Source organism: Cryobacterium sp. M91 (assembly GCF_002929615.1).
Taxonomy (GTDB): domain Bacteria; phylum Actinomycetota; class Actinomycetes; order Actinomycetales; family Microbacteriaceae; genus Cryobacterium; species Cryobacterium levicorallinum.
The window spans coordinates 170,455-284,328 of the sequence record NZ_PJJT01000090.1 but is presented as its reverse complement, the minus strand read 5'-3'; the positions used below and the strand labels follow the sequence as shown (position 1 = coordinate 284,328).

The 113,874-nt window shown below is 64.9% G+C and carries 105 protein-coding genes, 5 tRNA genes, 4 pseudogenes and 1 riboswitch (2 of these 115 cut by a window edge); of the genes and pseudogenes, 40 read left to right on the top strand and 74 right to left on the bottom strand.

The window, feature by feature from the left end:
• The 3 genes from CXY80_RS17000 to CXY80_RS16990 form a co-directional block, all read right to left on the bottom strand.
• A protein-coding gene (locus CXY80_RS17000) for a DUF948 domain-containing protein (RefSeq protein WP_092449108.1) crosses the window boundary here: on the bottom strand, window positions 1–7 show its 5' portion. Its footprint begins 365 nt before the window's first position; 7 of the gene's 372 nt are visible here — the first part of the coding sequence; the start codon lies at window positions 5–7; its stop codon lies off the left edge, out of view.
• A 129-nt stretch (window positions 8–136) separates the two neighbouring features.
• Window positions 137–766, bottom strand: coding sequence for a 30S ribosomal protein S4 (gene rpsD / locus CXY80_RS16995; protein WP_092107727.1), 630 nt, complete (start codon window positions 764–766; stop codon window positions 137–139).
• A 295-nt stretch (window positions 767–1,061) separates the two neighbouring features.
• Window positions 1,062–2,402: a replication-associated recombination protein A gene (locus CXY80_RS16990; RefSeq protein WP_104133162.1), complete on the bottom strand. Its 1,341-nt coding sequence runs from the start codon at window positions 2,400–2,402 to the stop codon at window positions 1,062–1,064.
• A gap of 106 nt (window positions 2,403–2,508) precedes the next feature.
• On the opposite strand from CXY80_RS16990, the gene CXY80_RS16985 reads away from it, so the two are divergent.
• The 3 genes from CXY80_RS16985 to CXY80_RS16975 all read left to right on the top strand — a co-directional run bounded on the left by CXY80_RS16985 (window position 2,509) and on the right by CXY80_RS16975 (window position 5,361).
• Window positions 2,509–3,303, top strand: coding sequence for a peptidylprolyl isomerase (locus CXY80_RS16985; protein WP_092449110.1), 795 nt, complete (start codon window positions 2,509–2,511; stop codon window positions 3,301–3,303).
• A gap of 109 nt (window positions 3,304–3,412) precedes the next feature.
• Window positions 3,413–4,645 (top strand): DUF349 domain-containing protein, encoded by a 1,233-nt coding sequence (locus CXY80_RS16980; RefSeq protein WP_104133161.1) that lies wholly within the window; start codon window positions 3,413–3,415, stop codon window positions 4,643–4,645.
• Between the two features lie 113 nt (window positions 4,646–4,758).
• Window positions 4,759–5,361 (top strand): type IV toxin-antitoxin system AbiEi family antitoxin, encoded by a 603-nt coding sequence (locus CXY80_RS16975; protein ID WP_134476832.1) that lies wholly within the window; start codon window positions 4,759–4,761, stop codon window positions 5,359–5,361.
• Here the strand turns inward: CXY80_RS16975 and CXY80_RS16970 are convergent.
• The 13 genes from CXY80_RS16970 to thrS form a co-directional block, all read right to left on the bottom strand.
• Entirely contained in the window at window positions 5,358–7,613 is a 2,256-nt protein-coding gene (locus CXY80_RS16970; RefSeq protein WP_092449113.1) for a bifunctional (p)ppGpp synthetase/guanosine-3',5'-bis(diphosphate) 3'-pyrophosphohydrolase, read from the bottom strand. The genes CXY80_RS16975 and CXY80_RS16970 overlap by 4 nt on opposite strands.
• A gap of 170 nt (window positions 7,614–7,783) precedes the next feature.
• On the bottom strand, window positions 7,784–8,797 hold the full coding sequence (gene secF / locus CXY80_RS16965; protein WP_104133159.1) for a protein translocase subunit SecF: 1,014 nt from the start codon (window positions 8,795–8,797) through the stop codon (window positions 7,784–7,786).
• Entirely contained in the window at window positions 8,797–10,524 is a 1,728-nt protein-coding gene (gene secD, locus CXY80_RS16960) for a protein translocase subunit SecD (protein ID WP_104133158.1), read from the bottom strand. Before secD ends, secF begins: the two co-directional genes overlap by 1 nt.
• A 90-nt stretch (window positions 10,525–10,614) precedes the next feature.
• Window positions 10,615–11,019, bottom strand: coding sequence for a preprotein translocase subunit YajC (gene yajC, locus CXY80_RS16955; protein ID WP_092449116.1), 405 nt, complete (start codon window positions 11,017–11,019; stop codon window positions 10,615–10,617).
• Between the two features lie 108 nt (window positions 11,020–11,127).
• Window positions 11,128–12,177 carry a Holliday junction branch migration DNA helicase RuvB gene (ruvB, locus tag CXY80_RS16950; RefSeq protein ID WP_092449117.1) on the bottom strand — a complete coding sequence of 350 codons (1,050 nt, stop codon included), beginning with the start codon at window positions 12,175–12,177 and terminating at the stop codon, window positions 11,128–11,130.
• The gene (ruvA, locus tag CXY80_RS16945) at window positions 12,174–12,854 is read right to left on the bottom strand and encodes a Holliday junction branch migration protein RuvA (RefSeq protein WP_092449118.1); all 681 of its coding nucleotides are present in this window, start codon (window positions 12,852–12,854) and stop codon (window positions 12,174–12,176) included. The genes ruvB and ruvA overlap by 4 nt, the downstream gene beginning before the upstream one ends.
• A complete protein-coding gene (ruvC, locus tag CXY80_RS16940) occupies window positions 12,851–13,477 on the bottom strand; it encodes a crossover junction endodeoxyribonuclease RuvC (protein WP_092449119.1) in 627 nt (208 codons plus the stop codon). Before ruvC ends, ruvA begins: the two co-directional genes overlap by 4 nt.
• A 4-nt stretch (window positions 13,478–13,481) precedes the next feature.
• Window positions 13,482–14,246 carry a YebC/PmpR family DNA-binding transcriptional regulator gene (locus tag CXY80_RS16935; RefSeq protein WP_104133205.1) on the bottom strand — a complete coding sequence of 255 codons (765 nt, stop codon included), beginning with the start codon at window positions 14,244–14,246 and terminating at the stop codon, window positions 13,482–13,484.
• A gap of 105 nt (window positions 14,247–14,351) precedes the next feature.
• Entirely contained in the window at window positions 14,352–14,921 is a 570-nt protein-coding gene (locus tag CXY80_RS16930; protein ID WP_092449120.1) for a DUF1697 domain-containing protein, read from the bottom strand.
• A 74-nt stretch (window positions 14,922–14,995) separates the two neighbouring features.
• Window positions 14,996–15,622, bottom strand: a complete 627-nt coding sequence (gene pdxT / locus CXY80_RS16925) for a pyridoxal 5'-phosphate synthase glutaminase subunit PdxT (RefSeq protein WP_092449121.1) — start codon at window positions 15,620–15,622, stop codon at window positions 14,996–14,998.
• A 26-nt stretch (window positions 15,623–15,648) separates the two neighbouring features.
• Window positions 15,649–16,551: a pyridoxal 5'-phosphate synthase lyase subunit PdxS gene (pdxS, locus tag CXY80_RS16920; protein ID WP_104133157.1), complete on the bottom strand. Its 903-nt coding sequence runs from the start codon at window positions 16,549–16,551 to the stop codon at window positions 15,649–15,651.
• Window positions 16,552–16,654: 103 nt separating this feature from the next.
• Window positions 16,655–17,248, bottom strand: coding sequence for an HIT domain-containing protein (locus CXY80_RS16915; protein ID WP_092449191.1), 594 nt, complete (start codon window positions 17,246–17,248; stop codon window positions 16,655–16,657).
• A 25-nt stretch (window positions 17,249–17,273) separates the two neighbouring features.
• Window positions 17,274–19,256: a threonine--tRNA ligase gene (thrS, locus tag CXY80_RS16910; protein ID WP_233195443.1), complete on the bottom strand. Its 1,983-nt coding sequence runs from the start codon at window positions 19,254–19,256 to the stop codon at window positions 17,274–17,276.
• A gap of 225 nt (window positions 19,257–19,481) precedes the next feature.
• Between thrS and CXY80_RS16905 the strand changes: the two genes are divergently transcribed.
• The gene (locus CXY80_RS16905) at window positions 19,482–20,543 is read left to right on the top strand and encodes an Ig-like domain-containing protein (RefSeq protein WP_104133155.1); all 1,062 of its coding nucleotides are present in this window, start codon (window positions 19,482–19,484) and stop codon (window positions 20,541–20,543) included.
• 106 nt (window positions 20,544–20,649) lie between these two features.
• Here CXY80_RS16905 and CXY80_RS16900 read toward each other — a convergent pair whose 3' ends face one another.
• The 4 genes from CXY80_RS16900 to CXY80_RS16885 all read right to left on the bottom strand — a co-directional run bounded on the left by CXY80_RS16900 (window position 20,650) and on the right by CXY80_RS16885 (window position 21,329).
• Complete coding sequence (locus tag CXY80_RS16900; protein WP_104133154.1) at window positions 20,650–20,844, bottom strand: DUF1918 domain-containing protein; 195 nt, start codon at window positions 20,842–20,844, stop codon at window positions 20,650–20,652.
• 150 nt (window positions 20,845–20,994) lie between these two features.
• Window positions 20,995–21,066: transfer RNA gene (locus tag CXY80_RS16895), tRNA-Val, on the bottom strand.
• A 60-nt stretch (window positions 21,067–21,126) separates the two neighbouring features.
• Window positions 21,127–21,197, bottom strand: a tRNA-Cys gene (locus CXY80_RS16890).
• Window positions 21,198–21,257: 60 nt separating this feature from the next.
• Window positions 21,258–21,329 (bottom strand) — tRNA-Gly (locus CXY80_RS16885).
• A 358-nt stretch (window positions 21,330–21,687) separates the two neighbouring features.
• Here CXY80_RS16885 and CXY80_RS16880 point away from each other — a divergent pair.
• A tRNA-Val gene (locus CXY80_RS16880) sits at window positions 21,688–21,760 on the top strand.
• A gap of 69 nt (window positions 21,761–21,829) precedes the next feature.
• Here the strand turns inward: CXY80_RS16880 and CXY80_RS16875 are convergent.
• The gene (locus CXY80_RS16875; RefSeq protein ID WP_092449126.1) at window positions 21,830–22,045 is read right to left on the bottom strand and encodes a three-helix bundle dimerization domain-containing protein; all 216 of its coding nucleotides are present in this window, start codon (window positions 22,043–22,045) and stop codon (window positions 21,830–21,832) included.
• Between the two features lie 136 nt (window positions 22,046–22,181).
• Here CXY80_RS16875 and CXY80_RS16870 point away from each other — a divergent pair, with 136 nt between their 5' ends.
• Entirely contained in the window at window positions 22,182–22,895 is a 714-nt protein-coding gene (locus tag CXY80_RS16870; protein ID WP_092449127.1) for a M50 family metallopeptidase, read from the top strand.
• A 36-nt stretch (window positions 22,896–22,931) separates the two neighbouring features.
• Window positions 22,932–23,585, top strand: coding sequence for an SDR family oxidoreductase (locus tag CXY80_RS16865; RefSeq protein ID WP_092449128.1), 654 nt, complete (start codon window positions 22,932–22,934; stop codon window positions 23,583–23,585).
• A 13-nt stretch (window positions 23,586–23,598) separates the two neighbouring features.
• On the opposite strand, the gene CXY80_RS16860 is transcribed toward CXY80_RS16865, so the two are convergent.
• Window positions 23,599–24,168 carry a hypothetical protein gene (locus CXY80_RS16860; protein WP_104133153.1) on the bottom strand — a complete coding sequence of 190 codons (570 nt, stop codon included), beginning with the start codon at window positions 24,166–24,168 and terminating at the stop codon, window positions 23,599–23,601.
• A 68-nt stretch (window positions 24,169–24,236) separates the two neighbouring features.
• On the bottom strand, window positions 24,237–24,968 hold the full coding sequence (locus CXY80_RS16855; RefSeq protein ID WP_104133152.1) for a YqjF family protein: 732 nt from the start codon (window positions 24,966–24,968) through the stop codon (window positions 24,237–24,239).
• A gap of 192 nt (window positions 24,969–25,160) precedes the next feature.
• On the opposite strand from CXY80_RS16855, the gene CXY80_RS16850 reads away from it, so the two are divergent.
• On the top strand, window positions 25,161–26,342 hold the full coding sequence (locus CXY80_RS16850) for a MarP family serine protease (RefSeq protein WP_104133151.1): 1,182 nt from the start codon (window positions 25,161–25,163) through the stop codon (window positions 26,340–26,342).
• Between the two features lie 201 nt (window positions 26,343–26,543).
• Here CXY80_RS16850 and CXY80_RS16845 read toward each other — a convergent pair whose 3' ends face one another.
• Together CXY80_RS16845 and zapE are read right to left on the bottom strand one after the other, a co-directional pair.
• Window positions 26,544–27,764 carry an ammonium transporter gene (locus tag CXY80_RS16845; RefSeq protein ID WP_092449132.1) on the bottom strand — a complete coding sequence of 407 codons (1,221 nt, stop codon included), beginning with the start codon at window positions 27,762–27,764 and terminating at the stop codon, window positions 26,544–26,546.
• Between the two features lie 177 nt (window positions 27,765–27,941).
• Complete coding sequence (gene zapE, locus CXY80_RS16840; protein ID WP_104133150.1) at window positions 27,942–28,994, bottom strand: cell division protein ZapE; 1,053 nt, start codon at window positions 28,992–28,994, stop codon at window positions 27,942–27,944.
• 159 nt (window positions 28,995–29,153) lie between these two features.
• Between zapE and CXY80_RS16835 the strand changes: the two genes are divergently transcribed.
• Together CXY80_RS16835 and CXY80_RS16830 are read left to right on the top strand one after the other, a co-directional pair.
• Window positions 29,154–30,065 (top strand): sulfurtransferase, encoded by a 912-nt coding sequence (locus CXY80_RS16835; protein ID WP_092449134.1) that lies wholly within the window; start codon window positions 29,154–29,156, stop codon window positions 30,063–30,065.
• Window positions 30,062–30,490 carry a SufE family protein gene (locus tag CXY80_RS16830; protein ID WP_092449135.1) on the top strand — a complete coding sequence of 143 codons (429 nt, stop codon included), beginning with the start codon at window positions 30,062–30,064 and terminating at the stop codon, window positions 30,488–30,490. Before CXY80_RS16835 ends, CXY80_RS16830 begins: the two co-directional genes overlap by 4 nt.
• 12 nt (window positions 30,491–30,502) lie before the next feature.
• Here the strand turns inward: CXY80_RS16830 and CXY80_RS16825 are convergent, their stop codons facing one another.
• Window positions 30,503–31,759, bottom strand: a complete 1,257-nt coding sequence (locus tag CXY80_RS16825) for a S9 family peptidase (protein WP_233195435.1) — start codon at window positions 31,757–31,759, stop codon at window positions 30,503–30,505.
• Between the two features lie 76 nt (window positions 31,760–31,835).
• On the opposite strand from CXY80_RS16825, the gene CXY80_RS16820 reads away from it, so the two are divergent.
• The 4 genes from CXY80_RS16820 to CXY80_RS16805 all read left to right on the top strand — a co-directional run bounded on the left by CXY80_RS16820 (window position 31,836) and on the right by CXY80_RS16805 (window position 37,057).
• Entirely contained in the window at window positions 31,836–32,375 is a 540-nt protein-coding gene (locus tag CXY80_RS16820) for a DUF3000 domain-containing protein (protein ID WP_092449193.1), read from the top strand.
• Between the two features lie 19 nt (window positions 32,376–32,394).
• Complete coding sequence (locus CXY80_RS16815) at window positions 32,395–33,591, top strand: HRDC domain-containing protein (protein ID WP_104133204.1); 1,197 nt, start codon at window positions 32,395–32,397, stop codon at window positions 33,589–33,591.
• A gap of 98 nt (window positions 33,592–33,689) precedes the next feature.
• Entirely contained in the window at window positions 33,690–34,895 is a 1,206-nt protein-coding gene (locus tag CXY80_RS16810; protein ID WP_092449136.1) for a thiolase family protein, read from the top strand.
• Entirely contained in the window at window positions 34,892–37,057 is a 2,166-nt protein-coding gene (locus tag CXY80_RS16805) for a 3-hydroxyacyl-CoA dehydrogenase NAD-binding domain-containing protein (protein ID WP_104133149.1), read from the top strand. The genes CXY80_RS16810 and CXY80_RS16805 overlap by 4 nt, the downstream gene beginning before the upstream one ends.
• Before the next feature lie 141 nt (window positions 37,058–37,198).
• On the opposite strand, the pseudogene CXY80_RS16800 reads toward CXY80_RS16805, so the two are convergent.
• From CXY80_RS16800 to CXY80_RS16790, 3 genes and pseudogenes are all read right to left on the bottom strand, one after another.
• Window positions 37,199–38,206, bottom strand: a pseudogene (locus CXY80_RS16800) (ISAzo13 family transposase); the annotation flags it as partial.
• Window positions 38,152–38,379 (bottom strand): annotated as a pseudogene (locus CXY80_RS20845) (hypothetical protein); the annotation flags it as partial. The pseudogenes CXY80_RS20845 and CXY80_RS16800, both read right to left, overlap by 55 nt.
• A gap of 25 nt (window positions 38,380–38,404) precedes the next feature.
• Complete coding sequence (locus tag CXY80_RS16790) at window positions 38,405–38,743, bottom strand: hypothetical protein (RefSeq protein WP_104133147.1); 339 nt, start codon at window positions 38,741–38,743, stop codon at window positions 38,405–38,407.
• 607 nt (window positions 38,744–39,350) lie between these two features.
• Here CXY80_RS16790 and CXY80_RS16780 point away from each other — a divergent pair.
• Together CXY80_RS16780 and CXY80_RS20330 are read left to right on the top strand one after the other, a co-directional pair.
• Window positions 39,351–44,321 (top strand): multicopper oxidase domain-containing protein, encoded by a 4,971-nt coding sequence (locus tag CXY80_RS16780; protein WP_104133145.1) that lies wholly within the window; start codon window positions 39,351–39,353, stop codon window positions 44,319–44,321.
• 177 nt (window positions 44,322–44,498) lie between these two features.
• Window positions 44,499–45,075, top strand: a pseudogene (locus CXY80_RS20330) (hypothetical protein); the annotation flags it as partial.
• A gap of 259 nt (window positions 45,076–45,334) precedes the next feature.
• On the opposite strand, the gene CXY80_RS16770 reads toward CXY80_RS20330, so the two are convergent.
• The 8 genes and pseudogenes from CXY80_RS16770 to dut form a co-directional block, all read right to left on the bottom strand.
• Window positions 45,335–45,643: a hypothetical protein gene (locus CXY80_RS16770; protein ID WP_104133144.1), complete on the bottom strand. Its 309-nt coding sequence runs from the start codon at window positions 45,641–45,643 to the stop codon at window positions 45,335–45,337.
• A gap of 227 nt (window positions 45,644–45,870) precedes the next feature.
• Window positions 45,871–45,981, bottom strand: coding sequence for a hypothetical protein (locus CXY80_RS19215; protein ID WP_369828719.1), 111 nt, complete (start codon window positions 45,979–45,981; stop codon window positions 45,871–45,873).
• A 50-nt stretch (window positions 45,982–46,031) separates the two neighbouring features.
• A pseudogene (locus CXY80_RS16765) lies at window positions 46,032–46,175 on the bottom strand (ISAzo13 family transposase); the annotation flags it as partial.
• Between the two features lie 67 nt (window positions 46,176–46,242).
• Entirely contained in the window at window positions 46,243–48,192 is a 1,950-nt protein-coding gene (gene dxs, locus CXY80_RS16760) for a 1-deoxy-D-xylulose-5-phosphate synthase (RefSeq protein WP_092449144.1), read from the bottom strand.
• A 137-nt stretch (window positions 48,193–48,329) separates the two neighbouring features.
• Window positions 48,330–51,176 carry an aconitate hydratase gene (locus CXY80_RS16755; RefSeq protein WP_092449145.1) on the bottom strand — a complete coding sequence of 949 codons (2,847 nt, stop codon included), beginning with the start codon at window positions 51,174–51,176 and terminating at the stop codon, window positions 48,330–48,332.
• 211 nt (window positions 51,177–51,387) lie between these two features.
• The gene (locus CXY80_RS16750) at window positions 51,388–52,230 is read right to left on the bottom strand and encodes a DUF3159 domain-containing protein (protein ID WP_104133143.1); all 843 of its coding nucleotides are present in this window, start codon (window positions 52,228–52,230) and stop codon (window positions 51,388–51,390) included.
• 6 nt (window positions 52,231–52,236) lie between these two features.
• A complete protein-coding gene (locus CXY80_RS16745) occupies window positions 52,237–52,866 on the bottom strand; it encodes a DUF3710 domain-containing protein (protein WP_092449147.1) in 630 nt (209 codons plus the stop codon).
• Window positions 52,863–53,360 (bottom strand): dUTP diphosphatase, encoded by a 498-nt coding sequence (dut, locus tag CXY80_RS16740; RefSeq protein WP_104133142.1) that lies wholly within the window; start codon window positions 53,358–53,360, stop codon window positions 52,863–52,865. The genes CXY80_RS16745 and dut overlap by 4 nt, the downstream gene beginning before the upstream one ends.
• A 38-nt stretch (window positions 53,361–53,398) precedes the next feature.
• Here dut and CXY80_RS16735 point away from each other — a divergent pair, with 38 nt between their 5' ends.
• Entirely contained in the window at window positions 53,399–53,851 is a 453-nt protein-coding gene (locus tag CXY80_RS16735; protein WP_092449149.1) for a DUF3093 domain-containing protein, read from the top strand.
• 5 nt (window positions 53,852–53,856) lie between these two features.
• Here the strand turns inward: CXY80_RS16735 and CXY80_RS16730 are convergent, their stop codons facing one another.
• Complete coding sequence (locus tag CXY80_RS16730; protein WP_092449195.1) at window positions 53,857–54,150, bottom strand: DUF4193 domain-containing protein; 294 nt, start codon at window positions 54,148–54,150, stop codon at window positions 53,857–53,859.
• Window positions 54,151–54,349: 199 nt separating this feature from the next.
• On the opposite strand from CXY80_RS16730, the gene sepH reads away from it, so the two are divergent.
• From sepH to CXY80_RS16715, 3 genes are all read left to right on the top strand, one after another.
• Window positions 54,350–55,480 (top strand): septation protein SepH, encoded by a 1,131-nt coding sequence (gene sepH / locus CXY80_RS16725; protein ID WP_092449150.1) that lies wholly within the window; start codon window positions 54,350–54,352, stop codon window positions 55,478–55,480.
• Window positions 55,481–55,576: 96 nt separating this feature from the next.
• Window positions 55,577–55,816: a DNA glycosylase AlkZ-like family protein gene (locus CXY80_RS16720; RefSeq protein ID WP_369828714.1), complete on the top strand. Its 240-nt coding sequence runs from the start codon at window positions 55,577–55,579 to the stop codon at window positions 55,814–55,816.
• On the top strand, window positions 55,813–56,856 hold the full coding sequence (locus CXY80_RS16715; protein ID WP_092449152.1) for an aromatic acid exporter family protein: 1,044 nt from the start codon (window positions 55,813–55,815) through the stop codon (window positions 56,854–56,856). The genes CXY80_RS16720 and CXY80_RS16715 overlap by 4 nt, the downstream gene beginning before the upstream one ends.
• Window positions 56,857–57,019: 163 nt before the next feature.
• Here the strand turns inward: CXY80_RS16715 and CXY80_RS16710 are convergent, their stop codons facing one another.
• The 3 genes from CXY80_RS16710 to CXY80_RS16700 all read right to left on the bottom strand — a co-directional run bounded on the left by CXY80_RS16710 (window position 57,020) and on the right by CXY80_RS16700 (window position 60,488).
• A complete protein-coding gene (locus CXY80_RS16710; protein ID WP_092449153.1) occupies window positions 57,020–57,778 on the bottom strand; it encodes an amino acid ABC transporter ATP-binding protein in 759 nt (252 codons plus the stop codon).
• Complete coding sequence (locus CXY80_RS16705) at window positions 57,775–59,223, bottom strand: amino acid ABC transporter substrate-binding protein/permease (protein WP_104133141.1); 1,449 nt, start codon at window positions 59,221–59,223, stop codon at window positions 57,775–57,777. The genes CXY80_RS16710 and CXY80_RS16705 overlap by 4 nt, the downstream gene beginning before the upstream one ends.
• Before the next feature lie 230 nt (window positions 59,224–59,453).
• Window positions 59,454–60,488 (bottom strand): nitronate monooxygenase, encoded by a 1,035-nt coding sequence (locus CXY80_RS16700; protein WP_104133140.1) that lies wholly within the window; start codon window positions 60,486–60,488, stop codon window positions 59,454–59,456.
• Between the two features lie 410 nt (window positions 60,489–60,898).
• Between CXY80_RS16700 and CXY80_RS19590 the strand changes: the two genes are divergently transcribed.
• Entirely contained in the window at window positions 60,899–61,087 is a 189-nt protein-coding gene (locus CXY80_RS19590) for a hypothetical protein (protein WP_158251695.1), read from the top strand.
• Window positions 61,084–61,923 (top strand): phosphotransferase family protein, encoded by an 840-nt coding sequence (locus CXY80_RS16695; RefSeq protein ID WP_158251694.1) that lies wholly within the window; start codon window positions 61,084–61,086, stop codon window positions 61,921–61,923. The genes CXY80_RS19590 and CXY80_RS16695 overlap by 4 nt, the downstream gene beginning before the upstream one ends.
• A 371-nt stretch (window positions 61,924–62,294) precedes the next feature.
• On the opposite strand, the gene CXY80_RS16685 is transcribed toward CXY80_RS16695, so the two are convergent.
• Together CXY80_RS16685 and CXY80_RS16680 are read right to left on the bottom strand one after the other, a co-directional pair.
• Entirely contained in the window at window positions 62,295–62,549 is a 255-nt protein-coding gene (locus CXY80_RS16685) for a ribbon-helix-helix domain-containing protein (protein ID WP_158251693.1), read from the bottom strand.
• Between the two features lie 106 nt (window positions 62,550–62,655).
• Window positions 62,656–63,216, bottom strand: coding sequence for a YceI family protein (locus CXY80_RS16680; protein ID WP_092449159.1), 561 nt, complete (start codon window positions 63,214–63,216; stop codon window positions 62,656–62,658).
• Window positions 63,217–63,410: 194 nt separating this feature from the next.
• Between CXY80_RS16680 and CXY80_RS16675 the strand changes: the two genes are divergently transcribed.
• From CXY80_RS16675 to CXY80_RS16650, 6 genes are all read left to right on the top strand, one after another.
• Window positions 63,411–64,229 carry an oxygenase MpaB family protein gene (locus CXY80_RS16675; protein ID WP_233195433.1) on the top strand — a complete coding sequence of 273 codons (819 nt, stop codon included), beginning with the start codon at window positions 63,411–63,413 and terminating at the stop codon, window positions 64,227–64,229.
• A 7-nt stretch (window positions 64,230–64,236) separates the two neighbouring features.
• On the top strand, window positions 64,237–64,725 hold the full coding sequence (locus tag CXY80_RS16670) for an Lrp/AsnC family transcriptional regulator (RefSeq protein ID WP_092449161.1): 489 nt from the start codon (window positions 64,237–64,239) through the stop codon (window positions 64,723–64,725).
• A 109-nt stretch (window positions 64,726–64,834) separates the two neighbouring features.
• Window positions 64,835–65,977, top strand: coding sequence for a pyruvate dehydrogenase (acetyl-transferring) E1 component subunit alpha (gene pdhA / locus CXY80_RS16665; RefSeq protein WP_104133135.1), 1,143 nt, complete (start codon window positions 64,835–64,837; stop codon window positions 65,975–65,977).
• On the top strand, window positions 65,974–66,993 hold the full coding sequence (locus tag CXY80_RS16660) for an alpha-ketoacid dehydrogenase subunit beta (protein ID WP_104133134.1): 1,020 nt from the start codon (window positions 65,974–65,976) through the stop codon (window positions 66,991–66,993). The genes pdhA and CXY80_RS16660 overlap by 4 nt, the downstream gene beginning before the upstream one ends.
• Window positions 66,993–68,426, top strand: a complete 1,434-nt coding sequence (locus tag CXY80_RS16655; RefSeq protein ID WP_104133133.1) for a dihydrolipoamide acetyltransferase family protein — start codon at window positions 66,993–66,995, stop codon at window positions 68,424–68,426. The genes CXY80_RS16660 and CXY80_RS16655 overlap by 1 nt, the downstream gene beginning before the upstream one ends.
• Window positions 68,427–68,498: 72 nt before the next feature.
• A riboswitch (TPP riboswitch) is annotated at window positions 68,499–68,598 on the top strand.
• A complete protein-coding gene (locus tag CXY80_RS16650; protein ID WP_158251692.1) occupies window positions 68,581–70,122 on the top strand; it encodes a bifunctional hydroxymethylpyrimidine kinase/phosphomethylpyrimidine kinase in 1,542 nt (513 codons plus the stop codon). (Overlaps the previous riboswitch by 18 nt.)
• A 34-nt stretch (window positions 70,123–70,156) precedes the next feature.
• Here CXY80_RS16650 and thiE read toward each other — a convergent pair whose 3' ends face one another.
• Window positions 70,157–70,801: a thiamine phosphate synthase gene (gene thiE, locus CXY80_RS16645; RefSeq protein ID WP_104133131.1), complete on the bottom strand. Its 645-nt coding sequence runs from the start codon at window positions 70,799–70,801 to the stop codon at window positions 70,157–70,159.
• A gap of 61 nt (window positions 70,802–70,862) precedes the next feature.
• Here thiE and thiO point away from each other — a divergent pair, with 61 nt between their 5' ends.
• From thiO to moeB, 4 genes are read left to right on the top strand one after another with little or no spacing between them, the layout of a single operon-like run.
• The gene (gene thiO, locus CXY80_RS16640; protein WP_092449196.1) at window positions 70,863–72,116 is read left to right on the top strand and encodes a glycine oxidase ThiO; all 1,254 of its coding nucleotides are present in this window, start codon (window positions 70,863–70,865) and stop codon (window positions 72,114–72,116) included.
• The gene (gene thiS, locus CXY80_RS16635; RefSeq protein WP_233195432.1) at window positions 72,113–72,382 is read left to right on the top strand and encodes a sulfur carrier protein ThiS; all 270 of its coding nucleotides are present in this window, start codon (window positions 72,113–72,115) and stop codon (window positions 72,380–72,382) included. The genes thiO and thiS overlap by 4 nt, the downstream gene beginning before the upstream one ends.
• 2 nt (window positions 72,383–72,384) lie before the next feature.
• Window positions 72,385–73,176, top strand: coding sequence for a thiazole synthase (locus tag CXY80_RS16630; protein ID WP_304466175.1), 792 nt, complete (start codon window positions 72,385–72,387; stop codon window positions 73,174–73,176).
• Window positions 73,173–74,345: a molybdopterin-synthase adenylyltransferase MoeB gene (moeB, locus tag CXY80_RS16625; RefSeq protein ID WP_104133129.1), complete on the top strand. Its 1,173-nt coding sequence runs from the start codon at window positions 73,173–73,175 to the stop codon at window positions 74,343–74,345. The genes CXY80_RS16630 and moeB overlap by 4 nt, the downstream gene beginning before the upstream one ends.
• A 163-nt stretch (window positions 74,346–74,508) precedes the next feature.
• Here moeB and CXY80_RS19210 read toward each other — a convergent pair whose 3' ends face one another.
• Window positions 74,509–74,682 carry a hypothetical protein gene (locus CXY80_RS19210; RefSeq protein WP_158251691.1) on the bottom strand — a complete coding sequence of 58 codons (174 nt, stop codon included), beginning with the start codon at window positions 74,680–74,682 and terminating at the stop codon, window positions 74,509–74,511.
• A 279-nt stretch (window positions 74,683–74,961) separates the two neighbouring features.
• Between CXY80_RS19210 and CXY80_RS16620 the strand changes: the two genes are divergently transcribed.
• The gene (locus tag CXY80_RS16620) at window positions 74,962–76,347 is read left to right on the top strand and encodes a DUF2079 domain-containing protein (protein WP_104133128.1); all 1,386 of its coding nucleotides are present in this window, start codon (window positions 74,962–74,964) and stop codon (window positions 76,345–76,347) included.
• A gap of 292 nt (window positions 76,348–76,639) precedes the next feature.
• On the opposite strand, the gene CXY80_RS16615 is transcribed toward CXY80_RS16620, so the two are convergent.
• Window positions 76,640–76,954, bottom strand: a complete 315-nt coding sequence (locus CXY80_RS16615) for a hypothetical protein (RefSeq protein WP_092449170.1) — start codon at window positions 76,952–76,954, stop codon at window positions 76,640–76,642.
• 347 nt (window positions 76,955–77,301) lie between these two features.
• Here CXY80_RS16615 and CXY80_RS16610 point away from each other — a divergent pair, with 347 nt between their 5' ends.
• Complete coding sequence (locus tag CXY80_RS16610) at window positions 77,302–78,894, top strand: HNH endonuclease signature motif containing protein (protein ID WP_158251690.1); 1,593 nt, start codon at window positions 77,302–77,304, stop codon at window positions 78,892–78,894.
• A 212-nt stretch (window positions 78,895–79,106) separates the two neighbouring features.
• Here the strand turns inward: CXY80_RS16610 and CXY80_RS16605 are convergent, their stop codons facing one another.
• The 5 genes from CXY80_RS16605 to glgX form a co-directional block, all read right to left on the bottom strand.
• Window positions 79,107–79,853, bottom strand: a complete 747-nt coding sequence (locus CXY80_RS16605; RefSeq protein ID WP_092450750.1) for an enoyl-CoA hydratase/isomerase family protein — start codon at window positions 79,851–79,853, stop codon at window positions 79,107–79,109.
• Window positions 79,850–80,365 carry a hypothetical protein gene (locus CXY80_RS16600; protein ID WP_104133126.1) on the bottom strand — a complete coding sequence of 172 codons (516 nt, stop codon included), beginning with the start codon at window positions 80,363–80,365 and terminating at the stop codon, window positions 79,850–79,852. Before CXY80_RS16600 ends, CXY80_RS16605 begins: the two co-directional genes overlap by 4 nt.
• Before the next feature lie 78 nt (window positions 80,366–80,443).
• Window positions 80,444–82,198, bottom strand: a complete 1,755-nt coding sequence (treZ, locus tag CXY80_RS16595; RefSeq protein WP_104133125.1) for a malto-oligosyltrehalose trehalohydrolase — start codon at window positions 82,196–82,198, stop codon at window positions 80,444–80,446.
• Window positions 82,195–84,540 carry a malto-oligosyltrehalose synthase gene (treY, locus tag CXY80_RS16590; RefSeq protein WP_104133124.1) on the bottom strand — a complete coding sequence of 782 codons (2,346 nt, stop codon included), beginning with the start codon at window positions 84,538–84,540 and terminating at the stop codon, window positions 82,195–82,197. The genes treZ and treY overlap by 4 nt, the downstream gene beginning before the upstream one ends.
• A complete protein-coding gene (gene glgX, locus CXY80_RS16585) occupies window positions 84,540–86,726 on the bottom strand; it encodes a glycogen debranching protein GlgX (protein ID WP_104133123.1) in 2,187 nt (728 codons plus the stop codon). Before glgX ends, treY begins: the two co-directional genes overlap by 1 nt.
• A 400-nt stretch (window positions 86,727–87,126) precedes the next feature.
• On the opposite strand from glgX, the gene CXY80_RS16580 reads away from it, so the two are divergent.
• Window positions 87,127–87,525, top strand: coding sequence for a hypothetical protein (locus CXY80_RS16580; RefSeq protein WP_134471194.1), 399 nt, complete (start codon window positions 87,127–87,129; stop codon window positions 87,523–87,525).
• 20 nt (window positions 87,526–87,545) lie between these two features.
• On the opposite strand, the gene CXY80_RS16575 is transcribed toward CXY80_RS16580, so the two are convergent.
• The 15 genes from CXY80_RS16575 to CXY80_RS19585 form a co-directional block, all read right to left on the bottom strand.
• Window positions 87,546–87,887, bottom strand: coding sequence for a TIGR02611 family protein (locus CXY80_RS16575; RefSeq protein WP_092450762.1), 342 nt, complete (start codon window positions 87,885–87,887; stop codon window positions 87,546–87,548).
• 47 nt (window positions 87,888–87,934) lie between these two features.
• Window positions 87,935–88,324, bottom strand: a complete 390-nt coding sequence (locus tag CXY80_RS16570; protein ID WP_104133121.1) for a YchJ family protein — start codon at window positions 88,322–88,324, stop codon at window positions 87,935–87,937.
• 15 nt (window positions 88,325–88,339) lie between these two features.
• A complete protein-coding gene (locus CXY80_RS16565) occupies window positions 88,340–88,684 on the bottom strand; it encodes an Lsr2 family protein (RefSeq protein ID WP_104133120.1) in 345 nt (114 codons plus the stop codon).
• 317 nt (window positions 88,685–89,001) lie between these two features.
• Window positions 89,002–89,077, bottom strand: a tRNA-Ala gene (locus CXY80_RS16560).
• Between the two features lie 73 nt (window positions 89,078–89,150).
• Complete coding sequence (gene rsfS, locus CXY80_RS16555) at window positions 89,151–89,564, bottom strand: ribosome silencing factor (protein WP_104133119.1); 414 nt, start codon at window positions 89,562–89,564, stop codon at window positions 89,151–89,153.
• Window positions 89,565–89,688: 124 nt separating this feature from the next.
• Window positions 89,689–90,657: a hypothetical protein gene (locus CXY80_RS16550; protein ID WP_146070759.1), complete on the bottom strand. Its 969-nt coding sequence runs from the start codon at window positions 90,655–90,657 to the stop codon at window positions 89,689–89,691.
• Complete coding sequence (nadD, locus tag CXY80_RS16545; RefSeq protein WP_092450772.1) at window positions 90,654–91,247, bottom strand: nicotinate-nucleotide adenylyltransferase; 594 nt, start codon at window positions 91,245–91,247, stop codon at window positions 90,654–90,656. Before nadD ends, CXY80_RS16550 begins: the two co-directional genes overlap by 4 nt.
• A 15-nt stretch (window positions 91,248–91,262) precedes the next feature.
• A complete protein-coding gene (locus tag CXY80_RS16540) occupies window positions 91,263–91,472 on the bottom strand; it encodes a hypothetical protein (RefSeq protein ID WP_092450774.1) in 210 nt (69 codons plus the stop codon).
• Between the two features lie 121 nt (window positions 91,473–91,593).
• Complete coding sequence (locus CXY80_RS16535; RefSeq protein ID WP_092450776.1) at window positions 91,594–92,862, bottom strand: glutamate-5-semialdehyde dehydrogenase; 1,269 nt, start codon at window positions 92,860–92,862, stop codon at window positions 91,594–91,596.
• Between the two features lie 47 nt (window positions 92,863–92,909).
• Window positions 92,910–93,716, bottom strand: a complete 807-nt coding sequence (gene proB / locus CXY80_RS16530) for a glutamate 5-kinase (protein ID WP_092450778.1) — start codon at window positions 93,714–93,716, stop codon at window positions 92,910–92,912.
• Between the two features lie 149 nt (window positions 93,717–93,865).
• Window positions 93,866–94,672 carry a glutamate 5-kinase gene (gene proB / locus CXY80_RS16525; RefSeq protein WP_092450780.1) on the bottom strand — a complete coding sequence of 269 codons (807 nt, stop codon included), beginning with the start codon at window positions 94,670–94,672 and terminating at the stop codon, window positions 93,866–93,868.
• Window positions 94,669–96,345 carry a GTPase ObgE gene (obgE, locus tag CXY80_RS16520; RefSeq protein ID WP_104133117.1) on the bottom strand — a complete coding sequence of 559 codons (1,677 nt, stop codon included), beginning with the start codon at window positions 96,343–96,345 and terminating at the stop codon, window positions 94,669–94,671. Before obgE ends, proB (CXY80_RS16525) begins: the two co-directional genes overlap by 4 nt.
• Before the next feature lie 180 nt (window positions 96,346–96,525).
• Complete coding sequence (gene rpmA, locus CXY80_RS16515; protein ID WP_092450784.1) at window positions 96,526–96,783, bottom strand: 50S ribosomal protein L27; 258 nt, start codon at window positions 96,781–96,783, stop codon at window positions 96,526–96,528.
• Window positions 96,784–96,801: 18 nt separating this feature from the next.
• Window positions 96,802–97,110 carry a 50S ribosomal protein L21 gene (gene rplU / locus CXY80_RS16510; protein WP_092450786.1) on the bottom strand — a complete coding sequence of 103 codons (309 nt, stop codon included), beginning with the start codon at window positions 97,108–97,110 and terminating at the stop codon, window positions 96,802–96,804.
• Window positions 97,111–97,218: 108 nt separating this feature from the next.
• Complete coding sequence (locus CXY80_RS19585; protein WP_158251689.1) at window positions 97,219–97,362, bottom strand: hypothetical protein; 144 nt, start codon at window positions 97,360–97,362, stop codon at window positions 97,219–97,221.
• Between CXY80_RS19585 and CXY80_RS16505 the strand changes: the two genes are divergently transcribed.
• Window positions 97,361–97,633 carry a DUF4031 domain-containing protein gene (locus tag CXY80_RS16505; protein WP_092450788.1) on the top strand — a complete coding sequence of 91 codons (273 nt, stop codon included), beginning with the start codon at window positions 97,361–97,363 and terminating at the stop codon, window positions 97,631–97,633. The genes CXY80_RS19585 and CXY80_RS16505 overlap by 2 nt on opposite strands.
• A 23-nt stretch (window positions 97,634–97,656) precedes the next feature.
• On the opposite strand, the gene CXY80_RS16500 is transcribed toward CXY80_RS16505, so the two are convergent.
• From CXY80_RS16500 to CXY80_RS16485, 4 genes are read right to left on the bottom strand one after another with little or no spacing between them, the layout of a single operon-like run.
• Window positions 97,657–99,126 carry a hypothetical protein gene (locus tag CXY80_RS16500; protein WP_104133116.1) on the bottom strand — a complete coding sequence of 490 codons (1,470 nt, stop codon included), beginning with the start codon at window positions 99,124–99,126 and terminating at the stop codon, window positions 97,657–97,659.
• A complete protein-coding gene (locus CXY80_RS16495) occupies window positions 99,116–99,883 on the bottom strand; it encodes a TIGR03943 family protein (protein WP_092450792.1) in 768 nt (255 codons plus the stop codon). The genes CXY80_RS16500 and CXY80_RS16495 overlap by 11 nt, the downstream gene beginning before the upstream one ends.
• Window positions 99,873–100,940: a permease gene (locus CXY80_RS16490; RefSeq protein ID WP_092450794.1), complete on the bottom strand. Its 1,068-nt coding sequence runs from the start codon at window positions 100,938–100,940 to the stop codon at window positions 99,873–99,875. The genes CXY80_RS16495 and CXY80_RS16490 overlap by 11 nt, the downstream gene beginning before the upstream one ends.
• Window positions 100,941–100,954: 14 nt before the next feature.
• Window positions 100,955–103,852, bottom strand: coding sequence for an Rne/Rng family ribonuclease (locus CXY80_RS16485; protein WP_104133115.1), 2,898 nt, complete (start codon window positions 103,850–103,852; stop codon window positions 100,955–100,957).
• A gap of 318 nt (window positions 103,853–104,170) precedes the next feature.
• Between CXY80_RS16485 and CXY80_RS16480 the strand changes: the two genes are divergently transcribed.
• Window positions 104,171–104,770, top strand: coding sequence for a vitamin K epoxide reductase family protein (locus tag CXY80_RS16480; protein ID WP_233195431.1), 600 nt, complete (start codon window positions 104,171–104,173; stop codon window positions 104,768–104,770).
• A gap of 54 nt (window positions 104,771–104,824) precedes the next feature.
• On the opposite strand, the gene ndk is transcribed toward CXY80_RS16480, so the two are convergent.
• From ndk to ileS, 4 genes are all read right to left on the bottom strand, one after another.
• Window positions 104,825–105,247: a nucleoside-diphosphate kinase gene (gene ndk / locus CXY80_RS16475; RefSeq protein ID WP_092450801.1), complete on the bottom strand. Its 423-nt coding sequence runs from the start codon at window positions 105,245–105,247 to the stop codon at window positions 104,825–104,827.
• Entirely contained in the window at window positions 105,244–105,621 is a 378-nt protein-coding gene (locus tag CXY80_RS16470; protein WP_158251688.1) for a DUF4233 domain-containing protein, read from the bottom strand. The genes ndk and CXY80_RS16470 overlap by 4 nt, the downstream gene beginning before the upstream one ends.
• Window positions 105,618–106,988 carry a folylpolyglutamate synthase/dihydrofolate synthase family protein gene (locus tag CXY80_RS16465; protein ID WP_104133200.1) on the bottom strand — a complete coding sequence of 457 codons (1,371 nt, stop codon included), beginning with the start codon at window positions 106,986–106,988 and terminating at the stop codon, window positions 105,618–105,620. The genes CXY80_RS16470 and CXY80_RS16465 overlap by 4 nt, the downstream gene beginning before the upstream one ends.
• Window positions 106,989–107,073: 85 nt before the next feature.
• Window positions 107,074–110,490 carry an isoleucine--tRNA ligase gene (gene ileS / locus CXY80_RS16460; protein ID WP_369828718.1) on the bottom strand — a complete coding sequence of 1,139 codons (3,417 nt, stop codon included), beginning with the start codon at window positions 110,488–110,490 and terminating at the stop codon, window positions 107,074–107,076.
• Window positions 110,491–110,823: 333 nt separating this feature from the next.
• Here ileS and CXY80_RS16455 point away from each other — a divergent pair, with 333 nt between their 5' ends.
• The 3 genes in view from CXY80_RS16455 to CXY80_RS16445 are tightly spaced (each overlapping or abutting the next) and all read left to right on the top strand, a layout consistent with a single transcriptional unit that may run on beyond the window.
• Entirely contained in the window at window positions 110,824–112,488 is a 1,665-nt protein-coding gene (locus CXY80_RS16455) for an ABC transporter substrate-binding protein (RefSeq protein ID WP_104133113.1), read from the top strand.
• Entirely contained in the window at window positions 112,473–113,441 is a 969-nt protein-coding gene (locus tag CXY80_RS16450; RefSeq protein ID WP_092450990.1) for an ABC transporter permease, read from the top strand. Before CXY80_RS16455 ends, CXY80_RS16450 begins: the two co-directional genes overlap by 16 nt.
• Window positions 113,438–113,874, top strand: the 5' portion of a protein-coding gene (locus CXY80_RS16445) for an ABC transporter permease (protein ID WP_092450809.1). Its footprint extends 424 nt past the window's final position; only the first 437 of its 861 coding nucleotides appear in the window; its start codon is at window positions 113,438–113,440; the stop codon falls past the right edge of the window. The genes CXY80_RS16450 and CXY80_RS16445 overlap by 4 nt, the downstream gene beginning before the upstream one ends.

The following is a 113,874-nucleotide window of genomic DNA, read 5'->3' as shown; positions in this document are numbered from 1 at the left end:
CCGACACGGTGACTCCACTCAGATCAATGGGCCCCTGGGAGGCCCGGGAATACAAAAAAGGGCGGATCACCCAGAGATGATCCGCCCTTCAGCGTACCGGTCAAAGACCGGTTAACTAACTATCCAACTGCACAGGTTAGCGAGCTGCGTAGTACTCCACGACGAGCTGAACTTCACAGGTCACGGGGATCTCGATGCGCTTCGGCGCGCGCACGAGGCGGGCCTGAAGCTTGTCGAGCTCAACCTCGAGGTACGGCGGGAGCTTGGGGAGCAGGTCGACGTGTCCGCCGGCTGCTGCAACCTGGAAGGGCTCCATGCCCTCGCTGCGAGCCTTGACGTGCATGAGCTGGCCCGGCTTCACGCGGAAGGAGGGCCGGTCAACGAGCTCTCCGTCAACGAGGATGTGACGGTGCACGATCATCTGGCGAGCCTGGGCGGTGGTGCGGGCGATGGCCGAACGCACGAGGAGGGCGTCGAGACGGGTCTCGAGGATCTCGACGAGGTTCTCACCGGTCAGTCCCTGACGACGACGAGCCTGCTCGAAGGCGATCTTGAGCTGGGCTTCGCGGATGCCGTACTGGGCGCGTAAGCGCTGCTTTTCGCGCAGACGAACGGCGTAGTCCGAGTCGGTCTTGCGCTTGGTGCGGCCGTGCTCACCGGGTGCATAGGGGCGCTTCTCGAGGAAGCGGGCTGCCTTCGGCGTGAGGGCAATGCCCAGGGCGCGCGAGAGGCGAGTTTTACTGCGGGTACGTGACTTGGTAGACACGGTTTCCTTTCAATCGGACTCAATAACAGGGATACCAGGGCGAGTGCGTCTTTTCAGCACAGTGTCTAATCAACACAGTCGTCATGGGAGATCAGAGGATTGGGTGCCATGGGACGTTCGGCTACAGAACGAAACCCCTCCAAACTGGAAACGGACGCAGCCGCATGCCGAAACCAGTTGTAGGCAGAGTCAAGGTTAGCACAGCGGATGCCCTGCTCAGGCTCTGCACACCAGGGCGAGTTCCCGATCCGGGCAGCGGCGGTCGCGAGCGGTCTCGTGAAAACTGGATGCGCATTTATTCGTTGCGGACTATACGACGGATTTTTAGGAGGCGGGCGGAGATATCGCGCTCGTGGCCGTGCTCGGTCGGCTCGTAGTAGCGGGTGGATTTCAGCTCCGTTGGGGGGTATTGCTGGGTGACCACTCCGAGCGGGTCATTGTGCGGGTAGACGTAGCCCTTGCCGTGGCCGAGTCGCTTGGCGCCGGGGTAGTGCGCGTCGCGCATGCCCTTGGGCACGCGGCCCATCTTGCCGGCGCGAACATCCGCTATGGCAGCATCGAGCGCCATGTAGGCGGCGTTCGATTTGGGGGCCGTCGCGAGGTGCACAACGGCCTGGGCGAGCGGGATTCGCCCCTCAGGCATGCCGATCAGCGCGACGGCATCGGCGGCGGCGACGGCGATCAGGAGCGATTGCGGGTCGGCCATGCCGATGTCTTCGGAGGCGAGGACGATGATGCGGCGGCAGATGTAGCGCGGGTCTTCGCCGGCCTCGATCATGCGCGCCAGGTAGTGCAGCGCGGCGTCGACGTCACTGCCGCGCACCGATTTGATGAACGCGCTGATTACGTCGTAGTGCTCGTCACCGTTGCGGTCATAGCGCAGCAGCGCACGATCAACGGCGAGCGAGACGATGTCGGTCGTGATGACAGGCTTGCCGGTCGCGCCGGGTTCGAGCGTCGATTCCGCCGAAACGGATGCCGCCTCCAGCGCCGTCAGCGCCCGCCGCGCATCCCCCGAGGCCAGGCGAATGATCGCGCCGCGAGCCTCGGCCTCGAGTTCGAACCGGTCAGCGAGGCCGCGCGAATCGGTGACCGCACGATCAACGACGATCCCGAGGTCGTCGTCGCTCAGAACTTCGAGGGTGAGTAATAGTGAACGAGACAGCAAAGGAGAAATGATCGAGAACGACGGATTTTCGGTCGTCGCGGCGACCAGGATGACGACGCCGTTCTCGACCCCTGGCAGGAGGGTGTCTTGCTGGGCTTTGGAGAAGCGGTGGATCTCATCGAGAAACAGCACCGTCGCGAGACCGTAGAGGTCGCGGTTGGTTCGGGCGTCCTCCATCACCTGGCGCACGTCGCGCACACCGGCCGTCACAGCAGAGAGTTCAACGAAACGACGTCCGGAACTGTGCGCGATCGCCTGCGCGAGCGTGGTCTTGCCAGTACCGGGCGGTCCCCAGAGAATGACCGACACGCTGCCGCGCTCCCCCGTCTTGTCGCTGGCCAGACTAACCAGGGGCGACCCCGGGGTGAGCAGATGACGCTGGCCGGCTACCTCGTCCAGGGTTTTCGGGCGCATTCGTACGGCGAGGGGGGCCTGGCCACTCCGCAGACCCGGTTGAGCATCCGACATTCCTCCAGCGTAGTTTGTGCGTAGAGTTCTACGAGGTCGGGAGCGTTGGCGCCCGACTGCGTTTGTGCGGTCGTCGCCAACCCCGACGGCCCTGGAGGGGTTCCAAGTGGCTTCGAATTACAAGCTCGAGCGTGCGGCACGTGAAGAGCGCGGACGTGTTCGTTCCTACCAGGCCCGACGGGCGGTGCACGAGCACCAGTCGAAGCGGCGCGTGCGGGACAACCTGATCGCCGGCGGGGGGCTGCTCGTCGTACTCACATTGATCGTGGTGGCGCAGGTCTTCTACTTCACCGGCGGACCAGGTACTCCGGACGCGACCACTGCGGCAACCGACACCCCGACCACGACGCCGACGGCTGCCGCCGGGGCCAATTCGGGTGTGGTGCCCGCCAGCACGCTGGCCGAAGGTCGCACCTGGACCGGAACCATGACCCTCAACGACATTCCGGTGGGAATCGAGCTCGACGGCGCCCTGGCGCCGCAGGCGGTTTCGTCGACCATCAGCCTCGTTCAGACCGGGTTTTACGACGGCCTCACCTGCCACCGTCTGACGGTGGAGGGCATTTTCGTGCTGCAGTGCGGCGACCCGGTGGGCGATGGCACCGGCGGCCCCGATTACAGCTACGGACCGGTGGAGAATGCACCGACCGACAACGTGTACCCAGCTGGAACCCTCGCCATGGCACGTTCCGGCAACGACGGCTTCTCCAACGGCAGCCAGTTCTTCATCGTCTACGAAGACAGCACCATCCCCGCCGACAGCGCAGGCGGCTACACGGTGCTCGGGCGGGTCACGAGTGGCCTCGACCAGATCAAAACCGAGATCACGGATGCCGGAATCACGGCAGGCGGCGCCTCGCCCGTCGTACCGACAACGATTACCGGGATAACAGTTCAGTAGGATCGATCGATCCCCCTGCGCTATTGCAATAGGCTTATCAGGGTATTTCCTGGCTCCGCATTTTTTCTTCCCGCGGCGCCCACACAACAACTCAGCAAAGGTGAGGCTCTTGACTACGACAGATCAGCAACCATGGGGTCGCGTAGACGAAACCGGCACGGTTTACGTGCGCGAGGCGGATGGCGAACGCGCCGTCGGCCAATACCCGGATGCCACTCCGGAAGAGGCCCTGGCCTACTTCGAACGCAAGTACGTTGAACTCAATGGGCAGGTCACCCTGCTCGAGCAGCGTGCGAAGGGTGGCGCTCCGGCCGCAGACGTGGCCAAATCGGTGGCCAATCTCACCGTCGCCGTTGCCAACGCCAACGCCGTCGGTAACCTGGCCGCGCTGGCAGAACGCCTCGGCGCGCTCGGCGGAGCCGTCACCGAACTCACCGAGCAGCAGAGCATCGAGACCAAAGCAGCATCCGCTGCCGCCGTCGCCGAACGAGCCGAGATCGTGACCGAGGCCGAGCGCCTCGCCGCCGAAGATCCGGCCAAGACACAGTGGAAGCAGACCAGCGCTGCCCTCGACGCCCTCTTTGCGAAGTGGCAGGCGCACCAGCACGATGCCCCGCGCATTCCCAAGGGCGAGGCCAACGACCTGTGGAAGCGCTTTCGGGCGGCCCGCACGACGATTGAGCAGAACCGCAAGGCGTTCTTTGCCGAGCTCGACAGCGCGCACAAGGACGTTCGCACCAAGAAGCAGCACCTAATCGAGCAGGCTGAGGCGCTCGCGCCGCAGGGTGCCGACGGGGTGTCCGCCTACCGCAAGCTGCTCGACGAGTGGAAGCAGGCCGGCCGCAGCGGCAAAAAGCAGGACGACGCCATGTGGGCGAAGTTCAAGGCCGCCGGCGACGTGCTCTACTCCGTCAAGAGCGAGGTGGAAGCTCAGGACAACGAGGAGTTCTCCGCGAACCTGGTACTCAAGCTGGAACTCCTGACCGAAGCCGAGACACTGCTGACGACCACTGACCGAAACGCCGCTCGCGACACGCTCACGGTCATCCAGCGCAAGTGGGACGTCATCGGCAAGGTTCCGCGCGACGAGGTCAAGCCGATCGAGGATCGCCTGCGCAAGGTCGAAGCCGTCGTGCGCAAGCTCGATGACGACCACTGGAAGCGCAATAATCCAGAGACCAAGGCCCGCACCGAGGGTTTCGCCGGCCAGTTGAATGACGCGATCGCCAAACTTGAAGATGAACTGGCCACCGCTCAGAAGAGCCAGAACGCCCGCGCCATCAAGAACGCCAACGAAGCGCTCGAGGCCCGCAAGGCTTGGCTCAAGGCGATGGGCCAATAGGCACGACTGCAACACCCGGCAGGAACTATCCCCACCCCGCACCGGTGGTCATTTTCTCCACAGATCCAGGCTCCTTCGGGGGCCTGGACCTGGTTAAGGGACAGCATGGCGGCATGATGAATCCCCGGAAACGAACGCGCACGGTCAACGACCTGCCCCTGGCCGAGCTGTGCAGCGCCCGGCTCGACGGGCAGGTTTTTCAACTCGCCGACTCCTGGTGTGTGATCGATGAAATAGACGGATGCTCCACACGGGCCGTCTCCGCCAGCCGGCTGGTCCCACCCCGCGCCATCGCCGAGCGCCTCACCGCCGCGTGGATCTACGGCGTCGCACCTGAGCCCCGTCGCCACCAATTCTGCGTGCTCATTGGTGCGCGCACGACGGCCGTCTGGTCACCACGTGTTCAGCTGCGCGAAATCGTGCGCTCTCCCGATGACGTGCGCACCATCGCGAATGTCCGGGTGACCACTCCCCTGCGTACCGCCGTCGACCTGGCGCGCTATCCGCCAGCGACCTCGGGGGCCGAGATCATCGCGCTTCTAGCCCGGCTGCTGCACTACGGCGCGTATCCTGACATCTCCGCGGCCGTGCGCCTCTGCCAGCGCGGCAGCCCAGCCTACAGCGTCGTCGCCGTGGCCAGGTTCGCGGCGGTCAACGAGGCGTTGCGCTCCCTGTACCAGTCGAGCGCAGCACCCGAGAAAGCAGTGGGCGTCTAGCCGTCGTTGACCCGGTAGACGTCGTAGACAGCATCGATGCGGCGCACAGCATTGAGGACGCGATCAAGGTGGGTGGTGTCACCCATCTCGAACACAAACCGGCTGAGCGCCAGGCGGTCACTCGACGTGTTGACCGTGGCCGAGAGAATGTTCACGTGATGCTCAGACAGCACCCGGGTGACATCGGAAAGCAATCCGGATCGGTCGAGTGCCTCGATCTGGATGTGCACCAGGAACAGGCTCTTCGACGTTGGCGCCCAGTCGACCTCGATCATGCGCTCGGGTTCCTTGAGCAGGGACTGCACGTTGTGGCACGCCGCCTGGTGCACCGAGACACCAGCACCACGGGTGACAAACCCGACGATCTTGTCGCCGGGAACCGGCGTGCAACAGCGGGCAAGCTTGACCAGAATGTCCGGGGCACCGCGCACGAGCACACCAGAATCAGTGTTCCGGGTGGTCTGCGGCCGGCCGCGGGCAGCAACCGGAAAGTCGTTGCTGTCATTGTCGTCGATGCTCTGCACCGAGGACACAACTTTTTCGAGCACGGACTGGGTCGAGACGTGGCCTTCACCGACCGCCGCATACAAGGCCGACACGTCATCATATTTGAGTTGAGCCGCGACCTCCGCGAAGGAGTCCTGGTTCATCAGCTTCTGCAGCGGAAGGTTCTGCTTGCGCATGGCCCTGGCGATGGCGTCGCGGCCCTGCTCGATGGCTTCGTCGCGGCGCTCCTTAGTGAACCACTGCCGAATCTTGTTGCGCGCGCGTGGGCTCTTGACGAAATTGAGCCAGTCCTTGCTGGGCCCGGAGTCGGGGTTCTTCGAGGTGAATACCTCGACAACGTCTCCGGTGATAAGTTCGCTCTCCAGCGGAACCAGACGGCCATTGACCTTGGCGCCCATGGTGCGGTGGCCGACCTCGGTGTGCACCGCGTAGGCGAAGTCAACCGGGGTCGCGCCCGAGGGCAGCCCGATGACGCGGCCCTTCGGCGTGAAGACATAAACCTCTTTGGCACCGATCTCGTAGCGCAGGGAGTCGAGGAACTCGCCGGGATCGGCGGTTTCGGCCTGCCAGTCGGAGATATGCGCCAGCCAGGCCATATCGGTGTCGCTCTGCGGGCCCGGGCCGCCGGCGCTCTTGCCGTTGACCTGCTCCTTGTACTTCCAGTGCGCGGCGACACCGAATTCGGCGCGCTGGTGCATTTCGGTGGTACGAATCTGGATCTCGACCGCGCGACCGCTCGGGCCGAGCACCGTCGTGTGCAGCGACTGGTAGAGGTTGAACTTGGGGGTCGCGATGTAGTCCTTGAACCGCCCGGGCAGTGGGGTCCAGCGGGCATGAATAGAACCCAGCACGGCGTAGCAGTCCCTTACCGAATTCACGAGAACGCGGATGCCGACAAGGTCGTAGATTTCGTCGAATTCGCGGCCGCGCACGACCATCTTCTGGTAGATCGAGTAGTACTGCTTGGGGCGCCCGGCAACCTTTCCCCGAATTCGAGCGGACTTGAGGTCGTCACTGATGGTGTCGATGATCTGCTGCACGAACTCTTCGCGCTGCGGGGTGCGCTGTTTGACCAGGCTTTCGATCTCGGCGTAGAGCTTGGGGTACAGCACGGCGAAAGAGAGGTCTTCGAGTTCCCACTTGATGGTCTGAATACCCAGGCGGTGAGCCAGCGGTGCATAGATCTCAAGGGTTTCAGTAGCCTTCCGCACGGCGGATTCGTTGGGTACGAAGCCCCAGGTGCGCGCGTTGTGCAGCCGGTCGGCGAGTTTGATGATGAGTACGCGGATGTCCTTGGACATGGCGACGATCATCTTGCGCACGGTCTCGGCCTGAGTCGAGTCGCCGTACTTCACCTTGTCGAGCTTGGTGACGCCGTCGACCAGCATCGCAATTTCGTCGCCAAAGTCGGCCCGCAGGGCGTCGAGCGTGTAGTCGGTGTCTTCGACGGTGTCGTGCAGCAGCGCAGCAGCTATGGTCTTGGTGCCGATGCCAAGGTCGGCCAGAATTTGGGCCACGGCAACGGGATGGGTGATGTACGGCTCTCCGCTGCGCCGCATCTGCCCGTCGTGGGCACGCTCGGCGGCCGTGTAGGCACGCTCAATAATCGACAGGTCGACCTTGGGGTGGTTCAGCCGCACCGTCTTGATCAGGCGGTCGACGGCACCAGCGGGCTGGGCCCGAGAGAAGATGCGCGGAACCAAACGGCGCAGCGAGGCCGGAGATGGCGTCGTCGTGTCCGTCATAGTCTCACCTCTTAACTCACAGCGGTTGAAACCGCGCGGGCTGTGTTTGCGTTCCCTCAATTATGCCGGTTCGCGACGCCTCTCCCTTACGCTGCAAGCGATCCGCCCTGCCCACACGCAGCGAAACGGCCAGCCCATCGGGGCTGGCCGTTTCGATCAGAGAGCGAATGCTACGCGGTAACGGACTCCGCAGCCGGCGTCGAAGCCTTGGCGCGTGCCGCCAAAGCCTGCTTGTCGTGCTTACGAATGGCGGCCTCGCCAGCGCGCAACTGAACATACAGCGGCGAAGCGATGAAAATCGTTGAGTAGGTACCGACCAGGATGCCGATGAGCAAAGCCAACGAAATGTCGCGCAGGGTGCCAGCACCGAGCACGAAGGCACCGATGAACAGAATGGATGCCACGGGCAGGGCGGCGACGACGGAGGTGTTGATCGAGCGCACCAGCGTCTGGTTCACGGCGAGGTTGACCGACTCCGCGAAGGTGCGGCTTGAGCCGGATCCATCGAAGTTGGTGTTCTCCCGAATCTTGTCGAAGACCACGACGGTGTCGTAGAGCGAGTAGCCCAGAATGGTCAGGAACCCGATCACCGCGGCCGGCGTGATCTCGAATCCGGTGATGCCGTAGAACCCGGCCGTGATCACGAGGTCATGGAGCAGCGCGACCATGGCCGCGACCGACATCTTCCAGGTGCGGAAGTAGATCGCCATGATGATACCGGCGAGCACGAGGAACACGATCAGGGCGCGCAGCGCCTGGCCGGTGATGTCCTGCCCCCAGGTCGCTCCGATGAAGGAGGTGGCCACTTCGGTGACCGGAACGTCATAGGCGGCGGCGAGGGCGTCGCGTACTTCCGTCGTCTCCCCCTCAGACATCTGGTCGGTCTGGATCCGAACACCGTCTGAGCCGACGGTGGAGACCTTCGGAACGACGTCGGGAGCGACGCTCGCGACGGCATCCGTTGCCGTGGTTTGCGACTGACTCGTCGTCTGGGAGACGACGAATTCGCTGCCGCCGGTGAATTCAATGCCGAACACAAAACCACCGCGCAGCAGGAACGGGCCGACCAGGGCAATGAGGATCATGCCACCGGCGATCAGGTACCAAAGTTTGCGGCGCCCGACGATATTGAGCGACCGTGCCCCGGTGTAGAGGTCATTTCCGAACTGCGAGAAGCTGGCCATCAGGAATCCTTCCCGTCTGTCGATCGATCAGTACTGGAACTTACCAGCTCAGACGCCTTACGTTCGGCGATCGTTTGTCGCTTGGCCGCCTCTTTGCTCGAGGACGCCACCTTCCTCGCCGACATGGTCGACGAGGGTTCAAAGCGGGCACGGCCACGGTAAACCGCGCCGAGGGCACGAGGATCGAGGCCGCTAAGTTTGTGGCCCTCGTTGAAGAACCGGGTTTTCGCAACCAGCTGCAACATCGGGTGGGTGAACATGCTCACCACGAGCAGGTCGACGATGGTGGTGAGGCCGAGGGTCAGAGCGAAGCCGCGCACATTTCCTACGGCGAGCACGAACAATACGGCGGCGGCGAGAAAGTTCACGACGTCAGAGGCGACGATGGTGCGGAAGGCACGCTTCCAGCCGGCCTCGACCGACGACTCCAGCCCGCGACCGTCACGCAGTTCATCGCGTACGCGTTCGAAGTACACGATGAAGGAGTCGGCGGTGATACCGATCGCCACGATCAGGCCGGCAACACCGGCCAGCGACAGACGGTAGCCCTCACGCCAGGACAGGATCGTGATGAGCAGGTAGGTGATCACGGCCGCGACTGCGAGCGAAGCAACGGTCACGAGGCCCAGCAGACGGTATTGGGCGAGCGAGTACATGACGACGAGGATCAGACCGATTAAACCGGCGATGAGTCCGTTGAGCAGCTGCGTCGATCCCAAGGTGGCCGAGATGGTGTCCTGGCTCTGTACGGTGAAGCTGATCGGCAGAGCGCCGAACTTGAGCTGGTCAGCGAGGGCCTTCGAGCTGTCCTGGTCAAAGGAGCCCGAAATTTCCGGCCTGCCGTTGAGGATGGCTCCCTGCGTGTTGGACGGCGCCGAGATAACAGCGCCGTCGAGCACGATAGCGAATTGATTCTGCGCCCCGGTCAGGTTGTTCAGCCGCGTCGTGACGTCGGCGAACTTCGTGGTGCCCTCGCTGTTGAACACAATGTTGACGACCCACTCACCGGTGGTTGCGCCCGACGAGGTGGTGCGCTGACCATTGGTCGCGTCGGTGATGGTGGAACCGTCAACCTCGACCGGGCCGAGGATGTACTTAATCGAGCCATCCGTTTCGCAGGTGATGAGGGGTTCATCGGCCGGCGCGACGTTCGTGGTGTTGATCGCGGCACAGTCGAAGGCGTCATACTCGGCCTGCAGGGCCGGGGTGACGTAGTTCAGGTCGCTCGCGTCGGTGGGTTCGACCGTCGGAGTCGTGGACAGGCCCGGGTCGACGGTTGCCTCCGGTGCGGGGGTCGCGGTACCGTCGGCACCGACGGTCTGGCCCGAGGGCTGACCGGCCACGAGCACGGCGCGGAATTCCAGTTTGGCCGAAGACTTGATGCGCTCCAGGGTGGCGTCATCGGGGGTACCGGGGATCGATACGACGATGTTCTGGCCGCCCTGAGTGTTGACCTCGGTTTCGGAGACTCCCGAGGAGTTGATCCGCTGGCGAATAATGCCCACGGCCTCGGTGAGCTGCTCAGAGGTGACGGTCGCGCCGCTCTCGACCTGCGGGGCGAGAATGATCTGCGTTCCACCCTCGAGGTCGAGCGCCAGTTTCGGCGTCCACGACCCGTTCTGGGTGAACACGCCGAACGCGTTCAGAGCGATCAGGCCGACGATGAGCACGCCCAGCCAGGTCAGGGAACGCCAGGCCTTTTTGGCCGGAGACGACGACTTAGCCACCTATGAACTCAGCTTTCTGTTGGCGCCCACACCAGAATGTGTGGGCGCGCCGCGTGTTGCAGTACGTGCGTTGTTGGTGCGGGAGCTAGATTACGCGTCGCCCTTTTTCGGCTGTTCGGTGGTGTCGGTATCGCTCTCGACCACGCGCTGGCCGAATTCCGGCTCAGACAGTTCCGATTCACGCAGTGAGTCGATGCTTTCAACGGCAGAGTCGTCTTCGACGTCGTCGGCGACAATCGGCTCCACCACGCGAGCGATGGTCTGACGGTGGATCTCAACGATGACGCCGGGAGCGATCTGAAGTTCGACCTTGTTGGCCTCTTCGTCGATGGCAATGATCGTGCCGTACATACCGAAGTTGGTCATGACGTCGGCGCCGGGAACCATGGTCGCCTGCAGGGCTTCCTGGTCCTTCTTGCGCTTGCGGCCGTTGCGGAACATGAAGAAGACGAGTACGGCCAAAACGGCCAACATGACGAGAGTCAAAGAATCCATGGAGCGGTAAAACCTTCCGATTGCGGCGCGGGTGGCCGAAGCTTGTGGGTGAAGACCCGCCAGCAGGCCTAGAGAGAATATGCCTCTAGACAGGCGGGCCAAATTGAATTATAGGTCAAGAAGGGTCACACTTCCCTGTGGGGTAATGCCCAGGGGCGGTGTGAGACCAAAATGTTGCCAGGCCGCGCTGGTCGCAACACGGCCGCGCGGGGTACGCGTGAGGAATCCTATCCGTACCAGAAACGGCTCGACGACCGCTTCGACGGTTTCGGACTCCTCGCCGACCGAGACGGCCAGGGTGTTCAGGCCGACCGGTCCACCACCGAATCGCGTCAGGATGATCTTCATGACTTCCCGGTCCAGACGATCCAGGCCGATCGCATCGACGTCGTAGAGTTCGAGCGCCGCGTGCACCGCCGCGATGTTGGCGCCGCCCCCGTGCACGAGCGCGTAATCGCGCACCCGGCGCAGCAGGCGGTTCGCGATGCGGGGTGTGCCCCGGCACCGGCCGGCGATCTCGGCCAGCGCGTCGCGCTCGATCGGCAGGTCGATCAGCTGGGCGGCGCGATAGAGCACCTGTTCCAACTCGCTCTCGGCGTAAAACTCCAGGTGCGCGGTGAAGCCGAATCGGTCACGCAGCGGGTTCGGCAGCAGGCCGGAGCGCGTCGTGGCCCCCACCAGGGTGAACGGGGCAAGGTCGAGCGGCACCGAGGTGGCCCCGGCGCCCTTGCCCACCATGATGTCGATGCGAAAGTCTTCCATCGCGAGATAGAGCATCTCTTCGGCCGATCGCGCCATGCGGTGAATTTCATCGATGAACAGCACCTCACCGGGAACCAGTGAGGACAGCACCGCAGCGAGATCACCGGCGTGTTGAATGGCCGGTCCGCTCGACATGCGCAGCGGCCGGTTGCCCTCGTAGGCAACGATCATGGCGAGGGTGGTCTTTCCGAGGCCGGGCGGGCCTGCCAGGAGGATGTGGTCCGGCGTGCGGTTCTGCATCGTCGCGGCGGTCAGCAGCAGCTGCAACTGCCCGCGCACCTTCTTCTGGCCGACGAATTCGGCCAGGCTCGCCGGGCGCAGCGCGCCCTCGAAGGCGAGCTCGGATTCGCTTTCGAGCGAGGGGTTACTGAGCTCGACGCCCGGGTCCGTGGTCACGAACGGCCCGATCCGGTCGACGCAGCTGCAGACCCGGTGGCGTGGTGCGCCGCCGGGCCGAGGCGGCCGAGGGCCAGCCGGAGCACAGCGGCGACGGTCGGCGGCGCGGAATCGGCGCCGGCAGCGTCCGCCAGCTCGGTGAGGGCTTCATCGACGGCCTCAGCGGCGACCCGTTCGGACCAGCCCAGACCGATCAGGGCAGCCTGCACGCTCGCGGCGACCGAGGTAGCGCCGGGTCGGCGAGTCGGGGCGCTTTCGGCGCTGACGGCGATTTTTCCGGCGAGGGAGAGCACGATGAGTTTCGCGGTCTTGGGACCGATGCCGCTGACCTTGCGGAAGGCTGCGTCGTCGTCTGCATTGACGGCCTGCCCGATCTGGTTGGGGCTGAGCACGGCGAGCACGCCGAGGGCGGATTTGGGGCCAACCCCCGTGACGCCGACCAGCAGTTCGAACACGGCGAGTTCATCAGCCGTGGGAAAACCGTAGAGGGTAAGGGAATCTTCGCGCACGATGAGCGTGGTCGCAAGGCGCGCCTCGTCACCGATGCGCACGCCGAGGGCGGTAGCCGGCGTCACCTGCACCCCGAGGCCGACTCCCCCGACCTCGATTACCACCGTTGATGAGCTGGCGGTTGAGCCCACGGCAGACAGGACAAGGCCACGTACGGAAGAGATCACCGCTTAAGACTACGGGGCACCGCCGACACCGCTGGCACCGACCCGCGTTCGGCGGCACGCCAGGCCTTTTGCGCCGGGGTCAGCGCGGCAGGCGTTCCTGTGGCCGCTTTGACCGAGACGACGGTCGGCAGCGTGCCGCCGGAGGCGCCGGTGCGCCAGGCATGGCAGATCGCGAGGGCCAGGGCATCCGCTGCATCGGCGGGCTTAGGAATTTCGGTGAGCCCGAGAATGCGCGCGACCATGGTGCCGACCTGCTGCTTGTCGGCGGACCCGTACCCGGTGATGGCCGCCTTCACCTCGCTCGGGGTGTGCAGGGTCACCGGCAGTCCGCGCTGGGCGGCGAGCAACAGGGCCACCCCACTGATCTGGGCCGTTCCCATGACCGTGCGAACGTTGTGCTGGGCGAAAACCCGTTCGATGGCGATGAATTGCGGCCGGTGCCGGTCGAGCATCTCTTCGAGGCCCTGCGACAGCAGCAGCAGCCGCTGCTCCAGGGGCAGGTCGGGCGCGCTGCGCAGCACGGTCACGTCCACCAGGCGGGCCGAACGGTTGCCTTCGACATCGACCACGCCGACACCGCAGCGGGTGAGGCCCGGGTCGATGCCGAGAACCCGGACCGCCATCGAACTACTCGGACTCGCTCGAGAGTGCGGCCTGTACCTCGGCCGACAGGTCGTAGTTGGAATAGACGTTCTGCACGTCGTCGAGGTCTTCCATCGCGTCGATCAGGTGGAACACCTTGCGGGCGGTTTCGGCGTCGACTTCGACTTTGAGCGACGGGATGAAGGCGATATCGGCGGACTCATAGTCGATGCCGGCGGCCTGCAGCGCGGTGCGGGTGGCGACGAGGTCGCCAACGGAAGAGTGAATCTCGAAGGTCTCGCCCTCGTCGATGACCTCTTCTGCGCCGGCGTCGAGCACGGCGAGCATGATGTCGTCTTCGGTGATCGTGGGCAGGTGCTTGACCACGACGACACCCTTGCGGTGGAAGTTGTAGGCGACACTGCCCGGGTCGGCCATGGCTCCCCCATTGCGGGCCATTGCGGTGCGTACCTCGGCGGCAGCACGGTTCTTATTGTCGGTGAGGCACTCGATCATGATCGCAACACCGTGCGTGGCATAGCCCTCGTACATGATGATTGTGTAGTCAACCTGTTCGCCAGACAGCCCGGCACCACGCTTGACGGCGCGGTCGATGTTGTCGTTGGGCACGGAGGTCTTCTTGGCCTTCTGAATGGCATCGACCAGCGTCGGGTTACCCGAGAGGTCAGCGCCGCCCAGGCGGGCCGCAACCTCGATGTTCTTGATGAGCTTGGCGAACGCCTTGGCTCGTCTGGAGTCGGTGACCGCCTTCTGGTGCTTGGTGGTGGCCCATTTGGAATGCCCGGACATACATCTCCCGTTGTTGTGCTCGAACAAGCTGTGTTCGAATGAGTTGTGCTCGATCAGGCTCTGATGATCGCTGCGAAGTCGGTGCACGCTTGGTGCCGACTCAGTCTATCCCGGTGTGACTTCCAGCAGCTTGTGCAGCGTGTGCAGGTTGCGGGTGGTGGTGGTGTCGCGGTACTTGAGCTTGGCGCTCTTCTTACTGAAGGCACTCTTGATGCCGACGGCTTTGCGCACCTCCCAGTACAGCACGCCGTGGCCGAGTTCGATGCGTTCGTCGGTGGCATCGAGTTCCTTGGCGTGTCCGGCCAGCTCACTGAGGTGGCCGGGGTCGGAGGAGAACATGACATAGGGGTGCCAGCCGTCGCGGTCGGCGTCGAACGGGTACGAGCGCACGATGCGGTCGAGCGATTCGGCGTCGACGAGCACGATCCATGCTTCGTACTCGAAGCGAGCCGTCAGGGCGGCTTCGATGCGCGCCTTGAGGGCTGCGGCATCCACTTTGTTAATCAGCGGAGTGTCGACGAGCGGACTGTCGATGCTGAAGATTACATTGCCGCTCGCCAACACCGTTTTGACGTCGGTGAAGCCGAGTTCGCGAAATGTGTCGGCGAGATCGCTCATTGCGATGGTGATGCCGTTGACGTTGATGCCACGGAGCAGTGCTACATATCGGGTCATCGTTGACCACCGGTTGTCTGAGTCATGTCTGAACCCTAGCCACACTCGCGCGCGCGGCACAATTGGGCCTGGCATCAGCGGGCGGCGGCGACCAATTTCTGCAGGAAATACTGGTGAAAACGGTATTCGCCGGTGATTTCCGGATGAAAAGAGGTGCCGAGCAGGTTGCCTTGTTCCACGGCGACGCAGCGGCCGTCGGCGAGGGTGGCCAGTGCGGTCGCCCGATGCCCGACGGTCTCCACGATCGGCGCCCGAATGAACACCGCGTGCACGGGCTTCTCGCCGAGCGCCGGAATGTCCAGGTCGGTCTCGAAGGAAGCGGTCTGCGAACCGAAGGCGTTGCGGCGCACGGCGATGTCGAGTCCGCCGAGGCTCTGCTGGCCGTTCATGCCACCGAGAATCGTGTCGGCGAGCATGATCAGCCCCGCGCAGGTTCCATAGACCGGCAGCCCGCCGCGGATGGCTGCGCGGAGCGGTTCGGCGAGGCCGAAGGTACGGGCGAGCTTGTCCATGACGCTCGATTCGCCGCCCGGAATGACCAGACCGTCGACCTGGAGCAATTCTTCCGAACGGCGCACCAGGGCGACGTTCGCGCCGAGCGCGCGCAATACCTGCGCGTGCTCACGAAAGTCGCCCTGCAGGGCGAGCACCCCGACCCGCAGACCTGCCGGTACAGCGGCCTCTGCCGGTCGGGTGCCCATCGAGAGAATCGTCACGAACGGTCGGGCTACCAGCCGCGCGTAGCGAGGCGGTGCGGTGCGGGGATGTCCGACACGTTGATGCCGACCATGGCCTCACCGAGACCGCGGGAGACCTCAGCGATGACCTTGGCGTCGTCGTAGAAAGTGACAGCCTTCACGATGGCGGCGGCACGCTGTTCGGGGTTGCCCGACTTGAAGACGCCGGAGCCAACGAACACGCCGTCAGCACCGAGCTGCATCATCATGGCGGCGTCGGCCGGGGTGGCCACACCTCCTGCAGTGAAGAGAACAACGGGCAGCTTTCCGGTTGCGGCGATCTCAGCCACCAGTTCGTACGGCGCCGCCAGCTCCTTGGCGGCAACGTACAGCTCTTCCTTGCTCAGCGAACCGAGACGACGAATTTCTCCGTTAATGGTGCGAATGTGCTTGGTGGCCTCGGAGACGTCGCCGGTGCCGGCTTCGCCCTTGGAGCGAATCATGGCCGCACCCTCGTTGATGCGGCGGAGTGCCTCACCGAGATTGGTGGCACCACAAACGAAGGGAATGGTGAAGTTCCACTTGTCGATGTGGTTGACGTAGTCGGCCGGGCTGAGCACTTCGGACTCGTCGATGTAGTCGACGCCGAGCACCTCAAGAATCTGCGCCTCAACGAAGTGGCCGATGCGGGTCTTCGCCATGACCGGGATGTTGACCTCGCCAATGATGCTGTCGATCAGGTCAGGGTCGCTCATACGGGCAACTCCACCCTGCGAGCGGATATCGGCGGGAACGCGTTCGAGCGCCATGACGGCTACAGCGCCGGCGTCTTCAGCAATGCGAGCCTGGGCAGCGGTGACGACGTCCATGATGACGCCGCCCTTGAGCATTTCGGCGAGTCCCCGCTTGACGCGGCTCGAGCCAACTTGTTCGGCAGAGTTTGATTGAGTCATAGCTACGATTATATTCCTTGCGCGGTGGTGGTCTGGTCGGCGGCTGGTGTCGGTCGAACGGATGACCGGGGCGTGCCAGCACGCTGCCCGGCCTAGAGCAAAACTAGAGGGAAGCTGCCGTGGCGGCCGAGGGAGTCAACGCGCCCGGCCAGCCGTCGGCAATTTCGCGCCGAACTTCGCCGAGCAGGCGCGGGATGGCCTTGGTGCCGGCGATGATCGGAAAAAAATTCGAGTCTAAGGCCCAGCGCGGCACGATGTGCTGGTGCAGGTGCTCGGCGATGCCGGCCCCGGCGATACGTCCCTGATTCATACCGATGTTGAAGCCGTCACAGTTCGACACCTGGGTGAGCACCCGCATGGCGATCTGGGTGAACTCGCCGATTTCGGCGATCTCCTCCGGAGTGGCCTGGTCGTAGGTGGCGACGTGCCGATACGGACAGACCAGCAGGTGGCCGCTGTTGTACGGAAAAAGGTTGAGCAGCACGTAGGCATGGGTGCCGCGCGCCACGATCAGCGCCTTCTCGTCGTCCAGGGTCGGCGCGATGCAGAACGGGCAGTCGTCGGGGTGCGGCTGCTGCCCGTCCTGGATGTAGACCATCCGGTGCGGCGTCCAGAGCCGTTGGAAGGCATCCGGAACACCCGCGAATTCTGCATCGGTTTCGTTGGCACCCGCGCCGAGCGCGTCGGAACCGCGCAGCCGATCGGCCGGAATCGCCGACACGCTATGCCTGCACTTCGGCCACAGCGGGGGCGACCGGGGCGACCGGAGTCGTAGTCACCTGCGCACGGTTCTCGATCGACTCCACGATGATGCGCACGGCCTCGTCTACCGGCACCCCATTCTGCTGCGTCCCATCGCGAAAGCGAAAGCTCACCGCGCCGTTGGCCTGGTCATCTTCGCCCACGATGAGCTGGTACGGCACCTTGGCCTTGGTGTGAGTGCGGATCTTCTTCTGCATGCGATCGTCAGAATGGTCGACTTCGGCGCGCACGCCGGCCTTCTTCAAGGTGGCGATCACGTCGTCGAGGAAGGGGCCGTACTGCTCGGAGACGGGAATACCGACAACCTGCACCGGGGCCAGCCAGACCGGGAACGCCCCGGCGTAGTGCTCGGTGAGCACGGCAAAGAAGCGCTCGATCGAGCCAAACAGGGCGCGGTGAATCATGACCGGGCGCTGGCGGCTGCCGTCATTCGCGGTGTATTCGAGGTCGAACCGTTCGGGCAGGTTGAAGTCGAGCTGAATGGTCGACATCTGCCAGGTTCGCCCGATGGCGTCCTTGGCCTGCACCGAGATCTTGGGGCCGTAGAAGGCCGCTCCACCCGGGTCGGCGACCAGATCGAGACCGGAGGCTTCGGCGACCTCGCGGAGCGTCTCGGTGGCTTCGTCCCAGGCTTCGTCGCTGCCGACGAACTTTTTTGGGTCTTTGGTGGAGAGTTCGAGGTAGTAGTCCTCGAGTCCGTAGTCGGCGAGCAGCTGCAGCACGAAGTTGAGGGTGCTGGTGAGCTCCTCCTTCATGCCTTCCTTGGTGGTGTAGATGTGGGCGTCGTCCTGGGTCATGCCGCGAACGCGGGTAAGGCCGTTGAGCACGCCGGACTTCTCGTACCGGTAGACCGATCCGAATTCGAACAAGCGCATCGGTAGGTCACGGTAGCTGCGGCCACTGGACTTGAAGATGAGGTTGTGGAACGGGCAGTTCATCGGCTTGAGGTAATAGTCGACGCCCTGGCGGGTGACGTGACCGGTGTCGTCACGTTCCTCGTCGAGGTGCATCGGGGGAAACATGCCTTCGCGGTACCAGTCGAGGTGGCCGGAGGTTTCGAACAGGGTCGACTTGGTGATGTGCGGTGAATAGACGAAATCGTAGCCAGCCTCGGCGTGGCGTTTGCGGGAGTAGCTCTCCATCTCCTGCCGAATGATCCCGCCCTTGGGATGGAACACGGCCAGGCCGGAGCCGATCTCCTCCGGGAAGCTGAACAGGTCGAGTTCGGCACCGAGCTTGCGGTGATCGCGCTTGGCCGCCTCTTCCTGACGGGCCTGGTAGGCGCGCAGTTCGTCCTTGGTGGGCCAAGCGGTGCCGTAGATGCGTTGCAGCTGCGGGTTCTTCTCTGAGCCGCGCCAGTAGGCGGCGGCCAGGCGGGTGAGTGAGTAGCCGTTGCCGATCATGCGGGTGTTGGGCAGGTGTGGGCCGCGGCAGAGGTCCTTCCAGACCGTTTCCCCGGACTTAGGGTCGACGTTGTCATAGATGGTCAGCTCGGCGCCGCCGACCTCGACCGACTCGTCGTCGGCGGTCGGGCTGTTGTTGGCGACAGCGTCGCCCTCACCGGGACCGCCCTTGATGCCGATGAGTTCGAGCTTGTAGGGTTCGGCGGCCAGTTCGGCGCGGGCTTCGTCGTGGGTGACGACGCGACGCACAAACCGCTGGCCCTGGCGGATGATGCGGTCCATCGCCTTTTCGAGCGATTTGATGTCCTCGGGGGTGAACGGGTCGGCCACATCGAAGTCGTAGTAGAAGCCGTCGGTGACGAATGGGCCGATGCCGAGGAGGGCGGCCGGGTTGACGGTCTGCACGGCCTGGGCCAGCACGTGGGTGGCCGAGTGGCGCAGAATATTCAGGCCATCGGGAGAATCTATGGTGACCGGTTCGACAGCATCCGTCGGCAACACGGTGGCCGCCAGATCTTTCAACTCACCGTTGACGCGCATTGCGACAACGGATCGGTCGGTGAAAAGCGCAAAGCCGTCAGCCACGTGTATTACTCCCTGTTGTTTGCCTACCCATCAACTTTAGCGGCGTGCGCCGGGCTGATCGTCGGTTGAGCGACTGAGAGACCGCGATAGCGCTCGCACGCCCTACAAACCGAGCCGATATGGGAGTACTTTGTCCGTGATTTAAGGGTCCGAGCACCACCGACCGCAAAGAAACGTGCCATGACAATATTACCTCACCCAACCCCAGCGGCCCGCAGCGGCGCGAAGCGTTCCTGGCGCCTGTCGGCACTGGTGATTGCGTCCGTGCTCGGTGCCCTGATCGTCGCACCCGCCGCATCGGCAGCAACGGATGCCCCGGCCCTTTCCCCGGGGCGGGGTACGGTCAGCATTGAGGCTGGCACCTTTGACTTCTACTTTGCCGGCCAGGCGGCATCCGTTTACGGCGAGATCTCGGCCGTTGCCCCCGCCACCGCCGTTCCGACGGGAAGTGTGCGCGTCGTGTCGATTGAGCCCGGTAACCGCACCGAGACACCCGCGCTCCTGCCGAGCGACACGGCCGGCATCTTCTTCTCCGATGCCTACCCCAGCAAGGCCGGTACGCGCCAGTTTCGAGTGGACTATCTCGGGGATAGAAACTTTTCCCCGGCATCGAAAACCTTTAACTACTTCGTGCCGACCGGACCCGACACCAAAACGACCCTGACCGCGGCGCCGTCCGGCACCATCACGGCCGGCCAGCGCATCACCTTCACCGCAGACGTCACGGACAGTCAGGGCCGCGCCCTGGACGGTGATCGTTCCAGCGAAGAGATCGCCTTCTTCGACAATGGCCGACCGCTGGTCGGCGACCAGGTATTCGGCGAGTGGCATTCGACGATCACGACGACGAGGTTGTCCGTGCGGGTGCACCGCATCACGGCGGAGAGTTTCGCCGTCTTCTATAACCCATCGACCTCACCAACAGTGGTTGTCACGGTCGTGGCGAAGCCGGCCAGGGTAAGTCGAACGCTGACCGTCATGCCCCGGGGTGATGTGCACGTGGGAACGCCCGTCTCGGCCACAGCGACATTCACGTCAGCGGCCGGAACGGTGACCGGGTTCGTGCAGTTCTATGACGTGGCGACCAAGGTCGGCCAGCCCGTAGCGCTTTCGAAGGGTTCAGCCACGTTCAATTACACGTCATTGAAGGTGGGCACGCACGCGCTCGTGGCCCGCTACCTGGGTACGACGAAGTACGCTCCGGCGTTGACCCTGCCGCGATTGGTGCGGGTTATTCGGTAACGGGAGAGGGTGAGAGTTCAGCGTCGCTGAACTCTCACCCTCTCCCGGCGACCTGGGCGCGGCATCCGCTTTCGCGGGTTGGCCGACGCGCAAATCAGGCGCTGACCTAAACCGACTCCGACGAACGTTCGATCACGAAGTCGGCACCGGGATACACGATGCTCTCGTGCCGGTCGTCGAACAATACGAGGTACGGCGGCCCGCCGTCGATCCTGCGAACCTCAAGTATCTCGCCGCGACGGTCCGGCCGTTCCACCGTTTTGCCGCGAATGACAATCCGATCTCCCTCTGTGGCGCGCATTGCACTCACCTCCTGCGCGCAAAACTACGCGGGCAGTGGATGCTGCACAAGGGCACACCAGCCGGCGTGTTGCCCAGATAGTGCACGGCCGGTTTTGCGTACAAAAAAACCCCGTTTGACCGGGGTTTTCGTGTTTCTTCAAACGCTGTGTGGGCGATACTGGGATCGAACCAGTGACCTCTTCCGTGTCAGGGAAGCGCGCTACCGCTGCGCCAATCGCCCAAGATTCTGGGAATTACGGTGTCTCTGCAATACAGTTCTCGGCGAATGCACCAGGAATTGAGGTGGATACGGGATTCGAACCCGTGTTAACGGCTTTGCAGGCCGCTGCCTCGCCTCTCGGCCAATCCACCAGTTGGGTTCATACCAAACGAATTGGAACCGCACCCAAAGGTGCGATTCCAGTTCATTCGAGCGGATGACGAGATTCGAACTCGCGACCCTCACCTTGGCAAGGTGATGCGCTACCACTGCGCCACATCCGCAACTGTTCGCATTTCTGCGTACTCAGAGACTCTAGCTGAATAGCCAGACGGAAACCAAACCGAGGCTTTTACGGCGTGTTGCGCGGGGTGGCGTGGGTGGGGTGCGGGCGGCGCGGGAGTTGCGCCAGGAGTAAGCGCCCTGGCCACAACACTCGCGCAACACGCTGCGCTGGACCTGCGCCAGTTCCGCCGTCTCCCGCGCAGCGGCGAAGCTCCCGCGCAACGTGGCTGTGCCGTCGAGCTGGTGCGGGGGTGGCCCGCGCCACACCGCGAGCGGCGTCGATGTGCGGCGACCCGCCAGTCTGGGCTAGTATCAAAAGTCGCACCAGCAACTTTGGTTTGTGGTGTGAGTGCAATTGGGCGATTGGCGCAGCTGGTAGCGCGCTTCCTTCACACGGAAGAGGTCGTGGGTTCAAGTCCCGCATCGCCCACCGCGAATACACGAAAAGCCCCGAGAAATCGAGGCTTTTCGTGGTTAAGTCGCCTGATTCACGCCGTCCTCAGGCAGCGACGTTGACCACGGCGACCTGGGCGAGGCGGGCCTTCGCAGCGTGCTCGACCAGATTGGAACCGTACTGACGAACCGGCCTGCCGTTCAATTTCACGTATTCGAGTTCAACGGCTTGGTCAACTCGCGATCGCGCAACCAGCAAAAACTGCGCCGTCAGCCGCTCGATAATTTCGTGGATATTCTGCCGTTCCGTGCGTTTCTCCATGGAACCAGTGTCCAGCGGCCCATCTCGCTTACGCACCCCCTGTGCGTGTTCCTCCCGAAGCACGCCGTCGCACGGTGGCATTTACTCGCCGCCCCAGCTATCCAGGGCTGCTCGGCAGACACCTAGTCTGAGACGCATGGACCTGCTCCTCGACATCTGGCAGCGCATGACGACTCCGCACGCCGCGCTCGCCCCCCTCACCGCGTGGCTGACCGTGGCGGCGGCCGCGGCTATCGTGTTTTTTCCGCCGGTATGGCGCCTGGCCCGGCACGCCATCACCATCGTGCACGAGGGCGGCCACGGAGTCGTCGCGGTGGTCTGTGGGCGGCGGCTGGGCGGCATCCGCTTGCATTCGGACACCTCAGGACTCACCGTGAGCCGCGGTCGCCCGAGCGGGCCGGGCATGATCTTCACCCTGTTGGCCGGTTACCCCGCCCCCGCGCTGCTCGGCCTTGGCGCTGCCTGGCTACTCAGCCGGGGGTACGACCTGGGATTGCTCTGGGCGTTGCTCGCGGCGCTCGCGCTACTGCTCGTGCAGATTCGCAACTGGTTCGGGCTCTGGTCAGTCGCCGTCACGGGTGCCATCGTCTTCGGTGTCTCTTGGTTCGGCACGCCGCAGGTACAGGGCGTGTTCGCCCTACTGGTCACGGCATTTCTCCTGCTCGGTGCGCTGCGCACGTCCCTCGAGCTGCAACAGTCCCGGTCGCGCAGGGCCGGGACATCGTCTGACGCCGACCAGCTGGCTCGGCTCACCCACATTCCAGGGCTGTTCTGGGTGGCCGTCTTTCTCGGCGTCCAACTGGGCTGCGTTACGCTCGCCGCGATACTGCTGGGTTTTCTTCAACCCTGAGCGCTGCGGGCAGCCAATCGTGACAGGCTTAATCACATGACAAATATTGCAATCATCGGCGGGCACGGAAAAGTTGCCCTCCACCTGGCCCGTCTGCTCACGACTGCCGGCCACGAGGTCAGCTCCCTCATCCGCAACCCCGAGCATGCCGCCGACGTTTCGGCGACCGGCGCAACCCCCTTGCAAGCGGATGTCGAGAATCTGTCCACCGATCAGCTCACGACCCTCCTGGCCGGCCACGACGCCATCGTGTGGTCCGCAGGGGCCGGCGGGGGAAGCGCTGAGCGCACCTATGCGGTCGACCGAGATGCGGCCATCCGCTCAATGGTCGCCGCAGCGCGGGCCGGCATCTACCGTTACGTGATGGTCTCCTATAAGGGATCGCGCGCCAACCACGGTGCCTCCCCCGACGACGGCATGTTCGCCTACTACGAGGCCAAGGCGGCAGCCGACGACTACCTGCGAGCAACCTCACTGAACTGGACCATCCTCGGACCGAGCGCGCTGACCCTCGACGCCGCGAGCGGTTCCATCATGGTGGGGTCCGACGGCACGGGCGGCGACACCTCACGCGAGAACGTCGCGCTCGTCGCCGCAGCCGTGCTCGCGAGCGACAACAGCATCGGCAAGTTCATTGAGTTCACCGACGGCGACGTTCCCGTTGGTGAGGCCATCGCCGCCGTCCACTAGCGGCCCTGGGAAATCAGAACCCGAAGTCTCCACCGAAGTCGCCGCCGCCGAAATCTCCTCCAGCGTCTCCACCGGAGTCGCGGCCCGAATCGGCGTTGGTCTCGCTGTTCGCGTCGGCACCGGCATCTGTGCCGCCACCGTCCATCGGCATGAAGGAGCTGACCAGCGCCGATCCGATGACGAAACCGGCGACCGTACCGAGCAGTGATCCGCCGACCATGCTGCCAAAGCCCATGCCGTTCTGGTTTCCGAAGGTACGGGTGAGCGTGCCCGGCTCGCGGAGCTCGGCCCGGGTCGCCGCCTGGGCCAGGTGGGCCGGTGCGGCATCCGCTGGACGCTCACTCGGTTCGAGGTTCTCGGTGAGCTGGCGAAAGAGAATATCGCGCTGTTCCTCGGTCAATTTGGAGAACGCCTCGGTGTGCACCTTCTCGATGGTCTCGGGCGGTGCGGTGCGCAGCAGGTACTGGTAGCGCTCGACGGCGATCTCATCCTCACTGCGGACCGGAGCGCTATTCGACCGCACTGGCCGATCGTCGGTGGGTGCCTGCTCCTTGCGGCCGAGCAGAAAATCAAGAAATCCCATGGTGAACTCCTTCAGTATCGTGGTCGATCAGAACATTTTTTCAGAACTCTCTGAGTACGCCCACCCGGTCAGTTGCCCCGTCCGAACCAGGTCGTCACGCCGGGCGAGTAGAGCACAGAGTCGGGAGCGCGATCGGCCAGACCGGGGAAACCGGCTGCGGCCAGCAGGGTGTCGTCAATACTCAGGAGCTCGGCACGGTATAACGGCCACGGCTCATGATGGTTGCGCAGGTGCACGATGCGACCACGGATGCTTGTGAACAGGGCCCAGCGCGCGGTCAAAAAATCGGCCAACGGGTCATCCAACACGGCGACTGAACCCGGCCGAGCCACCACCTCGGTGTGCGCGGTCCGGTCGCGGTGGCGCGTCGCGGTGTACCGGTACTGTTCGGAATCAACCGAGAGCCGCGTGCGCGACCAGATGTAGGGCAGCGAGAACAGCGCACGCGCCGCGAGCACGGCAGCGAGGCGGCTGGCCTCCAGCGATACGAACACAACGCCGCGACGCCCCCGGGCGTCAACGGCGTAGAGGCGCACGTTTACCTCGACAAAGGTGCCGAAGTACGGAATCGGCGGGCTCCCGAGAACGGTCGCGCGATCGAGGACGAACGGGATCAGGCCCACCCAGCTCGATCCGTCATGCTCATCGGGAACCAGGCCGCTGGGCAGGAGCGGCGCGATCAGCGCAGCATCCACTCGCCAATGCAGAAACACCAGGTGCGACCAGCGCTGGCTGGCCACGGCCCGCCCGGCCAGGGGCGGTGCGATCGTGGAGATGGGCAAGGACTCTGCTGGAGTCACCGCTGTCCTTTCGGGCCGACGTCGGTAGTCGGTTCACGATACTTCAGTTTGGCGTGCCCCGCGCCTGTTGATCGGCCGGGAAAGCACGCGGGGCGCCGGCTGCGCTCAGCAATCGCGAAGGAGGCCTGTGTAACCATGAACAATACGAGATCGTGACCAAACAACACGTGCAGCATCAACTAAGGGAGACGAATGCCAGGCTCAACCGCGCTCGACCTCTTGCTCATTCTGTTGTTGGTCGTCGCCCTCGTCAACGGCTACCGCAGCGGTCTGTTGCGCAGCCTGACCGGCATAATCGGCGCGGTCGCCGGTGGATTCGCCGCCTTCTTCGTGGTACCGCTGGTCGGCGGCTGGATTCCCGCGCCGGAATGGCGCACCCCCGGCACGATCGCCGTGGCCGTTCTGCTCGTACTCATTGGACACTCGGTCGGTGCTTCCGCCGGCAGCATGGTCGGCCGCAAATCGAAGCGTTCCCCGCTCGGTACGATCAACCGCGTACTCGGTGCAGCCTTCGCTGCGGTCGCCTCGGCGCTCGTGGCGTCGATGGTCGCGTTTAGCATCGGTGCCCTGGGCATACCATTCCTCTCCCCCGCCATCGCTGAATCTACCGTGGTGTCCCGCATCGACTCGGCGACCCCTGACCGGGTCAAGGCCCTCCTCGCGCAACTTCGCTCCGTTGCGGTGTCCCAAGGTCTGCCGCGCATCGTCGACGCCTTCACCGGCCCGACACCGGATGCTGCCCAGGCCGACACCAGCAGCCCGGCCCTGGCCGTGGCCGCGCAGTCCGTCGTACGCATCACCGGAACGGCCTACGCCTGTGGCCAGAGCCAGTCGGGCAGCGGATTCGTGGTGTCCGACGGCCGCGTCATCACCAACGCCCACGTCGTGGCCGGGGTGAACCAGCCCGTGATTGAGACGCCGTCCGGTGAGGCTTTGGCCGGGGAAATCGTCTACTTCGACCCGGTCGATGACCTCGCCGTCATTTCGGTGCCTGGACTCGGCGCAGCCCCACTCACTGTCGGCGCCGATCTTTCCGCGGGCAGTGGCGCGGTCGCCGACGGGTACCCCTTCGGCGGCCCGTACGTCTCCGACCCGGCCCAGGTTATCTCGCTCGGCACCATCAGCGTCGCCGACATCTACGGCCAGGACCCGACGCCGCGCCAAGTGTACACCGTGGCGTCCGACGTGCAGCAGGGCGAGTCGGGCGGTCCGCTGCTGAGCGAGTCCGGCCTCGTCGTGGGCGTCATCTTTGCCAAGGCGTCCAACACCGACAATGTCGGCTACGCGCTCGCGCTCGATGAGGTTCAGCCGGTCATCAACGAGGCACCGGGCCGGAACGCCCCGGTCTCGTCCGGCACCTGCGTTCGCGGCTGAGTCAGCGGCATCCGCTCACCCGCAGTTGCGGCAGTACCCGCGGTATCCATTCGCCGCAGTTCGGTGAGCCCGCGGCATCCGTTCACCCGCCGCATCCGTTCACCGGCGGCACCGTGGGCGGGTACGCAGAAAGGCGGTACCGAAGCGGATGATCCCGCTTCCGTACCGCCCGTTACCCGACCAGTCGGGACTGTTCAAAGCCTAGACACGCTCGAGGGCGTAGCCCTCCTCACCATGGACGCTGGTGTCGATTCCGGCCAGTTCATCTTCGTTCTTGATGCGGAAACCGATGGTCTTCTCGATCGCGAGACCAAGCAGGTACGCGATGACGAAGGAGTAGACGAGGACCGAGAAGGCCGCGATAGCCTGCACGGCGAACTGACCGAGGTCGCCACCGGTGAACAGGCCGGTACCGATGGCGAAGAAGCCGAGGTACAGGGTGCCGATGATGCCGCCGACGAGGTGGATGCCGACCACGTCGAGCGAGTCGTCGAAGCCGAGCTTGAACTTGAGTTCGATGGCGAGGGCGCAGACGGCACCGGCGACGGCACCCAGCAGCAGCGCCCAGCCGGGCTCGAGGTTGGCGCAGGCCGGGGTGATGGCGACAAGTCCGGCAACGGCACCGGATGCTGCACCGACCGAGGTGGCCTTGCCGTCCTTGAACTTCTCGACCAGCATCCAGGCGAGGATGGCCGCTGCGGTGGCACCGAGGGTGTTGACGACAATGATGCCAACGTTGGCGAGGCCGTTGAGCCATTCGGCGCCGGCGTTGAAGCCGAACCAGCCGAACCAGAGAATGGAGGCACCGATGAGCACGAGCGGCACGTTGTGCGGCTTGGTGATGCCCTTCTGAAAGCCGACCCGCTTGCCGAGAACCAGCGCGAGGGCGAGAGCAGCTGCACCGGCGTTGATGTGCACCGCGGTGCCGCCGGCGTAGTCGATGACGCCCGGGAGGCTCAGCGTCTCACCCAGTTTCATGATCCAGCCACCGCCCCAGACCCAGGCCGCGACAGGGAAGTAGACGAGGGTCGCCCAGACACCGGCGAAGATCATCCAGGACCCGAACTTGGCCCGGTCGGCGACCGCGCCACTGATCAGGGCAACGGTGATGATGGCGAAGGTGGCACCGTAGGTGGCACCGAGCAGATCGATGCTGCCGGTCTCGCCCATGGCGAGCTGGCCCAGGCCGAAGTCCGAGAACGGGTTTCCGGCGAATTGAGTGGGGCTGCCGACAGCGCTCATGTTGAAGCCATAGAGGATCCAGAGGACGCTGATGAGACCCAATGCGCCGAAGCTCATCATCATCATGCTGATGACGCTCTTGGCCTTGACCAGTCCGCCGTAGAAGAAGGCGACACCCGGTGTCATAAACAACACCAGTGCGGTGGCTGTCAGCCCCCATGCAATGCTTCCGGTATCCATAGATTGTCCTCACGCGTTTCGAATGTGCAGGGTGTAACGCGAAGTGAGCCACCTCGGATACGAGTCAAGTATCTGAGGTGGCCGTTACAACAAACGTTCCGACGTGTTTCGTGCCGGTTACGAGCCTGAGTGAATTGTTAACGCCACGTTTCGTGCGTCGTGCGCGGTGAATGTGCGCTAATCGGTGTGCGGCGGTAGCTCACCGGTGGTGAGGGCGACCATACGCGACTGGGAGCGCTGGTATTTCTTGCGGTAGCCGCCCGCCATCATTTCGTCGTCGAACACCTCGTTGAGTGGGCGCCCGCTCGCGACGATGGGAATTTCAGCGTCGTAGACGCGGTCGATGAAGGCCACGAGGCGAAGGGCATCCGTTTGATCGGTCAGCAGGTACACCCCGCGTATGGCGATGACCTCGACGTCGCGAATGACCTTGACGTACTTGGAGGGATGCACGGTGCCGAGGTGGCGCATGAGGGCACCGAAGTCGTCTTCGGTTACCTTCGAACCGCGCTGAAGGAGGGTATTCACCAGGTGTTCGCGGGCTTCGGGTTCGACGGAGACGGCCTGGCCGGACACGTTGCGACGACGGTAGTCGAGCCCGTCGATGCGCAGGGTCTCGAAGTTGGCGCTCATTGCGGAAATCTCCCGCAGAAAGTCCTGCGCGGCGAACCGGCCCTCGCCGAGCGAGTTCGGCGGGGTGTTCGACGTGGCGGCTACCCGGGTGCCGGTGGCGACGAGTTCGCCGAGCAACCGGGTCATCACCATGGTGTCGCCCGGATCGTCGAGTTCGAACTCGTCGATGCAGATGAGCTTCGCGCTGCGCAGCTCCTTGATGGTTTCCTGGTAGCCGAGCGCACCGACCAGCGCGGTGTATTCGATGAAGGTACCGAAATACTTGGGGCCGGTCGCCGCATGCCAGAGCGCTGCGAGCAGGTGGGTCTTGCCGACGCCGAAACCGCCGTCGAGGTAGATGCCGGGCAGGTCTTCCTTGGCCTGACGGCGGCGGGAGAAGAACCCGGCCGGGCGGGGGTTAACGAATTCGGTGAGTTTCTCGACCGCGGACATCTGCGACGGATAGTCATGGTCGGGGCGGTAGTTCTCAAACGAGGCGTGTTCAAACTGGGGAGGCGGCACCAGCTCGGCCACGATTTCGCGACCGGTGATCGTCGGCGTGCGGTCGGCGAGTTGCGGAACCGTGTGCTGTGCCTTTTCGTGGGCCTCTGGTGCCATGCTGAAACGCCCGTTCTCGTTCTTCGTTCTGCGAAATGCGCGGTGTAACCAAAATGCGCAGTGTGCCGGCACCGCGTAGGTTTAACTGGTGGGCATCGATAAGCCTAATCCGCGGTCAACCCGACTTGCGAATGCATCCGCTGCCCACCTGGAGGTTACATGTCTGCCCCGTTCGACACGACCGAGAAATTCGCCGCCTACGCGCACCCCTCGAAACTGGTTTCCACGCAGTGGCTGGCCCAACACCGGGGCGATGCCGGTCTCGTGGTGGTCGAGTCCGACGAAGACGTGCTGCTCTACGAAGTCGGCCACATTCGAGGCTCGGTCAAGATCGACTGGCACACCGATCTCAACGACAAGGTCAACCGCGACTACATCGACGGCGCCGCCTTTGCCGCCCTGCTGTCGAGCAAGGGAATCGCCCGCGACAGCACCGTCGTCATCTACGGGGACAAGAGCAACTGGTGGGCCGCCTACGCCCTCTGGGTCTTCACCCTGTTCGGTCACGACGACGTGCGCCTGCTTGACGGTGGCCGCGAGAAATGGCTCGCCGAGGAACGCGAGATGACCACGGACGCCTCGAACGTCACCCCTACCGACTACCCCGTCGTCGAACGCGACGACGCTCCCATTCGGGCGTTCAAAGACGACGTACTCGGCCACTTCGGACAGCCGCTCATCGACGTGCGCTCCCCCGAGGAATACAGCGGAGCCCGCACGACGATGCCCGCCTACCCGGAAGAGGGTGCCCTGCGCGGCGGCCACATTCCCTCGGCCGCCTCTGTGCCGTGGGCTCGCGCTGCAGACACCGACTCGACCTTTCGCTCGCGCAGTGAACTCGACGCGATCTATCGGGATGAGGCCGGACTGACCGACGGCGACGACGTGATCGCCTATTGCCGCATCGGCGAACGCTCCAGCCACACCTGGTTTGTGCTGACCCACCTGCTCGGTTTCGAGAATGTGCGCAATTACGACGGATCCTGGACCGAGTGGGGCAACGCCGTCGCCGTGCCGATCGCCGTCGGCACCGAGCCGGGCGACGCCCCGGCTCCGGCACCTCGCCGATGACCGCGGACCTGCTGGCCGAGATTCGGGAGGATTTCCTCGCCCTCGAGCAGAAGGACCGACTGCTGTTGCTGCTCGAGTTCGCCAACGAACTTCCGGAACTTCCGCAGAAGTTTCAGGATCACCCCGATCTGCTCGAACGCGTCGTCGAATGCCAGTCGCCGGTCTTCATCTTCGTTGAAGTGGATGCCGATGGTTTGTTCCACCTGCACGCGACGGCTCCCCGCGAGTCACCCACCACCCGCGGCTTCGCGTCGATCCTCGCGCAGGGTCTCGACGGCCTGAGCGTGGAGCAGGTGCTGGCCGTTCCCGATGACTACCCGCAGTCGATCGGACTCAGTGAGGCCGTCTCACCGCTGCGCCTGCGCGGCATGAGCGCGATGCTCGGCCGGGCCAAACGTCAATTGCGGGAGCGTGTGGCTGCGTGACGCTCGGCGCGGTTAACGCTGCGTTAACCGCGCCAGCCAGCCGGCGATTTCGGCGTCCCAACGGCCGGGGTCGTAGTTCCACAATTTGGTGTGGCGCGCCTCGGTGAACGCCACGAAGGTCACCGAGTCGGGCCGCCGGTCGGCGAGGCGGCGCGACCCGGTGACCGGAACGAAACCGTCATCGTCGCTGTGCAGCAGCAGAATGGGCCGGTGCAGGTCACATGCGCGCGCCACGAAGTCGAGCCGCCCAAAGTCGATCGGCGCTCCGAGTCCGGTCAGCCGTTGTCCCTGCCGTGACCCCATCAGCGCGACTGCTCCGCGGGCGATCTGCCTCGGCAGCCGGCGATCGATGGCCTGTGCGGCCACGACGTCGGCCCAGTCGATCACGGGAGATTCCAGCACCACCCCGACGATCAGCGGCGCCTGTGCGCTGCGGGTGAGGGCCTGCAGGCAGATCGCTCCCCCCATCGACCAGCCCATCAGCACGACGCTGGTCGCTCCCTGGTCAGCGGCAAAGCTCATGGCCGCATCGACGTCGGCCCACTCCGTGTCGCCCAGCCCGTAGCGCCCGTCGGGGCTGGCCGGGGCGTCCCCATCGTTGCGGTAAGAGACGAGCAGCGACGTGTAGCCGGCCGCTCGAAACACGGGCACCGCCCGCAGCGCCTCCTCCCGGCGTACCGCCCGGCCGTGCACCTGGATCACCCAGCGACCACCCGCAGCTGCGGCATCCGCTGGAATGAGCCAGGCAGGGGCCGGGCCAAGTGCGGTCGGGACGGCGACACTGTGCCAGGGGAAGCCGAGATCGTCGGGGCCGGTGTAGAGCCAGCCGCTGAACCGGCCGCGCCGGGCGGCCTGGAGGTCGCCGTAGTCCACAGCGAGGATACGCCGGGTGACGGTGGCGGCCGTTCGATCGGTGATCGCGCCGACGCGGGCGTGGCCGGTGTCGTTGCCAAAGAAAAAGCTGTAGTCGCCCGGGAGCACCGAATCACGGTGCCGTTGCAGGGTGATCAGGCCGCGCCCGAGGTCGACCGCGAACACCCGCGTGTCATCCGCGCGTTTGGCCGGGGGTGTGATGATGGTTTTGGCCATGACCGCGGCGAGAATGGCGCTGGTGGCGAGACCGACGACGGCCGCACCGGCGACGGCCAGGCCCGTGACGGCCAGGATCGGCCCCAGAATCGACCGCTGCGCAGCCTCTGCGCGCCCGTTTGGGGGCTGTGCCTCGTTCACCCGCACCTCCAACTGGTCGGCGTGCCTCACGGACAACACCCAGAAAAAACTCTAGTCTGCAGACGTGCCCGAAACAGATCAATCGCTGCCCGTGGAGTTTGCCGCGGCTTTGTCAATGATTCGTCGCGCGACGAGTCGGGCCGAATTAGTCGTCACCGAGATTTCCGCGCCGGCCCAGCTTGCACCGTATTCCTTCGCCCTGGCGGCCAATATCACGCCGATGCGACCCGGCAAAGACTCCGAGCTCGGAACCGGCCGATTCATTCTGCTGTACGACCCGGATGAACCCGAGGGATGGAACGGTGCTTTTCGCGTCGTATGCTTTGCGCAGGCACCGCTCGAGGTAGAAATCGGACTCGATCCCTTTCTGGCCGAGGTCACCTGGGCCTGGCTGGTCGACGCCCTGAACTCCCGCAAGGCCAAGTACACCGCGGCGTCGGGAACGGCGACTAAAATAATCTCGTCAGGCTTTGGCGAACTCGCCAAACAGGGAGATGGCGCGCAGATTGAGCTGCGCGCGTCGTGGACACCCCTGGATCACAATCTCACCGCCCACGTCGAGGGGTGGGGCGAGCTGCTCTGCATGCTCGCCGGACTCCCTCCCGCTGGGGAAGGAGTCAGCATGTTGTCAGCACGCCGAGCAGCCCGTGGCTGAATCGCAATCCAACCAGACCATCGCTCTGCACCGGGTCGTGGATACCCGCGAGGCCTACCTCGCCGCCACGGCCGCCCTGGCGGCCGGGAACGGGCCGGTCGGGGTCGACGCGGAGCGGGCATCCGGTTTCACCTACTCGCAACGCGCCTATCTGATTCAGATTTACCGTCGCGGTGCCGGAACGTTTCTGTTCGACCCGCCGCCGATCGGCGATTTCAGCGAGCTGAACGAGGCCCTCGCCGACACGGAGTGGATTCTGCACGCCGCCAGCCAGGACCTCGCCTGCCTGCGTGAGGTCGGGCTTGACCCGGCACGCATCTTTGACACCGAGCTCGCTGCCCGGCTGCTCGGTATCCCCCGCGTCGGCCTGGGCACCGTGGTGGAAGAGCTCCTGGGCATCCACCTCGCCAAGGAACACTCCGCCGCGAACTGGTCAACCCGGCCGCTGCCGGAATCGTGGCTGGTCTACGCCGCCCTCGACGTGGAGCTACTGCCCGACCTGCGCGACCGCATGGTCGGTCTGTTGGTGGAATCCGACAAGACCGACATCGCCGACCAGGAATTCGCCGCCACCCTGGCCAAGGAGGCCAAGGCCGCCCGCGTCGACCCGTGGCGCCGACTGTCCGGCCTGCACTCGCTGCGTGGCCAGCGCAACCTCGCCGTCGCTCGGGAACTCTGGCTGGCCCGCGACGAGTTCGCCCGCGACGTGGATGTCTCCCCCGGCCGTCTGGTTCCCGACGCCTCCCTGCTCGCCGCGGCACGGGTGCTTCCCGCGACCCGCCAGGCGTTGTCCGACCTGCGCGAGTTCAACGGGCGGTCGAGTCGCAACGAACTCGACCGGTGGTGGGCCGCCATTCAGCGTGGCCGCGTCACCACCGAGTTGCCACCGCTCAAGGCGAGCAACGACACCCTCCCGCCACCACGCGCCTGGGCCGACCGCAACCCCGAGGCGGACGTGCGCTACAAGGCGGCGAGGGCTGCGCTGCAGACCGTCAGCGACGAGTTGGCGATTCCCCTGGAGAACCTGCTGACCCCGGACTTTCTGCGTCGGGTGGCGTGGACGCCGCCGGAGCCGCTGGATGCGGCATCCGTCGGAGAAGTGCTAACCCAGTTGGGGGCGCGACGCTGGCAAGTTGACGTGACTGCACAATTTATAGCGGATGCTTTTGTAGCAGTTCCACAAGTTGCCGATCCCGTGTCGGATCTGGAGTCGTAGGATCCGGCAAACGATTCGGGTGGGAAATTTCACCACCCTAGGATCGAAACGACCTGACAGGTCGATTCGAATCTGATCCAACACTTACTGGAGGCATTGTGGCCGAGAGAGCAGAAGTCGTCTTTGTGGACGGGGTTCGCACCCCGTTCGGGCGCGCCGGCGAAAAGGGCATGTACTGGAATACCAGAGCCGATGACCTCGTGGTCAAGGCGATCATCGGGTTGATGGAACGCAACCCGGGGGTACCCCCGGAGCGTATCGACGACGTTGCGATCGCTGCCACAACGCAGACCGGCGACCAAGGCCTGACCCTTGGTCGCACGGCTGCACTGCTGGCCGGGCTGCCGAAATCGGTGCCCGGATTCGCGATCGACCGTATGTGCGCCGGGGCGATGACCGCGGTGACCATGATGGGGTCCTCGATCGGTTTCGGTGCCTACGACCTCGCCATCGCCGGGGGCGTCGAGCACATGGGCCGTCACCCGATGGGGTTCGGGGCCGACCCGAACCCGCGATTCCTGTCCGAGCGTCTGGTCAGCGAAGACGCCCTCAGCATGGGAGCGACCGCCGAACGCATTCACGACCGGTTCCCCGAATACACCAAGGAACGTTCAGACCGGTTCGCGCTGCGCAGCCAGCAGAAGGTCGCCGCGGCCTACGAAGCTGGCACGATTCAGCCCGACCTGATTTCGGTGGCGACCCGCAGCGAATCAGGGTGGGGCCTGGCGACGCGCGACGAAGCGCCGCGCCCGGAGACGACCATGGAGGGACTCGCAGGCCTGCGCACTCCCTTCCGCTCCCACGGACGGGTCACCGCCGGCAACGCCTCCGGGCTCAATGACGGCGCATCCGCCTGCCTGCTGGCCAGCGGCGCCACCGCCAAGGAGCTTGGCCTCGGCGTGAAAATGACCATGACGAGTTTCGCCTTCGCCGGCGTCGAACCGGAAGTCATGGGCCTTGGCCCCGTGCCCTCCACCGAGAAGGCGCTGCGCAAGGCCGGCCTGTCGATCACCGACATCGGCCTGTTCGAGCTCAACGAAGCCTTTGCCGTGCAGGTGATCTCGTTCCTCGACCACTTCGGCATCGATGACGAGGATCCGCGCGTGAACGAATACGGCGGAGCGATTGCGCTGGGACATCCACTTGCCAGCTCGGGCGTTCGCCTGATGAACCAGCTGGCCCACCAGTTCGAGCGCCACCCGGAGGTGCGCTACGGCCTCACCGCCATGTGCATCGGTCTCGGCCAGGGTGGCACCGTGATTTGGGAAAACCCGCACTTCAACAAGAAGGCAGCGAAGCGATGACCAACTACGATTCTCTCGATTTCAGCTCGCTCGTTGGGATCTCCGCTGATGAGGTCGTCACGCACTCGTTTGTGCGCGACGTGCCACTGGATGCCGGCCGTACCCTCGCCCTAGTGACCCTGGACAACGGGCGTGACCACACCCGGCCGAACACGCTCGGCCCGGTTACCCTGCTCGAGTTCGCCGCCACCATGGACGAGCTGAAAGCTCGCGCCGGGCGCGGCGAGATACACGGCGTCGCCGTCACCGGCAAGCCGTTCATTCTCGCCGCCGGAGCGGACCTCAGCAAGGTAGCCGAAATCCCCTCGCTCGACACCGGCAAGCTGCTCAGCCAGCTCGGCCACCACGCCCTCGGCAAGCTTGACACGCTGGGTGTGCCGTCGTTCGTCTTCATCAACGGACTCGCACTCGGTGGCGGGCTCGAAATCGGCCTCAACGCGGGCTACCGCACGGTCGACGCGGCTGTGCCGGCGATCGCATTACCCGAGGTCTTTCTCGGCCTGATCCCCGGCTGGGGTGGCTCCTACCTGCTGCCCAACCTGATCGGCATTGAGAATGCCCTGAAGGTCATCATCGAGAACCCGCTCAAGAACAACCGTACCCTCACCGGAGCGGATGCCCTCGCGCTCGGAATCGCGGACGTCATGTTCACGTCGGCGCGGTTCCTCGAAGATTCCATCGCCTGGGCCGACGGGGTGATCGCCGGTACCACGAAGGTGTCGCGTCCAAACGCGCCCGGCAAGATCGAACGCCTGGTCAAGTGGGACGTTGCCATCGGCATCGCCCGCAAGATGCTGGTGAACCGCATCGGTGAGGTCGCGAAGTCCCCCTATGTGGCGCTCGATCTGCTGCAGGCCGCCAAGAGCGGCAGCCGCGCCGAGGGCTTCGAGCGCGAAGATGAGGCTCTGGCCGGTCTCATCGCCGGTGACCAGCTGCAGGCGAGCATCTACGCCTTCAACCTCGTGCAGAAACGGGCCAAGCGACCGGCCGGCGCGCCGGACAAGAAGCTCGCCCGCTCCATCACTAAGGTCGGCGTTATCGGCGCTGGCCTGATGGCCAGCCAGTTCGCGCTGCTGTTCGTGCGGCGACTCAAGGTCCCCGTCGTCATCACCGACCTCGACCAGGCCCGCGTCGACAAGGGTATTGCGTACATTCACGGTGAGATCGCGGCCCTTGAGGCTAAGAATCGCATCTCCTCCGACGAGGCCAACCGGCTGCGCGCGCTCGTCACCGGTACGACCGACAAGTCGTTGTTCTCCGATGCCGATTGGGTGATCGAGGCCGTCTTCGAGGAACTCAGTGTCAAGCAGAACGTGTTCGCCGAGATCGAGAAGTTCGTATCGCCGGAGGCGATTCTGGCGACGAACACATCGTCGCTGTCGGTCGAGCAGATCGGGTCGAAGCTTGCCCACCCGGAGCGCCTGGTCGGCTTCCACTTCTTCAACCCGGTCGCGGTCATGCCACTGATCGAGGTGGTCAACGCCCCGCAGACCGACCAGGTCACCCTCGCCACGGCCATGCTCATCGCCGGCAAGTTACGCAAGAATGCGGTGATCACCCGGGACACGCCCGGCTTCGTGGTCAACCGCGTACTCGCCAAGCTGCTCGGTGAAGCGATGCACGCCGTCGACACCGGAACCCCGTTCGAGGTCGTGGAGGCCGCCGTGGCGCCGTTCGGGCTGCCGATGAGCCCGTTCGAACTGCTCGAGCTGGTCGGCCTCACCGTGGGCGCTCACGTGCTCGACACGCACCATGCGGCGTTCCCCGACCGGTTCTTCGAGAGCGACAACCTGCACAAGCTTGCCGAACATGGCAAGATCCTTGAGCGGGACGGAAAGGGCCGCCGTACCGGCTTCGACAAGGGTGCACTGAAGATCGTCGCCGGCGGCAGCACCCCGATGACCGCCGAGCAGATTCTGCAGCGGGTCGAAGACGGTCTGGTCGACGAGATCAAGCGGATGCTGGACGACGACGTGGTGCACGCAGCCGAGGACATCGACCTGTGCATGATCCTCGGCGCCGGCTGGCCGTTCCAGATGGGCGGGATCACCCCGTACCTCGACCGAGTCGGCGCGAGCGAGCGGGTCTTCGGCGGCACCTTCCACACCCCGGCAATCCGCGGCATCGGTGCTGCCGTCGGGGCGACATCCGCTCAAATATAGCGAGAACGGGGCCGGGTCATTGACCGGGCCCACCTTATGGTCGCGGGCCCAGTTTATAAGCTGGGCCCGCGGACGGGGCCCGGGCCCCGTCTGCGTTCTTAGGGCCTGTAAATCAACAACACGCGTAGTTCAGGGTTGATCTGCTGGGCTTACGGTGTAGTTCCAGTCGCCGTGGAAGTCGTGCCTGGTGAGGTGTTGGGTTTCTAGGTCTGCCATCTCGCGGTCGGTGATCTTGATGCCTTTGGGGTAGATCGTGTCGTCGAGTCCGGCGGTGACGGTAAGGCCGGTGCGGGTGGTGGTACCGGCGATGAGGTCGACGATGACTTCGTGGCTGGTTAGCGGCTGGCCACGCCAGTTCATTGAGATCTGGGCGAACAGGCGGTGTTCAATTTTGTTCCACTTGGAGGTGCCCGGTGGGAAGTGGCAGACGGTGATCGACAGCCCGGTCTGGGTTGCCAGCTCGGCCAGTTCACGTTTCCACAGCCGCGGCCGGTAACCGTTGGAACCTCCGCCGTCGGCGGTGATCAGCAGCCGGTCGGCTTGGGGGTAGGCCAGGGCGCCGACCTTGTCCCACCAGCGGCGGATCGACTCGACCGCGAACGCGCCGGTGTCATGGTCGGATCCCACCGACACCCAGCCGGTGTTGGCAGCCATGTCGTACACGCCGTAGGGCGTGACTTTGCCGTGTTCCCCCTTGAAGTCGTAGACGTTGGTCGCCACCGGCTCACCGGCCGGCTGGTACTCCCGGCCGCCGTTGCGGAAGTTGCCGACCAGTTCCTTCTTCTTGCCGTCCACACTGATCACCGGCTGGCCGGCCGCTATGTGCTCTTCGGCCGCGGCGTTGATGTGGGCGAACTGGGCATCCCGGTCCGGGTGACGGCCACCCTCGATGGTCTTGGCGTTGCCTTGCAGGCTGAAGTTCTCTCTTCGTCCCGCGAGAGCGCAAAAAGCACCCGTTTGGATGGTCCAAACGGGCACTTTGTGCGCTCTCGCGAGCTGGTGGAACCTAGTCGCTTGTGATGGCCAGGTCGGGAGTGGCCGGACTTCATCGCCGAGGTGAGGATCTCGGGCAGTCCCGGCTCGTAGAACGGCGGCTTGCCCGCGGCGAGCTGCTCGATCTTGCGGGCATCGAAGTCGATGCCCACCACCTCGTGCCCAGCTCGGCCATGGCCGATGCGTGTACGGCCCCGAGGTAGCCACAGCCAATAACGGACAGCTTTATGCGATTGTCTCCACCCCTGAAGCCGAGCCACGGCCGCACGGCCGCCGGCCCAACGCGAAATGGCCCCGCACGTGAGTGCGGGGCCATTTCGCGTGAACATTGGTGGCGGTTAGGCCAGGAACCTCTTACGCGTTCGCGCGCTGGCGGCGAACGATGCTCAAAACGACGACGAGCGCGATGCCGAGCATGAGAGCGCCGGCGGCACCCCAGATGAGCAGCAGGGGTGCTTCGTAGCCGGTGTGGGCGAGGCCCGTGCCGGTTCCAGCGTCAACCGCGGCGACCGTGAGGGTGGCCGTTCCGATCGTGGTTCCGTCGGTTCCGGTGACGGCGTAGGAGCCGCTCGCGTCAGACGGGAGGGCAACGTTAAGCGCGATTCCGCCGTTAGCGTCAGCAGCCTTGACGAACGTGGCGGTGGATTCGGCCTTGAAACTCGACAGCGTCGCGGGCCTGCCCGCACCGGTCACACCGAAGGTGACCTGCGCGCGAGGCTTGAAAGCCTTATCGAAGTTAATGGTGACGGTGGCACTGGCCGCGGAGTTGCCTGAGACGGTGATGCGCTCTTTCGGAACGTACGCGGCAGCGTTTGCCGCAGCCGCAGCCGCAGCCGCAGCCGGAACAGCGAAGAGCGCGGGAGCAGAGCAAAACGCTGAGTGGCACGAGCCCCTTCCATTAAACCAGAAGCTGACATATCCTCACATCACGACTGCTGGGTTACCCGAACTCACTGGTCAGAGGTTGTGACCAGCGCCGTCACGGCCCCAACTCGAGCTGCGCAGAAAAAACCCTATGAGTGCAACGAAGTTCTCAATCCGTGCCTGGCTACGACGTGAGTTTCTGACGCCTCTGGACGTGATGTACGAGCATATCGACGATCACCTTCAGGACGAATACGTTCCCGTCCAAGACGCGACGGCTCCCAAATAGTCGAGCACAACAGCTACGGCCGACCGAGCCCCAGGTGTTGTCCTGTGGATCTCCTGACCAGTGACCAAGCCACTCCGCCCTGATTCGTTCCAGCTCATGGGTCCGGCTTGACTTCAGCGCACCAATAACGCAGTTACAGGGAAACCAATGAACATTTCTATGAGAGCTCGCGTCGGCATGGGGGTGGTGCTCGCCTATGGCGGCACGGCCTGGCTCCACGGGCTTCACGCAGCCTCTGCCCAGCAAGCCTGGAGTTCGGGCACCTCAGTGTTGCACTTCCTTCGGGACGGGACATTGTCGCTTTTGCTAGTGGTGCCGGCCGTCCTGATCGTGTTCGCGATGATCGCTCGCCTGCGGCCGGCATCTCGGATGATCTCCTTGGCTCGCGCCACGGTCGCAGTCGTCGCTGTCACCACGGCTGTGTTCATGTCCGGTGCGATCGGCCACACGCTGCTCTTCCCCTCCGAGCATGCCTCCGCCGCCCACGCGGTTGCCTCAGCTGTCGCACCGGCTGCCCAGGCAGCTCCTGACGCCAGTGACGCACTTGGTGCTGTCCCGCCCCCTGGCGCGCCAGGTGCCCCAGTCGCTGCCGCGACCAAGCCCGGGTTCCACCCACACCAGCCCTCGGCGGCGTGGTTGGCCAAGACGGGCCAAGCCAATGGCTCCGCCGAAGCCGCTGCCGACCCGCACGCTGCACACAACGGTGCAGCCTCTTCCTCTGGCACTACTGGGGCAGCGGTAGCCGAACCGGCCACGGGCGGCCACATGGAGGCGACCTCGGGTGCTGCGCTCTTCGAGCACGGAGCCATCGAGGCCGCTCGCGTATTCCCGGTGCTTCTGCTCCTCGCCCTGGCAGGCCTCGTCCTGGGCATGCGCCGAAGCGATGATGTGACCGGTGGGTATGCCCCGACGCCGGCACGGCGTGCCCGGTCTGTCGTGGCCTCGACGCCACGCCGATCTCGCCTGGTCATCGCCGTGGCGGCGGGCGGTGTCGTCGTGATGACGACTTCCGCTCTGATGGGTTCCTCTGCGGCAACAGCTGTCATTGGCGATCCGATCACCCCGGCCAACGGGGTCTGCCCGGCCGGTGCCCGCGCTATTGAGTACGACCTGGCCGCCTTCCAGGTGACCATCCCTCTCAACGGCTGGGGCGACAAGCTGCCCAACGGCCTGATGTATGCCCTCAAGAACGCCGACGCAAGGGTGAACAAGGAAAAAATCCTTGCCAACCCCAACCTCACCCAGCCGCTCGTCGTGCGCGCCAACGTCGGTGACTGCGTGTCCGTCAAGGTGCGCAACGACATCGCGGGCCGGCGAATCGGCCTGTCCACTCAAGGCCTCGTTCAAGCGGACGTGAAGACCTCCGACGGCGCGCGGGTGGGCCTAAACCCGGACACGACCATCGCCACGGGCACCGAGCGCACCTACACCTGGTACGCCGACCGGGAGGGCGAGGCGCCGCTGTACGACAACACCAACCTCGACCCGAACGACCCGAAGCACACCACCGTCCAGAACGGCCTGTACGGCGCGGTCGTCGTGCACCCGAAGGACTCGACCTGGCACAATCAGATCACCGGGGCCGACCTGCTCACGGGCGGGCGCGCCGTCGAGTCCCAGCTGTTCGCCGACATCCGGGCAGGCGGGGCCTCGACCCGTTCGGCCGTCATGATCTTCCTCGACGAGAACGAGGGCGTCCTGGACCGGGACGATAAGCAACCGACCTTCCCGACGACCGGGCTGAAGGACTCGACCTTCGGCATCAACTACCGCTCGGAGCCGCTGCGCAACCGGCTGCGGGCCATCCTCGAGCACCGTGGGACCGTCACTCCGGAGAACCCGGGTGGCGTGGCCAAGACCATCACGCTCCCCAACGGCAAGACCTATGCCCCAAGTGACAACTTCTGCAACGGCTACGTGCCCGAGCTCGGCAAGGTCGTCGACGACCCCGGCGCCAAGTGCCTGGGCGAGGAGTCCCACCTGCAGTCGTGGGTCTTCGGCGACGAGGGCAAGCTAACCCGAACCGTCGACGGCGTGAAGGTGACCGATTCGGACAACCTGATCCCGAAGGGATACGTCGGTGACCCGCTGAAGTTCCACGTCGTCCACCCGGGTGCCAAGGAGACCCACCCATGGCACCAGCACACCCAGCGCTGGAACGCCGACCCGAAGAACCCGAAGTCACCGCTTAATGACGTCCAGTCGTTTGGCCCACATGAGGCTCGGGAGCTGAAGATTGAGGGAGGTGCCGGCGGCACCCAGGGCACGGTCGGTGACACGATCTTCCACTGCCACCTCTACCCGCACTTCGCCCAGGGTTTCTGGGGCCACCTGCGGATCTTCGACAAGTTGCGAGACGGCACGGCACAGTATGCCGACGGCACGCCCCTAGAAGCACTGCAGGAGCTGCCGAACCGGGCAGGCGCCACGGCGGCCCCGACCGCAACCCAGCCCGGTTTCCCACTGTTCGTCAAGGGTGACGTCGGCCAGCGTGCCTACCGTCCGCCGAACGCGGTGGTCAAGGATACCTTCGCTGCTATCCGTCGCCCCGGCGACGCCCCCCGGGGCCCGACCGCGCTTGAGGCCGCAGGGATGCCTGCTCTTGACCCGACCAAGCCCGGCAACGGCTACATCGACCCGTGCCCGACAACTGCACCGACACGGGTTTACCGGCCACACGTCATCGACACCCCGATCACCTACAACTCCGCGGGCTGGAAGGACAGGCAGGGAAGGGTCTACGTGGAGGAATCCGATGCGGTCGCTGTGCGGACAGGACAGAAGGCACCCGAGCCGTACACCATCCGGTCCAGGGTTGGTGAGTGCGTTCAGCTGTTCACCACCAACGACCTGCACCTCGACGAGAATCCCAACGTCCCCCTCGACCACGTGAACCGCCTCGACGGTGATTACATGGCCACCGAGGAGACGTCCGAGGTCTCGACACACGTGCACCTGGTCAAGTTCGACGAACTTGCCTCCGACGGCACCAGCGTGGGCTGGAACTACAGTTCCTCGGCGATGCCTGGCCAGACCTACGGCTATCGGTGGTTCGTGGACACAGCCTTGCGGACGACCTTCTTCCACGACCACCAGTACGCCAACCTGCACCAGCAGAAGGGCCTCTATGCCGCGATGAACGTCGAGCCCGCTGACGCCACGTGGCACGATCCGAAGACTGGTGCTGCCACGAACGGGGTCGGCCCCATGGCCGATATCCGCTCAGCCAGCGGCCCGGACTTCCGGGAGATGACCATTTTCTACTCCGACCGAACGCCCATGTGGAAGGACAACGGCACTGGTCCACCGATCAACCCACCTTCGGCACCGGACAACTACGGCCAGGACCAGGGCGGCTACTCGATCAACTACAAGAATGCCCCGTTCCAGATCCGGACGAAACCTGGGGTTATGGGCGCTAAGGGCGACCCCGCATACACCTACTCATCCGCGGTCAACGGCGATCCCGATACGCCGCTCCTGAGGGCGTACTCGAAGGACCCTGTGGTCATCCGCAACGTCGCTGGCTCCCACGAGGAGATGCACGAGTTCAACCTTCACGGTCACCGTTGGCTGAATGAGCCGGACAACCCCCTGTCTCGGACGGTCGACACCCAGACCCTCTCGCTCGCGGAGTACTTCAACTACGAGCTGCAAGGCTCGCAGGTGGTCAAGACCAACCCCGGTGCTTCAGCAACAGTCGCCAAAGCCTCGAACAGCGTCGCCAACGGCACCCCGTCGATCCTGCAGGACGGCGCCGGTTCCCCCGGTGACTACCTGTATGGCTCCCCGTTGCTTGAGGACCAGTGGATGGGGATGTGGGGTCTGTTCCGGGTCCCCAAGAACGCGGTCTCCGACCTCCAGCCGCTGCCCGACCGGGCAGCTCCTGGAATTGGCGACGCGTGGCCAGCCCTCAAACCCGGTGACGCGCTCAAGGTTGCCCCAACCGGAACGCTGAGTTCGGTCACCCCGTGCCCGACAGGGTCCAGGGCGGTCGCTGTCAACGTGTCGGCCATCGCCAAGGACATCGTGTACAACGTGAAGTCAGGTGACCACGACCCGTACGGCACGATGTTCGTGCGGAGCGAGGATGTGACTAAGGTTCGCACGGGTGCCATGAAGACCGAGCCCCTGGTGATCCGAGCAAATGTGGGTGACTGCGTCACGGTGACGCTCAAGAACGAGCTGCCGAAGACGCCCGCCGCACACACCGGTGACCTACCGTTGCCTGCGGACGTGACGAACTTCCCACGTTCCAACCGGGTATCCATGCACCCAAACCTGTTGACCTACAATGTCATTGACTCCGACGGGGCGACGGTCGGGTACAACTACGACCAGACCGTGGCGCCAGGAGTTACGACAAAGTACACGTGGTATGTCCATGCCGCGGTCGAGGACGGCGCAGCGAACCTGCTCGACTTCGCTGACCGGCGTGGGAGTCGCCACCACGGGTCCTACGGGTCGCTGTTGATCGAGCCAAAGGGCTCGACATACGTCAACCCCAACTCCGGGGTTGCGATCACCTCGGGCGCACAGGCCAACGTCACCTACACCGACGCCGCCGGCGTCAAACGCAGCTTCCGCGAGGCTGTGCTCAACTGGGTCGACGGTCTGATCCTGCGAGACAAGGCCGGGGCCATCCTCCCCTACCCAGCGGAGGGCGAACCCAGCGACCAGGGGCACCGGGGCATTAACTACACGACCGAGCGTTTCGCCCCTCGCCTGGCGAAGGACCCAGAGGTGGCCAACGTCATGTCGTCGGTGGTGCACGGCGACCCGGCCACACCGCTCGTGCGGGCCTATGTCGGAGACGAGACGCACCTGCGGCTCGTATCGGGTGGTGACCGCGACCGGGCACACACCTTCAGCCTGAACGGGCACGGGTGGCGCTACCAGCCAAGCGACCCGAACGCGATGATCAAGACAGCCGAGGGCGGTTTGCTCACAGGCAACGCCTTCAACTACAACCTGCTCGGTGGGGCCGGTGGACTCCAGAAGCTTCCCGGGGACTACCTCTACCGGGACGGCGGTCTGGAGAACCAGGTCAACCAGGGCCTATGGGGCATCTTCAGGGTGGAGGGCTCGCCCAAGGCGGACCTTAAGCCTCTCCAATAGTCCACCCATTGTGAGAACAGGTTGAGAACGTGAGCCGGCGGCACCTCGGGTGCCGCCGGCTCACGCGCGTTGCTGGACGCGCTGGACCCAGGGGTGCCACCGAGTGGGGCTCGCGGGCCGGATATCCTGAACCTCGTGTCCTCAGCGCGCGCGCCGCATCCCGCGCGACCAGAACCTGTGAGCCCACGAAAGTCCCGTCGGCGTCCGTCCCGGCGCAGGCCGAGCGAGGTACCGCCGGCGCGGTCAGCCCGTATCGCGCGCCGTCTCACCGCGGTGCCCAGAATCAGCTATCCCGACGACCTGCCGGTCGCTGCCCGCAGGGACGATATCACCGCGGCCATCCGAGACCACCAGGTCGTCATCGCCGCCAGGTCGGTGGCCGAGCGCATCGCGCAGGAGCTGGACACCGAGCTGGGGACTGCGGTGGGTTATCCAGGTGCACTCCACCGACCACTCCAGTGGCAACACCCTGGTCAAGGTGATGACCGATGGCATCCGGCTGCACTCCCAGGAGGACTTCAAGGCTCGATCGGAGTTCACCGACCCCGAGATCCTGCGCACCAACCTGGCGTCGGTCATGCTACAGATGAGCTCCCTGGGCCTGGGTGACATCGCAGGTGCTCGGATCACCGACTCGCGCAAGCGGCTCACGGCATACGGTCGCAAGATCGCGGCGCTGCCCCTCGACTTGTGCCTGGCCCGGATGGTCCTGGAGGCCAGAGTCAATGGCGCGCTTCTCGAGGTACTCATCATGACGCGGCGGTAGAAACGGTGAGCAGCAAGAGCAGAGCCAGGGCGGCGACCCCTGCGACAGGGGATACCTTCGGGCGGGCTGTGCCAACGGAAGCTACCGGTCTGTCCGGTTCTTCCACTGTTCTGCGGTTGGGCCGTGTTGGGGCTGGGTGGTCAGGTCGTTGCTGGGGTTGGTGGACCGCAGGCCGCGTTGAAGAGCCCTTCCCAGCTGTCCTGCCAGGGCCAAGTGAGGCAGGTGGAAGACCGGCCTCCTGGCGGACCTAGCGAGGCGGCCCGGGACCGCGATCACCCACCGCACGTCGTCCGGCGTACAGTCCGGTGACGTCACCGTGCACGGTGACGCCGGTCGGGAGCGAGGGCAGACCAAGCATCCGCTCCATCCCACTCCGCGGGCAAGAGTGGATGTTCAACCGGTCCGGCTGCACTACTGAGTTAGAGAGGTCCGTCAGTTCCAGGTGAACCCCGTCCGCGCCACTGAAGAAGAGCAACGCGATACCGAAACCGTCGAGGTCCGTGACCTGGCCGGGCTTGGTTCCCGCTCCGAGTCGCAACAGCGAGGGGGCGGGCAAGCGCCGGGCGCCGCCCAGCCCAGGACTCTTGATCTCATAGAGGTGAATCCGGCAAGTGGGTTATCCATTTCACAGGTTATCCATTTCACGGCCCGAGGAGGGCGGCCCCTCTACTGCTGGGGGTCGGTGGCCGCCAGCACCACAACGGGTGTGGCAGCGGCACCGCCCGCGGGCGCTTACGCCCGTAAATCAAAGACACGCGTAACTCGACATCTCACGTGCTGAGATCACTTTCGTTGGGCGAACTTTGCTGGGCTCACGCTGTAGTTCCGCTCGCCATGGAAGTCGTGCCTAGTCAGGTGGCGGGTTTCCAGATCTGCCATTTCGCGGTCGGTGATCTTGATGCCTTTGGGGTAGATGCTCTCGTCGAGCTCGGCGGTGACGCTCTTACTCCAGCCGCCCGGGCCACCGCCGCGACCCCGCCATGACCCAGCACGCGAGCCTCAGCCCTCGTCAGCAACCGTCGCTGACGCTCATCAAGATGCGGGAACAACGCGGCGAACTTGACTGCCAGCGACTCTTCGACCTCCACGGGAACCGACACAGCACAGCCATGGCACCCCAAACGGCATGCGTCTAGGTTATTTACTTACGAGCCCTTAGTCGCGGCGGGTTACCTGGATAGCGCCGGTGTCGGTGTGGTCGGCGGGCAAGGGTCGAGCGTTGGGGATTTTGCTGCCGAGCACCATGGCGACCACATCGCGGGCGATCGCCTGCGGGGTGAGGCCGACGCGCTCCAGGATCTGGGCGCGGGTGCCGTGGTCGAGGAACTGGTCCGGCAGGCCGAGTTCGGTCACCGCGGTGTCAACGCCGGCCTCCCGCAAGTCCTGCCGGATGCGCGTACCGATTCCGCCGACCCGGATGCCGTCTTCGATGGTGACCACGATGCGGTGCGCGGCGGCGAGGGTGATAATACTGCGCGGCACCGGCACGACCCAGCGCGGGTCGACGACCGTCGCTCCGATGCCCTGGGCGGCGAGCCGGTCGGCCACGTCGAGCCCCAGCGCGGCCATCGGACCGACCGTGACGATCAGCACATCCTGTTGGGTCGCCTCCTGCAGCACGTCGACACCATCGTCGAGGCGGCGGATGGCCTCGAACTCCAGGCCGACGGTGCCCTTGGGGTAGCGCAAGACCGTGGGTCCGTCTTCGACGGCGACGGCCTCGGCCAGTTCTTCGCGCAGGCGCACGGAGTCCCGCGGCGCGGCCAGCCGAATGTTGGGGACGACCTGCAGAATGGCGAGGTCCCACATGCCGTGGTGACTGGGACCATCGGGGCCGGTGACGCCGGCCCGATCGAGTACAAAGGTGACGCCGGCTTTGTGCAGGGCCACATCCATCAGAACCTGGTCGAAAGCGCGATTGATGAACGTGGCGTAGAGGGCGACAACCGGGTGCAGGCCGCCGAAGGCCAGCCCTGCGGCGCTCGTCACGGCGTGCTGTTCGGCGATGCCCACGTCGTGCACGCGGGCCGGAAAACGTTCGGCCATCTTGTGCAGCCCGGTCGGGCGCAGCATGGCGGCGGTAATGCCGACGATACGATCGTTCTCGATGGCCAGTCGCAACAATTCGTCGGCAAAAACCGACGTCCAGGATGCCGCGCCCGCCTCTTCGACGGATTCGCCGGTCTCCGGGTCGATCTGCCCGACCGCGTGGAACTGGTCGGCCGTGTCTTGCACGGCCGGGTCGTAGCCCTTGCCCTTCTGGGTGATGGCGTGCACGATGACCGGCGCGCCGTAGCCCTTGGCCTGGGCGAGGGCCTCCTCCATGGCGTGCACGTCGTGACCGTCAATGGGACCGATGTACTTGATGTCGAGGTTGGAATAGAGCGCTTCGTTGTTGGTGACCCGGCTGAGGAACCCGTGCAGACCGCCGCGCACCCCGCGGTACATGGCCCGGCCGGGCGCGCCGAGTTTGTCAAACACTTTCTGACTGGTCAGGTAGGCGTCGCGGTAGGCCGCGCGGGTACGGACGGTATTCAAAAAGCGCGCCATACCGCCAATCGTCGGCGCGTAGGATCGGCCGTTGTCGTTGACCACGATGATGAGTCGACGCGTGTTGTCGTCGCTGATGTTATTGAGGGCTTCCCAGGTCATGCCGCCGGTCAGCGCGCCGTCGCCGACGACGGCGACCACGTGCCGATCGGTCTGGCCGGTCATCTCGAAGGCTCGGGAGATACCGTCGGCCCAGGACAGCGAACTGGAGGCGTGCGAGCTTTCGACGATGTCGTGCTCGGACTCCGAACGTTGCGGATAGCCCGCGAGACCGTCGAACGAGCGCAGCTTGCTGAAGTCCTGACGGCCGGTGAGGAGCTTGTGTACGTAGGACTGGTGGCCGGTATCGAAGACGATGGCGTCGGTCGGTGAATGGAAAACCCGGTGGATGGCGATGGTCAGTTCGACGACACCGAGGTTTGGCCCGAGGTGTCCGCCGGTCTTCGAAATCTCGCGCACCAGAAACCGCCGAATATCGGCGGCCAGCTGTGGCAGCTGCTCTTTCGAAAGACCATCGAGGTCCCGCGGACCATGAATCGTCTCCAGAAGGATCATCCGTCATACCTTTCATGCTGCTCTACAAAACAGTGCTAAACAGATCAAGCCAAACCGGCGCGCAGACCCGAGTGAATCGAGTCTACGCGCCGGTGTCGTGCTGGTAGAGCGAGGCGCTGGCAGCGCCCCCGGTTCACTCAGACGAGCGAACGCAGCACGTATTGCAGGATGCCGCCGTTGCGGTAGTACTCGGCTTCACCCGGGGTGTCGATGCGCACGATGGCGTCGAACTCGACCGGTGCCTTGCCGGCGGCCGAGAATTCACTGGGAACGCAGGTCACGCGCACGGTCTTCGGCGTCGTGCCGTTGTTCAGTTCGGTGATGCCGGAGACCGAGACGATCTCGGTGCCATCGAGACCGAGCGAGTCGGCGGTTTCGCCGACCGGGAACTGCAGGGGCACAACGCCCATGCCGATGAGGTTCGAGCGGTGGATGCGCTCGAAGCTCTCAACGATGACGGCCTTGACACCGAGAAGACTCGTGCCCTTGGCTGCCCAGTCCCGGCTGGAACCCGAACCGTACTCCTTGCCACCGAAGATGACGAGCGGGGTACCGGCAGCCTGGTAGTTCTGGCTGGCATCATAGATGTCGGCTTGCGGGCCGCTCGCGACGGTGAAGTCGCGGGTGAAGCCACCCTCGACGTTGTCGAGGAGCTGGTTGCGCAGACGGATGTTCGCGAAGGTTCCGCGAATCATGACCTCGTGGTTGCCACGACGCGAGCCGTAGGAGTTGTAGTCCCCACGGGCGATGCCGTGCTCGGCCAGGTAACGGCCGGCGGGGCCATCCGCTTTGATCGAACCGGCGGGGCTGATGTGGTCGGTAGTGACCGAGTCGCCGAGCTTGGCGAGCACGCGGGCACCACTGATGTCCACGACCGGGCTGGTCTCCAGCGTCATGCCGTCGAAGTACGGGGGCTTCCGCACGTAGGTACTCTCGGCGTCCCAGGCGAAGGTGTCGCCAATGGGGGTGTGCAGGGACTTCCAGCGGTCGTCACCCTCGAAGACACCGGCGTACTGGGTCTCGAACATGTTGGAGTCGATCGACTCGTCAATGGTCTTCTGCACCTCGTCGGCGTCGGGCCAGATGTCCTTGAGGAACACGTCGTTACCCTCGGTGTCTTGACCGAGCGAATCGGTGTCGAAGTCGAAGTTCATCGTGCCGGCGAGGGCGTAGGCGATAACCAGCGGCGGGCTCGCGAGGTAGTTCATCTTCACGTCGGGGTTGATGCGTCCCTCGAAGTTGCGGTTACCGGAGAGCACGGCGGTGACGGCGAGGTCGTTGTCTTGCACGGCCGAGGAGATTTCGTCCTCGAGCGGACCGGAGTTACCGATGCAGGTGGTGCAGCCGTAGCCGACGAGGTAGAAGCCAAGGTCTTCGAGGTAGCCGTTGAGGCCGGCCTTCGCGTAGTACTCAGTGACGACCTTGGAACCGGGCGCGAGGGTGGTCTTGACCCACGGCTTGCTCTTGAGTCCCTTGAGGCTCGCATTGCGGGCCAGCAGGCCGGCCGCGAGCATAACGCTCGGGTTTGACGTGTTGGTGCACGACGTGATGGCCGCGATCGCTACGGCGCCGTTGTCGATCGTGAACTCGCGACCGTCGGCGAGCTTCACGTCGGTGGGCTGAGGGTGCGACTTCGTCGGGTGGCTGGTGTGACGCACCAGGCCAGCCTGGTAGGCGTGCTCGTGCGCGGTCACTTCGTCTTGCGAGGTGAGGCCGAGCGGGTCAGAGGCGGGGAACGTACCCTCTATTGCCGCGTCCACCAGGGAGACGGGGCCGTTGGCGTAGTTGTCCAGGTCGCGCTCGAACTGCGACTTGGACTCGGAAAGGATGATGCGGTCCTGCGGGCGCTTGGGTCCGGCGATCGAGGGAACGACCGTGGAGAGGTCGAGCTCGAGGTATTCGCTGAACACCGGCTCCACATCGGGGTTGTGCCAGAGGCCCTGCAGCTTCGAGTAGGCCTCGACCAGCGCGACCTGCTCTTCGCTGCGCCCGGTGAGGCGCAGGTAGCCGAGGGTCACGTCGTCGATCGGGAACATCGCGGCCGTCGAGCCGAACTCGGGGCTCATGTTACCGATGGTGGCACGGTTGGCGAGCGGCACTGAGGCGACACCCGATCCGTAGAATTCGACGAACTTGCCGACCACGCCGTGCTTGCGAAGCATCTGCGTGATGGTGAGCACGACATCCGTTGCGGTGACGCCGGCCGGGATGACGCCGGAGAGCTTGAAGCCGACAACCTTGGGGATGAGCATGGAAACCGACTGGCCGAGCATCGCCGCTTCGGCTTCGATTCCGCCGACGCCCCAGCCGAGCACGCCCAGGCCGTTGACCATGGTCGTGTGCGAGTCGGTGCCGACGCAGGTGTCTGGGTAAGCCTGGAGAACGCCGTTGACCTCACGGGTCATGGTGACGCGGGCGAGATACTCGATGTTGACCTGGTGCACGATGCCGGTTCCCGGGGGAACGACCTTGAAGTCGTCGAACGCGGTCTGGCCCCAGCGGAGGAACTGGTAGCGCTCACCGTTGCGCTCGTACTCGATCTCGACGTTGCGCTCGAACGAGTCGGTCGTGCCGAACAGGTCGGCGACAACGGAGTGGTCGATGACCATTTCGGTCGGGGCGAGCGGGTTGATCTTCTTGGCGTCGCCGCCGAGGTCGACGAGGGCTTCGCGCATGGTGGCGAGGTCGACGATGCAGGGAACGCCGGTGAAGTCCTGCATGACGACGCGAGCCGGCGTGTACTGGATCTCGGTGTCGGGTTCCGCGGTGGGAACCCAGGAGCCGAGGGCACGAATGTGCTCGGCGGTGATGTTGGCTCCATCTTCGGTGCGGAGGAGGTTCTCCAGCAGCACCTTCAGGCTGTATGGCAGTTTGTCGTAACCGTCGACCGCGTCGAGCCGAAAGACTTCATAGTCTGTCGAACCAACGCGCAGGGTGTCTTTGGCTCCGAAGCTATTTACCGCGGTACTTTTTGAATCCGACACAGTGCCCTCTCCGTTGTAGGAGCCGACGGGAAACCGGCGGCAATCCTCAATTCTTGTGGCAGGCACAACCGCGTGCCAGCAAGGCAAGCCTTACCGGCGGATGCCGGGAGCTGCCTTTTTCCATCGAGTCGCGCCGACGAGTGATCGCCGGTCAACTATCTTGACGTCAAGATAACTCTAGCAGTGCGCCCGAGCGCGCAGAGGTCGATTCTCAGAGCGCGTCGGCGGCATCCGCTTTGCGATAGACCGAGCGCACCATGAGCCAGGACACGACGAGCAACGGCGCGTAGAGCGGGATGCCCATGAGGAGCTTCATGGAGGCGAGCAGTTCGACGTTATTGGCGAGGTAGAGCGGCAGCTGCACGGCGAGGCGTCCGAGGAACAGGCCGGTCCAGCACAGGGTGAGAATGGTCAGCACGCGCCGCTTGCTGGCGTCGAGGCGCCAGGCGATGCCGTCGCCCATGAGGAACCCGACGGCGACGCCGATCAGCGGCCAGCGCACGAGCACGGAGATAAGCAGGGCGGCACCGTAGCCGGCGTTGGTCCACAGACCGACCAGGAAGAAATCGGAGGGCTTTCCGGAGAAGAGAGCCAGCGCGACGCTGATAGCGGTGCCGACCAGGCCTCCGAGGGCCGGCGTCGTCGTCTGCCTGGTGATCGCGCGCAGTGCGACGAAGATCACGCCGATGACCAGCGGAGCGACGAGTGAGGGAAGCAGGGTGCCGATCGGGTCACTCGTCACATCGGTCGACGGGTCGATAGTCAGTGTGTAGGTGACGAGAAAGACAAGGCCGGGCAGGACAGCTTCAATCAGACCGCGGATGCCGCCCATCGCCTTTAATAGGGCCTGTCCACTGATCGGCGCCCCCTCGGTCGCCGCTCCGAATCCGGCCCGGCGGGCCGCCCCGGCCATCGACTCGGCGAACAGGGTTGACGCGGTCTGCGCCTGCTCCGGCGTCGGAGCGGGTTCCGGCGCCGCGGCTGGCGTCGGCACCGGCTCGTGCGCTTCATCGCGCTGGCCCTGCTGTCCGTTCTGACCGGGGGTGTCGCTCATGGCTCGTTAGACCGCGGCGGTCTCGGTCGCGCCGGTGGGCGAGGCGGGCATGCGCAGCGGAATCAGATCACGCGGCGGCATCGGGGTTCCCCCGCGCACGACGACGATACTGCGGAACAGGTCTTCGATCTGCGCTGCGGCATTCGGATCGATGGCGCCCTCGCCCGCGATCACACCGCGCAGAAACCAGCGCGGCCCGTCGACGCCGATGAAACGGGCCAGGCGGGTGACGCCGCCGGCTTCCTGACCGGCCGCAACCGGAATCTCGGCGACCAGTTCCGGGCCGAACGGGCCCTCGCGCGGTGTCGTGGTACCGCCCTGCTTGCCGATCTGGTCGGCGATCTGGTCGCGAATCTCATGCCACAGGCCGCTCGACCGCGGAGCGGCGAACGGCTGCACCTGCAGGGTCGACCCGGCGAAGTCGAGGCCGATGGCGACGACGCGCTTGCTGCCCTCTTCAATTTCGAGGCGCAGGTGCAGGCCTTCCCGCGGCAGAATCTTGATGCCGCCGAGATCGACGTATGGCCGCACCGGGTTGGCTTCGGACTCGTCGAACGGGCCATCGCTCTCGCGGTTCTCTGGTGCCGATTTGGCATGGGGCTCGACGAAGTACCCGGGGGTCGTGGTGTCAGTCACTGATTTTCTCCTTCGCGCTGGGCGGTATCGCCCGACAATGGTGCACTTTCTAGTGGAGCAGCCTCTACGCCCGTTGAACCGAAGCCGCCCTCGCCGCGGTGGCTGCCGGGCAGCCGGTCCACGGCAATGAAGGTGGCCCGGGCAACGGGCATCACAATGAGTTGGGCGATGCGGTCGCCGATATTGATCGTGAACGACTCGTTCTGGTCGGTATTGAGCAGAGCCACCTTGATTTCGCCGCGGTAGCCGGCATCCACTGTCCCCGGGGAATTCACGATGGTGATGCCGCGCTTGGACGCCAGGCCGCTGCGCGGAACCACAAAGGCGGCAAACCCGTCGGGCAACGCGATCGACACGCCGGTGCCGACAAGTGCACGGCAACCGGGAGCGAGCATGAGGGCCTCGGCCGAATGCAGGTCAGCCCCGGCATCACCGGGATGTGCGTAGTTCGGGAGGATGGATGCTTGGATCAGTACTTCGACGCTTTCTGCCACGTGTCGAGGGTAGTGCAGATATCTGATCGAATAGAGCCATGCCTGATTACCGCGAAAAACTCTGGCCTACTCCGTGGGCCTTCATCGTCACCGCACTGGTGATACCGGCGAGCATCCTGGTGCTCGTTCCGATTTCCCTGCCGGCCGGCATCATCACGGCCGCCGTTCTCTACGGAGGCTGCGTACTGCTGCTCGTGCTGGCCTCACCGGTGGTGCGGGTGCAGAACGGCGAGCTGAAAGCCGGCCCGGCCACGATTTCTACCCACCTTGTGGGGGAAGCCGTCTCCTTTACCAAGGCCGAAGCCACCCAGGAGCGCGGACCCCGGCTGGATGCCCGGGCCTGGCTGCTCATTCGCGGCTGGATCGACCCGGTCGTGCGCGTTCCGATCGTCGACCCAACCGATCCGGCGCCGTACTGGATCATCTCCAGCCGGCACCCGACGGAGTTGGCCGCCGCGATCAATGGATCACGAACGACCAACGTCGGTTAGCAGGTCTAGGAGTCGCACTCCAGGCAGACCATTCCGAGCTTGGTCTCGTGGCCCATCTGCGAACGGTGCTTCACGAGGAAGCAATTCACGCAGGTAAATTCGTCGGCCTGCGCGGGCAGAACGACGACATCGAGGTCCAGGTCGGACAGGTCGGCGCCGGGTAGATCGAACCCACCCGGGTTGTCGGAGTCGTCAACATCAACGCTGCCGGACATTTTATCTGGCACACGTTCCTTGAGGGCCTCGATCGACTCGGAGTCGTCTTCAGTCTTTCGGGGTGCGTCGTAATCGGTTGCCATGCCCATCCATTTCAGTTACGCCGATAATCGAAATCGGCGGGCACAGTTTCCAACAATCCGGACGGAATAGCAAACCGTCCGCCAACCTTTTTATTCGGACACGGAAAACAACTTGCGGCACGCCCAGCGTATTCCCGCGAAATTGCCCCAACTCGTGGCAGTCTTGCAGCCAACGGTAATCGCGAGAGGGCTTGTCTTCATGCAGGAATTGAAGGTTATTGGGGTTGAGAACGGTGCGCTGCTCGCAGCGTCCGAAGATGGTGACCGATATCGCATCGCCATCGACGAGGTTCTTCAGTCCCGGCTTCGCCAAACCCAGACGGAGCAAAGTCTCGCGCCCAAACTCTCCCCCCGGGAGGTTCAGGCGCACATTCGCTCCGGCATGTCCGCCGAGGATGTCGCGGCCGTCACCGGCGCGTCCCTCGACTACGTGCGCCGCTTCGAGGGCCCGGTCGTAGCCGAACGGGAGTACATCGTCTCGTCGGCGCTCAGCGTGCCGGTACACACCGCGATCGATCCGGATCCGGTCGACGAGAACGTGAACTTCGGCAGCGTCATTCGGGAGCGTCTCGCCTCGCTCGGCGCCACCGGCGAACGCTGGGCCAGCTGGAAAGAGCCCGGCGGCGGCTGGATCGTCAAGCTGTCCTTCACCGCAGACGAGATCGACCACGACGCCCGCTGGGGCTTCGAACCCAAGAAGAACTCACTATCGCCGGTCGGCAGCGAGGCCATCGCGCTCTCGCAGCAGGGCGAGCTCAAGGGCTCGCTCATTCCCCGACTGCGCGCGGTCGGCTCGGAGACGAGCGCCGCCGATGTCTCCCGCTTCGACAGCAACGCCTTCAACTTCAAGGAATCTCTGCCCGACGAGATTTTGAACGACACCAGCCCGAACCTTGAGGTTGTGCCGTTTTCCCGTTCGCTCAGCCGGGACGATGCTGTGTCCAAAGCCGCGATCAAACGCGCTGCCGAGCCAGCATCGAACATGAGCGAAACCGCCGATCTTCTGGAATCGTTGCGTCGACGCCGCGGCGAACGCGAGGCGGCTGGCAGCCGGGATGCTGCAGCGGCCCAGCCGACGGCATCCTCTTCGGTGCAGCCTGCAATGATGCGGCCCCGTCGGTCCACGGCCATGGACAGCCCGGTTACCGACGAGTCCAGTGCGGCGCCGGCGACCACGCCGGAACCGACCGGCAACGCCTGGGCCAACCAGGCTGCCCGGGCCCAGGAGCGCACCAACCACGGCCGCACCACACCCAAGCGCGGTCGGGCATCGATGCCGAGCTGGGACGAAATCGTGTTCGGAGCTCGCACCGACGACGACCTGGGCTAGGCGCCGGCTGATCATTACGGGCACTGCCGCCTCCCGCGCCGACGTTCTGCGCCTGCACGCCCAGGGCCTGGCCGGGCCAACGCTGATGGGGCCGTTGTGGTCGTTGAGCGGATGCTCGCGGTACAGGCCCAGGACTACCCGGCGGCCCAGTGGGCCATCGGGGTGCGCTCCCCCGGCACAACGCTGGACGAGGTGCAGGCCAGCGTCAATGCGGGTGACATCGTGCGTTCGTGGCCGATGCGCGGCACGCTGCACCTGGTTCGGGCCGGCGCGCAGCGGGCAGACGGGTTTGTCGGCATCCGCTTGAGGAGTTGTCGGGTTAGCCTTGAGCAGTGAAACTAACATCGGCCCTGCGCATCCCCACCCGACTCCCGGTGCTGCAGGTCGTGAAGATGGCCGTCGCCGTCGCCCTGGCCTGGATCGTCTCGCAGCTGCTGCTGCCCAACGACCTACCGATCTTTGCCGCGATTGCGGCCCTGCTCGTGGTGCAGCCGAGTGTCAATCAGACCCTCGGCCGCGCGATCGAACGTACCGCTGGCGTCATCGGCGGAGTCATTATCGCCTCCACGATCGGCTTCTTCCTCGGCCAGTCCAGCTGGGTTGTACTCGGCACGATTGTGGTCAGCATCCTCGTCGCCTGGGCGCTGCGGCTGTCGCCGGTGTCGGCGAGCCAGATTCCGATCAGCGCCATGCTCGTGCTCGCGCTCGGCGCGACGACGCCGGGGTATGCCCTCGATCGCATCTTTGAAACGTTCATCGGTGCGGGGATCGCGCTGATCATCAACGCCCTGATCGTTCCGCCGGTGCTGATTGCGCCGGCACGCGATGCTGTGGCCCTGCTCGCTCGCGAGGTGGCTGATACCTTCGAGCGCATTGCCCAGGCGCTACGTACCCCGCAGACGCCGGTCGACCTGATGGAGCTGATGATCAAGGCCCGGCTGCTGCGCCCCATGCTGGTCAAGGCGGAGAAGGCCATCGCGCAGGCGGAGGAGAGCCTCATGCTCAACCCGCGCAAGGCCAAACTACGCCTGGCGCTCGACACCGACCATGAGATGATCGCGCGACTGCCAACCCTCGTGACCCGCGCTATCGGCATGACCCGGGCCCTGCACGATCACTACGATACCTCCCTGCAGTTGGAGCCGAGCGTTCAGGCCTTTTCCGAGGAGCTGGCCCGGGCTGCGCACGACCTGCGGCTGCTCGCTCGCGCTGAGGGCGACCTCACGGTGGCGCCCGAGCCGCCGGCCCCCGAGGTGCTGGCCCTGACCGCGCCGCTGCGCATCGTGACGCCGCACCCCGACCACTGGATCCTTATCGGCTCGCTCATGGAGGACCTGCGCCGGGTGCGCGAGGAGATCGTCGGCGACCGGGCCTGAGCCGCCCGAAGCATCCGTTCGATAGCCGCGCCCCATTTCGGTAGCCGCTACGCCGATTACCGTAGCGGCTACCCAAACCGGGCGCGGTCATGCCTGACCGGCACAGAAAAACGGATGCCGCGCGCGGGTCTCGCGCGGAGCATCCGTTTTCGGGTCACGCGGTTTAGAGCACCTTGGACAGGAAGTCCTGGGTGCGCTCCTGCTGTGGGTTGCCGAACAGCTCGGCCGGAGTCCCCTCTTCGACGATGAGGCCATCGGCCATGAAGATGACCCGGTCCGCGACCTCGCGGGCGAAACCCATCTCGTGGGTGACGACGACCATGGTCATGCCCTCGGCGGCGAGGTCGCGGATGACCTGCAGCACCTCCCCCACCATTTCGGGATCGAGGGCGCTCGTGGCCTCGTCGAACAACATAATGTCGGGGTTCACCGCGAGGGACCGGGCGATCGCGACGCGCTGCTTCTGGCCGCCGGAGAGCTGCGCGGGGCGGGCATCCGCTTTGTCGGACAGGCCCACCCGCTCGAGCAGTTTCAGGGCGGTGGCTCGGGCATCCGCTTTGGATTCCTTCTTCAACTCGGTCGGCGCGAGCATGATGTTCTGCAGCACCGTCATGTGCGGAAACAGGTTGAAGTGCTGGAAGACCATACCGATGTGCGCTCGAACCTCGTTCAGGTCGACGGTTTTGTCGCTGAGGTTGAAGCCGTCGACGATGACCGTGCCGGCGCTGAGCTCGTCGAGCTTGTTCAGGCAACGCAGAAAGGTGGACTTGCCCGAACCCGAAGGGCCGATGACGCACACGACCTCGCCCTCGGTGATCTCGACGTCGAGGCCCTTGAGCACCTCGTTGGAGCCGAACGACTTGCGCAGGCCACGTACCGAAATTTTGCTGGCACTTGCGGTGTTGTTTGCGCTGGTGCTCATTTGTTGAACCTCTTGTCGAGCTTGTTGGAGAGCATGGTGAGCAGGTTGATGACGATGAAGTACAGCGCGGCGACGATCAGCAGGGTCTCACCGGTGCGAAAGTTGGCGGCGTAGATCTGCTGGCCCTGATAGGTGAGCTCGGCGAAGCCGATCACGGCGAGCAACGAGGTGTCTTTCAGGGTCATCACGAACTGGTTGATGAACGACGGCGTCATGATCTTCACGGCCTGCGGCAGTACGACGCGGCGCATGGTCGTGACGTAGCCGAGGCCGAGGCTGCGACCGGCTTCGGTCTGACCTGGGTCGACCGATTGGATGCCGCCGCGCACGATCTCGGTCATGTAGGCGCCGGCGTTCAGGCTCAGGGTGAGCACACCAGCGGTGAGCACGTCGATCGACTGCCCGGTGAGCTGAGGCAGGCCGAAGTAGAAGAAGAAGGCCTGCACGAGCAGCGGGGTGCCGCGGAAGATGCTGACGTAGACGCTCGCAATGTCGCGCAGAATGCGACTCTCGGAGACCTTAAAGAAGCCGAATACCACGCCGAGCACGAGAGCGATCAGAATGGACAGGCCGGTTGCGAGCAGGGTCAGCCCGAGGCCCTTCATCAGCGCCGGTATGCTGTCGCTGAGCAGACCGAAGAAACCGGATGCCGCGGCGGGTGCCGGCTGCTCCAGGTAGGTGTCAAGAATGGCCTGGTAGTCGCCGTTGTCCTGCAACTCGGCGAGGCCGGTGTTGAACGCGGCGAGCAGCTCGGGGTTCTGCCCCTTATTGACGGCGAAACCGTAGGAGCTGCCCTGTTCCTTCTCGGTGACGGACTTGAGCCCGTTGTTCTGGTTGATGCCGTAGGCCAGCACGGGATAGTCGTCGAACACTGCGACGGAGTTGCCGGCCTTGACGTCGTCATACATGGTGGCCGAGTCGGCGAGTGCCTTGACCGTGAAGTCGTATTCGTCCTTGATCGAGTTGGCGAAGGTCTCGCCCTCGCTGCCGCGCTTGGCGACGACCGTTTCGCCGGCCAGGTCGGCGTATCCGGTGATCTCGGTGTTGTCCTCGGCGACGGCCATCTGCACGCCGGAGTCGAAGTACGGGTCGGAGAAGTCGAAGATGAGCTTGCGCTCGTCGGTGATCGACATGCCGGCGATGACGCCGTCGACCTGATTGGACTGCAGCGCCTGCAGCGCAGCGTCGAAGCCGAGCGACTTAATCTCGACCGTGAACCCCTGGTTTTCGGCGATGTCGCGAATCAGGTCCATGTCGATGCCGGTGAGTTCACCGTTCTCGCGGTACTCGAACGGCGCGAAGGTGGTGTCGGTGCCGATGACGTAGTTTTCGCCGGCGGTAGCGGCCTGTGGTTGACTCGCGGCTGCGGCGCTGACGCCGAGGAATCCGCCGGCGAGGGCCAGCAGCGCCGTGACGGCGACCGTGAGCTTGCCCGCCCGGAACATAGTTATTTTGCGCAAAGGAGAACCATTTCTTGTTGTGCGATCTACATTGGCCTGGCGGCCCCAGGGTCAGAGGCGCTGATCGACGCTGATCCATCGGGGAGCGGCTGCCGCTCACCCTGTCGATAAAGCCTACCTTGGGGGCCGCCGCACGGTTCTCGACCGTGCCGGAGCCGACCGGCTCCAGCACCTCGGCACCGTCAGGACACGTAAAAAAACTACGCGACGACCTGCTACGAGACGACGGCAGCGTGCGTGTCGGCCCACAACGCAGCGAGCACGGTCGCGGCCGAGCCGGTGCCCGCTTCCCGAAAGCCGGTACCGGCCCAGAGGGCGAGGCCGTGCGGGTCGCCGCGGCGGGCGGCATCCGCTCGCACAGTCTTGGTGAGGTGATGCACCTGCGGATACTCGTGCGGCACGGTCGCGTCGTGGGCGGTGATGAAGCCGTTCCGCAAGCCGCGGGCAGGGCGGCCGGAGAATGCCCAGGTTATGACGGTCTCGGTGAACCGCGGGTCGACGAGGGCGTCCTGGTGGGCCTGCTGCGCACCGGACTCGTCGGTGCGCAGCAGGGCGGTTCCGAGCTGCACAGCTTCGGCTCCGGCAGCCAGCAACGAGGCGATCTGCCCGCCAGAGTGGATGCCGCCCGCCACGATCAGCGGCAGCGTCACCACCTCGCGAATCGCGATCAACAGCTCCCCCAGAGCCAGGGTGCCCGGTTCGTCCCGCGTGGTGAAGGTCCCCCGGTGCCCGCCGGCCTCCGGCCCCTGCACGCAGAGTGCATCGACGCCGCGGTCAACCGCCTGACGGGCTTCGGGCACCGAGGTGACCGTGGCGATCAGGAACGACCCGGCCGTGTGCATCCGCTCGACGGCGTCTACCGGAGGCAGGCCGAAGGTGAACGAGACCACCGGAACCTGTCGCGCGATAACGACCGCCACCTTCTCGGAAAACCAGTCGTCGTCGGTCTCGTCAATTTCGGCGAACACAGCGCTGGGGTTCTCGCGGGCCAGCGCGTCGCGGTACGCCTCGACGGCGGCGCGGTCGATCAGGGGCAACTGCGGAACAAACAGGTTGACACCGAAAGGATTTTTCGTGCGCTGCTGTACGTCCACGATCTGCTCGGCCAGGACCGTCGGCGTCTTGTACCCGCCGGCAAGAAAGCCGAGGCCGCCCGCGTCGCTCACGGCGACCGCGAGGTTGGGCGTAGAGGCGCCACCGGCCATCGGCGCCGCGATGATCGGAATCGCTAGGTCATTTAGGGTGAACACGGGATCTCCTCGACTAGCTAGAGTGCACCTCTATCGACTGGAGTTGCATTCTCTCGACTGTTTTCGTGTGCTCGACGCGTTCTCGGGCACCCTTGCACCTTAGCCCCGGCCGGTCACCTCCCGACGACCGGCTGGGCGAGACCTCATTTGCCGCGGACCCGGCCCCGCGAGACGACAACTTCGACCCCTGAACCCTGGTCATCTCCGGGGAGGGCGGGTTCGGCCCCCTGAGAGCCGGCCCAGGGGCGGAACGTGTTCTCTCGCGCCAGCGATGTAGCCGAAGCTGGCAACTCGCGCCGGGAGGTGTCCGGCGACGCGAAACGGCAACGACGGCCGTACCGTGAGTTGCGGTCAACCGAATCAGATGGCTCCACGGTCGGAATCGCTAGGGTGGAACGACGAGGGGGTGCATGACTATGGGGTATTTCTACATTGCAGTTGCTCTGCTCGCCATGCTGACGGGCGGCCTCCTGCTCGTCGTGCCACAGCACACCACGCAGGGCGTGATCTTTGGGGGCAGGATTCTTCTGGTCATCGCCGCTCTGCTCGCGATCCGTCGCCTCGACCGCACGGTCAAACGTGTCGGGGTGAGCGTATGACCGCAGCCGCTCCCTCACCCCTCGTGCTCGAGTGGGCCGCGCGGCAACTCGCCGTCGCCGAGCTGCGCTGGGTGCGTTCGCTGCCCGGCGGCACCCACGCCAGAACGAGCGTTGTCGGTACCCCCGACGGCGCCGAGTTCGTGTTGCGGCAGTTTCCGCCCGGTGACGACGCCGTGCGGCTCGAGATCCGCGTCCTCAGCACCCTGGGCGACCTCGGCGAGCTGGCTCCGCAGCTGCTGGCCGCCGACGCTGACGGCACCGTGAACGAATGCCCGCTCATCGTCACGACGCTGCTGCCAGGTCGGGCCTCGATCACCCCCACAAACCCGCACGACTTCGCGCGGCAACTCGGGGCGGCGCTTGCGCGCATCCACTCTCTTGCTGTTATTCCAGGGCTCACCGACCTGTTCACCGAACCGGCGACCGAGTCACCGATGCATTCCGTGTGGCACCAGCTCACCGGCGAATCCCGCGTGCTCACCCACAACGACTTCTGGTCCGGCAATACCGTTTGGCTGAACGAACGCCTGACCGGGATCGTGGACTGGTCGGGCGCCGGGCGAGCGCCGCGCGGGTATGACCTGGCCTGGTGTCGCCAGGACCTGGTGTTTCTCTACGACGTGACGGTCGCCGACGTCTTTACCCGCGCCTACGACCAGGCGTTCGGCTCCCCCACCCCCGATGTGGCCCTCTGGGACCACTTCGCAGCGATGAAGGCCTACCCCCGAGTGGAAACCTGGGCGCCCAACTACACGGATCTCGGCCGAGACGACCTCGACGGCGCCGGGCTGCGCCGACGCCTGACCGAATGGATGCTGCGACTCGACGCTGGCTAATACGGAGGCTGCAGGTTCGAAACCATTGGAAAGTGTCGCAGGTTGAGTGTGAGCAATCGGGCCTGAAAGCGAATCGCTGTGGCAGCAATCGCTAGGTCCGCACCATCAATCGTGTGATGGCTGGGTAGCCACTGTCGGCCCAATGCACCCGCTGCTTCAGCGACCTCGGCATTGACCGGATGCCAAATCAACGTCGCGAGCAGTGCCCGAGTACCTGCCTCCACGTTCGGTCGCATTTCGGCCAAAACTTCGAGGCGAGTCATCTCACTCGCGTGCAGGGGTGCCAGAACACGCTCGGTTTCGAGGACATCGGCCGCACCCTGGTGGCCTCGGAGGTAATCGATCAAAAACCGACGCGTACATGAGGACGGTCACGACGCGGTCTGCCCCAGACGGTCGCCGGAGCGTACCCGGTCAACCCAGGTCGCGCCGTCGACGTCGCGACCGTTCCACGTCCCGAAGGAGGCGCGCATGGCCTGCAAATCTGCCTCGCTTGAACGCTCCGACAGGTAGAGCGCCTCGACAGCATCTCGAATGAGTGCAGACACAGACTTACCCGTGCAAGCGGCTTCCGCATCGAGGGCATGACGCTCGTCTTCCGTTAGGGAAATCTGCGTTCTTAGCACGATGAAAGATACATCACTTGTCGGGAAGGCCAAACGATTAACGAGGCAGGGCCCCACCGAAGTGGGGCCCTGCACGGCGCTTCGTGGAAACGCGAAAAACTACGGGTTACGCATTGAGCGCGGCCTGGAGTTCCAGGGTGATGGTGACCTTGTCGCCGAGCAGCATTCCACCGGTTTCGAGGGCAGCGTTGTAGGTGAGGCCGAAGTCTTCACGGTTGACCTCGGTCTTGGCCGTGGCACCGAACTTGTAGTTGCCGTAGGGGTCTCCGCCGAAGCCGCCGAACTCGAGCTCGAACGTGGCCGGCTTGGTAACGCCCTTGATGGTGATGTTGCCGTCGACGAGATATTCGCCCTTAACGACGCGCACACCGGTCGACGCGAAGTCGATGGTCGGGTACGTCTCGGCGTCGAAGAAGTCTCCGGTGCGCAGGTGACCGTCGCGGCCCGGCTCGTTGGTGTTGATCGAGACGACCTTGGCCGAGGCGGTGACGCTCGTCTGGAGCGGGTCCTCGCCGGTCACGAAGGTGGCGTCGAAGTCATCAAAGGTGCCCTTGACCTTGCTGATGACGATGTGGCGAATGCTGAAGCTGACGGAGCTGTGGGTCTTGTCAATGGTCCAGGTTCCGGCCTTGTAGCCCGGGATATTGGTGATCGTAGTCTCGCTCATAGAAGTTCTCCTCAAGTGTGTGGGCCCAGGAATTGTCGCCCTCGGATACATGCAAGCGCATAGAAGATGCACATATTCCCCAGAAGACAAGTATTCATCTTCCCCTGTTCGGGCGTTCAGACGGGACCTACACTCAGTCCGACCGAATAGGCTCACCCTGTCACGAGGTTCTGCGTGTTTAATGGGAGGTTGCTGTGAGCGCACGCGCACCAAGCATGCGGGGGGTAGCGGGTGAGAGCCTGCTGATCGCCGCCGGAGGCCGGGCCATCCTGCTGCAGCTGGCGAATCCGGCCATCGGGCACGGCGTGGCCGATCACAGCCATTTCGCCGCCACGCCACTCGCCCGGCTGAGCGGCACGCTCAGCTACGTCTACGCCACCGTCTTCGGCGAGGCCGACCTGGCCGCTGCGATGGCCGCGCGGGTCAATCACGCGCACGTTCCCGTGCATTCGGTCGGCACGACCCCCGAGTACAACGCGTTCACCCCCGAATTGCAGCTCTGGGTTGCCGCGACGCTCTATGAATCGGCCACCCACCTGCACGCTTTGATCTACGGCCCGCTCGACGACGACATCGCCGATACCGTCTATAGCGAATACGCCCGGCTCGGCACGTCACTGCAAGTGCCGCCGGAACTATGGCCGACAGATCGCGCCGCCTTTCGCCGGTATTGGCACGAGCAGCTGCAGCTGCTGACAACGGATGCCGCCACCCGCGCGGTCGCGCACGAGCTGTTGCACTCGCGGTCGGCTCCGTTCTGGTATCGGACCGTTCTGCCGCTGGCCCGGCTGATGACCGCCGGACTGCTGCCGCCCCACGTTCGCGTGCTGTTCGAACTTCCCTGGACCGAGCGGCACGAGCGGCGCTTTGATCGCGTGCTGGGCGGCATCCGCTTGATTTATCCCCGCCTGCCGCTGGCACTGCGCCACTGGCCCAAGAATCACTATCTGCGCGTGCTGCGCAAATCCGGTCAGCGCGAATCCACGGCGGCCGCGCCCGCGCCGGTAGTGTGAGAGTCCAATGACGCAGCCGCAGACTCCCCACCCCGGACTCGACAGCACCGATCGCCAGATTATCGCCGAGCTCAGCCGGGACGGTCGACTCTCGATGCGCCAGCTGGCCCTGCAGGTGCACATCTCCCGCACCGCCGCCCACACCCGGGTGCAGAAGCTGATCAGCCACGGCGTGATCACCGGCTTCGGTGCCGAAACCGACCGTAAGGCACTCGGGCTCAACGTGTCCGCGCTCGTAGTCGTGAAAATCGGCGACGTCGCCTGGGGCGCAATTGCCGCGCAGCTCGCCGAACTGCCGTTCGTGGAGAAGGCGCAGGCCGTGAGCGGCGACATCGACATCATTCTCACGGTGAGCGCTCCCGACCATGAGCAGCTCAGCCAGGCCATTCTGCGCGATATCCACACCATGCCGGGGGTGATCTCGACCCGGTCCCACCTCATTCTCGACGAGATCATCGGGCACGCACCCGGCACGACTCCGGACGCCTGGCACTGATTCAGGACTCAACCATGCCGATTGGTCGCCGTCTGGCGGATGATCGGCCAATCGTTCACAACTGCGAAAAAGCGCGGCCAGGCCTGCGAAAAGGGCGCACCATTGGCTCATGAGCCTCAATGTCGAGAGCACGCCGCTGACGGCTGTGCTGGCACCCCCACCCCTGCGGTTGATCGATGATTCGGGGAACGCCGTTCCGGGCACCGAGAGCGGCGGATTCGTCCTTCCCCCGGTCGAGACGCTGCTCGGCCTCTACCGGCAGATGGTCGTGGCCCGCCGGTTCGACGTGCAGGTCACCGCCCTCACCCGGCAAGGTCGCCTCGCCACCTACCCATCCGCGCTCGGCCAGGAAGCCTGCGAGATCGCCGCCGTCGCCGCGCTCTCGCCGCAGGACTGGCTGTTTCCGACCTACCGGGACAGCATCGCGCTGCTCACCCGCGGTGTCGAGCCGAAGGATATTCTCGCCTCGTTCCGCGGCGACTGGCACAGCGGTTACGACTATCAACAGCATCGCATCGCCCCGCAGGCCACCCCGCTCGCCACCCAGGCGCTGCACGCCGTGGGCCTCGCCACCGCGGCCAAGCTCAAACGTGACGACACCGTGGCGCTCACCCTGCTCGGCGACGGGGCCACGAGCGAGGGTGACGCTCACGAGGCGTTCAACTTTGCCGCAGTCTGGCAGGCCCCCGTCGTCTTCGTGGTGCAGAACAATCAATTCGCGATCAGCGTGCCCCTCGACAAGCAGATGGCCTGCCGCACCATCGCCGACAAAGCGATCGGCTACGGCATGCCCGGCTTCTACGTTGACGGCAACGACGTCGCCGCCATGTTCGCGGTCATCTCGGCGGCGGTCAACCGAGCCCGCAACGGCGGCGGCCCGACCCTGATCGAGGGCCTCACCTACCGCATCGAGGCGCACACCAACTCGGATGACCCCACCCGCTACCGCAAAACCGCCGACGTCGACCTGTGGCGCAGCCGCGACCCGATCGAACGCCTGGAGAAGTACCTCATTGCCCAGGGGGCGTTGTCCGAGGAAGAGCGCGCTTCCGTCGCTGCGGCCGCGGAGGCGCTCGCAGCGACGACCCGCGAGTGCATGACGGAGCAGGCGGTGGTCGATCCGCTCGAGCTGTTCGAGCACGTCTACGCCACTCCCCGCTCCGCCCTGGCCGAGCAACGCGCCTTTCTGGCGGCCGAACTCGACGGCGACGCCGACGCATCCGCTGGTGAATACGAAGAGAGCACCCGATGAGCCCCCAGCAGACCCTCGAGACCGGAACAGCTGTGCGCGCTCCGGACAACCTGACCATGGCCGCCGCCCTCAACGCGGCCATTCGCGACGCCATGGTCGACGATCCGACGGTCGTGCTGTTCGGCGAAGACGTCGGGCCGCTCGGCGGCGTGTTCCGGGTCACCGACGGCTTATACGCCGAATTCGGCGAGACCCGGGTGAGCGACTCGCCGCTGGCCGAGGCCGGCATCGTCGGAACGGCGATCGGCATGGCGATGTACGGCCTGCGCCCGGTGGTCGAGATGCAGTTCGACGCGTTCAGCTACCCAGCGTTCCAGCAGATAGTGTCGCACGTGGCGAAGATGCGCAACCGTACGCGCGGCAAGATTTCGCTGCCGATCGTCATTCGCATTCCCTACGCTGGCGATATCGGCGGCGTCGAGCATCACTCCGACTCCTCCGAGGCGTATTGGACGGCGACGCCCGGGCTGACCGTGGTGAGCCCGTCGAACCCGGCCGACGCCTATTCCATGCTGCGGGGCGCCATCGCGAGCGACGACCCGGTGATTTTCATGGAGCCGAAGAGTCGCTACTGGAGCAAAGCGGAGCTTTCCCTGCCGGTGCAGACCGAGCCGCTGAACCGGGCCGTCGTGCTACGGGAGGGCAGCGATGTCACGCTCATCGCCTACGGTCCGACTGTGAAGACCGCCCTCGCGACGGCCGAACAGGGCGCGGCTGAGGGGCTCTCGATCGAGGTCATCGACCTGCGCACGCTGTCGCCGTTTGATGACGAGACGGTGGGGGCATCAGTTCGAAAGACCGGCCGGGCCGCGATCGTGCACGAGGCCGCCCAGTTCGGCGGTTACGGCGCTGAGGTGGCCGCTCGCCTGACCGAGCGCAACTTCTTCTACCTGGCCGCGCCCATTCTGCGCATCACCGGCTTCGACATTCCGTACCCGTCACCCAAGCTCGAGGAGTATTTCTTGCCGACCCCCGACCGAATCCTCGCCGCGCTGTCGACCTGGGAGTGGTCCTGATGAGCCGCGAGTTTCTGCTGCCCGACCTCGGTGAAGGACTGACCGAGGCCGAGATCGTGGCCTGGCTGGTCGCTCCCGGCGATACGATCGCCATCGACCAGGCCGTGGTCGAGGTTGAATCGGCCAAGTCGATCGTGGAGCTGCCGTCGCCCTACGGCGGCGTCGTGGCAAGCCTGTTCGGCGAGCCCGGCCAGGTCATTCATGCCGGGCAGGTGCTGCTGACCGTGACCGACGCGACTGATGACGCTTCAGCCGGTGTTGTCGACGTTCCGGTCGCCGCGGCGACCGTCGTGGCGGTCGAAGGCTCCGGAGCCGTTCTGGTCGGCTACGGCACGACCGAAAGCACCCGGCCGGCGCGCAAGGTAGCCGCCGGGCGGTTCGGCACCCCGCGGGCAGCGGATGCCCCGGCACCGGCTGCATCGACGCCGCCCGTCGCCGTTGCGCTGGCCGAGCGCCCCGCCGAGGTGGCGGCATCCGTTTCTGCAGCCATCGATTCGTCCAGCACGGTCGACCCGATCCGCCACTCCCCCGTCGTGTCTCCGATCGTGCGCCGGCTGGCGCGCGAGAACGGGTTCGACGCGAGCACGCTGGCCGGGAGCGGGCACGACGGTCTGGTGCTGCGCAGCGACGTCGAGGAACACATTCGCGCGCTCACCGCTCCGGCCGTGGCTGTCGATGTGGCTGTCGAGGTGGCAGTCGATGTGGGTATTGCGACGCCGCCCAGCACTGTCGACGCGGCGAGTGCGGATATTCGCATTCCCATCACCGGCCTGCGCAAAGTCGTGTCGCAGCGGCTGACCACGTCGCGTCGGGAGATTCCCGAGGCGACGATCTGGCTCGACGTCGACGCGACCGCCCTGTTCGCCGCGCGGGACCAGCTGCTCGCGGCGACGGATGAGCGGTTCAGCGTGACGGCGCTCATCGCGCGCTTCGTGGTGGCCGGGCTGCGCCGGTATCCGGTGCTCAATTCCTCGGTCGACACCGCGAGCCAGGAGATTCTCCAGCACGGAGCCATCAACCTCGGCATTGCGGCGCAGACCTCACGCGGGCTGATGGTTCCCGTCATCCACCGTGCCCACGCGATGAGTACGCGACAGCTGCGCGATGCCCTCGCCGCGCTGGTCGCACAGTCGCCCGACGGCACCTTCTCGCCGAGCGCGCTGACCGGGGGAACCTTCACCCTCAACAACTTCGGATCGCTCGGCGTCGACGGTTCGGCCGCGATCATCAACCATCCCGAAGCGGCCATTCTCGGCATTGGGCGCATGATCGAGCGGCCGTGGGTGGTCGAACACGCACTCGCGGTTCGCACCGTCGTAGAACTCTCCATGGTGTTCGACCATCGGGTCTGCGACGGCGGAACGGCCGCCGGGTTTCTCACCTATGTGGCCGGCTGCATTGAAAACCCGGTGAGCCTGCTCGCCGACCTGTGAGCTCGGGGCGTGTCCTGAACGCCCACGATTCTGGCATCGGTTACTGAGTGATGTTTGTTGGCGTATAGGCTGCTGAGTGACACGGGGTGCTCCGCACAATGCGCGAGCTGAGATGAATACCCGTTGAACCTGTCTAGTTAGCACTAGCGAAGGAATGTCACGGATGACTGATCAGACCTCGAATATCACGCCGCGCACCACGCCTCGGATTCTCAGTATCGCCGGCACCGACCCGACCGGCGGTGCCGGCATCCACGCCGATTTGAAAAGCATCGCAGCCAACGGCGGGTACGGCATGGCAGTAGTAACAGCTCTGGTCGCGCAGAACACACGCGGGGTGCGCTCGGTGCACACCCCGCCGGTCGCGTTTCTGCGCCAGCAATTGAACGCCGTGAGCGATGACGTGACCATCGATGCCGTGAAGATCGGCATGCTCGCCGAAATCGACGTGATTCACGAGGTGCGTTCCTGGCTCAATGCCCACCGTCCTCCGCTCGTCGTGCTCGACCCGGTGATGGTGGCAACGAGTGGTCACCGGCTGCTCGAACCCCAAGCGGAGCAGGCGCTGCGTGATCTGATCCCCCTCGCCGATCTCGTCACACCCAACGTTCCCGAGCTGGCCGTTCTGCTCGCAGAACCCACAGCGGCAAACTGGGCTGCGGCCATCGAGCAGGGCAAACGACTATCAGCCCGCACCGGAGTAACCGTGTTGGTGAAGGGGGGTCATTTCGACGAAACCATCTGCCCTGACGCCCTGGTCAACACCCACGGGCTGCTGGCACAGAGCGTTGTCGAGTTTGCTTCGCCGCGCATCGCCACCAAGAATACCCACGGCACCGGATGCTCGCTCTCCTCGGCAATGGCCACGGTACAGGCGCGAACCGGGGACTGGGCTGCGTCTCTGGCCGAGGTCAAAGACTGGCTTCAGGATGCTCTGACCCATGCCGACGACCTCGAGGTCGGTCAGGGCCATGGCCCGATCCATCACTTTCATCGGCTGTTCGCAGGCGCGTCGGCCGAGTCGGCCACACCAGCTGATTCGGTGAAGTTCAGTGCGACACTGTGGCGCGATGTCGAGCAGATTCGCACGCAGATCTTCGATCTGCCGTTCATTAGGGATCTCGGTACTGGGGTTCTGGCCGAGCGAGATTTTGCGTATTATCTCGCTCAGGACGCGCTCTACCTCGCCACTTACTCGCGCGTTCTTGCGCGCGTCAGTGAGATCGCGCCGAGCATGCACGCACAGCGGTTTCTGGCCGATTCGGCACGACGGTGCCGCGACGTTGAGTTGGAATTGCACAGAAACTGGCTGGGGCAACGGGACGTGTCGTCCGAGGCCGGCCCGGTAACGGCTGGCTACCTGGATCACTTGCTCGGGCTCGCTGAGGGCGGAAACTATGCGGTGCTTCTGGCGGCGCTGTTGCCCTGTTTTTGGCTCTATGCGGATGTCGGTGAGCGGCTGCACACCGACTTTCTGGCGCGCACCGAGACAGCAGTGCATCCATATGCCGCGTGGCTCCAGACCTATGCCGATGAAGAATTCGCCGCGGCCACGAGGGAAGTCATCGCGCTCACCGACGCCGCTGCGGCGACGGCCTCTGCCGCGCAACGCTCGGCGATGCGCCAGGCGTTTGCCACCTCGTCACGGTTTGAGCTCGACTTCTTCGACGCCCCTCGGCACTCTGTGTTGGCCTGAGATGACCACGCCAAACTCGGTACTGTGTGCGGTATCAGCCCAGCGCGGGCAGGCTGGCCAGAAGTCGCTGCGCGGCATCCGTCGGGTCGTTGGCGTCGGTGATCGCGCGCACCACAACCACTCGAGTCGCGCCAGCATCGACGACTTGGTTGATGTTGCTGAGGTCGATGCCGCCGATGGCAAACCATGGCAGCTCGCTGTCGGTGGCTGCGCTGCGGGCGGCCGCGTAACGCAGAAGCTGCGTTCCGACCGCCGCTCGACCGGGTTTTGTCGGTGTGGCCCAGACTGGGCCGACGCAAAAATAGTTAAGATCGTTCGCGGCCAGTGCTGCATCCACGTGTTCGGTAGTGTGTGTGGACAGGCCGATCACGGCGGCCGGGCCGAGCAGGGTGCGAGCGGAGGCCACCGGCAGGTCTGTCTGGCCTACATGAAATACCGGAGCGCCCGTCAGGCTGCCAATATCCGCCCGATCGTTGACGGCCCAGAGTCGTGCGTGCTGGTCGGCAACCGAGCGCAGAATTTCGAGATATTCGAGCTCCTCGGCGGCGTCGATATTTTTGTCGCGAAGCTGAATAATGTCGACCCCACCAGCGAACGCCGCCGCCACGAAGTCAGCGAAATCGCCACGATCCTTCCGGGCATCGGTGCAGAGATACAGCCGGGCTTTTGTCTGGTCCATGCGACCAACCCTATGGGCCAAGTTCGAGCGTCCGTGCCAGCGCAGAAAAACGGTGCGCACCATGAATGAACGAGTCGTGAACCGCACGGTCGACGTCGCCGTGATCGGCGGTGGCATTATCGGGCTCGGCATTGCCTGGGCTGTTGCGCACTCCGGCCGCACGGTGGTCGTCATCGATCCGGACCCCGCCGGCGGCGCAACGTACGCTGCGGCCGGAATGCTCGCGGCGGTGAGCGAATTGCACTACCAAGAAGAGGTGTTGCTCGAGCTCATGCTCGCCTCCTCGGCGCTGTATCCGGCGTTCATCGAATCACTGGGGCCCGAGCATCACCTAACCGGGTATCAGAGAACTCACACCATGACTGTTGGCGCTGATTCGGCCGACCGGCAAGCGCTGGCCGACCTGCGTGGGGTGCAGCTCGCCAACGGGCTAGCCGTCGACCCGCTGACCATTCGCGCGGCGCGCGTGCTTGAACCGCTTCTGAGCCCTCACGTTTCCGGTGCCTTCATGGTGGAGCAGGATCATCAGGTCGACCCGCGCCGGCTCGCCGAGCGCATCCAACTCGCACTTGCCACGCTGGCGAAAAGCCGCCGGTGGGGCCACGACGCCCTGATCCGGGTGAATGCCATGGGGCTATTGCACGACGATTCCGCGGATGCCTCATCTCGCGTCACCGGTGTCGCCCTGGCTGATGGCGGAACGGTCAGTGCCGCCGAAGTAGTTGTGGCCAATGGCCTCGCGGCGGCCATGTTGAACGGGCTACCAGAGCGACTGACCATGCCACTTCGACCGGTTTACGGCGATATTCTACGGCTTCGGGTGCCGGCGCACCTTCGGCCGTTGCTCACCTGCACGCTCCGCGGGCTGGTGCACGGCGTGCCGGTCTATTTGGTTCCACGATCGGACGGAACGGTCGTGATCGGAGCCACCCAACGCGAAGACGGCTCCACTGCGGTGTCGGCTGGTGGCGTCTATCAGCTATTGCGTGACGCCCAGGTGTTGCTGCCGGCGGTCAGGGAGCTCGAGCTGATCGAAGTAACCGCTCGCGCTCGTCCAGGAACGCCCGATAACGCGCCACTGCTTGGCCGGGTCTCGCGAACCGGTAGGGAAACACCAGGCAGCGACATCCCCGGGCTTATCATCGCCACCGGATTTTTCCGCCACGGCGTACTGCTCACCCCGGTAGCTGCCCATTACTGTCTTCAGCTCATCGAGGGAAGTGCAGACCAGCGGTGGGAGCGCTTTCGGCCCCACCGTTTCTCTGCAACCCGACCGTCAGCATCCGTTTCCCTACAAGGAGTTGTCAGCTCGTGACCGAATCCAGGCCCATTTATATACCTGCCAGCGCGATCACCGTCAACGGCACAGAACGAATTGTTCGGCGCGGCAGCACCGTGACCGACCTGGTCGCCGAGATCACCGGTCGCCACATCGCAGCGGATGGCCGTGCGACCGACAAACAAGGTCTCGGCGTGGCAGTTGCACGCAACCGTGAAGTCGTTCCACGCAGCCAATGGTCGGGCACCGTGCTCACGGCCGGCGATGACATTGAAATTGTCACCGCAGTTCAGGGAGGTTGACCGTGGAAACCGAACAACTCACAATCACTGACAGCCTGGTGATCGACGGCGTGCAGTTGAATTCACGTCTAATCATGGGTACCGGCGGCGCACCGAGCCTCGAGGGCCTCGGCGCGGCCCTTCACGCCTCCGGAACCGAGCTCACCACCGTCGCAATGCGGCGTCACAGCGTGACGACGGCCGGATCGCTGTTCGATCTTCTGGTCGATCGCTCCATTCGGGTACTGCCCAATACCGCTGGCTGCTTTACCGCGCGCGAAGCCGTCTTGACCGCACAGCTGGCGCGGGAAGCCCTCGAGACCGACTGGATCAAACTCGAGGTCATCGCCGATGAGCACACCCTCCTTCCCGATGCGGTCGAACTGCTGGACGCGACCGAACAGCTTGTCGCGCGCGGCTTCAAGGTTTTCGCCTACACAAATGACGATCCCGTGCTGGCCCTTCGCCTTGAGCATCTCGGTGCCGTCGCCGTGATGCCACTTGGGGCTCCGATCGGCACCGGGCTCGGCATCCTCAATCCGCACAATATCGAGCTGATCGTTTCTCGTGCCGGCGTTCCCGTGGTGCTGGATGCTGGAATCGGCACCGCATCCGACGCTGCACTCGCGATGGAGCTGGGCTGCGATGCCGTGCTCCTGGCCACGGCGGTGACGCGCGCGCAGAACCCGGCACTCATGGGCGAAGCCTTCAAACATGCGGTAATTGCGGGTCGGCTGGCGTCCCAGGCTGGCCGGATTCCGAAGCGTGAACTCGCCTTGGCTTCATCGACGATGAACGGGAGGCCCGACCTATGAGTGACGTGACACTCTTAGCACCGCTCGTCGAACCGGGCGACGAGCTAACTGCCGCGGAACTCCAGCGGTACTCGCGCCACATTCTCATTCCCGAAATGGGTATTGTCGGCCAACGACGGTTGAAGAATGCGCGGGTGCTGGTGATTGGCGCCGGCGGTCTCGGTTCACCGGTACTGCTCTACCTGGCGGCTGCGGGGGTGGGTACCCTGGGTGTTATCGACAATGACACCGTGGACCTGAGCAACCTGCAGCGTCAGATTATCCACGGTGTTGCAGACCTCGGTCACTCGAAACTTGAGTCCGCTGCCGCGGCGGTAGCCCAGCTCAACCCACTCGTGTCGATTCACCGGCACGATGTTTGGCTTGACTCGGCGAACGCTCTGGACTTATTCGCCCAGTACGACCTGATCGTTGACGGTGCCGATAATTTCGCCACTCGCTATCTGGTCAGTGATGCCGCCGCGATGCTCGGCAAGCCCTGTGTCTGGGGATCCATCCTGCGTTTCGACGGGCAGGTCAGCCTGTTCTGGAATGAGCACGGCCCCACCTACCGCGACCTGTATCCAGAAGCCCCACCGGCGGGCTCCGTGCCCAACTGCGCAGAAGGCGGAGTGTTCGGGATGCTCTGCGGAACGATCGGCTCAACGATGGTCGCCGAAGCCGTGAAATTGATCACCGGAGTCGGCCGCACGCTTCTGGGCCGGGTCGTGCTCTTCAACGCGTTTGACGCGTCGTGGCGCGAACTCGCCATTGCACGCGACCCCGCCAATAAACCAGTCACAGAGTTGATCGATTACGACGTATTCTGCGAAACAATGCCCGCATCGAATCAGGTCGACGACGCGATCTCCGTGCACGAACTCGCGGCTATGCTCGAAAGCCGGAAGCGCGGCGCGCGTGACTTCGACCTCATTGACGTGCGGGAACCCGGGGAATTCGACATCGTGCATATTGCCGGGGCGCTGCTCATTCCGCAGGGCGGAATCCTCTCGGGGAAGGCACTTTCGTCTCTCTCGCGGGACCGCGATATCGTGGTGCACTGCAAGGCGGGTGCCCGCTCGGCTGCCGTTCTGGCCAAGCTGCATAGCCATGGCTACGACCGAGTGTGGCAGGTCGAGGGTGGTATCGACGCGTGGGTGCGGGAGATCGCAACGGTACTGCCGACCTGAACGAAGCCACCGGGGCGGTCGAACGCAAAGAAAACACCTTCGCAGGGGGATGCGAAGGTGTTATCTTTGCCACTCGCCGGTGTACGGGCCGGGAAAGCACGATTTGGGGGCAGCGTGCGGCTGCGCTCGCTGAGGATCGGATTCCCCAGCGAGAGTCATAACCTCAGGCGCTGACCGAGGCGGCGCGGGACGCGAACGCGCCGCGAACCGGAGAGACGCGCACACTCGTGTGGTCGCATCCCGAGCATTTGAGCAGGTAGACCGGGAGCGAGGTGCGCTCGGCGTGGGCCGGATTCGCGCTGAGCCGGGCTGGGGACCGGCAGAAGGGGCAAGTCATGGTCATACGATCTCCAGAGGTGTTGTTGTCGGCTGCACGCCCTTAGTCTGCTCCGCGCCCCGGCCCCGAAACAGTGCCAAAGGTCCCGTACTGCGACAAAACCTCAGTTACCCGGATGCCGCGGCGCGCACCGGCCCGGTCTGGACGCCGCGTCGCTGCCATCGGGGCGCGGGCACCGGTGGGGGCGACGGTGCTGACGGCGCTGACGGCGCTACGCGGGCGCCGAGCTGGTGCGGGTGCAGAAGGCGGTGCCGGTTGCCGGTGCGTTAGCGTTGACGAATGAGGGGATCGCGCGTGGGACCGGTTCGGCCAAGCACGCGGCGGCCCATTCTGCTGCCGGCGGCCGTCGGACTCGTGGCGACCGCTGCCTACACCGTGTTGTCGGCGCTGCAGTGGCGCAGTTTCGCCGCTCCGTCCTGGGACCTCGGAATCTTCACCCAGCTGGCCCGGCAGTATGCCGGGCTCGAGGCTCCAATTGTGACAATCAAGGGCGACGGATTCAATCTGCTGGGTGACCACTTTCATCCGCTCCTGGTGCTGCTCGCCCCGATTTTCGCGATCTTTCCGCACTCCTTCACGCTGCTGGTCGTGCAGAATGCGCTGTTCGGTCTCGCCGCTGCGGCCCTGACCTACGGCGCGATGCGATTGCTCGGGCCGGTGACCGGCACGCTGTTCGGGCTGGCTTTCGCCTTCAGCTGGGGCCTGCAGGGCGCGGTGGAGGCGCAGTTTCACGAGATCGCGTTCGCCGTGCCGCTCCTCGCGCTGTCGCTGACCGCGTTTCTGCTGCGCAAGTGGGTGGCCTGCCTGCTCTGGGCGATGCCGCTCGTGTTCGTCAAGGAGGACCTCGGCCTCACCGTTGCCGCCCTCGGCATCGTGCTGGCCGTGCGCAGCCGACATCCGTTTGGCGTGTGGCTCGCCGTCTGGGGTATCGGCTGGTTTGCGCTCGCGAGCCTCGTGATTCTGCCGCTGCTCAATCCGAACGGTGCCTGGGCCTACTCGAGCAGCATCGACCTGCCCGCTATTCTCAGCGATCCGGCCGCGTTGCTGCAGCCGCAGAAGGGGGTGACGCTGCTGCTGCTTCTCGTGGTCGGCGGCGTGATTGCGGTGCGCTCGCCGCTCGCCCTCGTGCTGCTGCCGACGCTGGCCTGGCGGTTTCTGTCCGATAACTCGGGCTACTGGGGTCCAACCTGGCAGTACAGCGCCGTGCTCATGCCCATCGTGTTCGCCGCCGCGCTCGATGGCATTGTGCTCGTGCGCATCAGTCGGCGGGGCTGGCTGCGCGGTTTCGGGCGGCGGGCGGCATCCGTTTCGATCGTCGCCGGTCTGGTGCTCGCGACGACGCTGCCGCTGTTCAAGCTGACGAATGTGTCGGCCAATTTTTCGACGGATCGCGCCGCTTCCGCGCAGGCCGCCCTCTCCGTTGTGCCCGACGGCGCCCGGGTCGAATCTGATATCGGGCTGATGATTTACCTGGTGGAACGAACGGATGTCTACTGGCTCGGCAACCAGAATCCGCTCCCCGACTATCTGGTGATCGACCGTCAGACGGGCGGCCTGCCCGGCGAATGGACGTCTGCGCAGGTCGTCGCCGAGGCCCTGCATCCCGGAGTCGGCTTCACGACGATCTACTCCGGCGGCGGCTACGAGGTCGCCCGCGCTCACTGATCCTGCTGGCGTGGCCGACCCTGTTCGGGGCCCGGTCTCTTTGGGGCCGATCTGTTCGGGGCCCGGTCTCTTTGGGCCCGGGCCCGGAAAGTGGGCCCATGATGGATCATGGACCCACTTCCCTAAGGTAGGCCCAGCCTGCAGATTGTGGGCGGGTTCCCGTCGCCGAGTGCCGTCAGCAGCGCGGCTGCGGATTCCGGGTGGTCGACCGTCACGGCGAACTGGTTGCCGCGACGTAGGTTGGCCACGAGGGCCGGGCCGCCCCTCATCACCACGGCCGTCCGCCCGCTCGTCAGCGGTAGCCCCAGCCGCCCGACCGCAGCGGGCTTAGGGTCTCGGCGAACGCTGATTCCACCTGATCGAGCGGCACCTGCTTCAAACGGATGCCCAGGAGCCGCGACACCACGCGCAGCCCCCGTCGGTCGACGCTCACCCGAACCTGCACAAAGCCCAGTGTGAACATCAGGATCACACCGAGGATCACGGCGGTCAGGACGGCTGTTGACGAGTCTTGCGCGTCATCACCGAGCAGAGCGATCACGGCGACGACCCCGCCCAGCATGACCAATCCGCCGATAACGGCCACGACCGGACTCGTCACCATCATGGTCCAGGGAACTTTCGAGCTCCCCCGATCACGTGCGGGCCGAGACGTCCGCCCTCGCACTCATCCGGTCCAATCACGGACGGGCCGGTTACTCCGGCCTGCCTGATTGCCAGCTCCAGCTCGCGAAAGCGCGTGAATGGTTGCTCCGCCGAGTGACGTAGCAATTCACCCGCTTATGCGGCCAGTTACAGCCTCGGGGAATCGCCCAGCGGGCGTAGCGCAACATGATCGGCAGTTGCACTTGACAAGTCAGAAATATTTCCGATCCTTTGTCAGTATAAAGTGAGATTCTCTCCCGTTAATGTACTTTTCGGGTTATAATTATGGATGAAGGAGGCGCCGACGCCATGACCCTCACCGCCCCGCCAGCAGCAGCCGGTTCGATCCCGGAGCCTGAAGGTTCTCGGGTGGCGGTGATTGACCAGGCCGGTGCGATTCTGGCGGGAGCGTTGGACGGGGTGCGGTTTGGTCAGCTCGACGACTCCGAGGCGGTCGCGGTATTGGCAGCCCTGGAGAGGCTGGGTCGCAAGGTTGATGGGGCAAGGCTGCGGTCGACCACCGACATTGGTGCGCGTGCCGAAACTGACCTCGGCAACGGCTCGTTGGCCTACAAGAACGGATGCCACAACCGGGTCGAGTTCATCACCCAGCTCGCCGGCATCTCCGGCCGTGAAGCCAAACGTCGCCTGAAGCTCGGCGAGACCACGGTGGAGCGCACGCCTCTTGGCCTGCCCGTCCCCGCCCGGTACTCGGTCATCGCCGACGGGCTCGTCAGCGGCGACCTCGGGGTGGAATCGGCGGAGATCATCGCCACCGCCCTGACCGCATTGCAGGGCCGGGTCGGTCCGGACGACCTCGACCGCGTCGAACGCGCTTTGGTCGCGTCGGCGACTGGAGCGATCACGCCGGAAACTGCGGGGCTCCCGGGCGCAGGCATCCGCTTCGCTCCCGACATGCTGCGGGCGCAGGCGATGGAGTGGCAGGGGCGGCTCGACCCCGACGGCACCGCCCCGGGCGACGATGTCGTGGAGGCGAAGAGCACGTTGACGTTTGGCGTGCTCCGCAACGGGCTCTACCCGCTGCGCGCCGACGTCACCCCCGAACTGCGCGGCATCATGGACACCCTCTTCGATACGTTCCTGTCGTCCCGGTCTCGCAGCCCCATCTTCGTACCCACCGAACTGCTCGAGAGCCGCAATAAGCCCGAGCTGGACGGCATCGACGGTATCGACGGGGTGGAGAGCATCCCCGGCTCGGCCGCTTTCGGCACGGAACCATTCAGCGCCGACCAGTTCACCGGCGACCCCCGATTCGACGGCGACCGCCGCACCGCCGGTGAGAAGCGCGCCGACATCCTCCGCGCCATCCTCGAGGCGGCCGCACGAGACCCGAAAACCCCAACCATGGGCGGTGCCGCCCCCACCGTCATGGTGCACATCAACGCCGTCGACCTCGACCAGGGCCGCGGCGTCGGCTGGATCGATGGCGTCGAAGCACCCGTGTCGTTTCGCCGGGTGAAGGAGCTCATCTGCGCAGGCGGCTACCAGCAGGTCCTCTTCGGTGAGAACCGCGACGTGCTCTACCTCGGCGACAAAATCCGCTGCTTCACCGCCAAACAACGCACGGCAATTGCCGCCCGCGACGGCGGCTGCATCATCCCCGGCTGCACCATCCCCGCCCGCTGGACCGAAGTCCACCACGTCCTCCCCTGGGAACAGGGCGGCCCCACCAACATCGAAAACGGAACACTCTTGTGCTGGTTCCACCACCACACCATCAACACAAACGGGTGGAAAATCCGCATGGTCAAAGGCCGGCCCCAAGTGCTCGGCCCACTGCTGTGGGACCCGTCCCAAACCTGGCGACCCGCCCAGACCCACCGGGCCAATACGCCCAGCCCGGAACCACCGTTTAAGAGACAGTCCCCGCACGTGAGTTGAAGTGTGTTTCATGTGGCAGAGCAGTGCTGTTGGCGTAGCGTCCAGCGCTGAACGAGTCTGGCCCTTTCCTGAATTCGCCGTGGCCACATCCAAGTGGGTCGCAACCGCACGCGAGTGGCCTCGCGATGCGATAGTGGGCGCAAAGAGGGAGTATTCATGGAATGGGCTGCGATCGCTATTGGCACTGTCACCGCTTTAGCCGTGGTCTTCGTCTAGCGCTTGCGACGGGCGAGGAAGGCATCCATTCGGGCGAACTTGGCCTCGGATTCGAACAGAATCGACTGAGCAACGTTGTCGACGAGCGGATGCGCCGCCCGCGGAGCGTGGAAAACTTCCTTGGCCAGACGGGTCGCCAGCGGGTCCTGCGCGGCGATGCGGTCGGCCAGCGCGTGGGCGGCAGCGAGCAGGTCGTCGGGGTCGTGCACCTCGGTGACCAGATGCACGGCAAGGCATTCGGGGGCGCTCAGAATGCGTCCGGCCAGGATGATCTCCTTGGCCACCGGCTCGCCGACGAGCTCGGCCAGTCGCCAAAGCGCACCGGCAGCGGGCAGAATGCCGAGGGCTGTCTCCGGATTGCCGATCCGGGCGCTCGTGGAGGCGATGCGAAAGTCAGCCGCATAGGCCAGTTCGGCGCCGCCGCCGAGCGCCCAGCCGTCGATCGCGGCGATCACCGGCATCGGCAGTTTCGCAATGCGGGAGAACAGCCCGGAGTTGATGCCGAGCAGCGCGTCGTCGCGGCGCCGTTCGCGCAGCTGGGCGATGTCGGCACCCGAGGCGAAGACACCGTTCGCTCCGCTGATAATCAGGATACGCGGCTGCTGCTCCAGTTCAGCGCAAATTGCGTGCAGCTCATCGATCATGGTCTGGTCGATGGCGTTGCGCACGTCGGGCCGGTCGAGCTGCACGTGCACCCGGTCGGCGCGATGCTCAATCGTGAGAGTAGTGGGAATGTTGTTCATTGTGGAACGTCTCCGTTGAGGTCGGGGCTGGAATCGGGGTCAGTCGTGCCGGCCGGGAACACCCGCTTGTAATTGCGGCCGTCGGGCAGGGTCACCGTGCGGCTGACCAGGGTGCCGCGCCGCACCTGCAGGTAAATCGCCTGGGCGCTCACACCGCGTTCGGCCGCCGCCTCGGCGACGGACAGGCCGGGGAGGTCGGTCGGCACACTGCTTGGCCGCACGGATCGTTTGCGGCCGGCTTCGAGGCGGGCGCTGATCTCGTCGTCGGTGCCGCCCCAACGCCATTTGGCCGCCGGAGGCTTCAGTCCGGTCGCATCAGCGATCTGGTCCCACGACACGTCAGCAGCGAGGGCGCCGCGAACAGCGGCCAGGGTCGCCGGGTCCTGTTCGAGGGCGGTCTGCAGCGAGCGGATGGCGCGCAGCCGATCCAGGGGCGAACCAGCGGTATCCGTTTGCAGCGTCAGCACCCGCTCGAGCGCGGCCGCCGTGGTCGGCGCCAGAAACGATCCCATGCGTGGTCCCCCATCGAGTGTGCTGCGACTGGAGGCAGCAGCCCCATCTTGCCAGATCCAACGCGTCGTTTGAACAGATCACGCCAGCACGACGACCGAGTGCGGAGCCAGCTGCAGGGCGTTAGGCAGTCGGTCCTGCACAGCATCGCCAGCGGCGGCGAAGGACAGCACGACCTCTCCCCCGCTGGCCGGGATGTGCGCCGAACGCTCGCCGAGGTTGATCAGAATCTTGGTGCGGCCACGGTGCAGCCGCAGCCACCCCTCGGCCGCATCCAACTCGACGGCGATCTGGTCGAACCGGGGATCGGTGATATCGGGGTGGGTGCGGCGCAGCGCAGCCAAAGCACGGTAGAACTCGAGCAGTCGAGCGTGCTCGGGCTCGGCCAGTTCGTTCCAATTGAGCTTGGAGCGCTCGAACGTCGCCGGGTCCTGCGGGTCGGGGACGAGCGCCGGATTCCAGCCCATGCGGGCAAACTCGCTGATGCGTCCGGTGGCCGTTGCCGTGCCGAGTTCGGGTTCGGGATGCGAGGTGAAGAACTGCCAGGGTGTCGTCGCCCCCCATTCTTCCCCCATGAACAGCATTGGCGTATACGGCCCGAGCAGGGTCAGCGCCGCGGCAATTGCGAGCTGGCCGACATCCAGTTGGGCGCTGAGCCGGTCGCCGACGGCCCGATTACCGATCTGGTCGTGATTCTGGGATGCGACGACCAACCGCCAGGTGGGCATCCGTTCCCGGTCGATCCGGCGACCGTGGGTGCGCTCCCGAAAACTCGAATAAGTGCCGTCGTGAAAAAACCCGTGGGTGAGCACCTTGGCCAGGGCGTCGAGCGGCTCGAAGTCGGCGTAGTACCCTGAGGTTTCCCCGGTGAGGGCGACGTGCACGGCGTGATGAAAGTCGTCGCTCCACTGGGCGTCGAGGCCGTAGCCGTTCGCCTCTCGGGGGGTGATGAGGCGCGGATCGTTGAGGTCGGATTCGGCGATCAAGGTGAGTGGCCGCCCGGTCTCGGCGCTGAGTGCGGCGACCTCGACGGAGAGTTGCTCGAGCAGGTGGGTGGCGCTGCTGTCGCGCAGCGCGTGCACGGCGTCGAGGCGCAGGCCGTCGACGTGGTAGTCGCCGAGCCACATGAGTGCGTTGTCGAGAATGTATCGGCGCACCGGATCGGAGTGCGGCCCGTCGAGGTTGAGCGAGGACCCCCAGGTGTTACCGGCGGCCTCGCTCAGGTAGGGACCGAACTGTGGCAGATAGTTGCCGCTCGGGCCGAGGTGGTTGTAGACGACATCCTGAATGACGCCAATGCCACGCTGGTGGCAAGCATCGACAAAGGCCTGGTACGCGGCCGGACCGCCATAACCCTCGTGCACGGCGTACCAGAGCACACCGTCGTAGCCCCAGTTGTGGGTGCCGTTGAAGGCATTCACCGGCAACAGCTCGACGAAGTCGACGCCGATCGATTGCAGGTGATCGAGCCGGCTCGCGGCCGTCCCGAACGTACCCTCTGGTGTGAAGGTTCCCACGTGTAACTCGTAGATGACGGCGCCGGCCAGCTGCCTCCCGGTCCAGTCGGCATCCTGCCAGACATGCGCGGACGCATCGAAACTACGCGACGGGGCGTGCACCCCGGCCGGCTGCCGCCGTGATCGCGGGTCGGCGTACGGCCCGCGCCCGTCCACGATGAAGCCGTAGTCGATCTCGGCGCGCACCGCCGGTCGAGCGGATGCCGGCAGTTCCCACCAACCGTCATCGCGGGCGGTAAGTTCCAGCCTTCGCGTGCCCAACACCAGCTGCACGGTCTGCGCGTCGGGCGCCCAGACCTCAAATCTCTGATCGTTCATGTGTGACGTCCGATGCGGGGGGAAGGGCGGTCTCGGTCGTCGGCAGCCACCAGTAACGCCACCGGATACCGGGCCAGCACATCGGCGACTCGCAGGCCCGGGCCGTCAAAGCGCTGGCGCGTGAACACATCGACGACGGTGCGATCGGCCACGGCAATGGTCGTGTCGCGCCAGCCGCCGGCCTCGTGCAACCCGATCGGCAGCCGCGTGGCCACGGTGATGGCTCCGCCGCGGTCGAACGCGACGACATGGCCAGCAGCCGGGCCGAAGGCGGGTACGGGCAGGTAGCGAGTGAACAGGTCTGGCCGGTCGCCGCGCAGGTGCAGGGCGCTGGAGGTGACCAGCAGCTTGGCGGCGCCGGTCTCGTCGACCGGGGGGAGCCATCCGCTTTCCAGACGGGTCAGCAGCTCGCGGCGCAGCGCATAGTCGACCGGGCGACGATTGTCGGGGTCGACGAGCGAGGTCTCCCACAGCTCGCTGCCCTGGTAGACGTCTGGGACGCCCGGCATGGTCAGCTGCAGCAGCTTCTGGGAAAGCGAATTGCTCCACCCGGGCTGCTGCAGCCGGTCAACCAGTGCGGTGAGGAGATCGCGGGTCGGCCCCGACTCGACGGCGGCTGTGACGAGGTCGTCGAGAGCCGCTTCGAAACCGGTGTTCGGCTGGGTCCAGGTGGTCGACGTGCCGGCTTCGCGCGCGGCCTTGAGGGCGTAAGCGGCGAGCCGCTCCCGGCTGGCCGGCCAGGCGCCCACGATCGCCTGCCAGAGCAGGTTCTCGAAGGGCGCATCGTCGAGCGGATGCGCTGCCCGCAGCTGGTGTAGCGCCTCCGCCCACTCGGCGGGGATCTCGGCAAGCACCGCAATGCGCGCCCGCACGTCTTCGCCGCGTTTGGTGTCGTGAGTCGACAGCGTCGTCATCGAGTGCGGAAAACCCGCCTGACGCGTGCGCTGCCGCTTGTGAAACTCAGCCACCGGCACGGCGAACTCGTCGGGATCGGCCCCGACCTCGTTGAGCGAGGTCAACCGACTGAACCGGTAGTAAGCCCGATCTTCAACGCCCTTGGCCATGACCATGCCCGAGGTCTGTTGAAAGCGCACGGCGGCCGGATGCCCCGGGTCGCCGAGCAGGGGCAGCAGCCGGTCGATCTCGGATTGAAGTTCCGGGCGGCGGGTAGCCGAGCGGCGGGCCGCCTCGCGCAGATTCTCCGAGCCAACGGGCAGGTACGAGCGATAGACCGGAAACCAGGCCAGCAGGTCGGCCAGGGCCTCGGCGGTCGGTGCCAGGTTCCCCGTATCGCTCGGCACGAGTCGGGCGATTCGCAGCACCTCGGAACGCAGAATGCCGTCGGTCACGTCGCGCTTGTTGCGATAGACCAGGTCGGCCCAGTCGGTGGCGACGCCCTGCAGGCTGGCCTCGAGCGCATCGAGGGGCTCCTGGCCGGCCGGATCGACGAGCACCCGGTCGACGTCGGCGAGGGCGTCATAACCGGTGGTGCCGGCAGTCGCCCAGCTGGTCGGCAGCGCTTCGCGCCCTTCCAGGATCTTCTCGACCAGAACGTAGCAGCCGTCGGTGGCCCGCCGCAGGGCTTCCAGGTAGCCGGCCGGATCGGCGAGCCCGTCGGGGTGGTCGACCCGCAATCCCTGCACGAGGCCGTCGCGCACCCAACGCACGATCTCGCGGTGCGATTCCTCAAACACCCACGGCACCTCGACCCGGATACCAGCGAGGCTGTTCACCGCGAAAAATCGGCGGTAGTTCAACTCGGCGTCGGCGCGACGCCAGTTCACCAACTCGTAGTGTTGCCTGGAGTGCACATCGGCCGGGCTGGCACCGTCATTGTTGCTTTCGGCCGCCAGGGGAAATCGGTTGTCAAAATAATGCAGCTCGCCGCCCACGATCTCGAGCCGGTCGAGTTCCGTGCGGCCATCCGAACCATCGTCGCCGAGAACCGGAATGCGAATCTTGCCATTGCCGAACGCCCAGTCGACGTCGAAGGCCTCGGCATAACGCGACTGCTGACCGTTCTGCAGCAGGTCCCACCACCAGGCGTTCTGCGCCGGGCTGGCGACCCCCATATGGTTGGGCACAATGTCTACGAGCACGCCGCACCCGGCCTGGTGCGCTGCCGTTGCAAGCCGGACGAGCCCCGCCGCACCGCCACGGGCCGGGTCAACCAGCGAGTGGTCGACCACGTCGTAGCCGTGATCCGATCCGGGTTCGGCCTTCAGCAGCGGCGACAGGTAGACCCAGCCAGCACCGAGGGAGCGCACGTAGTCCACGATTTCGGCCGCTGCATCGAGGTCGAATCCGGCCGTGATCTGCAGCCGATAAGTGCTCAGCGGCATCAGGTCAGGCCCGGGAGGGAGATCAACCCGGTGTTGCCCGCGAGTGACGCGGCCACCGAATGATCCGGGGCAGCTTCGGGTTCGTGATACGCGCGCAGAACCACGAGGGACCGACCAACTACCGTTTGAATGGCTCCGGCCGGACGGGCAACGGAATCGGCCCCCTCGCCGGCGGTGTCGACGACGATCTCCCAGGCCGGGGCGTACTCATCGGGCGGCAGCTTGAATTCGACGTCCTCGGCATCCGCGTTGAACAGGAGCAGAAAATTGACGTCGACGACCTCTTGCCCGCGCACGTCGCGTTCGCGGATTCCGTTGCCATTGAGAAACTTGGCCACCGTGCGGGCAAGATTCTCGTCCCAGTCTTCTGACGCCATCGGCTCGCCGTCGGTGTTGAGCCAGACGATGTCGGGCAGGGACTCCCCTGCCACCCGTTTGCCCGGGCGTCCGTCGAAGAACCGGCTGCGCCGGAACGTCGGGTGCTCGCGGCGCAGGCGGGAGACCGCCGCCGTGAACTCGATCAGTGGCAGGTCGGCTTCGTCCCAGTGCACCCAGGTCAGCTCGGAGTCCTGCGCATAGGTGTTGTTATTGCCAAGCTGGGTGCGGCCCAGTTCGTCGCCGTGCAACAGCATCGGAACCCCCTGCGACAGCAACAGGGTGGCAAGGAAATTGCGCGTCTGGCGGGCGCGCAGCCCGCGAATCTCGGGGTCGTCAGTAGGGCCCTCGACGCCGGAGTTCCAGGACCGGTTGTGCGATTCGCCGTCGTTGTTGTCTTCGCCGTTGGCATCGTTGTGTTTCTCGTTGTAGGACACGAGGTCAGCGATGGTGAAGCCGTCGTGCGCCGTGACGAAGTTGATCGAGGCCATCGGGCGCCGCCCTGAGTGCTCGTACAGGTCGGCCGAGCCGGCCACGCGCGAGGCGAACTCGCCGAGTGTGGAGGGCTCTCCCCGCCAGAAGTCTCGAACGGTGTCGCGGTACTTGCCGTTCCATTCCGACCACTGGGAGGGGAAATTACCGACCTGGTAGCCGCCCGGGCCGACGTCCCACGGCTCGGCGATGAGCTTGACCTGCGACACGATCGGGTCCTGCTGCACAAGCTCGAAGAAGGTGGACAGTTTGTCAACTTCGTACAGGTCTCGGGCCAGAGCGGAGGCCAGATCGAACCGAAAGCCGTCAACGTGCATCTCGAGCACCCAGTAGCGCAGCGAATCCATGATGAGCTGCAGCACGTGCGGGTGCCGAACATTGAGGGTGTTGCCGGTGCCCGTGTAGTCCATATAGTAGCGCTTGTCGTCATCCATGAGGCGGTAGTAGGCCTCATTGTCGATGCCCTTGAACGATAGGGTAGGCCCCATTTGGTTGCCCTCGGCGGTGTGGTTGTAGACTACGTCGAGGATGACTTCAATTCCGGCGGCGTGCAGGCTGCGCACCATGCCCTTGAACTCCTGCACCTGCTGACCGAGATCACCGGTGGAGGAATACGCGTTGTGCGGCGCGAAGAATCCGATCGAGTTGTAGCCCCAGTAATTGTTCAGGCCCTGCTCCATGAGGGTGCCGTCGTTCACGAACTGGTGCACCGGCATGAGTTCGATAGCCGTCACCCCCAATTTCTGCAGATGGTCGATGACCGAAGGATGCGCCAATCCCGCGTAGGTGCCCCGCTGGGTCTCCGGTACGGACTCCTGAAGCTTGGTGAGTCCCTTGACGTGTGCCTCGTAGATTAGGGACTGGCTGTATGGCGTGCGCAACGACCGGTCGCCGGTCCAGTCAAAGAATGGGTTGACGACCACGCCGAGCATCATGTGTGCCGCGGAGTCTTCGTCGTTCGGGGAATCCGGGTCGTCGAAGTCATAGGAGAACAGCGACGGATCCCAGTCGATGGCCCCGGTCGTAGCCTTGGCGTAGGGGTCAAGCAGCAGCTTGCTCGGGTTGAGCCGGTTGCCCGCTGCGGGGTTGTAATCGCCATGCACCCGGTAGCCGTAGCGCTGGCCCGGCTGCACGAGCGGAAGATAGCAGTGCCAGATATAAGCGGATGACTCGCGTACCTCGATGCGCGTCTCACCGCCGTCTTCATCAAAGAGGCACAGTTCGACTCGTTGGGCCGCCTCACTGAACAGGGCGAAGTTGGTGCCGCTCCCGTCAAAGGTTGCGCCGAGGGGGTAGGCGGTGCCGGGCCAGGTTTCCATGAGACTCCTCGAAGGGAAGGTGGGACACGGTCAGGTGCGAGTTGAGGGACACGGCAGCACCCGACGGTGGCCGCGCTTGGAAAATACGCTACAGGCATCCGCCGACATATCTGCCTTCCGCTCGAGCGGGAGTTGGTTGGGACCCTGAGAAGTTCCTCGCGGCGCTGGAGGGTCAGTCGCAGATCAACCCATCGGCCAACTTCTGCAGGCGGGCGTGCGCCGAATTTATGGGATCGTCGGCGATAGCCCGAATCCCATCGTGGATGCGGTTCGCCGAACCAACGGCTCGGCCAATTCATCGTCCGATCCAACGGATGATCTCGCTGAACACGCTGAACACGCTGAACACGCAAGAATGGAGTCAGGCGCCGTCGGCGGTGCCACAACGAATGGAGCCACCATGACGGAATCCCAGCTCATAACTTTCTGGGGCAAGGCACGCGCACACATTATCGTGTCCCAGGCCGCCCCGACGTTTCTGCTGACCGCTGTCGTCGGCTTTCTCGCACTCGGACTGGCAACCGCTGACCCGGCCGTACGCATCGCTGCGGCAGGCATCCTGCTCGCCTCGGGTATTTTTGGTGCCCTTGCACAGATAAGTGCCGCCAACGAGGGTCTCGCCGTCATCGCCGACCTGCGGGCCCTGGAAGCGCCCAGCGCGCTCACCCGGTGCATCATTGCCATGGCGCCGTGGGTGAATGTCGTGCGCTACGTCACCCCGGCAATTTTCGTCATCGTTTACGTCGCCATTCTGGCGTCACTGTTCTTCAGCGCTCCCGCCATGCCCTTCGGCCGCTGAAGCAGCCGCCCTGGCGAGGGTTACGCCGAGCTCGCAACGCGGCGAGCACGGCGTGCGCGCCACCAGGCCCAGGCACGAGTGACGATCCGTTTGAGGAACGCACCCACCCGTCGAGCCGAGGCGAACTCCGTTCCAAGCACGGCGAGGCCCAGAAAAACGATGAGCCAGCCCGGCCCAGGCAGGGGGATCAGAATGACTCCCACAAGAATGACGAGGGTGCCCAGCAGGGCAACCGCCAGGCGATAGGCGAAGAGCAGATAAGCATGCCCATCAACCCAGGCCCGTGCCCGACCCAACGCGCGACGCACCGGATGCCGGGGATCGGTGCCGGTGGCGATATCGCGGGAGAGGGCGTTAGACATGGCATTCAATCTATGACGCATGGCTGGGAAGACGCCGCCGGGAGTGGTCAGCCCGCCGATTCGCCGTCGAGGTAATACCAACGCCCCGTCACCTTCTGAAAGCGGCTAACTTCATGTTGCTGCCCGGGAATACCATCCTGGCGATAGTGAGCAGTGAATTCGACGACGCCGTCGCTATCGAGCATTCCCCCGCTCTCGGTCCGCAGAATGTCAAGGCGACGCCAGGTGAGGGACGGGTCTAATTCGAGCGAGCTGGGCTTAGTGAGCGGATGCCAGGTGTCCAGCAGATACTGCGCGTGACCGAGTGCAAAGGCGCTGTAACGCGACCGCATCAACCACTGGGCGGTGGAAGGAACGGCCGCGCCGGCGTGAAACCGACCGCAGCAGGCGGAATAGGTGTCTCCGCTCAGGCAGGGACACCGCACATCCTCGTGCATAAAGCAGAACCTGTCTTAGTTGGCCTGTGCTCGTGAATAGGCCTCACGAACGGTCGCCGCAATGCGCCCGCGGTCGGAAACCTGAATGCCATTGGCCGCGGCCCATGCCCGCACGGCTTGAAGCTCGGCACGATCCGACTTTGATCCGCTGGCGGCTCGCGCTTTCGCGGGAACATAGCCAACTCTGCGGGCAACGTCGGCGTAGGGCTTCAAGGCTGCACGAAACTCAGCGAGATTCTTTTCTGACAGATCGACCTCATAGGAGTCGCCCTCAAACGCGAAAGAAACGGATGCCCCCGAGCCATTCTCGATAACGGAACCGTCGAGGTCGTCTAACAATTGAACGGTGGTCTTCTTCATGCTGTATATCTCCAATTTATGAGGGATGCATTCGGGACGCATATATTGAATTCGTGCTTGTGGGATCAACCACTAAGAGATTATCGCTGCCCAAAACTTTTTCCGATACCCGCCACGCGGTATTTCTTCGGCAGCTTTGAACCTGGCAAGGATGCCACTCTTGCCCAGCCAGGTCGGGGACTCGACTAACTCTGGCACTCGGCCGCAGAAACTCACGAAAAAAACTCGTCATGAAGATTGCAACACTTTTTAGCCGGCTCCAAAAATACCGGGAGAGGGCACAAAAAAGCCCCGACACTCTCGGGGCTTTTTTGTTCTGGTGGATCCGAGGGGATTCGAACCCCTGACCCCCTGCATGCCATGCAGGTGCGCTACCAGCTGCGCCACGGACCCAGATTGTCGTTTCGAATCTCTCCGAAACAACTTTGTTAGCTTACAACACAGAATGTGATCTGCGAAACCGAAGCTACTCCGCGACCTCTTCCGTGTCGCCTTCCGCGTCAACTTCGGCTGCCACTTTGGCCGGAATCCCGGTCGGAATCACCGGGCAGTCCTTCCACAGGCGCTCCAGAGCGTAGTACTGGCGCTCTTCCTCGTGGAAGACGTGCACGACCAGGTCGCCGAAGTCAACGAGGACCCAGCGTCCGGCAGCGCGTCCCTCACGGCGGAGCGGCTTGTGGCCGGCCTCGATTAGCTTGTCTTCGATTTCACCGGCGATGGCAACGACGTTACGTTCGGAGCGTCCGGTGACGATGAAGAAAATATCAGCCAGGGGAAGCGGATTGGACACGTCAAGCGCAACCAGATCTTCCCCACCCTTCGAATCGGCGGCGGCAACGGCAATTTTGAGCAGCTCGAGGGCGTGCGGCGACGTGGTCATAACTGAATCCTTGAGATTGTGCCGCGGGGCGTGAATGCGCACGCGGCGATGATGGGGGGAACGGAGGGAAACGAGTCACATCGACGCGTCGGAGAAAATTGTGGGATCGATCCGCGTAGCGGCACTAGAAAATGCCCAACAGGTAGCCAGTCACGAAGAGAGCGAGAACACTGACCGCAAGGATCGCCGTCGTGATGACCAGAACCATGGGAAGCGACGCTCGCTGCTTCTTTGGCGGCGTCAGCATGCCGCGAGTCGAGGCATGCGTACTCACTGCGCGACTGGCACTGACCGGTGCCGAGTCGCCGCCAAGCTGGTCAGCATCGAGCTGGTCCATCATGTGGTCCATCTCGGACGAATCAAACAGATTGGGATGCGCCCCGGTGGAGCCAAGACTGCGTGGCAGATCGAAAGATCCCGTGATTATGATCTCACCGGTGTTGGAGATCGGACTCACGCTGGGGCCCTGATGCGGAATCGACGGCAGAATGAGCGCATTCGTCGTCGTTGGGATGCCGCCGGCGCCGATTCCGCGATTGATCAGTTCATCCAGCGACTGTTCGGGCGCGTGCACCGGCGTTTGCTCGCCCGAATCAACGGACCAGTGACCGACGGGCGGAGTCCAACCGGCGGGCTCACTCCGCTCCGATTCGATCTGCTCCGATTCGATCTGCTCCGGTTCCATCAGCTCGGCCTCGATCAGCTCGGCCTCGGGAACCGCGGCCTCGCGCGCGACCGGCGCTGACACCGTCGGCACGGCATCCTCTTGCTCTGATTGATTTTGACGCGCCTGCAGGGCTCGCAGTTCGCGGCGGCTGAGGGCGTGCTCGACGGCGGGAACCGCAGACGGGGGTGTCGGGGTTTCCGCTGGTGCAATGGATGCCGCCGACTCGGCCGGTTCGCTGGCTCGGTCGGGCGTGTGGTGGCGACTGGACCGCCGCGCGACTGGGGCACTCCCCGGGGCTGCCAGCGCAGCTGGGCGTAAGGCTGCGGGGGTCAGCGCGGGCACGTCAAGAACGGGAACGGGCTCCTGATGACGCGCAAGTTCACGCGCCTGACGTCGGCTGAGCGGCTGAGGCTCTCCCAACGTCATGCCACACTCCGATACAGATGATGCTTTGAGATGTACTGGACGACCCCATCGGGGACCAGATACCAGACCGGGAAACCCCGATTGACCCGTGCCCGGCAGTCAGTAGACGAAATGGACAGTGCCGGAACTTCCAACAAGCTTACGTCCTGGTTGGGTAAACCCGAAACGCTCAGCTCATGCCCCGGGCGACTCACAGCGACGAAATGGGCCAGCTGCCACAGCTCGCGCACGTCTTTCCACCCGAGAATCTGCGTGATGGCATCCGCTCCGGTGATGAAGAACAGTTCGGCGTCTGGTCGTTCCTCGTGCAGGTCCCGAAGCGTGTCGATCGTATAGGTCGGCCCGACCCGGTCGATATCGACGCGGCTGGTGGTGAATCGGGGATTCGACGCGGTGGCAATGACCGTCATCAGGTAACGATGCTCCCCGCCGGTCACGCCGCTTTTTTGCCAAGGTTGCCCGGTGGGTACGAAGACGACTTCGTCCAGGTCGAAGCTCTGCGCCACTTCGCTCGCGGCGACGAGGTGTCCATGGTGGATGGGGTCGAAGGTACCGCCCATCACGCCGATGCGCGGACGACGAACTGTCACGTTACGATCAGGCTTCTAGTGGCCACCGGTGCTGGAGCCGTGTCCGCCGTGCGCTGCCGCGTAGGCGTCGGCCTTACCACTGTGACGGTTGGAGACATCGCGAAAGCTCCACAGCACGATGCCGAGGGCGAGGAACAACACGGCCGCGACCATCGGGTAGGCAATCAGGGGCAGCGGCAGGGCGATGTGCTCGACCTCGGTCAGCACAGCAGTCACAAAGGACATCGGTTCTCCATTCAGGCACAACGACCAGCACGCTGCTCGAGCTGTTCAAATCAAATTATGGGTGCGACGTTTCACGCCGCCGTTCCCATTCTAGCGGCAGCCAGCAGTGACCTGGCTAAAGCTACGAGCGCACCTGTCCGGTGCCGCGCACGATCCACTTGGTGCTGGTCAGCTCGGGCAACCCCATCGGGCCGCGGGCATGCAGCTTCTGGGTGGAAATGCCCACCTCGGCGCCGAAACCGAACTCGCCGCCGTCGGTGAACCGAGTCGAGGTGTTGACCATGACCGAGGCCGAATCCACCTCGTTCAGGAACCGCTCCGCGTTCTGCAGGTCGTTGGTAATGATCGACTCGGTGTGCCCGGTCGAATAGCGACGGATGTGCGCAATCGCCTCGTCGAGAGAATCCACGATCGCGACCGAGAGGTCGAGGCTCATATATTCGGTGGCCCAGTCATCGTCGGTCGCCGGGACGGCGGACGGGTAGAGGGCGCGGGTGCGGGCATCCGCGTGAATCGTCACCCCGGAGGCTTCCAGCTTGGCCAGCACGTCGGGCAGAAGTCGTTCGGCGGCGCTGCGGTGCACGAGCAGGGTTTCGAGGGCGTTGCAGACGCTGGGCCGGTGCGTTTTGGAGTTGTGCACGATGTCGATCGCCCACTGCTTGGTGGCCGTTTCGTCGAGGAAGATGTGCACGACGCCGGCGCCGGTTTCAATGACGGGAACCTGGGACTCGGTCACGACGGTGCGAATGAGGTTGGCGCTGCCGCGCGGAATGAGCACATCGACGAAGCCGCGTGCCTTCATGAGTTCGGTCGCGCCGGCCCGGCCGAAGGGATCGATGGTCTGCACCGAGTCGGGGTTGAGCCCGGCCGCGGCGATGGCGGCCTGGACGAGATCGATGAGAACTCGGTTGCTGTTCTCGGCGGCGGACCCACCGCGCAGCACGACAGCGTTGCCGCTCTTAATGGCGAGGGCGGCGAGGTCGACGGTGACGTTGGGGCGGGCCTCATAGATGACGCCGATGACGCCGAACGGCACGCGCACCTGGCTGATCTTGATGCCGTTGGGCAGGCTGCTGCCGCGCACGACCTGGCCGACCGGGTCGGTCAATAGGGCGATCTGGTCGACGGAATCAGCGAGAGCCGTGAGACGCGCCTCGTCGAGCTTGAGCCGGTCGAGCAGCCCGGCGGTCAGGCCGTTGGTCGCCCCAGCATCGAGGTCGATCTGGTTCGCCGTGACGATGGCCGCGACGTTCTCCCGCAAAGACTGGGCGATCAGCTTGAGCGCCGTGTTCTTCACCTCTGTCGGTGCCGAAGCGAGCGACAGGGAAGCGGTGCGAGCGGCCTCAAGGGTGGGCGTGAGCTGGGCGACATCGTTCAGTGACTGCAACATGCCCGCCAGTTTACCGGAGGGCCTGCCGAGAGACTATTTAGACTTTCTCAGCGGATGCGCTGGGCCGACGGTGCCGGCGAGGGTTCAAACCAGGTTCCGACCGGTTCGCCGCGCAACGCTTCGGACACGAGTCCGGTCGCGGTGACGAGCACGGCGGTTCCGGCCTGCGCGGCGATCCGGGCGGCCGTGATCTTGGTGCTCGCTCCCCCGGTGCCCACCCCGTTGACCTTGGTCGCGCCAAATTCCATGCCGATCAGTGGATCGCCGGAAGCGACGTGGCTGATGCGCTCGGCGCCGGGCAGGTGCGGCGGGCAGGTGTAGAGCGCGTCGACGTCGCTGAGTAGCACCAGCAGGTCGGCGTCGATCAGGATGGCTACGAGGGCGGCGAGTCGATCGTTGTCACCGAATCGAATTTCGTGGGTCGCCACCGTGTCGTTTTCGTTCACGATCGGCAGGATCCGCAACGCCATCAGGCGCTCCATCGCCCGCTGGGCATTGCCGCGGTGGGTTGCGTTATCGAGATCGCTCGCGGTGAGCAGCACCTGCCCTGCGACGATGTCATAGCGGTCGAGGCTGTCCTGGTAGCGAAAGATCAACAAATTCTGACCAACGGATGCCGCGGCCTGCTGGGTCGCCAGGTCGGTGGGGCGCTCCTGCAGCTTCAGGTACGGCATGCCTATGGCGATCGCACCCGACGACACCAGGATGACCTCGGTGCCGCGGCCATGGGCTTCGGCGAGGGCATCAACGAGCGGTGCGATCTGCCCGGAATTCTCGCCGCTGATCGACGAGGAACCCACTTTGACGACGATGCGCGCCGCCGAACGAACAAGTTCCTGCGAGCGGGCCCTCACTCGGAAACCATGAATAGTGCACGTATCAACGGACTGCAACCGCACATGTAACTGGTCCTCCGGCGAGAATTACGGACGCAACGGAAGCGACCAGAGGCAGTTTAGCGCAGCCGGGTCGGGCTCCCGATCCGGCTCAGACCCGATCCGGCTCAGAGTAGGGCGCGACGCTCTTCGCTGGCCGTCGGCTCGAACCAGGTGCCGACGTGCTCGCCGCGCAGGGCTGCAGCGGCCAATTCGGTCGAGGTGACCAGAACGGCGGTTCCGGCCTTGGTCGCGAGGCGGGCCGCGACGACCTTCGTGCTCGCTCCCCCGGTACCGACCCCGGTCGCTCCACTAGAGCTGAACTCGAAACCGTCGAGCGGATCATCCGCCGCGATGAAATCGAGCTTCTCGGCGCCGGGCAGGTGCGGCGGCTTGGTGTAGAGCGCGTCAACGTCGCTGAGCATGATGAGCAGGTCCGCGTGGATGAGCGTGGCAACGAGTGCGGCGAGACGGTCGTTGCTTCCAAAGCGCAGGCCGTACACGGCGACGGTGTCGTTCTCGTTGACGACGGGCAGGATGCGCAGGTCGAGCAGACGCTCGAGCGCGCGCCGGGTATTGCTGCGGTGCGGCTCCTTGAGGGCGTCGCCCTCGGTCAGCAGCACCGTGCCGGCGGCGATGCCGTACCGGTCCAGGCTCTCCTGGTATCGAAAGATGAGCACGTTCTGACCGACGGCGGCAGCCGCCTGCTGGGTGGCGACGTCACTCGGACGTTCTTCCAGGTTCAGGAATGGCATGCCGGTGGCAACCGCGCCGGAGGAGATGAGCACGACCTCGGTGCCGCGACCGTAAGACTCGGCCAGAGCGTCGACCAGTAGGGTGATCTGGTCGGAGTTGTCGCCGCTGATCGACGACGAGCCGACCTTCACGACGACCCGTTTCGCGCTCGCTACATTTTCTCTAGCTAAGCCACTCACTTCTGTACTTCTTCCGTTGTGTCGTTCTCGCTGTCGGCGTCGACGTTTGTTTCGACCTCGACCTCGACCTCGACCTCGACCTCGACCTCGACCTCAGTGTCGACCGGGGCGACGCTGCCGTCCGCAGCCACCGTGACGTCGGCGAGGCGCACGTCCTCGTTGTATTCCTCTTCACCGGTCTGCCACATTCCGGCTTCGCGCTCACGAATGAGTTCGGCGCGGGCCGATGACTTGGCATCCATCCTGCCGAAGTACTCCTCGCGGCGTTCGTTACTGGTACGACGTTTGGGCTCGTCAAGGCGGGCGTCTGTTCCGCGGGGAGCCGTGATGAGTTCGGCGGTCGAGGTGAGCGTGGGCTCCCAGTCGAAGACGACACCATGGCCCGGGCCGATGATGACGGTCGAGCCGGCGATGGCACCCGACTTGTACAGTTCGTTCTCGATACCGAGTTTGGCGAGTCGGTCGGCGAGGAAGCCGACGGCCTCGTCGTTGGTGAAGTCGGTCTGCTGGATCCAGCGTTCCGGCTTGGTGCCGAGGATGCGGTAGATGTTGCCGAAGGTGCCACCCTCGACCTTGATGACGAAGCCACCCTCGTCGACGGCCTTGGGACGGATGATGATGCGCGGCTTCTTCGCTTCGGCTGCAGCTGCCTCGACGCGGCCCTGTTCGACGACCTCGGCGAGGGCATAGTTGAGCTGCTTGAGGCCCTCGTGGGTGACGGTGGAGATCTCGAAGACGCGGTAGCCGCGGGCTTCGAGGTCGGCCTTGACGAAGGCGGCAAGTTCGCGGCCTTCCGGTACGTCGATCTTGTTCAGGGCGATGAGCTGGGAGCGCTGCAGCAGCGGCTTCTGGCCCTCGGGCACCGGGTAGGCGTCCAGTTCGCCGAGGATGACGTCGAGGTCGCTGATCGGGTCACGGCCGGGCTCAAGGGTGGCACAGTCGAGCACGTGCAGCAGGGCGGTACAGCGCTCGACATGGCGCAGGAACTCCAGGCCGAGGCCCTTTCCCTCGCTCGCACCCTCGATCAGTCCGGGTACGTCGGCGATGGTATAGCGCGACTCGCCGGATTCGACGACGCCAAGGTTGGGGTGCAGCGTGGTGAACGGGTAGTCGGCAATCTTGGGCCGAGCCGCGCTCATGGCGGCGATGAGGCTGGATTTGCCGGCGGAGGGATATCCAACGAGCGCGACATCCGCTACCGTCTTGAGCTCAAGGTAAACGTCGCCTTCCCAGCCGAGCGTGCCGAGCAGGGCGAAGCCGGGGGCCTTGCGCTTGGTCGAAGCGAGGGCAGCGTTACCGAGCCCGCCCTGACCGCCGGGCGCGACGACGAGGCGCAGCCCGGGTTCATTCATATCGAGCAGCTCGTTGCCCTCGATGTCCTTGACGACGGTACCGATGGGCACCATGAGCTCACGCAGGTCGCCGTTGTGCCCGTTGCGGTGGTCACCCATGCCGGGGCCGCCATTGTCGGAGCTGCGGTGCGGTGAGCGGTGGTAGCCGAGCAGGGTGGTCGTGCTCGGATCGGCCACGAGCACGAGGTCTCCGCCGCCGCCGCCGTTGCCGCCGTCGGGGCCGGCGAGGGGTTTGAACTTCTCGCGCTTGACCGAAACGCATCCGTTTCCTCCATTGCCCGCTCGTAAATGCAGCGTCACGTGGTCAACGAATGTGGCCATGGAGTGCCCCTTTCAGGTGGCGCAAGAAATGCTTCAAAACAAAGGTGCTATGAAACGTTGTGCGGTAAATCGGTGCTGCGGTAAATCGGTGCTGTGTTTGATCAACACCGCGGAGAAACACGTCAGGGCGGACCGAAGCCCGCCCTGACGATGTGCTGAAAAGCACCGTACTGTGAAAACCTACTCGGCTGCCACCACGATGTTGATGACCTTGCGGCCACCCTTGGCACCGAACTGCACGGAGCCGGCTGCCAGGGCGAAGAGCGTGTCGTCGCCACCACGGCCGACGTTGACGCCGGGGTGGAAGTGCGTGCCGCGCTGACGAACGATGATCTCGCCCGCGCCGACAACCTGACCACCGAAGCGCTTCACGCCGAGGCGCTGAGCGTTCGAGTCACGACCGTTGCGAGTGGAACTCGCACCTTTTTTATGTGCCATCTGTCTATCTCCTCAGGCCTAGGCGATGCCGGTAACCTGAACGCGAGTGAGCTCCTGACGGTGCCCCTGACGCTTCTTGTACCCGGTCTTGTTCTTGAACTTCTGGATGACGATCTTCGGACCGCGAAGGTTGTTCAAAACCTCAGCGGTGACCTTGATCTTGGCCAGCGACGCCCCGTCAGAGGTGATCTTGTCGCCGTCGACGAGAAGCACGGCGGCCAGCTCGACGTTGCCGTCCTTGTCAGCCTTGATTCGGTCCATCGTCACGATGGTACCGACCTCTACCTTCTCCTGCCGCCCTCCGGCGCGCACAACTGCGTAAACCACTTTACGTACCAATCTCTGGGGAGCCCAAGGCTCCGAATCTGAAAATTCACTAGTGTGAATTGACTGCTGTAATTGACTGCAGCGTACGAACCGGCTGGCTGCGCACACTCAGAAAACCTTGGCATTTGCGTTGATTTTGCCTAACGCACACCAAGGGTTGACTTTACCTGATTCGCTACCCGCGGTCAAACCAACGGCGCGGCGTGTCTGAACCACATCTGAAACACGGTGCGGCTCGTAGACTTCGATCATGGCAATACTTATCGACCAGCCTAGCTGGCCGGCGCACGGAACGGTGTGGGCACACCTCGTGAGCGACTTGAATCTTGACGAATTACACGCCTTCGCCGCTGCCGCCGGCCTTCCGCGGCGCGGATTCGACCTGGATCACTACGACGTGCCGGAAGCCAACTACCACGAGCTGGTGGCCGCCGGCGCTCTCCCGGTCACCTTTCGCGAGATGATCGTGCGGTTGCGCGCCAGTGGCCTGCGGGTGACCGCTCGAAAGCGCCGCGGGCTGTAGCCGGGGCGTTGGCCACCCGGCAACTACCGCCAGGTGGCGTCGAAACCGAGCACGCTGCGGCGCAGCTCACCGGTCGCCACGTTCACAAACAGGGTCGTCGCATCCGTCGCCTGGGCATTCTCCGGGTAGCCGTCGGAGAGTTCGCTGTCTCGATTGGGCACCACCTGCACCGCCAAGTACTGGTCGTTGGGTGAGATCTCGAAGCCGATGATGGTTTCCAAAGCGGATGCCGGCGCGTAGACCGTGCGCGCCTCACCCCCCGCAACGAGGGACAGGTACTGCCGCACGGCACCGGTCGCCGGATCAAACTCGGCCACCCTCTGCACGTACCGGTCGGTCTCCGTATCCCCGTCTCCCCCGGCCAGAAACTTGAGCTCGGCCGTGTACCGCGTGGTGCCTTCCACGCTCTGCGGCACAATCGCCGACTCAGTGCCCCGCGAGAGATCGAGCACGTATTGGCCATCGCGGTCGGAGACGGCGATGCGCACCCCGTCGGGGGCAAAGGCGGTGAGGTTGGCAAATTGGCCGAGCGGTACCGGCGGGTCGAGCTCTGGTTCGTTCTCGAGCGGGTTGCCGCCGGACTGGTCGATCGGGTTGATCAGCAGCATGGTCGAGTCGTATTGCTGCGCGACGATATCGGCACGATTCGCCATGAATCCCCAAGTAGTGACGCTGAGTGGGTCACCGTTCAGATCGGCCACCGGAGTGGACGCGTTGGTGCGCAGGTCGAGGATGAACAGCACATTGTCGTAGCGGGGGCCCGCGGCATTCGCTGCGCTGGTGAATCGAAAGCCGACCAGGGACTGGCCGGGAGCGGCCTGCAAGGCGTGCACGATGCCAACTCCGGGCAGGTTGAGCACCTCGGCGCTGCCGTCGGCGTCGACCCGGTAGAGCGCGTTGGCCAGGTCGTCGTTGACCGTAACGACGGCCAGCTCCGTGCCCATCGGCACGAACTCCTGAATATTCGCGGCGGCAAAGGCAACGCTTGTTTCAGTCGAACCGACCGTGGTGCGAAGGATCCGGTCGAGGGCCCGCGCGTCGGCACCGACCGAAGGGGCGGCCCGGCTGAGGTAGTACAACGACGGTTCGGAGGTGCTGAACTCCGTACTGAAGGACGACTGGCGGTCAACGGCTGCCCCGGTAACACCCCGCACGGAGACGGCGTAGTCGGTGTTGTAGGCGAGCGGCTGGGGAAAGGAGATCACGACGGAGTTACCGCTCGTCGTCACCTGGAAGTCCGTGGCGGGCGCGATATCCACCTGGTCCGGCGTGACCTCGACGAGCTGACGATTGGTCGCGATAACCAGGCGCTGGTTGGCGGCGGAAACCACAGCGGTCGTGTCGACGTCGACGGAGGTGAGCCGGGGACCACTAATCAGGTTCACGGCGACAAGGGCGAAACAGGCCACGACCAGACCGCCAACGAGCAGCCAGAGTGCGCGACGAAACGGACGCAGTGCTGGCTGCTGCTGCGTAGCCTGCTCAATAGACATAGGGATCATTCGGCTGATCGACGGGAAGAATTTCGACCGGGGTAATCGCGAGCGGGTCGCTCGCCGCTGCGCTCGCGCTCACCTCGAACCGACCGGTGACCTGCACCCAGTCATCGACCTCGTACTCGGCCTGCCAGCCGGGCAGATAGACCGGGACGCCAATTGGCTGGGCGTCGACGGCGCAGCACGTCACGACGAACCGGGCGACGTAGAACACGTTCTCCGGGTCGCCGGCATCGGGGGTCACAAACCCGGTGACCTGCGCGGTCTTATCGGAGTAAAAGGCTGGGTCGGAGGATTGCGCGAGCAGGGAGACCCATTCCCGTACGCTCAGCTTCTCGAAATCACCCGTGCCGATGAGTGCAGCCGCCTGCTCGGCATCCTCGTCGGTGCCGAGTCCGCCGGAGTTTACCTCGCGCTGGGTAGCAGTCGCGCTCGTCAGTGTGGTCGGCGGCAACACGACAATGGCGACACCCATGACGAGCAGCAGCACGACCCCCACACCGGTCAGGGTCGTTTCCACCCAGCCGGTACGTTCCACCGCGAAGTGGCGGCGGCGCGCGAAACCGGCGCTCACCAGCACGAGCCCGACGACCGCCATGGCGATCGTGAAGACGAAGTAGCGCGGGTGGATATACAGCCCGAGCTGACCGCTCAGGCCGAGCCACAGGGTCGCCACGACGACGACGAGGCTGAGCAAAACTCCCTGCCAGCGCTCAGCCCAGTAGCGGAGCGCCGAACCGTTCCTACGCAACATAGTTCACCAGCAATCCGAGCGCCGCGCTCATCAACCCCACCACCACTGTGATGTGCAGGAGCGTGCGACTCGTGAAAGTCGTGCGCATAAGGGCGAGCATCTTGACGTCGATCAGGGCGCCGAACACGAGGAACGCCACGATACCGCCGGGAAGAAAAGTGCTACCAAAGGACAGTACGAAGAAGGCATCGACGTTGGAACAGACCGCCACGATGAAGGCCAGGGCCATCATGGCCAGCACGGACCAGACCGGGTTGCTGCCGAGGGCCAGCAGCACCGAGCGCGGCACGAACACCTGGGTGAGGGCGGCCACGGCCGATCCGATGAACAGGGCCGGCATGATGACCGAAGTCTCGCGAATGAAAATCTCGGTGGTGCGGCTGAACCGGCTCTCACGGCCGTGCTCATGATCGTGGCCTGCACCGCCGTGGCCGCTGGTCGAACCAACCGCGCAGGCGGCAGCGAACCTCGTCGTCAGCAGGCTTTGGGGGTCTGGGTGCTTGCTGAACAGCCAGCCGACGACGTTAGCGATCAGAAACCCGCCGAGCAGCCGGGCGACCAGGATGTGGCCGTCCCAGCCGAAGGCCTGGTGCGTGGTGATGATGGTGATCGGATTCAAAATAGGCGCGGCGAGCAGAAATGTGATCGATTCGGAGACAGTGAAGCCTCCCACCATGAATCCGCGCGCGAGCGGAACGTTGCCGCACTCGCAGACCGGAAAGAACATGCCGAGGAGAGAAATGGATGCCCGCCGCAAAATCGGATTGCGCGGCAGGTGCCGGGCCAGCACGCCGTGCGGCAGCCAGACCTGCACGACCGCGGACAGCAGAATGCCCAGAAAAACGAAGGGCACCGACTCGATGATGACGCTAATGGCGAGAGTGAGGGTGTCCTGTACCCGGTCGGGCAGCTGCCAGTCGGTGAGCTGCTCGTCGACGAAAGCCGGCGACAGGGCCCGCACGACGAAAACGGCGAGCACCACCAACACCCCTGCGGTGAGGCCGAGAGGCCATCGCCGCAGGAGCGGAAGCCGCCCGCCGATTACGTCGTCGCCCAACTCGCTGCTCGCGCCTACTCGCCGTGCGGCGGCTGGCTGGTGGCAGAGGCGGCGGACGCGACCGGAACCGTTCCGGTCGCGGTCAGAATGGCCTGGCCGGCGGCACCACCAGCGGTTGTGACGCGACGGCTGCGCGCGCGTCCCTGACCGGGCAGTTTCGGTTCTGGCAGGGAATCGAGCACGGAGTCCAACAGCTGGTCGGTGACCTGCTTGCTGGGGCGCCGCGTATTGCGGGTGGACTTCTGAACCGGGATGTCAAGAATTTCGACGGATTCCGACTGCTCGGGCGCGGGTGACTGCACGGCCGGCGCACCGGCTGCCAGGTTGCTGCGACCGCCACGGGTGCGGGGTGCTGCTTCCGTGGCGACCGACTCGACTGCCGGCTCGACTGTTGCCGCGGGTGCTGTCTCAGCGGCCGGGGCAGCGGATGCCGCTGGCTCGGCCGGCACGGTGTTCGCCGGTGCAGTGCTGGCCTGAGCGGTGCTGGCCTGAGCGGTGCTGGCCTGCTCCGCCTGGCGGGCGCGGGCCTGTTCGGATCGCGACTGCTGGCCGCGCCCACCCTGGCCGCGCGAGCGCGACTGGCGACCACGCGAACGCTCGGTGCCCGTCGTCGGGTCGCCCGGTTCCGTGCTGACTGGCTCGGCTGTCGACTGATCCGCTGCTTCCGGTTGGACTCCGGCCTGCGCGGTACCGGCCTGCGCGGTACCGGCCTGCGAGACCGCAGGTGCCGGAGCATCCGGTGCGGTCACGATGGCGATGGAACCGGTGCGGGTGATGGTGCGGGCGGCGATCAATGCGAGGGCATGCTTGGCGTCTTCGGTTATGCCGTGCGTGCCCGCCCCGCTCTTGGGAGCGTCGGACGACGAGTTGGAACCCGCGTGCTGGTCGCGGTTGGAGCCGTCACGCTGGCCGGAGTTGTGCGCGTTGTCACCGTTGCTCGTGCCCCCGTTGCTTCCGCTCTTGGTGCGCGGGCGTCGTTCCTGCGGCGGCTGCGCCGTCTGGCGGTGCTTGATGACCGGGTCGTGGTGCACGATGATGCCGCGGCCAGCGCAGGCCTCACAGTTCTCGCTGAACGATTCGAGCAGCCCGAGGCCCAGCTTCTTGCGGGTCATCTGCACGAGTCCGAGCGAGGTGACCTCGGCCACCTGGTGCTTGGTGCGATCCCGGCTGAGGCATTCGATCAAGCGACGCGACACGAGGTCGCGGTTGCTTTCGAGCACCATGTCGATGAAGTCGACGACGATGATGCCGCCGATGTCGCGCAGGCGCAGCTGGCGCACAATCTCTTCGGCCGCTTCGAGGTTGTTCTTGGTGACGGTCTCTTCGAGGTTGCCGCCGCTGCCGACGAACTTGCCGGTGTTGACGTCAACGACGGTCATGGCTTCGGTGCGGTCGATCACGAGGGATCCACCGGACGGCAGCCAGACCTTGCGGTCGAGGGCCTTTTCGATCTGCTCCGAGATGCGGTACTCGTCGAAGGCGTCGACCTCGCCCTCGTGGGTTTCCACGCGCTCGAGCAGGTCGGGGGCGACTTGACTGAGGTAGTTCTCAATCGTCGAGCGCACGTCGGGGCCGGCCACGACCATCCGCTGGAAATCTTCGTTGAAGACGTCACGCACGATCTTGACCAACAGGTCGGGCTCGCTGTGCAGCTCGGCGGGCGCCTGCGCCGACTCGACCTGCTCTGCGATGTTCGCCCACTGCAGGCGCAGCCGGTTGACGTCGACGGTGAGCTGCTCGTCGGTGGCGCCCTCGGCGGCGGTGCGCACGATGACGCCGACGTTGTCGGGCAGAACCTCCTTGAGGATCTTCTTCAGGCGGGCCCGCTCGGTGTCGGGAAGCTTACGGCTGATGCCGTTCATCGACCCGTTGGGCACGTAGACCAGGTAGCGGCCGGGTAGCGAAACTTGGCTGGTGAGGCGGGCACCCTTGTGGCCGATCGGGTCTTTGGTGACCTGCACGAGCACCTTGTCGCCGGGCTTGAGCGCGAGCTCGATGCGGCGGGCCTGGTTGCTGGTGCCGGAGTTCTCGGCGGCGGCGTCCCAGTCGACTTCACCGGAGTAGAGCACGGCGTTGCGGCCGCGTCCGATGTCGACGAAGGCGGCTTCCATGCTGGGGAGCACGTTCTGCACCCGGCCGAGGTAAACGTTGCCGATGAGCGAGGCGTCCTGGTTCTTGGCGACGTAGTGCTCGACCAGCACGCCGTCCTCGAGCACGCCAATCTGGATCTTGTTGTGCTTGGCGCGCACGACCATGAGGCGGTCGACGGACTCACGACGGGCGAGGAACTCGGCCTCCGTGATCACCGGGCGACGACGTCCGGCATCGCGGCCGTCGCGACGACGCTGCTTCTTCGCTTCGAGCCGGGTCGAGCCCTTGATGCGCTGGGGTTCGGTGATGAGTTCGGGTTCGCGCGGGGCGCGCACCTTGACCACGGTGTTGGCGGGGTCGTCGGTACCCGAACGGTTCTCGTCGCCGGTGCGACGACGGGCCCGACGACGAACCGTCGTGGACTCTTCTTCCTCGTCGTCATCCAGCTCGTGCAGTCCCTGCTGCGATTGCTGCTGCGACGAGCGGATGCCGGTGCGCGCCGGCAACGGCAGAATCTCCGGCGCCTGAAACAACAGGGAGAACGACGGGCGAACCTGGGCCTGGGCCTGACCGTCCTTCTGGTCGTCCGTCGTCTTGGCGCGCTCTGGCGTGGAGTCGGTCATCTGCTGCGCTCCGGTGACGTTGTTGTACTCGGCGATGGTCACCTTGTTAATCGGAGGCTCCGGCGGCATTGCGGGCGCTTCGATGGCGGACGCTTCGGCTGCTGGCGCAACGGTCGGCACAGTGACCGGCGTCTTCCGGGTTGACTTGCGAGTGCCGAACAGGCTCTTGCGTTTTTTGTTTTCGTTGTCTTCCACCATCGCTGGTGCGCTCCTTGACCGCTGTGAATGACCGCGCCATCCACCGGTTACTCTCTCGTGCGAGGTCTCCACCTGCGTGAAATCCCCGCGAATCTTTTACTGCTGCACCCGGCTTTGACCCCCGGTGTAAATTCGGGGACCTGTGCTCTGGCTGCTAATACTGCGGGTCGTGGGACCCTTCTACTGGGCGACTTTTGCCCATTAAGCTCTGTACTCGTTAAGCACTGTGGCGTCTGCTTGAGCGCGGCTCAACGACTACCAACGATTATCGCATGCAATCGCACTAAGCCACGCCGTGCGGGTGGCATAATCACAAGAGTGCCGCAGACAGAGCGTTATCACCGTCCAACGGGGCTGGCCTTTTTCCTGATCATCGCCGGAATCATCGCGTTTGCCGCCGCATTCGCCCTCACGCTGGACAAGATCCACCTGCTGGAGGATCCCAATGCGCAGCTCAGCTGCAGCTTCAGTGTGTTGATTGGCTGCGCGACGAATCTGTCCTCGCCACAGGGCGCCGTTTTCGGTTTTCCGAACCCGCTGATCGGGCTCGCCGCCTGGAGCGTCGTGATCACGATCGGCATGGCCATTCTGGCCGGCGCCCGGTTTGCGCGCTGGTTCTGGGTCGGCTTCAACGTCGGTGTGCTCGGTGCGATCGTGTTTGTGATCTGGCTGATCGGGCAGAGCATCTTCGTGCTCGATGTGTTGTGCCCCTGGTGCATGGCCACCTGGGCGGTGACCATTCCGGTCTTTTTAGCCGTGACGCTGTACAACTTCAAGGTCGGCAATCTGCCGGGTGGGGCATCCGTTCGCCGCGCGGCTGCTGGGGCTTATTCGTGGATGTTCGTCATCACGATCGTCTGCTACATCGTGTTCTTCATCGTTGCCCAGGTCAATATGGACGTGCTGAACCGCCTGTAACGATAACCAGAAAAGGCCCCCGTCTTCTCGAGACGGGGTCCTTTTAGATGGTGCCTAGTCGAACCAGAGCGCGAGTTCACGCGCGGCGGATTCGGGCGAATCGGAGCCGTGCACGAGGTTCTGCTGCACCTTGGAACCCCAGTCGCGGCCAAGGTCACCACGGATGGTGCCCGGAGCGGCGGTCGTGGGGTCTGTGGTTCCGGCCAGGGCGCGAAAGCCTTCGATGACCCGATTGCCGGCAACGCGGAACGCGACGATGGGGCCGCTCTCCATGAATTCGACGAGGGGCTCGTAGAAGGGCTTGCCCGCGTGCTCGGCGTAGTGCGCGGCGAGCAGTGAGCGGTCGGGTTCGACGAGCTTCACGTCGACCAGGGAGTACCCCTTGGCCTCGATGCGCCGCAAAATTTCGCCGGTCAGGTTGCGGGCAACGCCGTCGGGCTTGACCAAAACGAGGGTTTCTTCAATCGGGGTGTTCATTCAATCTCCTTGTGTTGATCTGGATGCGTGTGATCTATTCGGGAGCCGGTGACCATGCAGTAGGTCCACATGGCGGCAAACAGGGCGCCGACAAAAAACATGGCCGGGGTGACGAACCCGGTGGCGATAATGATCGCCTGCAGCGCCCAGCCGATCGGGTACGACCAGCGGTAGCGGAGCAGTGGGATCAGGGCGACCATGGCCGCACAGAGCAGCACGCCGCCGATGATCACGCCGAGCGGTGCGACCGGGCCGGGCTCGGTCGCCACGGACACCAGCCCCAGGGTGACGACGCCGCCCAGAAAGACGACGATGGTCTCGAAACCGAGCAGAATCGTCGCGAGCGACCGCTTGACCGAGCGCGGACCGCTCACTTCTCCATCCACTCACCGGCGGCGGCGAGGGTGATCGCGTCGCCGACTAGCACGATCGATCCGGTGACGAGCACAGCACGCTTGGGCGCCTCGGCGGCCCATTCACGGGCGCTCTCCAGGGCACCGGCCAGGTCATCGAAGCGGAAGGTGATCTGGTCGCTGGTCCACTCGGCAATGTTGTCGGCGAGGTCGTCCATGCGCACAGCCCGCTCCGAGTGCGGCTCGGTCACGTAGAAGCGGTCGACCTGCGGCGCGAGCGCAGCGATGATTCCCTGCGCGTCTTTCTCGGCCAGAATTCCCACGACCACGGCGATTTCGTCGAAGTCGAAGTACGCCTCGAGGGCTGTTGCGAGGGCTGTGGCACCGTGCGGGTTGTGCGCGGCGTCCACGAGCACGGTCGGTTCGATTCCGACAAGCTGCAAGCGGCCGGGAGACGTCGCCGTCGCGAGGCCCTCGGCGAGGAGATCGCTGGCGAGGGCCTGGCTGCCGGCGCCGAGAAACGATTCGACGGCGGCAATGGCCACGGTGGCATTCTGCGCCTGGTGGGTGCCGTAGAGCGGCAGGAACAGTTCGCTGTAGGTGCCGGCCAGGCCGCGCACCGAGATGACCTGCCCGCCGACGGCGACGGTGCTCGAGAGCAGTTCGAAGCCCTCATTCTCGAGGGCCAGCGTTGACTCGGTCAGTTGCGCTGCGCGATTAAGTTCGGCCTGCACCTCAGCGCTCTGCGCCGCCGAGACCACGGATGCCGCCGGCTTGATGATTCCGCTCTTGGTGCGGGCAATCTCGGCGACGGTATTGCCCAGGCGCAGCGTGTGATCGAGGGCGATCGGGGTGAAGACGGCGACCTGGCCGTCGGCGACGTTGGTGGAATCCCACTCGCCGCCCATGCCGACCTCGATCACGGCGACATCCACCGGCGCGTCAGCGAAGCAGGCGAAGGCCAGCACGGTCAGCGCCTCGAAGAAGGTCAGCGGCGCTTCGCCGGCGGCTTCAAGCTCGCCGTCGACCAGCTGCAGGTAAGGCTGGATGTCGGTCCAGTTCGCGGCGAGGATCTGGTCGCTGATCGGTTCGCCATCGATGACGATGCGCTCGTTCAGCCGGACCAGGTGCGGACTGGTCAGCAGGCCGGTGCGCAGACCGTAGGCGCGCACGATGCTCTCGACCATACGACTCGTGCTGGTCTTGCCGTTAGTGCCGGCGATGTGAATGATCGGATACGACGTCTGCGGGTCGCCGAGGAATTCCAGCGCCCGACGCGTCGGTGCGAGACGCGGCTGCGGCTGGGCCTCGCCCACCCGCAGCAGCAGGTCGGCGAAGACGGCGTCGCCGGCTTCACGAAAAGAATCGAGCGGAGCCGGCTGGTTCATCGGCTCCTCATCATCACCGCGACCGGTGATGTTCTTCCAGCCGGCAGTGTCGTCGTCGGGCGTGCCCTCAGCAGGGGCGTCGGTGTCAGACAAGGATGGCTCCATTCACGCGTGCGACGGCAACAATGACGGCGCCCAAATTGACATAGTGGTCGGCTTCAAAGCGCACGTAGTGTTCGACCGGCGCGCCGACGCGCGCTTCGAGCCACTCGGACGGCAGGTCGGCGGAGAATTCGCCCTGCGACGGGCGATGGGTGCTGAACGTCGTGGCGAGGGTTTCGTCCGCGATGTTCACCCCGAGGGCCAGGTCGAAGGACTCGGCATCCGCTTCATTCTGAAACAGCAGATCGAGACGGATGCGGTCGCTCACCTGAAAACCGGCCGATTTGCGGGTGTCCTGCACGGCGCGAATGAGGTCGCGGGCAAAGCCCTCGGCCTCGAGTTCGGGCGTGGTGCTGGTGGCGAGCAGGGCGAACCCGCCGCCGGGCAATAACGCCAGCGCGGTGCTGCCGTCACCCGCCTCGTTGTTCGCTTCGAGGGTCAGTTCGAATTCCCTCGGCTCGAGGGCGATGCCGCCGGCCGTCACGATGCCGTCGGTCTCACTCCAGTCGCCGGCGCGAGCGGCCTTGATCACCTGCTGCACCTGCTTGCCGAGGCGGGGACCGGCGGCGCGGGCGTTGACGACGAGTTTGCTGGTGACGCCGTACGCGGCGGCACTGTCATCTTCGAGCTCGATCAGGGTGACCGTTTTCACGTTGAGTTCGTCGCGGAGGATGCCGACGAACGCAGCGAGAGCGGACGTGTTTCCGGTGACGACGGTGAGGTTGGTTAGCGGCAGACGCACGCGCAGGCCGGCCTGTTTGCGCAGCGACAGCACGGTGCTACTGATCAGGCGCACCTGGTCCATCGCGGTGACGAGTTCTTCGTCGGCAGGGAACAGGGCGGCATCGGGCCAGTCTTCGAGGTGCACGCTGCGGCCGCCGGTCAGGCCCTGCCAGATGCGTTCGGTGACGAGCGGCAGCAGCGGAGCCGTGACCCGGCAGACGGTTTCCAGCACGGTGTAAAGGGTGTCGAAGGCTTCGTGCGAGGTGGCACCGGCAGCGGCGCCGCCCCAGAACCGGTCGCGGGACCGGCGTACGTACCAGTTGGTGAGCACGTCGGCGAAGTCGCGCAGGCGGGCGGCGGCGACCGTGCTGTCGAGGGCTTCGAGGTCGCTCGTGACGCCGACGATGAGATCGCGGGTCTTGGCGAGCAGGTAGCGGTCGAGCACGTCGGTCGAGTCGGTACGCCAGGTGGCGTCGTAGCCGGCGGCACCGGCGGTGTCAGTGGACGCAGACGCGTTGGCATAGAGGGAGAAGAAGTACCAGGTGCTCCACAGCGGCAGCATGACCTGGCGGGCACCCTCACGAATTCCCTCCTCGGTGACGACGAGGTTGCCGCCGCGCAGCACCGGTGAGCTCATCAGGAACCAGCGCATGGCGTCGGCGCCATCGCGGTCGAAGACCTCGTTGACGTCGGGGTAGTTGCGCAGCGACTTGCTCATCTTCTGGCCATCGTTGCCGAGCACGATGCCGTGACTGACCACGTTCTTGAACGCCGGCCGGTCGAACAGGGCGGTGGAGAGCACGTGCAGCAGGTAGAACCAGCCGCGGGTCTGCCCGATGTACTCCACGATGAAGTCGGCCGGGTTGTGCGCTTCAAACCATTCCCGGTTCTCGAACGGGTAGTGCACCTGGGCGAACGGCATGGAGCCCGAGTCGAACCAGACGTCGAGCACGTCCGTGATGCGGCGCATGGTGGACTGGCCGGTGGGATCGTCGGGGTTCGGTCGGGTGAGTTCGTCGATGTACGGGCGGTGCAGGTCGCTCGGGCGCACCCCGAAATCGGCTTCCAACTCGTCAAGCGAGCCGTAGACATCCGTTCTGGGGTAATCGGGGTTGTCGCTTTTCCAGACCGGAATCGGGGAACCCCAGTAGCGGTTGCGGCTGATCGACCAGTCGCGGGCGTTGCCGATCCACTTGCCGAACTGGCCGTCTTTGACGTTCTCCGGAACCCAGTTCACCTCTTGGTTGAGCTCGACCATGCGCGGGCGAAAGTCGGTGACGCGCACGAACCAGCTCGACACGGCCTTATAGATGAGCGGGTTGCGGCAGCGCCAGCAGTGCGGGTAAGAGTGCTCGTAGCTGGCCTGGCGCAACAGCCGGCCGTTGGCCTTGAGCAGCGCGGTGAGCGGCTTGTTGGCGTCGCTCCAGAGCTGGCCGGCCACCTCGGAAATGTCGCTGAGAAACTTTCCCCCGTCGTCGAGGGAGAGAATGACCGGGATTCCGGCGGCCTCGCAGACCTTCTGGTCCTCCTCGCCGTAGGCGGGAGCCTGATGCACGATGCCGGTACCGTCGCTCGTGGTGACGTAGTCGGCGACGACGAAACGCCAGGCCTGCTCGCTGCCCCAGACTGCGGTGTCGGCGTAGTAGTCGAACAGGCGGTCATAGCCGACACCGGCGAGCTCGGTCCCGGTAACAGTGCGCGAAACGGATGCGACGGCGTCCGCCGCCGACTCATAGCCCAGGTCCTTGGCATAGTTGCCGACCAGGTCGATGGCGATCAGGTATTCGGCGCCGAGTACTTCTGCCGTGGCATCGGCGGCCTCCCGCAGCACCTCGGCGTCCGGCGTGCCGTTCGGGCCGGCCGGAACGATGGCATAGGTGATGTCGGGGCCGACGGCGAGGGCCATGTTGGACGGCAGGGTCCACGGGGTGGTGGTCCAGGCCAGGGCACGCACCGCGGTCAGGCCGAGGGCTTCGGCCTTCGTGCCGATCAGCGGGAACGTGACCGTGACGGTCTGGTCCTGGCGCATCTTGTAGACGTCGTCGTCCATACGCAGCTCGTGGTTGGAGAGCGGGGTCTCGTCTCGCCAGCAGTAGGGCAGCACCCGGTAACCCTCGTAGGCGAGGCCCTTGGTGTGCAGCTGCTTGAAGGCCCAGATCACCGATTCCATGAAGGTGATGTCGAGGGTCTTGTAGTCGTTCTCGAAGTCGACCCAGCGGGCCTGCCGGGTGACGTACTCTTCCCAGTCCTTGGTGTATTCGAGCACCGACTCGCGGGCGACGGCGTTGAAGGCAGCGAGGCCCATCTCTTCGATCTGGCTCTTGTCGGTAATGCCGAGCTTACGTTCAGCCTCGAGCTCAGCCGGCAGGCCGTGGGTGTCCCAGCCGAAGCGGCGGTGCACTTGCTTGCCGCGCATGGTCTGAAACCGGGGGAACAGGTCTTTGGCGTATCCGGTGAGCAGGTGCCCGTAGTGCGGCAGCCCGTTGGCGAACGGCGGGCCGTCATAAAAGGTCCACTCTTCGGCGCCGGCGCGTGCGTCGATCGAGGCTTGGAAGGTGTCGTCGTTCTTCCAGAATTCCAGCACCTCGCTCTCGAGCGCGGGAAAGTTCGGTGACGGAACGATGGCCTCGGCGGGCGTGCCGTGGGGGGTCGTGTTGCGGCTCTTGGGGTACAAAATGCTTCTCCTACCGGGACGGGTCACTGGGGCCCTGCTCCACGAGGACGAACGATTCTGTAGAAATCGCCGCGGTACCACCTCGCTTGCCGCCCAAAACCGCCGGGCGACCGCTTGTTCACAGGCTGTAACGGGCCCGACTCGTTCGGTTCTACTGAGCTGTCCACCCGAAGGTGGGCATCCGTTCTTCCGAAGACTTCCCGGTGATGGCCGGGTCACTGTCATCCACTTTTGATTGTACTGGAGTGGGACGGCGTTAGTGTTATAGGTCGGCCCATTCGCACGATGGGTCGGTTCAGTTGAGACCAACTCGGCAATGGATGAAAGAGTTTGTGAATGTCTGCTCCCCACCGCGTTTCCACGCGCACCGCTCGGTCATTCGGAGGGCTCGTCGGCCTGGTCACCGTCGGCCTGCTGGTCGCCGGCTGCACGCCGACCACCTCGAACGACCCCGTCGGCGAGCCGCAAAGCGGCGGCACCCTCACCTACGCCTCGGGCGATGCCGAACCGAGCTGCCTCGACCCGCACGTCGGGGGCAATTTTCCGCAGGGAATGATCAGCGCGCAGTACTTGGAGTCGCTGGTTTCGCGCGATTCCGCCGGCCAGATCATTCCGTGGCTGGCCGAGACCTGGACGCCGAGCGCCGATGGCCTGACCTGGGACTTCACTCTGCGCGATGACGTCACCTTCACCGACGGCACGGTCTTCGACGCCGCAGCCGTGCAGGCGAATGTCGCCCACCTGCAGGACCCCGAAACGCTCTCCTCGACCGGTTACCTCGCCCTCGGCAAGGTCGCCAGCACTGAGGTTGTCTCCCCCACCGTGGTGCGTTTCACCCTGACCGAACCCGACAGCGCTCTGCTCGAGTCGCTGTCGCAGGTCTGGCTCGCGATGGAATCCCCCACCGCGCTCGAGCGCAGCCAGGACGAGAACTGTGCCACCCCGGTGGGCACCGGCCCGTTCCGTGTCGACAGCTGGGTCAAGCAGAACGCGATCACCCTCGTGCGCAATGATGACTATGTTTCCCCGCCGGCGGATGCCGACCACAGCGGTCCCGCCTACCTCGACAAGGTGATCTGGCGCTTCATTCCCGACTCGGCCTCCCGCTATGCCGCGCTGCAGTCCGGCGAGGTCGACGTGATCGACAACGCCCAGCCCGACACCATCGTGCAGGCCGAGCAGAGCGACTCGATCGAGCAGCTCGACTCGCCGCGCCCCGGCGCCTCCAACCGCATCGAACTGAACTCGGGTCAGGCACCGTTCAACGATGTGCGCGTTCGTGAGGCGTTTATCCGCTCGGCCAACGTCGACGACGCGGTGTCGAGCCTGTTCCAGGGCACCGCCACTCGGTCGTACTCGGCGCTGTCGAGCGTTGAGGCCATGGGCGTGTCGAACGAAGCCCTGTTCAACTACGACCCGTCGGCCGCCGCGGAGCTGCTCGATGCGGCAGGCTGGCGTGAGACGGATACCGACGGCTACCGGGTCAAAGACGGCGTGCGACTCTCGGTGGAATTTCCGGTCAGCACCAACCAGTCCATTCCGGCCGAGCAGAGCGTGTTCGAACAGATCCAGGCCACGGCCAAGGAGACCGGTTTCGAAGTGAAGCTCGCCCCGATGGATCTCTCCAGCTGGTATGCCGCGCTCGCCACCAACGACTACGACGCCGTGAGCGCGCCGTATACCAAGGTCGGCCCCGACGTGCTGCGCATCCTGTATCACTCCGATAGCATCGTGCCGGCCCCGAGCGGGTACTTCGCCAACCTCGCCCAGGTCAACGATCCCGAGATCGACGAACTGCTCACGACGGCGGCCCGAACCGCGGATGAAACAAAGCGCACGTCGCTCTACGCCGAAGCGCAGGACCGCATTCTGGCGGGCTTCTACATTCTGCCGCTCTACGACCAGCAGAACCACTACCTGCTGCGCAGCGACGTCGTTGGCCTGCGCACGCTGCCGACCGTGGCCGTTCCCACGCTGTACGACGCGTGGCTGAACCGGTAGCGCCGACCGATCGCTCCGGGCCGCGGGCGCTCGGCCGACTCGGCGTGCGTCTGGGCGGAGCGGTCTTCGTGCTGTGGGCCGTGGCATCCGTCACTTTTTTTGCGGTGCGGTTGATTCCCGGCGACCCGGCTCAGGCTGTGCTCGGCGGCCCGGGGTCGCAGGCCTCCCCCGAAGCACTCGCTGCGGTCACCGCGGAGTACGGCTTCGACCAGCCCGTTTTCACGCAGTACCTGGTTCAGCTGGGACGCCTCGCGACCGGTGACCTCGGGCGTTCCTACGCCCTTAATATGGAGGTCGGTCCGCTCGTTCTGGCCCAACTCGGGGGCACCCTGCTGCTCGCCGTGCTCGCCCTCGGCCTGGCCTGGATGATTGCGCTGGCCCTGGCCACCTGGTCGACCCGCGGTGGTCGGGTCGCTGCCCGGGTGGGGTCGAGCCTCGAAATCGTCGCGGCGGCGATGCCGCATTTCTGGCTCGCGACCTCACTGATCGTCGTGTTCAGCATCTGGCTCGGCGCACTGCCCCCGATCAGTACTGGCGGGGTGGCCGGACTGGTCTTACCGGTGCTCACCCTGGCCATTCCGCTGGCCGGTTTTCTCGGGCAGATCATGCGTGAGTCCCTCATGATCGCCCTGGAGAGCCCGTTCGTGCTCTCGGCGCGGGCGCGTGGCGAGGGTGAGCGCGGCGTCCGCTGGATCCACGCACTGCGTCATGCCTCCCTGCCGGCGATCAGCCTCTCCGGCTGGGCCTTCGGCTCACTGATCAGTGGCGCGGTCGTCGTCGAGACCATTTTCGCCCGCCCCGGACTGGGCCGCACCCTGCTGAACGCGGTCACCCTGCGCGACGTTCCGGTGGTGATCGGCGTCGTCATGATCGTCGCCGTCGCCTATATCCTGATGACTTTGCTGACGGATGCCGTCAGTCGCCTGGTCGATCCCCGGCTGCGACTCTCGTGAGCGATCTCGAGGTACAGGCCGAACTCGCCGTGCGGTCCAGCCAGTCCTTTCGGCCACGACGTCTGGGAGTGGCCGAGGGCGTGGCCGGCTTGCTCGCCCTCCTGTTATTGATCGCGGCAGTGGCGCCGCAGTTTCTAGCCCCTGGCGATCCACTCGTCATCGACCCGCTGGCGGCGTTTTCGCCACCGACCTTCGCTCACGGTTTCGGCACCGACGAATCCGGCCGCGACATCTACACCCGGGTCGTGCACGGCACCCAGTACTCGCTCGTGATCGGTATCGCCGCGACCGCGATCGGTCTGGGGCTCGGCGTGATGCTCGGAACTCTGGCCGGAATGCTCGGACCCATCGTCGATTTCACCGTGAACCGGGTTCTCGAGGTATTGTTCGCGTTTCCGGGTCTGCTGCTGGCCCTGCTGTTCATTCTGGTGTT

What these genes read in the sequence shown, in the direction of transcription:
- CXY80_RS16990 (WP_104133162.1), bottom strand. Translation starts at nt 2,402, where the DNA reads ATGTCGGATGCTCAACCGGGTCTGCGGAGTGGCCAGGCCCCCCTCGCC.
- CXY80_RS16975 (WP_134476832.1), top strand. Translation starts at nt 4,759, where the DNA reads ATGATGAATCCCCGGAAACGAACGCGCACGGTCAACGACCTGCCCCTG.
- CXY80_RS16970 (WP_092449113.1), bottom strand. Translation starts at nt 7,613, where the DNA reads ATGACGGACACGACGACGCCATCTCCGGCCTCGCTGCGCCGTTTGGTT.
- secF (WP_104133159.1), bottom strand. Translation starts at nt 8,797, where the DNA reads ATGGCCAGCTTCTCGCAGTTCGGAAATGACCTCTACACCGGGGCACGG.
- yajC (WP_092449116.1), bottom strand. Translation starts at nt 11,019, where the DNA reads ATGGATTCTTTGACTCTCGTCATGTTGGCCGTTTTGGCCGTACTCGTC.
- ruvC (WP_092449119.1), bottom strand. Translation starts at nt 13,477, where the DNA reads ATGGCGGTCCGGGTTCTCGGCATCGACCCGGGCCTCACCCGCTGCGGT.
- CXY80_RS16935 (WP_104133205.1), bottom strand. Translation starts at nt 14,246, where the DNA reads ATGTCCGGGCATTCCAAATGGGCCACCACCAAGCACCAGAAGGCGGTC.
- CXY80_RS16930 (WP_092449120.1), bottom strand. Translation starts at nt 14,921, where the DNA reads ATGACCCGATATGTAGCACTGCTCCGTGGCATCAACGTCAACGGCATC.
- pdxT (WP_092449121.1), bottom strand. Translation starts at nt 15,622, where the DNA reads ATGGGCACCCGACCGGCAGAGGCCGCTGTACCGGCAGGTCTGCGGGTC.
- pdxS (WP_104133157.1), bottom strand. Translation starts at nt 16,551, where the DNA reads ATGACTCAATCAAACTCTGCCGAACAAGTTGGCTCGAGCCGCGTCAAG.
- thrS (WP_233195443.1), bottom strand. Translation starts at nt 19,256, where the DNA reads ATGCGCGTCAACGGTGAGTTGAAAGATCTGGCGGCCACCGTGTTGCCG.
- CXY80_RS16905 (WP_104133155.1), top strand. Translation starts at nt 19,482, where the DNA reads ATGACAATATTACCTCACCCAACCCCAGCGGCCCGCAGCGGCGCGAAG.
- CXY80_RS16900 (WP_104133154.1), bottom strand. Translation starts at nt 20,844, where the DNA reads ATGCGCGCCACAGAGGGAGATCGGATTGTCATTCGCGGCAAAACGGTG.
- CXY80_RS16875 (WP_092449126.1), bottom strand. Translation starts at nt 22,045, where the DNA reads ATGGAGAAACGCACGGAACGGCAGAATATCCACGAAATTATCGAGCGG.
- CXY80_RS16870 (WP_092449127.1), top strand. Translation starts at nt 22,182, where the DNA reads ATGGACCTGCTCCTCGACATCTGGCAGCGCATGACGACTCCGCACGCC.
- CXY80_RS16865 (WP_092449128.1), top strand. Translation starts at nt 22,932, where the DNA reads ATGACAAATATTGCAATCATCGGCGGGCACGGAAAAGTTGCCCTCCAC.
- CXY80_RS16860 (WP_104133153.1), bottom strand. Translation starts at nt 24,168, where the DNA reads ATGGGATTTCTTGATTTTCTGCTCGGCCGCAAGGAGCAGGCACCCACC.
- CXY80_RS16850 (WP_104133151.1), top strand. Translation starts at nt 25,161, where the DNA reads ATGCCAGGCTCAACCGCGCTCGACCTCTTGCTCATTCTGTTGTTGGTC.
- CXY80_RS16845 (WP_092449132.1), bottom strand. Translation starts at nt 27,764, where the DNA reads ATGGATACCGGAAGCATTGCATGGGGGCTGACAGCCACCGCACTGGTG.
- zapE (WP_104133150.1), bottom strand. Translation starts at nt 28,994, where the DNA reads ATGGCACCAGAGGCCCACGAAAAGGCACAGCACACGGTTCCGCAACTC.
- CXY80_RS16835 (WP_092449134.1), top strand. Translation starts at nt 29,154, where the DNA reads ATGTCTGCCCCGTTCGACACGACCGAGAAATTCGCCGCCTACGCGCAC.
- CXY80_RS16830 (WP_092449135.1), top strand. Translation starts at nt 30,062, where the DNA reads ATGACCGCGGACCTGCTGGCCGAGATTCGGGAGGATTTCCTCGCCCTC.
- CXY80_RS16820 (WP_092449193.1), top strand. Translation starts at nt 31,836, where the DNA reads ATGATTCGTCGCGCGACGAGTCGGGCCGAATTAGTCGTCACCGAGATT.
- CXY80_RS16805 (WP_104133149.1), top strand. Translation starts at nt 34,892, where the DNA reads ATGACCAACTACGATTCTCTCGATTTCAGCTCGCTCGTTGGGATCTCC.
- CXY80_RS16780 (WP_104133145.1), top strand. Translation starts at nt 39,351, where the DNA reads ATGAACATTTCTATGAGAGCTCGCGTCGGCATGGGGGTGGTGCTCGCC.
- dxs (WP_092449144.1), bottom strand. Translation starts at nt 48,192, where the DNA reads ATGATCCTTCTGGAGACGATTCATGGTCCGCGGGACCTCGATGGTCTT.
- CXY80_RS16750 (WP_104133143.1), bottom strand. Translation starts at nt 52,230, where the DNA reads ATGAGCGACACCCCCGGTCAGAACGGACAGCAGGGCCAGCGCGATGAA.
- CXY80_RS16735 (WP_092449149.1), top strand. Translation starts at nt 53,399, where the DNA reads ATGCCTGATTACCGCGAAAAACTCTGGCCTACTCCGTGGGCCTTCATC.
- CXY80_RS16730 (WP_092449195.1), bottom strand. Translation starts at nt 54,150, where the DNA reads ATGGCAACCGATTACGACGCACCCCGAAAGACTGAAGACGACTCCGAG.
- sepH (WP_092449150.1), top strand. Translation starts at nt 54,350, where the DNA reads ATGCAGGAATTGAAGGTTATTGGGGTTGAGAACGGTGCGCTGCTCGCA.
- CXY80_RS16710 (WP_092449153.1), bottom strand. Translation starts at nt 57,778, where the DNA reads ATGAGCACCAGCGCAAACAACACCGCAAGTGCCAGCAAAATTTCGGTA.
- CXY80_RS16705 (WP_104133141.1), bottom strand. Translation starts at nt 59,223, where the DNA reads ATGTTCCGGGCGGGCAAGCTCACGGTCGCCGTCACGGCGCTGCTGGCC.
- CXY80_RS19590 (WP_158251695.1), top strand. Translation starts at nt 60,899, where the DNA reads ATGACTATGGGGTATTTCTACATTGCAGTTGCTCTGCTCGCCATGCTG.
- CXY80_RS16695 (WP_158251694.1), top strand. Translation starts at nt 61,084, where the DNA reads ATGACCGCAGCCGCTCCCTCACCCCTCGTGCTCGAGTGGGCCGCGCGG.
- CXY80_RS16680 (WP_092449159.1), bottom strand. Translation starts at nt 63,216, where the DNA reads ATGAGCGAGACTACGATCACCAATATCCCGGGCTACAAGGCCGGAACC.
- CXY80_RS16670 (WP_092449161.1), top strand. Translation starts at nt 64,237, where the DNA reads ATGACGCAGCCGCAGACTCCCCACCCCGGACTCGACAGCACCGATCGC.
- pdhA (WP_104133135.1), top strand. Translation starts at nt 64,835, where the DNA reads ATGAGCCTCAATGTCGAGAGCACGCCGCTGACGGCTGTGCTGGCACCC.
- CXY80_RS16660 (WP_104133134.1), top strand. Translation starts at nt 65,974, where the DNA reads ATGAGCCCCCAGCAGACCCTCGAGACCGGAACAGCTGTGCGCGCTCCG.
- CXY80_RS16655 (WP_104133133.1), top strand. Translation starts at nt 66,993, where the DNA reads ATGAGCCGCGAGTTTCTGCTGCCCGACCTCGGTGAAGGACTGACCGAG.
- CXY80_RS16650 (WP_158251692.1), top strand. Translation starts at nt 68,581, where the DNA reads ATGTCACGGATGACTGATCAGACCTCGAATATCACGCCGCGCACCACG.
- thiE (WP_104133131.1), bottom strand. Translation starts at nt 70,801, where the DNA reads ATGGACCAGACAAAAGCCCGGCTGTATCTCTGCACCGATGCCCGGAAG.
- thiO (WP_092449196.1), top strand. Translation starts at nt 70,863, where the DNA reads ATGAATGAACGAGTCGTGAACCGCACGGTCGACGTCGCCGTGATCGGC.
- moeB (WP_104133129.1), top strand. Translation starts at nt 73,173, where the DNA reads ATGAGTGACGTGACACTCTTAGCACCGCTCGTCGAACCGGGCGACGAG.
- CXY80_RS19210 (WP_158251691.1), bottom strand. Translation starts at nt 74,682, where the DNA reads ATGACTTGCCCCTTCTGCCGGTCCCCAGCCCGGCTCAGCGCGAATCCG.
- CXY80_RS16620 (WP_104133128.1), top strand. Translation starts at nt 74,962, where the DNA reads ATGAGGGGATCGCGCGTGGGACCGGTTCGGCCAAGCACGCGGCGGCCC.
- CXY80_RS16615 (WP_092449170.1), bottom strand. Translation starts at nt 76,954, where the DNA reads ATGATGGTGACGAGTCCGGTCGTGGCCGTTATCGGCGGATTGGTCATG.
- CXY80_RS16610 (WP_158251690.1), top strand. Translation starts at nt 77,302, where the DNA reads ATGACCCTCACCGCCCCGCCAGCAGCAGCCGGTTCGATCCCGGAGCCT.
- CXY80_RS16605 (WP_092450750.1), bottom strand. Translation starts at nt 79,853, where the DNA reads ATGAACAACATTCCCACTACTCTCACGATTGAGCATCGCGCCGACCGG.
- CXY80_RS16600 (WP_104133126.1), bottom strand. Translation starts at nt 80,365, where the DNA reads ATGGGATCGTTTCTGGCGCCGACCACGGCGGCCGCGCTCGAGCGGGTG.
- treZ (WP_104133125.1), bottom strand. Translation starts at nt 82,198, where the DNA reads ATGAACGATCAGAGATTTGAGGTCTGGGCGCCCGACGCGCAGACCGTG.
- treY (WP_104133124.1), bottom strand. Translation starts at nt 84,540, where the DNA reads ATGCCGCTGAGCACTTATCGGCTGCAGATCACGGCCGGATTCGACCTC.
- glgX (WP_104133123.1), bottom strand. Translation starts at nt 86,726, where the DNA reads ATGGAAACCTGGCCCGGCACCGCCTACCCCCTCGGCGCAACCTTTGAC.
- CXY80_RS16580 (WP_134471194.1), top strand. Translation starts at nt 87,127, where the DNA reads ATGACGGAATCCCAGCTCATAACTTTCTGGGGCAAGGCACGCGCACAC.
- CXY80_RS16575 (WP_092450762.1), bottom strand. Translation starts at nt 87,887, where the DNA reads ATGTCTAACGCCCTCTCCCGCGATATCGCCACCGGCACCGATCCCCGG.
- CXY80_RS16570 (WP_104133121.1), bottom strand. Translation starts at nt 88,324, where the DNA reads ATGCACGAGGATGTGCGGTGTCCCTGCCTGAGCGGAGACACCTATTCC.
- CXY80_RS16565 (WP_104133120.1), bottom strand. Translation starts at nt 88,684, where the DNA reads ATGAAGAAGACCACCGTTCAATTGTTAGACGACCTCGACGGTTCCGTT.
- rsfS (WP_104133119.1), bottom strand. Translation starts at nt 89,564, where the DNA reads ATGACCACGTCGCCGCACGCCCTCGAGCTGCTCAAAATTGCCGTTGCC.
- CXY80_RS16550 (WP_146070759.1), bottom strand. Translation starts at nt 90,657, where the DNA reads ATGACGTTGGGAGAGCCTCAGCCGCTCAGCCGACGTCAGGCGCGTGAA.
- CXY80_RS16540 (WP_092450774.1), bottom strand. Translation starts at nt 91,472, where the DNA reads ATGTCCTTTGTGACTGCTGTGCTGACCGAGGTCGAGCACATCGCCCTG.
- CXY80_RS16535 (WP_092450776.1), bottom strand. Translation starts at nt 92,862, where the DNA reads ATGTTGCAGTCACTGAACGATGTCGCCCAGCTCACGCCCACCCTTGAG.
- obgE (WP_104133117.1), bottom strand. Translation starts at nt 96,345, where the DNA reads ATGGCCACATTCGTTGACCACGTGACGCTGCATTTACGAGCGGGCAAT.
- rpmA (WP_092450784.1), bottom strand. Translation starts at nt 96,783, where the DNA reads ATGGCACATAAAAAAGGTGCGAGTTCCACTCGCAACGGTCGTGACTCG.
- CXY80_RS16505 (WP_092450788.1), top strand. Translation starts at nt 97,361, where the DNA reads ATGGCAATACTTATCGACCAGCCTAGCTGGCCGGCGCACGGAACGGTG.
- CXY80_RS19585 (WP_158251689.1), bottom strand. Translation starts at nt 97,362, where the DNA reads ATGATCGAAGTCTACGAGCCGCACCGTGTTTCAGATGTGGTTCAGACA.
- CXY80_RS16500 (WP_104133116.1), bottom strand. Translation starts at nt 99,126, where the DNA reads ATGTCTATTGAGCAGGCTACGCAGCAGCAGCCAGCACTGCGTCCGTTT.
- CXY80_RS16495 (WP_092450792.1), bottom strand. Translation starts at nt 99,883, where the DNA reads ATGTTGCGTAGGAACGGTTCGGCGCTCCGCTACTGGGCTGAGCGCTGG.
- CXY80_RS16485 (WP_104133115.1), bottom strand. Translation starts at nt 103,852, where the DNA reads ATGGTGGAAGACAACGAAAACAAAAAACGCAAGAGCCTGTTCGGCACT.
- ndk (WP_092450801.1), bottom strand. Translation starts at nt 105,247, where the DNA reads ATGAACACCCCGATTGAAGAAACCCTCGTTTTGGTCAAGCCCGACGGC.
- CXY80_RS16465 (WP_104133200.1), bottom strand. Translation starts at nt 106,988, where the DNA reads ATGAACCAGCCGGCTCCGCTCGATTCTTTTCGTGAAGCCGGCGACGCC.
- CXY80_RS16455 (WP_104133113.1), top strand. Translation starts at nt 110,824, where the DNA reads ATGTCTGCTCCCCACCGCGTTTCCACGCGCACCGCTCGGTCATTCGGA.